Consider the following 115,343-nt stretch of genomic DNA (forward strand, 5'->3'; position numbering starts at 1 on the left):
CACAATCTTAGACTTTGCCATTAGTGCACTTGTTAGCCCTGATATGATTAGCCTATCTGACTTAGAAGATAAGTCAGCTGATGAAATCAAGGAATTCTTGGTTGAATTATCTGAAAAAGTTTACAAGGAAAAGAAAGAACAACTATACGACCCAGAACAAATGCTAGAATTTGAAAAGGTTGTTGTATTAAGAGTTGTTGATTCTCACTGGACTGATCATATTGATGAAATGGATCAATTGAGACAATCAATTGGTTTAAGAGGTTATGGTCAATTGAACCCATTAGTTGAATACCAACGTGAAGGTTATCAAATGTTTGAAGAAATGGTCTCAGATATTGATTACGATGCCACAAGATTGTTCATGAAAGCTGAAATCAGACAAAACATCGAAAGATAATAATAAAGCGAAGATGAACAGAAGTTCACTTCGCTTTTTTGGTAAGGAGAGTAAGAATGGAACTAGCTGATGCTAAAAATGAAATAAGTCAAATCAAAAAAGCCATCCAAGGCTTTAGGGGGTCTCTTTGACTTAGATTCCCTTCAAGAAAGCATTGAAATTAACGAAGCCAAGATGGCTGAACCTGGATTCTGGGATAATCCAGAAACAGCCCAAAGCTTCATTAATGAAAATAATCGTTTAAAGAAAAAATACGATAATTTTAATGAACTAAATGAAGAGGCTGAAGACCTAGAAGTAAACCTAGAATTAATCGAAGAAGAAAACGATGATTCAATGATGGAAGAATTCGAAGAGTCTTTAGCACAAACTAAGTCACATCTTGAAAAGTACAGATTAGGGATGCTACTAAATGGTAAGTACGATGCCAATAATGCTATTCTAGAAATTCACCCGGGTGCGGGTGGAACAGAATCACATGATTGGGGCATGATGCTATTTAGAATGTATACCAGATGGGCTGATCAAAATGGTTTCAAACTAGAAACATTGAACTATCAAGCAGGTGAAGTGGCCGGAATTGATACTGCCACCATCATGGTTAGTGGTGAAAATGCATACGGATACCTAAAGTCAGAAAAGGGTGTTCACCGTTTAGTTCGAATTTCACCATTTGATTCTGCCGGACGTCGTCATACGTCATTTGCTTCTGTTGATGTAATGCCAGAACTAGATGACACTGTCGACATCGAGATTAATCCAGCTGACTTACGAGTTGATGTTTACCGTGCCAGTGGTGCCGGTGGACAACACGTTAACAAGACATCTTCAGCAGTTCGTATTACTCATGAACCTACCGGGATTGTTGTGGCCAGTCAAGCTCAACGTTCACAACTACAAAATAGAGAAACTGCCATGAACATGTTGAAGTCCAAACTTTACGAACTAGAAGAAGAAAAGAAGGAACAACAAAAGGCACAACTCGAAGGTGAACAAAAAGAGATTGGTTGGGGTTCACAAATCAGATCTTATGTTTTCCACCCATATTCAATGGTTAAAGACCATCGAACCAATTATGAAACAGCAAAGGCGCAAGATGTTATGGATGGTGATTTAAATCCATTCATTAATGCATACTTGCAATGGAAACTAAGCAAAAGAAATCCAGAATAGGGGAATTTAAATGAATAATTTATGGATGACATTGTTAATATTTATTCAGCCAGTACTATGGTTGGGAATATTAAGGAATTACATTATCTACCGTAAGCGTATCAAACGTGAAAGAAACGACTTTAACACTTCAATTTCACCAAACGATTTTGAAATGAAACATTTTTGGCTAAGCTTCATCGTTTTAGGAATTGTCGGAAGCATCATTTCAATGGTACTAGGAATTTATCTATCACTTCCTTGGATCATTATCTATGAAGCATTGTTACTAATAAACTTGATTATTATTCCGGGTCAATTCTTTACAGTGTTAAACCTAGTAATTGCGACTGCTTTGACATTTGTAACGTATAAATTTGACTTGTTTACGTATATTAATACAGAAGGTATCAACACTTCATTTACTTCACTATCAAATGCATTATTGCTATTAGTGACGGTATTCTTTGTTTCCGCATTGTACATGAAGATGTTTCTAGGAAACTATCAATCACCAAAGATTTTTAAGAATCAACGTGGTAACAAGGTCGCCGGTTATTTAAACAAGGAATTTGCGGTTCTACCAATTGCCGTATTAATTCCAGGTGATCAAATTCATGCATTGATTAGTTGGTGGCCAGTATTTTCAATGGGTCAACATCAATTAACAGTCTTTATCCTACCGGTATTGATTGGGATTAGATTCACCATTTTCAAATCAATGCCAAAAGAATTTTTCAAAAAGTTATCTAATCGATTGTTATGGTTAACATGTTTGGGTATTATTCTAGTTGTTACAACTTACCTACTAAATGGTGTCGATAACATTGAATTGATTTCAATGACTGTGATGGCCATATTATACCTACTAGTTTTAATCAGAACTAAGCGTAAGGATAACAAGAAGGCTAAGTGGTTCTCAGATGCAGTTAATGGTCTAAGAGTAATCGCCGTTAGAAAAGACACGCCAGCTGAAAAGATGGGTGTTGAAATGGGTGATTTAATTGTTGAAGTTAACAACATTAAAGTAAGTACCGAAGACGATTTCTACAAGGCCACTTTGACTTCGCCAACATTTTGTCGATTGAAGGTATTGAACCGCCAAGATCGTATCAAGATTATGGAAAGTGCCATTTACAGTGACTCACCAAATGAATTAGGTGTAGTTGTGATTAAGGAAAAATAACTTAAGATTCATTTAATAAACATTATTTAAAATGTCATTTAACGAGGAGGCTTTATGATGACTAAAATTTACCGTTCTCAATCAGATCGATTATTAACAGGATTATTAGGTGGAATTGCCGAATACTTCCATATCAACTCACAACTTTTAAGAATTATTTTTGTTGTTCTATCCATTATTCCGGGCCATCTAATTGGCGGACTATTGCTTTATGTAATTTGTTTAGTAATTGTTCCGGCTAACCCCAACGTTTATGGTGGTGGACACACTACTAACAAACAAACTCGACGCAATTTAACTGACGTTGATGAATTTAATGATAAATAAGAGGTGACACCATGAGAGTGTTAGGCAGAATATTGATTAACACATTGCTATTTGTTGCGATTGCTGGATTCTTTCAAGGCAGCTTTTACGTTGCTTCTTTTGAAACCGCGATTGTGGCTGCAATTGTTTTAGCGATTCTAAATGCATTGGTAAAACCAGTATTGTTTATCTTATCCTTACCAATTAACTTGGTAACCTTAGGATTATTCAGTATTATCCTGAATGGAATTATGTTGGAATTAACATCTTTTGTGGTGGGCAATACTTTCCATTTTGCTTCATTTGGAATGGCAGTGATTGTTGCATTGATCATGTCAATTTGTAACGTCATATTGTCAGACTACTAAAATTTTTTTAAAAACATCTAATAACATGATAAAATTATCTTATAACGAAGTGGAGGAAAGGCTATGGCATACAGTGTAACGGTCGCCGATCTTGTTGAAAACACTCACCTAGATATTTTCTACGGTGAAGAATACTTAGATCGACCAATTACCACGAGCGATATTTCACGCCCTGGTTTGGAATTAACAGGATACTTTAACTACTACCCATCAAAGAGAATTCAATTACTTGGTATTACTGAAACATCATATGCTAAGGGAATGGATAGCAATGAACTTTTTGATGTAATGAAGAAAATGTGTTTACCAGAAACACCAGCATTTGTTATTTCAACTCAATTAGATCCACCTGATGAATTAATTCGTGCTGCTAAGAACCAACATATTCCAGTATTAGGTTCTAAGCTAACAACTTCTCGAGTACTAAGTAACATGACTAACTACTTGGAAGGTAAATTAGCCGAAAGAAAATCAATTCATGGTGTGCTAATTGACGTATATGGTTTAGGGGTACTAATGACAGGGGACTCTGGAATTGGTAAGAGTGAAACTGCATTGGAACTTGTTAAACGTGGTCATAGATTAATTGCCGATGATCGTGTTGAAGTATACCAACAAGATGAACAAACTCTAATTGGTCAAGCACCAATGATTCTAAGACACCTACTAGAAATTAGAGGAATTGGGATTATCGATGTGATGAACCTATTTGGTGCCGGTGCCGTTCGTTCACAGACTAAGGTTGACTTGATTGTTCACCTTGAAAACTGGTCTGATGACACTCCATATGATAGATTGGGTAATGGCGACGAAACCCGTCGTATCTTTGACGTTGACGTGCAAAGAGTAAGCATTCCAGTTAAGACTGGTCGTAACTTAGCTATCATTATTGAAGCGGCAGCCATGAACTACCGTGCTAAGAAGATGGGTTATGATGCTACAAAGGTATTTGATAATAACCTAAACGACTTAATTAAAGAAAATTCAGGTAACAAAAAATAATCCTCTTTTTAGGAAGTGAAAAAAATGTCAATTGCGTTAAATCCAATTGCGTTTAATCTGGGACCTATCTTAGTTCACTGGTACGGGATTTTTATTGCCACCGCAGTACTAATCGCCGTTTACCTTTCAGTTAAGGAAGGAAGAAAACGCGGGATTCAACCAGATAATATTTACGATATGATTCTATGGGCTTTGCCAGTGGCAATCATTTGTGCCCGTATTTATTATGTTGTATTTCAATGGTCATACTACAGCCAACATCTAAATGAGATTGTTAAGATTTGGGATGGGGGAATTGCCATCTATGGTGCCTTGATTGGTGCGTTTGTCGTGGTATTCTTATACTGTAGAAGTAAATTAATCTCAGTTTGGGCAATGCTTGATGTGATTGCACCAACTGTGATTATGGGCCAAGGAATTGGTAGATGGGGAAACTTCATGAACCAAGAAGCTTTTGGTAAGATTACCAGCTTAGCGTTCTTGAAGTCACTACACCTACCTAATTTCATTATTAACCAAATGTTTATTCAAGGATTTTATCGCCAACCAACATTCCTGTATGAATCACTATGGGACTTGTTAGGATTTGTTCTATTGATGAATCTTCGTCAAATCCAAGGGTTCTTCAAACGTGGTGAAGTGGTATTATCTTACGTTATTTGGTACTCATTTGGTCGATTCTTTGTCGAAGGGATGAGAACAGATAGCTTAATGCTATTTGGTGGAATTCGAGTTTCACAATTATTATCGATTATCCTATTCGTGGGAGCAATCGGATTAATGATCTATCGTCGCAAAAATGATTCTGATTTGCCTTACTACCTTGATGGTAGCAAGTTACAATAAATTTAAGGAGCTATATTTATTATGGTAGAAAAAATTGCAGTGTTAGGAGCAGGCTCATGGGGAAGCATGCTTGCTAATATTTTAGTTGAAAATGGTAATGAAGTGCGTTTATGGTCATACAAACAATCACAAGTTGATGAACTAAACAACAAGCACACAAACGAAAAATACATCAAAGATTTTACATATCCAAAAGAACTAGTTGCTTATGCTGATATGAAGGAAGCAATTAGAGGCGTAGATGATATTTTATTTGTTGTTCCAGCACAAGTTACAAGAAGTACTGCAAAACAAGTAAACGAAATCCTAGAAGAACTAGACATGAAGGTAAACATTATTCATGGTAGTAAAGGGATTGAACAAAAGACTTACAAACGTATGTCAGAAGTTCTAGCTGATGAAATCGATGAAAGTCATCGTAAATCAATCTCAGTTATTTCAGGTCCTAGTCAAGCAGAATCAGTTGCTAAACACGATATTACTTTGGTAACTACTGCTTCAGAAAACATCAAAGATGCTGAACATATTCAATCATTATTCATCAATGATTACTTCAGAGTTTATACTAATGACGACATCATCGGTGTTGAAATTGGTGCAGCTCTAAAGAACATTATTGCTATTGGTGCCGGTGCACTTTACGGTCTAGGTTACGCTGACAATGCTAAAGCAGCATTGATGACTCGTGGTCTTGCCGAAATTTCTCGTTTGGGAACTTCATTCGGTGCTAACCCATTAACATTCACTGGTCTATCAGGATTCGGTGATGTGATCGTTACTGCAACAAGTAGTGACTCACGTAACTGGCGTGCAGGATATCAACTAGGTAAGGGAGAGACCTTAGATGATATCGTTAAGAACATGGGAATGGTTATTGAAGGTATCGCAACTGCAGAAGCTGCATACGAACTAGCCAACCAACGTGGCATTGACATGCCAATTACTTCAGCAATCTACAAGGTACTACACAAGGAAATTACAATTGATGATGCAATTTCTCAACTAATGCACCGTAAGGGTAGAGCTGAATTAGATTAATATTTAAGAAATAGGAAAATATGAGAAAATAGGAGTTTATATTCATGAAGAAAATCAAAAAAGCAATTATCCCAGCAGCAGGTTTAGGAACTAGATTCCTACCAGAAACTAAGGCAATGCCAAAGGAAATGCTACCGGTAGTTGATAAGCCAGCTATTCAACTAATCGTTGAAGAAGCTATCGCATCAGGAATTACTGACATTTTAATTATTATTGGTAAGGGTAAACGTGCTATTGAAGATCATTTCGATTCAAACACTGAACTTGAATTGAACCTTGAATCAAAAGGTAAGGATGAAATGCTAAAGGCTGTTAAGGAAACTAACGGTTTGAACATTTACTTTAAGCGTCAAGAACATCCTAATGGTCTAGGTGATGCTGTTCATACTGCTAAGAGTTTCGTTGGTGAAGATCCATTTGTTATCATGCTAGGTGATGATTTGATGACAGATGAAACTCCATTAACTAAGCAATTAATCGACAGTTATGAAGAAACAGGTTCATCAACACTTGCTGTTATGAAGGTTCCTCATGAAGACACATCAAAATATGGTGTTATCAACCCAGCTAAGGAAGTTAGCGATGGTTTATACGATGTTACTAATTTCGTTGAAAAGCCAAACCCAGAAGATGCTCCAAGTGATTTAGCAATTATTGGTCGTTACCTATTAACTGCAGACATCTTCGACATCCTAGAAAACACTAAACCTGGTAAGGGTAACGAAATTCAATTAACTGATGCCATCGATACTCTAAACAAAAAGGGTAAGGTATACGCTCACGAATTCAAGGGTGACAGATATGACACTGGTAATAAGTTCGGTTGGTTACAAACTAACATCGAATTTGGTCTAAAACACCCAGAAGTTTCTGATGAATTAAAACAATACATCAAGGACTTAGCTAAGAAGTTAGATTGAAATTAGTTTGTGTGCAAATTAATGGACAAATGTTTTATATGATAGTAAAGTATCATATATTAATTCAATGAAAGGAGGAGCTTAATTATGGAAAAATATGACGTAATTATTATTGGTGCAGGTCCTGGTGGAATGACATCTGCACTATATGCTTCTCGTGCAAATTTATCAGTAATGATGATTGACCGTGGTATCTACGGTGGTCAAATGAACAACACTGCTGAAATCGAAAATTACCCAGGATTTAAGTCAATCCTAGGTCCAGATTTAGCGAAAGAAATGTATGAAAGTTCCACAAACTTCGGTGCCAAGTACGAATATGGAACAGTTGAATCAATCGAAGACAAAGGTGATTCTAAGATTGTTAAGACTGACCAAGGTAGCTATGAAGCAGGTGCTGTTATCATTGGTACTGGTTCACAATACAGAAAGCTAGGCGTTCCTGGCGAAGACGAATATGGTGGAAGAGGTGTCTCATACTGTGCCGTATGTGATGGGGCATTCTTCAAGAACCGTGAAGTTGTCGTTGTCGGTGGTGGAGATTCAGCTATCTCTGAAGCACTATACCTTGCAGGTTTAGCTTCAAAGGTTACGGTTATTCACCGTCGCGATCAACTACGTGCACAAAAGGTTATCCAAGACCGTGCATTTGCTAACGACAAGATTGAATTTGTTTGGGACACTAACGTAACTGAAGTTGTTGGTGACAACATGAAGGTTACTGGTGTTAAGACTATCAACAACAAGACAAACGAAGAAGGCGAAATCGCTGCTTCAGGTGTCTTCATCTATGTTGGTAACAACCCAATGACTGAACCTTTCAGTAACTTAAACATTACTGACGAAAAAGGTTGGATCAAGACAAACGAACGTATGGAAACTTCAGTAAAGGGTATCTTTGCTATTGGTGACGTACGTGAAAAAGAATTAAGACAAGTAACTACTGCTGTTGGTGACGGTGGTATTGCTGGTCAAAACGCATTCGAATACGTATCTTCATTACACTAAAAAGTGTGATTAAAAAGACTGGTCTAATGGCCAGTCTTTTTTGTGCCTACAAGGAGAACATTAGTTTTAGAAAGTTTGTTCGTATGTTAGAATATTATTAAACTACAGTGAACGAGCCTAGAGCTCCGAGTTAAAAACAAAGGAGGACTTTGTTTGGAAATAAAACGTGAAGAGAACAATAAATTTGATTTAGTTTCGAAATACAAACCTACTGGAGACCAACCTGAAGCAATTAGTAAGTTAACTAAGGGTGTATTGGATGGTCAAAAGAACCAAATCTTATTAGGTGCTACTGGGACAGGTAAGACCTTTACCATTTCTAATGTGATTAAAAACGTTAATAAGCCCACATTGATTTTGTCTCATAATAAGACACTTGCTGGTCAACTATACAGTGAGTTTAAGGAATTCTTCCCTAACAATGCGGTTGAATACTTTGTCAGTTATTATGATTACTATCAACCGGAAGCTTACGTTCCATCCAGTGATACCTACATTGAAAAGGATTCTTCAATCAATGATGAAATTGATAAACTTCGTCATGCGGCTACTAACTCATTGCTTACTAGAAATGATGTTATTATCGTCGCATCCGTATCATCAATCTTTGGATTAGGTAGCCCTAAGGAATACTACAAGCACACCATTCCATTGAGTGTTGGTCAACAAATTGAAAGAGATGAACTACTTAGAAAGTTAGTCGAAATTCAATTTGATAGAAACGATATCGATTTCCAACGTGGTCGTTTCAGGGTCCACGGGGATGTTGTCGACATTTTCCCAGCTTCTGGGGATCAACATGCATACCGAGTTGAATTCTTCGGTGATGAAATTGATTCAATCAAAGAAATCGATACATTGACCGGTGAATTCATTGGTAAGAAAGACGACATCATCATCTTCCCAGCGACCCACTTCTTGACCGATGATCAAAACATGGATCACGCTTTAAAGGGCATCAAGGAAGAAATGAAGGAACAAGTTGCCAAATTTGAAAAAGAGGGTAAGTTACTAGAAGCCCAACGCTTGAAGCAACGTACCACATACGATATCGAAATGATGGCCGAAATGGGTTACACCAACGGGATTGAAAATTATTCCAGATATATGGATAACAGAAAACCGGGTGAAGCTCCTTACACATTACTAGATTTCTTCCCAGACGATTACTTGTTAGTTGTCGATGAATCTCACCAAACATTGCCACAAGTAGGTGGAATGTATAATGGTGATAAGGCCAGAAAAGAACGTTTAATCGAATATGGATTCAGACTTCCAAGTGCTCTGGACAATCGTCCATTGAAGATGCCTGAATTCAAAGAACGTGTTAACCAAGCCATCTACATGTCAGCGACTCCTGGTCCACGTGAACTAGAAGAAACCGCTGAAAAGAACATCGTTCAACAAATCATTCGTCCAACTGGACTATTGGATCCAACTGTCGAAGTGCGTCCAATCATGGGTCAGATGGATGACTTAGTTGGTGAAATCAACGAACGAATTGCCAAGAACGAAAGAACGTTTGTAACCACCTTGACCAAGAAGATGTCCGAAGATTTAACCGACTATCTAAAGGACTTAGGAATTAAGGTTGCATACCTACATTCTGACGTTAAGACGCTTGAACGTACCAGAATTATTCGTGATCTTCGTTTGGGTAAATACGATGTATTGGTTGGAATTAACCTTCTAAGAGAAGGAATCGACGTTCCTGAAGTATCCTTGGTTGCCATCTTGGATGCCGATAAGGAAGGTTTCCTAAGAAATGAACGTTCATTAATTCAAACCATTGGTCGTGCCGCCAGAAATGAAAATGGTGCGGTTATTATGTATGCTGATAACATGACCGACTCAATGCAAAAAGCGATTGATGAAACCGCTAGAAGAAGAAGTATTCAAAAGAAATATAACGAAGACCATGGTATTACACCACATACCATCAAGAAGCCAATTAGAGACCTTATTAGTTACGACAATAATAAGAATGACGATTCTTCAGAAGACCACTCATTTGTAGAATCAGACTTCCAAAAGCTATCTAAGAAGGATCAAAAGCAAATGATTGAAACATTGACCAAAGAAATGAAGCATGCAGCTGCTAAACTTGATTTCGAAAAGGCGGCAGCTTTGCGTGATACTGTCATGGAATTAAAGGGTCAAATGTAAGGGGGCAAAAACTTGCAAAACGATAAAATTGTCATTAAAGGTGCTAGAGCACATAACTTAAAAGACATCAGTGTTGAAATTCCTAAGAACAAATTGACTGTTATGACCGGTTTATCAGGTTCAGGAAAGAGTTCATTGGCATTCGATACACTATATGCTGAAGGACAACGTCGATACGTTGAAAGTTTGTCTTCATACGCACGTCAATTCTTGGGTCAAATGGATAAACCAGACGTTGATTCAATCGAAGGCTTGAGTCCAGCGATTGCGATTGACCAAAAGACTACTTCCAAGAATCCACGTTCAACAGTTGGAACCGTTACTGAAATTAACGACTACTTTAGATTGTTATGGGCACGTGTTGGAACGCCAATCTGTCCAAACGATGGGACCAAGATTACCAGACAATCAATTGATCAAATGATTGATGAAGTCCTTGCGTTACCTGAAAGAACTAAACTTCAAATCTTATCACCAGTCGTTAGACAACAACGTGGTCAACACAAGAAGGTTATCGATAAGATTAAACGTGAAGGTTTCGTTAGATACCGTGTAGACGGTGAAGTTCACGAAATCGAAGATGACGTTCAACTAGACAAGAACAAGTACCACGACATTGAAATCGTGGTTGATAGAATCATCGTTAAAGATGGTATTAAGTCTCGTTTATCAGACTCACTTGAAACCGCATTGAGACTAAGCGATGGTTATGCCGTTGCCGACTTAATGGGTAAGAGTGATAACTTGATTTTCTCCGAACACTACGCATGTCCACTTTGTGGATTTACCGTTAGTGAATTGGAACCACGTCTATTCTCATTCAACTCACCAATTGGTGCATGTCCAAGCTGTGATGGTTTAGGGATGAAACTAGAAGTAGATGAAAGCCTAGTTGTTCCTGACAGGGATAAGACATTAAATGAAGGGGCAATTGAACCCTGGAATCCAATTAGTTCCAAGTTCTATCCAAGCTTGCTAGAACAAGCCTGTGAAGCCTTTGGTATCGATATGGATACTCCGTTTAAAAAGCTTCCTAAGAAGCAACGTGACCTAATTTTATACGGCTCAAACGGGAAAGAATTCCACTTCCATTTCAACAGTAACTTCGGTGGAATTAGAGACACCGATGCACCTTTTGAAGGGGTTATTAACAATATTGACCGTCGTTACAAGGAAACTAATAGTGATTTCACTAGAGACCAAATGCGTCTATATATGACTGAATTAACATGTCAAACCTGTTACGGTTTCCGTTTAAACAAGGAAGCACTAAGTGTGAAGGTGGATGGCTTAAACATCAGTGAAGCTACTGACCTAGACGTTGTTAAAGAACTAACCTTCTTCTCGCAATTGAAGTTTGGTGAAAAGGATAGTGTCGTTGCCAAACCAATTCTAAAGGAAATCATTGATCGATTAACTTTCTTAAAGAACGTGGGATTGGATTATCTAACACTTTCCAGAACCGCCGGAACTCTATCTGGTGGTGAATCACAACGTATTCGTTTAGCCACTCAAATTGGTTCAAACCTATCAGGGGTGCTATACGTATTGGACGAACCATCAATTGGTTTACACCAACGTGATAACGACCGTTTGATTTCTTCACTAAAATCAATGCGTGACTTGGGTAATACCTTAGTTGTCGTAGAACACGGTGAAGATACCCAACGTTCTGCTGACTACATCGTTGATATCGGACCTGGTGCCGGAACTAATGGTGGAAAGGTGATGGCCGTTGGAACTCCCGATGAAGTCGCTCAAAACGACAACTCATTGACTGGTCAATACCTATCAGGTAAGAAGTTTGTTCCAGTTCCATTAAAACGTCGTAAGGGTAACGGTAAGAAGATTAAGGTTACCGGCGCTTCTGAAAACAACTTGAAGAACGTTACAGCCGAAATTCCATTGGGTGAATTTAACGTTGTAACTGGGGTTTCAGGATCAGGTAAATCAACATTGATTAACCGCATTGTCAAACGTGCAATTGCTCAAAAACTAAACCACAACTCCGAAAAACCAGGTAAGTACAAGTCAATCTCTGGTTACAAGAATATCGATAAGCTAATTAACATTGACCAAAGCCCAATCGGAAGAACTCCTCGTAGTAATCCGGCAACATACACCGGAGTATTCGACGACATTAGAACATTGTTTGCTGAAACTAACGAAGCTAAACTTCGTGGATACCAAAAGGGTCGTTTCAGTTTCAATGTTAAGGGTGGTCGTTGTGAAACCTGTCATGGGGATGGAATTCTAAAGATTGAAATGAACTTCTTACCAGATGTTTACGTGCCTTGTGAAGTTTGCCATGGTAAACGATACAATGCTGAAACACTGGAAGTAGAATACAAAGGCAAGAATATTTCCGATGTCTTGGACATGACCGTTGATCAAGCACTAGATTTCTTCTCATCAATTCCAAAGATTACTAGAAAACTAGAAACCATTGATGAAGTAGGTTTAGGCTACGTTCAACTTGGCCAATCAGCAACTACCTTGTCTGGTGGGGAAGCACAAAGAATGAAGCTAGCTTCTGAACTATACAAGAAGTCAGCTGGAAATAACTTGTACATCTTAGATGAACCAACCATTGGTTTACACACAGATGACATTAACCGTTTGTTAGTCGTCCTACACGAACTAGTCGAACAAGGCAACACTGTTTTAATTATCGAACATAACCTAGACGTGATTAAGACTGCCGATCACATTATCGACCTTGGACCTGAAGGAGGAGACGGTGGTGGTGAAATCATTGCTACTGGAACTCCTGAAGAAATCGTGAAGGTCAAGGAAAGCTATACTGGTCAATACTTAAAGCCAGTCTTAGAGCGTGATACCAAACGAACTAAAGAATCAAGAAAATAAAAAAAGCGTGATGACACGCTTTTTTATTTGACTTTGAAATGACACGCCCGGGTATGTGTGTTATACTTTCTTAGTTGAAAAAATTGAAAGGAGGAAACGATTGGATGAAAGACAAGAAAGCTAGAAAAAACGTTGTCGTCATCGGTGGCGGAACTGGTTTACCAGTAATCTTAAACAACCTAAAGAATGAAAATGTCGACATCACCGCGATTGTTAACATCTCGGATGACGGTGGATCATCAGGTCGTTTGCGCAATGAAATTAATATTGTTCCTCCTGGAGATATTCGAAATGTCTTAGTTTCATTATCTAACTTGTCGAAGGACAAACTGGACTTATTTCAATATCGTTTTAAAAAAGGCGATCATTTCTTGTCTGAACATTCGCTGGGTAATTTAATCATTGCTGCGATGACAGAAATGAAGGGTGATGTGAACATCGCCGTTGAAGCACTAAGTCAGATGATGGAAATCACTGGTAAGATTTATCCAGCCACCAACGAGAAGTTACAGCTATGCGCTGAATTCGAGGATGGTTCAACCATGACTGGTGAATATGAAATTACCTATGCGGATAAAAAAATTAACCGCGTTTGGGTAGAATCCAGTGACAATCAAGACGAAATTCCACATGCTAACCAAAAGGTCATTGATGCCATTTTGGCTGCTGACCTGATTGTGTTAGGCCCGGGCAGTTTATTCACCAGCATATTGCCAAACCTAATGATTAAGAACCTAGGAGAGGCTGTTTTAGCGTCTAAAGCACAGGTGGTGTACATTTGTAATATCATGACGCAAAAGGGCGAAACTGACCATTTTTCAGACGCTCAACACGTTGAAGTGTTGAACCGTCACATGAAGTCCAACTTCATTGATGTCGTAATCGTAAACAAACAACCAGTTGATACCGATTTAATTAATCGAGAAGTGTTTAACGAGATTGAAAATCCGGTTAAACATGATGAAAAAGCAATTCAGGCAATGGGATGTGAATGCATTTATGATGACTTCTTAATGTTAAGTCACCAAGGGGCATTCCATGATGGAAAAAAGGTTGCCGATACATTATTCAAACTTGTTTCAAAAAGATAGGATGATTAAAAATGTCATACGCAAGTGACGTAAAAAAGGAGCTAACGACTCTAGAAGTTCATAAAGAAAACGCCAAGGCAGAATTAATGGCGTTAATTCGAATGAACGGTTCGATTTCGTTAGCCAATCACAAAATTATTTTAAATATTCAAACCGAAAACCCAGCCATCGCTCGTCGTATCTATAAATTGATTTTAGAATTCTACGAGGTGGAAAGTAAGCTTGTTGTTAGAAAGAAAATGAAGTTAAACAAGAACAATGTTTACGTCGTAAGAATTGCTAACCAAGCTCAAGCAATTTTAGATGATTTAGGGATTTTTGATAACTACCAAATAGTGGAAAGAGTGCCAATCGAATTACTAAAGGATGATTCTCAAGTGAGATCATATCTAAGAGGGGCCTTTTTAGCTGGGGGTTCTGTTAACAATCCAGAAACTTCTAGATACCATCTAGAAATCTATTCATTGTACGAAGAACACAATGACATGATTTCAGAAATGATGAATAAATACGAATTGAATTCAAGAACTACCGATCGAAGAAGTGGATACATCACATACTTGAAGGAAGCTGAAAAGATTGCTAACTTCTTGCAATTAATTGGTGCAACTAATGCGATGTTGAAATTCGAAGATGTCAGAATCATGCGTGATATGAGAAACTCTGTGAACAGATTAGTAAACTGTGAGAATGCTAATATGAACAAGGTTGCTAATGCTTCAACTAAGCAAATTTCTAATATTCAATTCATTGATGACACTGTCGGATTAGATAAGTTACCTGAAAAACTATATGAAGTTGCCATCACCAGAATGAAGATGCCAGAAGTTAGTTTGAAGGAATTAAGTGAGTCATTGCCAAGTGGGGCGATTTCTAAGTCAGGAATCAACCACCGCTTGAGAAAGATTAATGAATTCGCTGATAAAATTAGAGAAGAAGCCGTTTCATAAAAAGGCACAAAAAAAGACGTTAACCGAAGTTAACGTCTTTTTTATTATCTAATTATTTTCTTTCAGAACTGTTAGTCATGATGCTATCAATCAATCCATAGTCAACAGCTTCTTGAGCGCTTAAGTACTTATCACGTTCAGTATCTAGGTTAACCTTTTCAATTGATTGACCTGAGTTTTGAGCTAAGATTTCGTTGATCATCTTTCTAGTCTTTAAGATTGATTCGGCAGCAATAGCAATTTCAGTTTGTTGACCTTGAGCACCACCAGAAGGTTGGTGAATCAATACTTCAGAGTGAGGTAGAGCAAAACGCTTACCCTTAGTACCTGAAGAAGCCAAGACACTGGCCATTGATGCAGCCATACCCATAACGATAGTTTGAACATCAGCCTTGATGAATTGCATAGTGTCGTAGATGGCCATACCGGCTGTTACAACACCACCAGGTGAGTTGATGTATAAGTAGATGTCTTTTTCAGAATCTTGTGCATCTAGGAATAATAATTGAGCAATGATGGTGTTTGCCATGTTGTCTTCAATTGGACCAGATAACATAATAATTCTGTCTTTTAATAATCTTGAGTAAATGTCATATGCGCGTTCACCGTTTGATGATTGTTCAATGACAGTTGGGACTAAATTCATAATTTTATCCTCCCTTGCTTTCAATTCAATTTGAATTATATTAATTTTATCTCAATGGTCAATTAAGGTCAAATGATTTTATCTGACTTAATCACCAATGCATCTGGAGGGAATCGAACCCCCATCGAAAGAACCGGAATCTTTAGTGCTATCCATTACACTACAGATGCATTTCAACAGGTTAAACTATAAATGAAAAGGGGGTTAAATTCAAGAAACACACTGAGGTAATTGATTTGCAAACTAAAATTGGCACTGATATACTTAGAGTGTAAGGATTTGATACAGAAAATAACTGTTACAAATTAGTACTGGTTATTTTTTTAAAATTACTGAGCATGTATTATAGACTGATCGGTAAAAAAGTAGTAGTATTTAATCCGTACGTAGTACTCAAATTTATTTCTCTAGGAGGAAAACAGTTATGACTGTAAAAATTGGTATTAACGGTTTTGGTCGTATTGGTCGTTTGGCTTTCAAACGTATCCACGAACTAAACTCAGACGATATTGAAGTTGCTGCTATTAATGATTTAACAACTCCTTCAATGCTTGCATACTTATTAAAATATGATTCAACACATGGTAAATTCCCAGGTGAAGTTACTTCAACCGATAACGGAATCGTTGTTGACGGTAAGGAAGTTCCAGTTTACGCTGAACGCAATGCCGCTGACCTACCATGGGTTAAAAATGATGGTGTTGACTTTGTACTAGAATGTACTGGTTTCTACACTTCAGAAGAAAAATCACAAGCTCACTTAGACGCTGGTGCAAAGCGTGTTCTAATCTCTGCACCTGCAGGTCAAATCAAGACTGTTGTTCCTGGTGTTAACTTGGATACTCTAACTGCTGACGACAAGATCGTTTCAGCTGGTTCATGTACTACAAGTAGTATCGCTCCTACAGCATACTTCTTAAACAAAGACTTTGGTATCAAAGTTGGTACTATGACTACTATCCACGCATTCACTTCAACTCAAGCTATCCTAGATGGCCCTCGTGGTAAGAAGTTCAGAAACAACCGTACTGCTTCAACTAACACTATTCCTCACTCAACTGGTGCTGCTAAGGCCTTAGGTCTTGTTGTTCCAGAACTTGATGGTAAGTTAAACGGTGTGGCTCAACGTGTTGGTATCGTTGACGGTTCATTAACTGAATTAACTGCTATCGTTGACAAGAAGAACGTTACTGCTGACGAAGTTAACGCTAAGATGAAAGAATACACTGAAGGTAACGAAGCATTTGGTTACAATGATGAACCAATCGTTTCAAGTGATATCATTGGTGATACTCACGGATCAGTATTTGATGCTACTCAAACTGATGTTACTACTTTTGGTGATGACCAACTTGTTAAGGTATGGTCATGGTACGATAACGAATGGGGCTTCACTTGCAACATGGTTCGTACTTTACTACACTTCGCTCAACTATAATCTAAATTATAATTTAGCAAGGCATAAGGTGGAGGAGGCAATTGCCTCCTCCATTTTTTATAACAATTACTTTCTGCTTAGAAATTCTTTGAAATAAAGAAATAAATGAAGTATATTGAAATTGTTACATCAATTTTAAATAATTTTTGGGAGGTAATCTAGATTGGCTAAGACAGTTGTTTCTGATTTAGATTTAAAAGGCAAAAAAGTTTTAATGCGTGTCGACTTCAACGTTCCTATTAAAGACGGTGTTGTTGGTGACACAAGTCGTATCGTTGGTGCTATTCCAACAATCAAATACGTAATCGAACATGGTGGAAAGGCAGTTCTATTCTCTCACCTTGGTCGTATCAAGACTGAAGATGACAAGAAGGAACTATCATTACGTCCAGTTGCTGCAAAGCTTTCTGAACTAATTGACAAACCTGTTACTTTTGTTCCCGAAACTGAAGGTGCAAAGCTTGAAGAAGCTATCAACAACATGAATGATGGTGACATCGTTGTTGTTGAAAACACTCGTTTTGAAGATGTTGTAAATGGTGAAAACGTAAAACGTGAATCTGGTAACGATCCTAAGTTAGGTCAATACTGGGCTTCACTAGGTGATTGCTTCGTAAACGATGCATTCGGTACTGCTCACCGTGAACATGCTTCAAACGTTGGTATTGCACGTGCAATGGAAGCAGAAAACAAGCCAGTTGCCGCTGGTTTCCTAATGGAAAAAGAAATTAAGTTTATCGGTGGTGCCGTAAACAATCCTAAACGACCATTTGTTGCCATCTTAGGTGGTGCAAAGGTTTCAGATAAGATTGGTGTTATCGATAACCTATTAGACAAGGCTGACCACATCATCATTGGTGGTGGTATGACTTACACATTCTACGCAGCTAAGGGATTCACTATTGGTAACTCATTAGTTGAAAAGGACAAGATTGACACTGCTAAGGAAATCCTAGCAAAGGGTGGCGACAAGATCGTTCTACCTGTTGACTCAGTTGTTGCTCCAGAATTCAACAATGATGCACCTACTCAAGTAGTTGGTGAAAACATTCCTGATGGCCAAATGGCACTAGACATTGGCCCTAAGAGTATCGAACTATTCGAAAACGTTCTAAGAGACGCTAAGACTGTAGTTTGGAACGGACCTATGGGTGTATTTGAAATGAGTAACTTTGCTAAGGGTACTCTAGCTATTGGTAAGTTCTTAGGTGACTTAACTGACGCTACTACTGTTGTTGGTGGTGGTGACTCAACTGCCGCATGTAACGAACTAGGTGTAGCTGACAAGCTATCACACGTTTCAACCGGTGGTGGTGCTTCACTAGAATACATGGAAGGTAAGACTCTTCCAGGTATCGCCGCTATTACTGATAAATAAGAATAATATCTTTTTAAGATTCGATGTATAACATCGGGTCTTTTTTTTGTATAATAAAAGGAGTGAAATTTTTATTAAAACAGCATGCGCAATTTGTTAATATCAATTATTTAGTGATATTATTGATATATAGCGATTTGTAATAATCTGTTTAAAAGAATAGGAGGTAAAAAATGAGAACTCCTTTTATCGTTGGAAATTGGAAAATGAATTTAACATTACATGAAGTTGAAGAATTCTTAGATGCAGTCAAAGGAAACCTACCAGATCCTAAAGACGTTGAATGCGCAATTGCTGCATCATCAATTTACATGGATGTATTAACTAGATTTTGTAAAGAAGAAACAAATCTAAAAACTGCCGCCCAAAACTGTTTCTACAAAGATTCAGGTGCATACACCGGCGAAGTAAGTCCGATGGCACTTGCTGATATGGGCGTTAATTACGTTATGTTAGGTCATTCAGAACGTCGTAAATATTTTGGCGAAACCAATAAGATGATTAACAAAAAGGTTAAGGCCGTTTTAGCTAACAACATGGTGCCAATTATTTGTTGTGATGAAACAATGGCCAAGAGAAAGACCTATGATGAAATGAACTGGGTAGTAAATCCAGTCATTGAAGCATTAAAGGGGATTTCAGAAGACGATGCTAAAAAGATTGTTATTGGTTATGAACCAAGTTGGGCAATTGGAACTGGAAAATCAGCCAGTGGTGCTGAAATTCAAGAAGCATGTTTTCTAATTCGTGAAACATTGAAAGATTTGTATGGTGATGATATTGCCAACCAAATCCGAATCGTTTACGGGGGAAGCGTTAACGCTAGAAATGTTTCAGAAATTATGAGTCAAGATGATGTTGATGGGGTCTTACCTGGAAAGAGTAGTTTAAAGGCCAAAGAATTCATCAAAATTGTCAATTACCAAAATAATTAGCAGATTGAACAGTTTTTTATTGAAACTTGGTCTGTAAAATAATAAAATGAAGGTAGCCTTGATTCCGAGGTAACAACTTTCATTAAGGAGAGAATAAAATGTCAATTATTTCAGATATTTATGCTCGAGAAGTACTAGATTCTCGTGGAAATCCTACAGTTGAAGTAGAACTATATACTGAAGCAGGTGCAATGGGACGCGGTATCGTTCCTTCAGGTGCATCTACTGGTGAACACGAAGCCGTTGAATTACGTGACGGTGATAAAAACCGTTTCATGGGTAAAGGTGTTACTAAGGCTGTTAACAACGTTAATAACATTATCGCTAAGGAAATCGTAGGTTACGATGTAACTGATCAAGTTGCTATTGATGAAGCTATGATTAAATTAGATGGTACTCCTAACAAAGGTAAGTTAGGTGCCAACGCTATTTTAGGTGTTTCATTAGCTGCTGCACGTGCTGCTGCTGATGAACTAGGTGTTCCTTTATACAACTACTTAGGTGGTTTCAATGGACACGTATTACCAACACCAATGATGAACGTTATCAATGGTGGTAAGCATGCCAACAACAAAGTTGACTTCCAAGAATTCATGATTATGCCTGTTGGTGCGGAAACTGTTAAAGAAGCCGTTCGTATGGGTTCAGAAACTTTCCACAACTTAAAAGCTATCTTGAACGAAAAAGGTTACTCAACTGCCGTAGGTGACGAAGGTGGTTTTGCTCCTGACTTGAAGAACAACGAAGAACCATTCGAAATCTTAGTAGAAGCTATCCAACGTGCTGGTTACAAGCCAGGTAAAGACGTTTCAATCGCCTTTGACTGTGCTGCTTCAGAATTCTACGATGCAGAAACTAAGAAGTACAACTTAGTAGGTGATGGTAAGTCATACTCTGCTGATGAATTTGTTACATTACTAGAACAATTAGTTGACAAGTACCCAATTATCTCAATCGAAGATCCATTGGATGAAAACGAATGGGCAGATTGGCAAATGGCTACTGAACGTCTAGGTAAGAAAGTTCAAATCGTTGGTGACGATTTATTCGTAACTAACACTGATTACCTACAAAAGGGTATTAAGATGGGTGTTGCTAACGCAATCCTTATCAAGCTAAACCAAATTGGTACTTTAACAGAAACTGTAAACGCTGTTGAAATGGCTAAGGAAGCTAACTACACAGCTATCATCTCACACCGTTCAGGTGAAACTGAAGATACTACAATTTCTGACTTAGTTGTTGCTCTAAACGCTGGTCAAATTAAGACTGGTTCAATGAGTCGTGGTGAACGTATCGCTAAGTACAACCAACTAATGAGAATTGAAGATCAATTAGCTTCAGTTGCAGAATACAAGGGTATCAACTCATTCTACAACCTAACTGAAGAAGCTCGTAACAACGTTATTAACAAATAATAACTAACTGTTACTAAAAAAAGCATTGAATTATTTCAATGCTTTTTTTGTACATAAAATTATATGGTATGATTGTTATACCAACTAAAAGAAGGCGAACATATTGCAAAGTGATAATTTAAGACGATTTAAATCAGTGCTGTACGGTTTATTAATTGGATTGGCAGTCGGAATGGTGGTTAGTCTATTTAGAGTATCGATTGAAGGACTATCGGACCAATTTTTAAAACTAGCGAAGCTAGCGCGAACTAATTTGTTTGTACTAATTAGTTTAATCATCTTGAATTTACTAATCGCATTTTTCGTATATTACTTAGTAAAACGAGATAAAAACATCAAGGGATCAGGGATTCCACAGGTTGAAGGGCAGTTAAACGGTGAACTAGACTATTCATGGTTCTCTGTCTTAAGCAAGAAGTTCATTGGTGGAGTACTTGCCATTTCCAGTGGGCTATTTTTAGGCCGTGAAGGTCCTTCAATTCAATTGGGTGCTGCTACCGCTCAGGGACTAGCAGATACCTTTAAACAAACAAAGCAAGCGCGTAAAACGATTATCTCTGGTGGGGCAGCAGCTGGTTTAGCAGCTGCATTTAATGCTCCAATCGCCAGTACATTGTTCGTGCTAGAAGAAATCTATCATAACTTTTCAACATCGGTCTGGTTAACTTCACTTTCAGCCGCAATTAGCGCGAACTTCGTTTCAACTGCGGTCTTTGGAAAGGTGCCGGTATTACACATGAGTTATTCACATGTGATTCCATTACATATTTATCCATACTTAATCGGATTAGGAATCGTGATTGGAATCGGTGGATTAATTTATGAGTATGCCACACTCCACGTCAATGATTGGTACGTCAAGTTAGACTGGGTTCCAAATATTGTATGGGTATTGATTCCATTTATCCTAGTCATCCCATTTGAAATGTACTTACCCTCAATCGTCGGTGGGGGTAGCACAATGGTATTAACGATTGCCAAGGCCGCACCAACCATTACGGTATTGCTATGGTTCTTGTTGATTCGTTTCGTGATGTCGATACTATCATATTCAACTGGATTACCCGGTGGCATTTTCCTACCAATGCTTTCATTAGGGGCATTAATTGGGGCAATTTATGCAGAGGTGTTGATTCAATTCGGCGTATTACCACAAAGTTATTTTGTTAACTTCATCATCATCTCCATGAGTGGGTTCTTCGCCTGTGTCGGAAAGGCACCATTTACAGCTATTTTACTTATCACTGAAATGGTTGGATCATTGCAAAACCTAATGTCATTGGCATTTGTCACATTAGTGGCCTACGAAGTTACCGACTTACTAGGCGGTAGTCCAATCTATAACGAAATGTTGCAAAAGATGTTGAGCCCGCAAAAGTTGTCAACAAGTGGACAACTGACCAACCTATATTTCTCAGTTCAATTGGGATCAGACATGGATGGTAAAGCCGTTAAATCAATCAATTGGCCAGATGGTTGTTTGATTAGTTCTATCAAAAGAAATGAACAATACATTATCCCTGATGGAGATACAATTCTAAGAGCTGGGGATAACATTGAGATATCCACAAACTACGACAACCGTGGTTATGTATATACACATGTGGAAAAACTAACATTAGATAATTAAAATTTTGATTAATTGGCATGTTAGAAAGTATTATGATAAACTAAACAGTAAAGATAAAGTTAAAGATGAAACCTATGTATTTTAGGTAGGAGGCAACGAATTGTATAATTTCTTAATGAATATAATTTGGATTGACAGTGTATTAATTATCATCGCTGTCTTGATGCAACCAGCAAAGACTAACAACGATGCAATGTCTTCTTTAACCGGTGGTGCTGATGATTTGTTTGCCAACTCTAAGCCACGTGGTTTTGAAGCCTTTATGCAAAAAGTAACAGTTGTATTATTGATTATTTTCTTTGCATCAGCATTAGGATTAGTTTGGTTATCATCACACTAGTTGATAAGACTCCTGTAATTTTTACAGGAGCTTTTTTTATGTGAAACCGAAAAACCGTTTAGGATAGACGGTATAAAAATGTTAGAATACTAAATATGAGTTATCGAATTTGATTTAAGATCGAAAATTTAAAACTTAAGGAGTAAATCGTGGAAGATAATAGTTTAAAACAAGAAATTCATGCTGTTCTTCAAAAATTCTCCAATCGCGAATTTTCAGTAGAAGAATTAGCCGATGAATTAGGATACCATGGTGCAAATGCATTTAAACTAATTGTCCAATCATTAGCTGTGCTAGAACGCGAAAAGACAGTAATGGTTACCGAAACAGGCAATTTTAAGTTAAACGTGCAAGGTGAAACAATCGAGGGAACTTTTCATGCAAATCCAAAGGGGTTCGGATTTGTTAACTATGATGAAAACCTAGAAGATGCATTCATCGCACCTGACAACACACTACAAGCAATGAACGGTGATACTGTTCAAATTGAAATTGTAAGACGTGCCGACCAAAACTCTGGTAAAGGTCCAGAAGGTAAAGTTGTAAACATCGTTGAAAGAAACTACGAACAAGTAGTTGGTGAATTCACCCGTACTGACGACGATCATGGATACGTAGGACAAGTTAAGCTAAAAGAAAAGAAGCTTATTAACTACAAGTTTTACGTTACAGGTGTTGGTCTAAAACCTACACCAGGTGAAGTAATTACTGCCGAAATTACTGAATACCCAAATGCTGACCACCCAGACTACATGGTTGGTATCGCAAAGGAAGTAATCGGAAGCGTTGATGACCCAGGAATCGACATTCTACAAATCGTCTACGCTCACGATATTCCAGCTCAATTCCCAGAAGATGTATTGCAAGAAGCAGACGCGATTCCAGAAGAAATTAGTGAAGAAGAAAAACAAGGTCGAGAAGACATTACTGATCAAACACTAGTTACTATTGATGGGGAATCATCAAAGGACTTGGATGACGCCGTTACTGTATGGAAATTACCTAATGGTAACTACCACTTAGGTGTTCACATTGCCGATGTTTCTCACTACGTAAAACCAGGTAGTCTTTTAGACGAAGAAGCATACAAGCGTGGTACTTCTGTTTACCTAACAGATAGAGTTATCCCAATGCTTCCAAGAAGATTATCAAACGGAATTTGTTCATTGAACGAAGGCGAACTTCGTCTATGTATGAGTTGTGATATGGAAATCAACCCAGCCGGAAACGTTGTTGACCACCGTATTCATCCAAGTGTGATGAGATCTAAGGCTAGAATGACTTACAAGGCTGTAAATGACATCTTAGAAGCACATGATGAAAACACTATGGAACGTTACAAAGACTTAGTTCCTATGTTTGAAGAAATGGGCGAACTACACAAGATTCTATACAAACAACGTCGCCGTCGTGGTGCCATTGACTTCGATGACAATGAATCAGAAATCATCGTGGATGAAACTGGGCACCCAATCGACATTAAGCTAAGAGTTCGTGGTACTGCTGAAAGAATGATCGAATCATTCATGTTAGCTGCCAACGAAACTGTTGCTGAACATTACTGTAAAGCGCACGCACCATTCATCTACCGTGTTCACGAAACACCAGATGGAGAACGTGTGAAGAACTTCTTCGAATTCCTAACTGCATTCGGTGTAGAAGTTAAGGGTGATCCAGATCACTTGAAACCAAAGGTATTACAAAACGTATTGAAGAAGGTTGCTGGTAAGCCAGAAGAACCTGCTGTATCAGTTATGATGCTTAGAAGTTTGAAGCAAGCTAAATATACTGACCAACCACTTGGTCACTTTGGTCTAGGTGCTGAATTCTACACTCATTTCACTTCTCCAATCAGAAGATACCCAGATACAACTGTTCACCGTTTAATTCATCACTATGAAGACAACGGTATCAACAAGGAATCAAAGGCCAAATACGCCGGATTACTTGAAGAAATTTCAGACCATTCATCAAAGGCAGAACGTCGCTCAATCGATGCAGAACGTGACACTGATGCAATGAAGAAGGCTGAATACATGGCAGACCACATCGGAGAAGAATTCGATGCAACTGTTAGTTCAGTGCTTAAGTTTGGTATGTTTATCGAACTTGAAAACACTGTTGAAGGATTAGTTCACATTAGTCGTATGAAGGATGACTACTACGAATACATTGAAAAGTACCTAGCACTTGTTGGTAGAAATACTCACCGTACTTACAGAATTGGTCAACCAGTTCGTGTTAAGGTGGTTAACGTTGACGTTGACCAAAGTGCTGTCGACTTTGACATTGTTAATCCGGAAGACACACCAATGTCTAAACTAAAACCTGAAAGCCACAGTAATGGTGCTCACGGTCGTGGTGGACGAAACAACGGTGGCCGTCGTAACAACAACAGAAGAAACGACAACAAGAATGGTAAGTTTGGTAGAAACAACAATAACCGCCATTCAAGAAACAACAACCGTAATGGTCGTAATCATTCCAATTCAAAACATTAATTGGTTGAGAGGTGATTGATAATGGTTAAGAAGAAACCAACTAATAAAGACGATAACTTGGTTGCGCAAAATCGCAAAGCTCGTCATGATTACCGTGTTTTACAAACCTATGAAGCGGGAATTGCATTGACTGGGACTGAAATTAAGTCCGTTCGTGCAAGTCGTGTCAATCTAAAGGATGGGTTCGCCCAAATCAGAGATGGCCAAGCAACATTGATGAATGTTCACATCAGTGAATATGAACAAGGTAATCAGTTCAATCATGATCCACTTAGAAATCGTAAATTGCTTTTACACAAGCAAGAAATCAAGCGCTTAGCAAAGGAAACAGACAAAAAAGGAGTTACAATCGTTCCTTTGAAGATGTACCTTAAGAAAGGATTTGCTAAAGTCTTGATTGGAGTGGCTGAAGGTAAACATGAATACGATAAACGTGAAACAATTAAGAAACGTGATCAAGAACGTGAAATCTCACGTGTATTAAAACACTACTAAAAAAGCGTCCCGTGATGGGGCGCTTTTTTTGCGATGTGAATTTATTGTATATATGATAAAATTATATATAGAGGTGTTATAAATGAAACCTTTTATTCACAATGACTGGTGGGATGTATTGAAGCCAGAATTTGAAAAAGAGTATTACCAAGATTTACGTAAATTTTTAGTTGAAGAATATGAAAATCATGAAATTCATCCAAACGCGAACCATATCTATGAAGCATTTGAATGGACTCCATTCTCAAAAGTAAAAGTAGTTATCTTAGGACAAGATCCATACCATGAACCCAATCAAGCCCATGGATTGAGTTTTTCAGTCCTACCAGGAGTGAAGGTTCCGCCTTCGCTTCGAAATATCTACAAGGAATTAGAAAGTGATTTAGGCATCAAACCGGTTAATCATGGCTATCTTGAAAAGTGGGCCAAACAAGGAGTTCTATTGTTGAACTCAGTACTAACCGTAAGAGATGGAATTGCATTTTCCCACAAATCAAAGGGATGGGAAAAATTGACCGATACTGCAATTGAAAAGTTATCACAACGCCCTGAACCAGTCGTATTTATCCTTTGGGGGAGAGCGGCTAGAGACAAGGTGAAGTTGATTAACACCAAGACCAATATTGTGATTGAATCAGCTCATCCAAGTCCGTTGTCAGCGCACCGTGGTTTCTTCGGATCCAAACCATTTTCAAAGACTAATATCGCCTTAGAATCATTAGGCGAAAAGCCAATTGATTGGCAACTACCAGAACACGTTACAATCCATTAGGAGGAAGAAATATGAGTTTACTAGATGAATTAAAAGAAAAGATTAGTGGTTTAAACAAGAAAATCGTTTTCCCAGAAGGAGACGACATCAGAATTATCGAAGCAGCTAGTCGTTTAGCTGACGAAAACCTAATCCACCCAGTGCTGTTAGGTGAACCAGCTGAAATTAAGCAAAACGCCGGTGACCTCAACCTATCAAACGTTGAAATTGTCGACATCAACAACTACCCAGAAAAAGACTTCGAAGAAATGCTAGATGCACTAGAAGAACGTCGTAACGGTAAGAACACTCGTGAACAATTAGCTGAATGGCTAAAGGATGCTAACTACTTCGGTACTATGTTGGTTTACATGGATAAGGCTGACGGAATGGTATCAGGTGCAGCTCACGCTACTGGTGATACTGTTAGACCAGCTCTTCAAATCATCAAGACTCAAGAAGGAATGCGCCGTATCTCAGGTTCATTCTTGATGCAAAAGGGTGACACTAGATACATCTTTGCTGACTGTGCCATCAACATCGAACTAGATGCTAAGGGCATGGTTGAAGTTGCTAAGCAAAGTGTTACCACCGCTAAGCAATTCAACATTGATCCAAAGGTTGCATTCCTAAGTTTCTCAACTAAGGGTTCAGCTAAGGGTGACATGGTAACCAAGGTTCAAGAAGCAGCTGCAATGGCTAAAGACGAACTAGATGTTCCTTCAGATGGTGAACTACAATTTGATGCAGCATTAGTACCAGAAGTTGCTAACAAGAAGGCACCTGGTTCAGAAGTTGCTGGACAAGCTAACGTCTTCGTATTCCCTGAACTACAATCAGGAAACATTGGTTACAAGATTGCTCAACGTCTAGGTGGCTTTGAAGCATTTGGTCCACTACTACAAGGTTTGGCAAAACCAGTATCAGACCTTTCACGTGGATGTGTCGCTGAAGATGTTTACAACGTTGCAATCATTAACGCAATCCAATCTCTATAAGCAAAAGGAGGGATGGTTCTTGGTTAAAGTTAACGTAGAATCACCTGATGAAACAAAACAATATGGTGAACAATTGGCACCATTATTAAAGGCTAAAGACATCATTTTGTTGGATGGTGATCTAGGTGCTGGTAAGACTACCTTCACCAAGGGATTAGCCAAGGGCTTGGGTATTAAAAGTAATATCAAGAGTCCAACATTTACGATTATTCGTGAGTATCAAGGTGGCAGATTGCCACTTTACCACATGGATATCTATCGTTTAGATGATGGTAGTGGGGATGAACTAGGCCTAGAAGAATACTTCAACGGTGACGGTGTTAACGTTATCGAATGGTCCGAATTCATTGCCGATGAACTTCCTGACGATTACTTGAAAATTGTTTTCCGTCGTGATGATGAAAAGGGTGAAGACTTTAGAACCATTTCATTTGAACCAAGTGGCAAACGTTTTGAAGACATCGTTAAGCAAATTTTTCCACAGGTGGAAAAGTAGCAATGTGTAATTTAGAGGTGCGTTGTGCACAACCAGGCGATGCGGCAAGGTTAATCGAATTGATTGCACAATTAAAACAAGAATCAGACCAATACACGATTGATCCAAATATTGGCAAGTTATCCTTAGATGACCAAGCACAACAAATTATGTTGGTTAATCAAACCCGTAGTTTTATCATTGGTTTAGCATTTTGGGATGAGCAACCAGTCGGGATGATTCAAGTCCAAGAACTACAAGATTCCGGAATCGGTGAGTTAGGCATTGCCGTCTTGAATCAATATAGTCACCAGGGAATTGGTGGTCAGTTGATGGATTTCGTTATCGATTGGGCAACATATGATAGTAACTTATCCACATTGGCTCTGGTTGTGAAAAAGACCAACGAACACGCAATCCACTTATACGAAAGAAGTGGATTTACCGTGGTAAAGAAAAGGGTAATTAATGCACTTGGTAGTTTGTTATCCACACAAGAAATGCAATATAACCTAAAAAAATAAGCACCCAGCTGGATGCTTATTTTTTTACCTTGATGAATGACTTGATAACTTCATCGTCAAAGTTTTCTTGTTGATAAATTAAAATGTTAGCGCAAGCTAAACTATCATCTAACGCGTTGTGATGGTGGTGAAGCCTGATACCTAAGTTGGCACAAACCGTATTTAGCTTGTGATTCTTAAACTCAGGGAAAAGGTATTTACAAGTCTTAACCGTATCTAATGTCTTATACATTGGAACGGTTAGACCATAACGCATAAGGCTACGTGCCAATACACTATTATCAAATGCGTTGTTGTGAGCAACTACTAATTGATCTTTGGTAAAAAATTGCTTGATTACCGGCCAGATTTCAGGGAAGGTAGGCGCGTCAGCAACATCGCTTTCGTGAATACCGTGAATATCGACGTTTCGATAATTAAAATCTGTTTCCGGATTAATTAGAGTATAGAATTCATCAACAACCTTGTTATCGCGCACAACGGTCAATGCTAATGAACAGGCACTAGCACGTTGATTATTGGCAGTTTCAAAATCAATTGCAACGAAGTTCATTAATAACGTCCTTTCGTTTTATTCTTTCAACATTATAACATGGTCTTCCTATATGATATCGTGGTAAAATTAAAAATGTAGTAGTATGAGTTTATACGTATTAAATATTAAAAGTATGTGATTTGTACTAATAAACTCGTATAAATTATGATAATTAAGGAAAATGATTAAAATGGAAAAAATTGAGCTTTTAAAAAATGAACCATTATCAAAATATACATTCACAGAAACTGGTGGACCTGCTGACTTGGTTGCCTTTCCTAAAAATACAGACGAAGTCAGAGAATTACTATCAATGGCAAAACGCGATGATCTACCAATCACCGTTTTAGGCAATGCCAGTAATTTAATCATTAAGGATGGTGGCATTAGGGGATTAGTCATCATCTTGACCGAGATGAACGAAATTACATCTCACGATGATTTAGTAATTGCTCAAGCAGGTGCTAGATACATTGATACTACCATCGTTGCTCAACAACACGGTTTAACCGGAATGGAATTTGCTGCCGGAATTCCAGGTAGTATCGGTGGAGCAGTCTTCATGAATGCTGGTGCTTACGGTGGAGAAACCGCCGAAGTGATTGAATCAGTCACTGTGTTAACACCAGAAAATGAAATCAAGACACTATCCAATAGTGAATTAGATTTCGGTTACAGACACAGTGCTGTCCAAGACCAAAACGACATTGTTCTGGAAGCAACATTTAAGTTATCCACTGGGGATAAAGATGAAATCCAAGCGGAAATGGATCGACTAAATGAATTACGTGAATCAAAGCAACCACTTGATCTACCATCATGTGGAAGTGTCTTCAAGAGACCAGAGGGTTATTTCGCTGGTAAGTTAATTCATGATGCCGGTCTTCAAGGATACCGATCAGGGGGTGCCCAAGTATCTAAGAAACATGCTGGTTTCATTGTGAACATTGACAACGCGACTGCTACCGATTACTTAAACGTGATCAAGCATGTGCAAGAAACTGTTTACGCTAAAAACAAAGTACATCTAGAAACGGAAGTAAGAATTATCGGACAAGACAAATAGGGGGATAATCCATGCAGCTTATTGAAATTATTTTATTTTTAACGTTACTACTGCTTCTATCAACAATCATTAATCACTATGTTAAGGCCATTCCGGTTAGTTTAATCCAGGTCGTTTTCGGATGTGGATTAGCATTGATTGGTAATTTCAGCATTAACCTAAGTACAGATTGGTTTTTACTATTATTCATTGCACCATTGCTATTTAACGACGGACGTCGTTTCCCCAAGGACGAACTTTGGGAATTGAGATGGCCCATCTTCGCAAACGCAATCATTCTAGTATTTATCACCATGTTCTTTGGTGGTTTGTTAATTTATAAATTAATTCCATCAATGCCACTTTCAGTAGCATTCTCATTAGCTGCAATTTTATCACCAACCGATCCAATTGCCGTTGAATCAATCGCCAAAAAGGTGCGTTTACCAAAGAACATTTTGCACTTGGTAAACGGAGAAAGTTTAATCAATGATGCCAGTGGTTTGATTGGTTTTAAGTATGCCATTGCCGCAACCGTTTATGGTGCATTTTCATTGAAGAGTGCCGTAGGAGACTTCTTCTACATCAGTATCGTTGGTGCCATCATTGGGGTAGCCACAATGCTAGTAATCTCATTGGTACGTAAGTGGTTATACAAGAACGGTTTAACAAATTTAGTATTTAACGTTGTTTTACAAATCGTTTCACCATTCGTTATTTACTTGCTTTCTGAAGATGTTTTCCATGCTTCAGGTGTAATTGCGGTGGTCACAGCCGGGATTGTCTACCACGTGAACAACACATCAACTCAATCATCATCAGCTGAATTACAATTGATTAGTGAACAAGCCTGGAACATTATCGTTTACCTATTAAACGGAATCGTGTTCTTGATTCTAGGAATTGAACTACCATTTGCGATGGAAGCCGTTATTAACGACATGAAGTTCAATACCTTCCAATCAATTGGTTATGCCGTTGTGACATGGTTGATTATTCTAATCATTAGAATTGTGTGGATTATTCTATACGAAATCTGTCACAACCTAATTACCACTAAGAAGGTTGGACCAATCAACATCAGAGCAGCAAACATTGTTGGATTCTCGGGTGTTCGTGGTGCCATTACCATGGCCGGAATTCTTTCCATTCCATTGATTACCGTGCAAAACGAAGCGTTTCCTGACCGTGAATTGGTACTATTCATTGCATCAATCGTTATCGTTTTAAGTTTACTTGCTGCGGTAATTGTGTTGCCATTGATTTCTAAAAACGATCCAGTCGTTTCTTATAACAATGATAACCATTGGAGTGAAGAAAAGGCGCGTATCTATGTATTAAACTACGTGATTGATGACATCAAACAAATGGACCGTCCGGACAAACACATTTGCAATATTTTAATCGATCAATGCGAATTGATGATTAGACAACTATCTTCAATCAAACCGGATGAGTTAGAAAAGAGTATTCGTTCGTTGGCCGTTGAATATGAGCACCAAGCGGTTAAGAAATTAGTTGCGGACAAGGTTGTTACCAGTAAGGAAGCCAATGCGATTAACTACCAAATTAACCACCGTGAATTGAAAAACTTAGTGGCATTTAACGATTTCAACTTAAAACTAGAATTCATGTCAGCCGTTCAAACAACCAAGTTATGGTTATTTAAACAACGTTCTGATAAGGAACAAAAACTAAAGATTCAAAAAGCTTTGATTATGGTCAATGACTATACCGTTCAAAAGCTAAAAGAACATGGTGATTCTAAAGTAATTAATTCACTTGTGGATGAATACACCAATCTTAGTTTGGCTTTAAGAACGCGTTCATTGGACTACGAAAAGTACTACCGTATCGCCAAGGAACGTGAGCTAGAAGCTTACCGTAAGGGAATTCAAGAATTATTGATCAACGATAAGATTAGTTTGAAACTTGCTTCTAAGCTAAGACAAGAAGTCAACTACGTTGAAAATAACGAATTAAGCACAGACTAAAAAAAGACAGCCGATAAAGGCTGTCTTTTTATTATTCTTTTGAATTTTTCACATCTTTTAGGATTAGGTATAAAATCCAGTAGATAAAGCATTGAACAATTGTCATGATAACAACAAATACTAACATTTTTAACGTCCACATTTCAGCTAATTGTTTAATCACCAAGCGAGGTGAGAATAATAGGTAGATGGTGTGGAATCTAAGGAATCTACCAACGTAAATTCCAATTGATGAAACGACATTTAAAGCAAAAATTAGTAATACTTTTGCCACTTTAGAATGGATTGAGAAGAATGCGAAGCAACGGTTAACGATTTGGAATAATCCGTAGAAACCAAGCATTGAGCATCCTAAAGCACTAATCATTAAGAATGAATAGTTCATCCACATGTGAGCAGATAATCTTAATAGTCCGTTCGTTCCATATGGTTGAAGTAGTGATAAATGGAATAAGTCGGTCAATAGGTAGGGTGCATTTGGATAGAAAATTAACCAAAGTGCAAAAATTGGCCAGAAAATCCATGACTTTTCAACGTATTTATTTGTTAGTTCCAAACTTAGTTCAATGGGGATGTAACCCAAGAAGGTGTTTAATACTAAAAATTCAAACGGTGGCTTTGCGACCACGAATAAAAATATTATCCACAAAATGAAAAATAGGCGTACTTGCCAACGTGCGTTTTTAAACATGATTTGGACCCCTCAAAATATTATTAACCCTATTTTAACCCTTAAACGGTAAATATTGAATGATTATTACTTAAAAATTCTATCAAAAATGATAATGCTAAAAATAAACGAAAAGGAGTGATATAATATAGAATATGAATGAAATTATGGAGGAATAGGTATGGGGATAAATTGGAGTAACATCTTAACACTAAGTAACCTTTTAGATATCTTAGTTGTTTGGTTCATTATCTATGAGGTAATTATCTTACTTAAGGGCACAAAAGCTGTCCAATTATTCCGTGGTGTTTTAGTAATTGCCATTGTGAAAATTATCAGTGTAATCTTTGGATTCACAACTGTATCATACTTAACTGACCAAGTTATTAACTGGGGAGTTATCGCGATCATTGTTATTTTCCAACCTGAAATCAGACGTGGTCTAGAACATTTAGGTCGAGGCTCAATTATTAAACACGCACAAAACCAAAACGTTGAAAATGAAAAGATGATTTTGGAACTTGATAAAGCCATCCAATATATGTCAAAACGTAGAATTGGTGCTTTAATGACAATTCAAATGGATACCGGATTGGAAGACTACATCGAAACTGGAATTAAGTTGGATGCTGATATCACCGGTGAACTTTTGATTAATACATTTATTCCAAATACACCATTGCATGATGGTGCCGTTATTATCAGTAATAACCGTGTCGCCGTAGCAGCTGCATACCTACCATTGTCTCAAAGTAACCTAATTCCAAAGGAATTGGGAACTAGACACCGTGCAGCGGTTGGTATTTCTGAAGTAACTGATGCCTTAACTATTGTTATCTCTGAAGAAACAGGGGAAGTATCAATTACTAAGAACAACGAGTTATTACGTGGAATGAATAAGGAAGACTATATGAAGTTCTTACGTGATCAATTGATTACTAAGCAAGACTCAATGAATAAGAACTTATTTACAACCATCTTTAATTGGTTCGACAAAATCAAGCAATCAACAGGGGGGCAAAAGTAATGAAGAAGTTTAATAGCCCATGGTACCTAAGATTATTGGCATTGATTTTTGCCATCTTATTATTTGCTTATGTTAACCAATCAAAACTTTTTGGTTCAGGCAGTAACTACGGAAGCTCTGAAGACATTACTCAGTTGACTTCTAACAAGTCAGCTAATATCTCAGTGCCACTACAATTAAACGTTGATAATAATAAGTACTTTGTTACCGGATATCCTGAAAAGGTATCAGTTAAGATTGTAGGACCAACAGCGTTAGTTACTACCACAGTTAATACACAAAACTTTAAGGTGTATGCTGATCTTTCCAGACTAGGCGTTGGAACCCACAAGGTTCGTTTGTATCAAGATGGTTTAAACAACGAATTAAGATACTACATCAACCCAAGTTATATTTACGTTAATATTCAGCCTAGAAAGACAGTGGAATTCCCAGTTAAGGCAGAATACGATTCAGCAAACATTGCAGATGGGTATTCAGCTGGCAAACCAGTCCTTGGAACCAACAAGGTGAAGGTGACTGGAGCAGCCGACGAAATTGCTAAGATCAAGCAAGTTGTTGCTAAGCTAAGCATTCCACAAAACACCAAGAAGTCAGTCAGCTCTTCAGCTGTTTTAGAAGCATTAGACTCAAAGGGTCGAATTGTTAACGTCATCTTGACGCCATCAACAACTTCTGTTAATTTGCCAATAAGTAGTGGAAATAATAAAAACGTTCCACTAAAATTAAAGGTTGAAAACGGCTCTAGTAACCAAAAGTATGAACTAACATCAGACACTGAAAAGGTGAAGGTTTTTGGAACGAAAAAAGAGTTAGAATCAATTGATAAGGTAATCGCTTATGTTGATGTTTCTGGAATTACATCAAAGAAAGTGGTTAATGTGGAACTAGATAAGAATCTAAATAAAGTTACTGGTTTCGATCCTGAAAACATTAAAGTAACAGTTATTCCACAATAGATTTTAAAGAATCGAATGATGAATGGAGATAAAATTATGAAGTATTTTGGAACAGACGGAGTTAGAGGGGTAGCTAACAAAGACTTAAGCCCCGAACTAGCTTTCAAATGTGGACGTGCCGGTGGTTACATTTTAACCAAGCACAGCCAAGCAGAAGGACAACCCCAAGTATTAGTTGCTAGAGATACAAGAATTTCTGGTCAAATGTTAGAAAGTGCTTTAATTGCCGGTTTACTATCAGTCGGAATTGAAGTTCTTCAATTAGGTGTTGTTACAACCCCAGGTGTTGCTTACCTTGTTAGAACTCAAGGCGCAGCTGCCGGTGTTATGATTACTGCCTCACATAACCCAGCTGAATACAACGGTATCAAGTTCTTTGGTTCAGATGGTTACAAGCTATCAGACGAATTAGAAGAAGAAATCGAAGCAATTCTAGAAGCTGACAAGGATGATTTACCACGTCCATCAGCTAAGGGTCTAGGTAGTGTTGATGATTACTCAGAAGGTAGTCAAAAATACATTCGTTTCCTAGAACAAACCGTTCCTGATGACCTATCAGGTATGAAGATTTGCGTTGACTCAGCAAACGGTGCAACAAGTAACCTAGTATCACGTCTATATGCTGACTTAGGTATCGAATTTGAAACCATGGCAACTATGCCAAACGGTATTAACATTAATGACCAAGTTGGTTCAACTCACCCAGAACAACTACAAAAGATGGTTGTCGAACAAGGTGCTGAAATTGGACTAGCATTTGATGGTGACGGTGACCGTTGTTTAGCTGTTGATGAAAACGGTGAACTAGTCGACGGTGACAAGATTATGTACATTTGTGGTAAGTACATGTCAGATCATGGTCGTCTAAAACAAGACACTGTGGTAACTACAGTTATGAGTAACTTAGGTATGTACAAGGCAATGGAAGCAAACGGTATGCACAATGTTCAAACCAAGGTTGGTGACAGATATGTCGTTGAAGAAATGAACAAATCTGGTTACAACCTAGGTGGAGAACAATCAGGACACATCGTATTCCTAGACTTCAACACTACCGGTGATGGATTACTAACCAGTTTACAATTACTACACGTAATGAAGGACACTGGTAAGAAGTTATCAGAACTTGCTGGTGAAGTAACTAAGTACCCACAACAACTAATCAACGTAAAGGTTAGCGACAAAGACGGTGCCCAAGCTGATAATCAAGTAAAGGCAGTTATCGCTGAAGTTGAAAAAGAAATGAACGGTGATGGCCGTGTTCTAGTTCGTCCTAGTGGTACCGAACCACTACTACGTGTGATGGCAGAAGCCCCAACACAAGAATTGGTAGATGGCTACACTAAACGTATTGCAGACGTTGTTCAAGAACGTTTTGGAATTGAATAAAAAAATTAAAAGCAATCTAATTAGATTGCTTTTTTTATTGCCTTTTTTTACTGTGAATTTGTCCATACCAATTTTATAAATGGTATAAAATGAGTCGAATTTAATCTGGATTTTTGTTTATATTATGCTTATTGATACCAACATGACGCAATTTTTTACTTTTTTTGCATAAACTATACCAATTTAATATTTTTCAATTGACATTGATAATTAAAACTTGTAATGTAGATTATGTCGAAAATGATAAAAAAGATATAAATTTATTTAAAACAATTAATAAATAAAGAGTGAAAGGAAAATAGAATATGTGTGGAATTGTTGGTGTAACAGGGAACAAAAATGCCGTTGATATTTTAGTTAATGGTTTACAAAAACTAGAATACCGTGGTTATGATTCTGCTGGATTATACGTAAACGATGAAGGTAAAAAAGATTACCTTGTAAAGAGAACCGGTGCGATTAGTAATCTAAGAGACGCCGTAAATGATATGAAGATTAACGGAAGTGCAGGAATTGCGCATACTAGATGGGCTACTCATGGGGGAGTAACTGTTGAAAACGCACATCCTCACTTCTCACAAGACAAGAGATTCTACCTAGTTCACAATGGTGTTATCGAAAACTACCGTGAACTAAAGGAAAAATACTTAAGTGATGTTGAATTCACTTCACAAACTGATACAGAAGTTGTTGTTCAATTAGTTGATCACTTCGCTGTAACTGAAAACCTAAGTGCTAAAGAAGCATTTAAGAAGACTCTATCATTACTAAAGGGTGCTTCGTACGCATTCCAATTAATGGATAGAGAAGAACCAAACACTATCTATGTTGCTAAGAACAAGAGTCCGCTATTAATCGGTCTAGGTGAAGACTGCAACGTGGTATGTTCAGATTCTCTAGCAATGCTAAACGTTACTCATGACTTCTTAGAATTGGATGACGGTGACTTTGTGACCGTTAAACCAGATTCAGTAACTATCGAAAACAAAAATGGTGAAGTCGTAACCGATAGACAACCATTCCACGTTGATATCGATGCCAGTGACACTGACAAGGGTACTTACCCATACTACATGCTAAAAGAAATTGACGAACAACCAAACGTTATGAGAAAGCTTTCAGCTGAATACCTAAACGAAAACGGTGATCCAGTGATCGAAGACGACTTATTAGATTCAATTAAAGAATCAGACCGTCTATACATCATTGCTGCTGGTACTAGTTACCATGCTGGTTTAGTTGGTAAGGAATTATTCGAAAAGTTGGCACAAGTACCTACTGAAGTTCATGTTTCTTCAGAATTTGCTTACAACATGCCATTACTTTCAAAGAAACCATTCTTTATCTTCCTAAGTCAAAGTGGTGAAACAGCTGATAGTCGTGAAGTATTAGTTAACCTAAACCAATTAGGCTACAAGAGTTTAACAATTACAAACGTTGCTAACTCAACACTTTCACGTGAATCGAACTACACATTACTACTACATGCTGGTCCAGAAATTTCAGTTGCATCAACTAAGGCATACACAGCACAAATTACTGTTGAAGCTATCTTAGCTAAGGCTTTAGGTGAATCATCAGAAATTAAGGCTGCTAAAGACTTTAACTTGAAACAACAACTAGGTTTCGTTGCCACTGGTATGCAATCAATCGTTGACGAAAAGGAAATGATTAACGAAATTTCTAAGAAGTACTTCGTAAAAGCTAACCGTGCATTCTACATTGGTAGAGGAATTGACTACTTCGTTTCACTAGAATCATCATTGAAACTAAAGGAAATTTCATACATTCTAGCTGAAGGTTTTGCTTCAGGAGAATTAAAACACGGAACCATTGCTTTGATTGAAGAAAACACACCAGTTGTTGGTATTATTACTCAATCAAACACTGCTGGTTTAACTAGAAGTAACCTAGAAGAAACAATGGCTCGTGGTGCTAAGGCAATTACCATTGCTACTGAAACACTTGCTAAAGATAACGATGACATCGTTATTCCAGATGTTAATCAACTATTAACACCACTATTGAGTGTTATTCCTGCTCAACTATTGGCTTACTACACTAGTTTGAACAAGGGATTAGATGTTGACCATCCAAGAAACCTTGCTAAGAGTGTTACTGTTCAATAATTTAATAATTAAAAGGGTGCCTTGGGCACTCTTTTTTATTTGATGAAAATTAAAAAGAGACTAATTTTTCTTATAAGATTTTATAAAAATTTACTGTGTCATGTTATAATCATTAACTGGGAGTGTTTTTGATGAAATTTACCAAGAAAACAAAAAACAATTCGAATAAACAAGCTAAAGCGGACAAGACTTTTAATAAGTTTAAGGAACAACAAAACCGCCTTAGTGCTAGCCGAAGAGGCGTAAAGAGATAAGAGAGAATAAAAAGATTTTTAATGGAGAGAGAATAATTATGAGAAGAAAACCGATCGTCAAGTCATTGCTGTATGTCCTGAGTGCGAGTGCAGTTATTTCAGCAGGACATGTTTACGTGTCACACGCGGATGATTTAGACAATGGTGCAAATAATACTGCCACTGCAGCTACTGTTAACACAAATGTTACTGCTGCTTCTTCAGTTAATAACATTTTGGGATCACAATTAACTGCCGACAACTTTATTTCAACAATTTCACCAATTGCTCAATCTATTGCCAATAGCAATAATCTATATGCTTCAACAATGGTTGCTCAAGCAGCGCTAGAAAGTGGTTATGGAACCAGTTACTTGACGCAAGTTGCCAACAACTTGTTTGGAATTAAATCATTTGATGGTACCGGTGTTAAGCTAAAGACCTCGGAATACAACTCCAAGGGCCAAGCTTATAGCACCTACGCATACTTCAAGAGCTACAACAGTGTGATGGACAGTCTTCAAGGCTATGCCACTTTCTTAACTGTTAACTCACGTTATGCGAACGTATTTAAGTCACAAGCTAAGGACGGATTCGAAGCTGCAACCAACATCCAAAAAGATGGTTATGCAACTGATCCAAGTTATGCTAATAAGTTAATTAATCTAATTAATACTTATAACTTAACTTCCTTAGACGGTAATACATCATCAACTAATACCAATACAAGCACTCCAAGTACGCCAAATACAAATAGTAGTAGTAACACAAACAATACTACTAATACTAAACCTAAGAAAACGCTAGCGACTGCTACTTATACATATGGTAATCCGCTAGAAACTTTCAAATTATCATCCAAGTTTGCAAATTACAACCTATACACTCACGTTAAAGACACTACTGCTAAGAACGTGACTGGCAACTGGCCTAGTCACCTAAAGGCAGGCAGTAACGTCTACGTTGATTGTTTAGCTGTTCGTACCTACAAGGGTGCAAGTACTACTTGGTATCGAATCAAGACTAGTAAGAATGCCAAGAGTTATTGGGTAAGTGCTAAGGCCATTGATTTCCCAACCATTCACATTAAGGAATACAATGGTAAGGCTAAATTAAGTCATGCAAACCGTGGACTATACAGCAATGTTTTCAATTCTCAAACATTAGCTAAATCACTAGGATCATCCAATAGTTATAAGGATCAAACATTTAATGTAAACCAAATTGCTACCTATACTTATCACGGTAAGGAAAACACTTGGTACCGTATCAATGTTTCCAACCTAGGAGATGTATGGGTAAACAAGACTGGTGTTATTTATACCAAGGCCGAAAAGAAAGTAGCGAAGAAAAAAGTTACTAAAAAGAAAGCTAAGAAGGTTGCAAAAAAGAAGACAACCACTAAGTCATCTATTTATTCAAAGGCATCAGGACATGCATATTTGAATAACTACGGTAAGTTTGCTCTATACAACCACATTCCTGGCACTTCTAAGCACATTCAAAAGACCGCTTGGTCACAAGTTAAGGTGCCAAAGGATTACAAGGTTGGCGTTAATTTAAAGGGAATTAGAACTGAGTACAACACTACTTGGTATCGCATCGTTTTAAATCATAAGAATTATTGGATTTCTGCCAAGTCACTACTTTTTTATTAATTTGATATAATTAGTAGTTAGTTTTATAATGATTAAATCGAAATAAAATATAGGAAGTATTAAGAATGACTGAAGATTATAAGATTAAGGTTCAAAACGTAACTAAAGAGTACGATTTGTTCAAAACACAAGCTGATAAATTAAAATCATTTTTCTCCATTAAGACTGATGTTCCTCATTTCTGGTCACTAATGGGAGTATCTTTTGAAGTTAAACCAGGTGAAGCACTTGGTTTAATTGGTGTTAACGGTTCAGGTAAATCAACTATTTCTAACATTATTTCTGGAATTATTCCTCAAACAACTGGTTATGTTGATGTAAAGGGTGACACTTCAATCGTTGCTATTAGTGCAGGTCTAAGAAAGAACCTAACTGGTAGAGAAAACATTAGATTGAAGTCATTAATGCAAGGTTTAACTAACGAAGAAATCGATGCATTAATGGACGACATCGTTTCATTTGCTGATATTGGTGACTTCGTGGATCAACCTGTTAAGAGTTACTCATCAGGTATGAAATCACGTCTAGGATTCTCAATTGCCGTTCACATTAACCCAGATATCTTGATCATTGATGAAGCGTTATCTGTCGGGGATGATACTTTCTACCAAAAGTGTGTGGACAAGATTGCTGACTTTAAAGAACAAGGCAAGACTATTATCTTCGTTTCTCACTCACTAAAACAAATCGAATTCTTATGTGACCGTGTTGCTTGGATTAACTATGGTAAGCTAAGAATGATTGGTGAAACTCAAGAAGTAACTACTAAGTACCGTGAATTTATTGAATGGTTCAAGAAGCTATCTAAGAAAGATAAGGCTAAGTTTGAGGCAGAACAAAAACAAATTCAGAAAGACTTTGATATCGATGAATACCAAAGACAAGTTACTGAGGAAGAACAAGCACAACATCCAGATGACAAGCATGTTGCTGCTAAGGTTAAGAAGCGTTTCTACGGATCAGTAATCAGTGAAAAGATGCCTAAGACATCAGTTCTATTTACTTGGTTAGTAACTATCGCTACTTTATTCTTCTGCTTAGTTAACGTTTCAGGACATCCACTAAGCCACATCATTGAACACCCAGCATCAATCGTAAAACCAACTAAGAAGTTAGTATTACCTAAGGGTGTTGCTAAAGATAACAAGAAGACTACAAAGAAACATCATAAAAAGACCACTACTGAAAAGAAAACATCATCAGTAAAGGCAACTATTAAATAATCAAAAAAATCCGTTTTCTTTGAACGGATTTTTTTTGCGAGGGGAGATTAAATTAAGATGGCTAAAGAAATGAAGAGTCATGAAACATTGGATTTAATTGAACAAATTACTAGACTAGACGGTACCAAGTACATGGAAATTAGTAACATGGTTCAAAACGGTAGAGCTGAACTAGCTGCAGAACGAGGCTTCATTAAGGAAGTGCGTATTTTGCAACTAAACATTCCGCATTCAGAACACGTTATTAATTACGAAAACTACATTAACGAAAATTTCGAAATGCCAGATGAAAGCATGGATCATTTTGAAGAATGGACCAAGACACCAGAGATGGAAAAAGAAGTGGCCATGATTCTAAAAGAAAATCACGTTGGATAATAAAAAAAGGAAGTCATCGGTAGGTTGATGACTTCCTTTTATAATATGTGTCCACTTCTAATGCTGCGAAAAAATAATAGCTAAATAACGAGCAACATTTAGTGGGATGACTTGAATATGTACTATTCATTATAAATGATGATATTTAGTATGACAATAAAAAATTTGAAAAAAATTAAAAAGGTAAGACATTTGTCGTGTTATTATTAAAACAATTCGATAGCACTTATCGACAATGGGATTAGGTATATTAACAACGGGAGAGTATTATTCATGAAAACAATTATTAAGGAAATATTATTAAATATCGCATTATACATCTTTCCACTCATTTTTATTATTAGCGGAATCAGTGAATCAAATGTAATGTATGTAGTTGGATTTATCTTAGCTGGAATTATTAGCGTTCTAATGGTTCTTATGTACACAACATACATATTTACCCACAAAAAAGGAGAAAGGGCCTTATATCGCATTATTTTACTAATAATCGAAATAATTATCCTTCTATTCTGTATTTACGTTGTGTTCGCTAGATAATTAATATCTATATTAGAAAACAATTAGAAAGCTATTGAAATTTTAATCTCACAGTACTATATTATTGTTAACGCTAAATTTGGCGTTAACTTTTTTATAAAGAATGGAGTGATTTTGTATGGATTTCAAGTTTTCAAGTCGTGTACCGAATGTAGATAATGATGTGGTGGGAGAAATTTTAAAGGTAGCTGGTGATCCAGAAATCATTTCATTTGCTGGTGGGCTACCTGCACCCGAATTATTCCCGGTAAAGGAAATGCATGAAGCAGCTGATAAGGTTTTTGAAAAACACGGTGCTGAAGCATTACAATATACCGCTGCAATCGGTAATCCGCATTTACGAGAATTAATCGTTGAGCGAATGCAAACCAACAAAGAAGTAACAACCACTGTGGATAATGTTTGTATTACCACTGGTTCAGAACAATCAATTGACTTAGTTGCTAAGATGATGGTTGATAAAGGTGACGTTATCTTAGTTGAAAAACCAACATATCTTTGTGCGTTAGACGTATTTAGAAGTTACGGAGCTAAGGTTGTCGGTGTTGATATGGATGAAGAAGGAATGAAGATGGATGCCTTAGATGAAAAACTAAGTGAATATCCAGATACTAAGTTCATCTACACAATTCCTAACTTCCAAAACCCAACTGGCCGTACCATGACTGCTGACCGTCGTGCTAAAATGGTTGAATTAGCAGAAGCACATGGTGTAACCATTCTAGAAGATGACCCATATGGTGAAATCAGATACTCAGGTGTTGCTGTACCACCAGTTAAACACTTTGATAAGAATGGAACTGTGGTGTACATGAACACATTCTCGAAGATCTTAGCCCCAGGGATGAGATTAGGATGGATTGTGGCTGATAAGAAATTTATCGATATGTTCGTTGTTATGAAGCAATCTGCTGACTTACATTCAGATAACTTATCACAATTTATCGTTGCTCAATACATGGAAGACAACGACTTAGACAAACATATTAAGGCAATTTCAGACGTTTACTACGAACGTGCATCTCTTATGTTAAAGGAAATTGATGAACAATTCCCAGCAGGCGTTAAGCATAGTAATCCAGAAGGTGGAATGTTTATCTGGGTAGAAGTACCTGGAAACGTTAATACCATGGACTTATTTAACAATTGTGTAAAGCATAACGTTGCCTTTGTCCCAGGTGAACCATTCTATCCTGACGAAGTAATTCCAGGAACATTTAGAATGAACTTCTCCAATATGAAAGCAGATCAAATTCATGAAGGCGTTCGCCGTATGGCCGCAGCCATTGATGAAATGATGAATTAAGCACAAAAAAAGGACTTACCAATTTGGTAAGTCCTTTTTATTTTATATGTTATGTCTTGTATGAATTGAGTGGTAAATCTTTCTTTGTACTAAATATTGATCATGTTGCATGGTAATAAATAGTGGAGAAGATTCTTCGATAACATTACTGAATTCCAAACCATACCATGAGATAGGGGAGGCAGTGATGTTTTGTAGGAAGATACGTCCGGAGATTAGTTGTCTGTCAAAGGCATTGATTTCTGAGTTCAATGCTAAATCAGAAGGACGTTCGTTGATGATAACGAACTTGAAGTCTCCAACGTTACCAGGTTTACCATTTGAAGTATACTTTTGCTTTTGTGGATCGATAACACCTTGTTTGATTAGGTAGTTAACAATTTGGTGTAAGTAGATACTTACACTTTGTTGCTTTCTAAATCCAAGGTATAGTTGAACGTCAACAACGTTCTTAGTATCCAACAAGTCAACAGTGTAGTTACTTTCATAAGGATTACTTGTTTCATTAACAGTAACGAACCAGTATACCTTAGCTCTCTTTGGTTCCTTGTCTAAGATTGAATACATTGTACTACGTTTGATTTGGTAGTCGTTCTTAATCTTAGTCATGTATACCAAGTTAGAAGTGTATAGCGGAATTGATTCGTCTTCACTCAAAGCAGATAGTTGATCCTTGTAGTGAGTAAGTGAAACATATTCGCTTTCTTTTTCGTAATGGTCACGACGCTTGTTACCGAAGTACCATAGAATCATGACGATTAGGATAGCACCCATGATGATTAGAGTAACGAAACCACCATGAACGAACTTAACAATACTTGCAATGAAGAATGTAAATTCGATAACTGCGAAGAATGCAGCGATGAAGAAAGCCCATAGTCTTCTCATCTTGCCTGATAGGTATTCGAATAGAAGAACAGTAGTCATAAGCATAGTAATTGTAATTGCTAAACCATATGCTGATTCCATTCTTTCTGAACTACCGAATGACCAAACGACGATGAAGGTAACGATACATAGGAACCAGTTAACAGTTGAAATGTAAATTTGGCTTCTAACGTTACTTGGATGTCTAACAATCATTCGAGGTAAGAACTTAAGACCAATTGCTTCATCAACTAAAGTAAATGATCCAGTAATCAATGCTTGAGAAGCGATGATTGCGGCTAAAGCGGCAATTACAATCGCAAATCCACGAAGTGAATCAGGAAGCATTTCATAGAATGGGTTTAAGTTACTTAAGTTAGCAAATTGTGGGTTATGAGCGTTGTTAATAACCCAAGCACCTTGTCCTAAGTAGTTCATGATTAGGGCAAAGTAAACGAATGGCCAAGTACCATAGATGTTCTTCTTACCAACGTGCCCCATGTCTGAATACAACGCTTCAGCACCGGTAGTTGCCAAGAAGATACTACCTAGAATGAAAATACCAGCTTTGTTAACAGGACTGAATAGAATTTCAATCGCATATACTGGGTTAAAGGCACCTAGGATGGCTGGGTATTTTAGTAGGTTCACAATCCCCATTATAGCGAGGAAGGCAAACCAGATAAACATCACAGGTCCAAATGAATTACCAATGATTCCAGTTCCAAATCTTTGGATTAAGAACAAAACCAAAAGCACACATGAAGTAATGATTAAGACGTTTTGTTGTGAATTACTAAATGAAATCGGACCAAAGTGTTGGCCTTTCAAACCTTCAAGAGCGGACGTTACGGAAACCGCAGGGGTCAAAGTACCGTCGGCTAACAATGCAGCACCACCGATTAAAGCAGGCCAAACTAGCCATTTTGCTTTTCTTCTAACTAATGCGAAGAGGGCGAAAATACCACCTTCACCGTTGTTATCAGCACGCATTGTAATCAATACGTATTTAATTGTTGTAATCACCATTAATGTCCATATAATTAATGAAATTGATCCAATTATGTAGAATGGTTTGATGTTGGCCATCTTACCAGCATTACCAATAATTGAATTCATTACATATAGAGGTGAAGTACCGATATCACCATAGACAATTCCTAAGGTGATTAGCATTCCCATAATGGAAATCTTATCAAATTTAGCTTTCATGACTAAATCCTCCAAAAGTAATTATGTAAAATTCACACATTGATAAAGTACAATTTACCACTTATTTAAGCTAGTTTAAAGAAAAATCTGAAAAACATTCCCTTAAATGTTAAATTATAGGTTAGTAAAACTAATATTATTCCCAGGACGGTGTACAAAAATTGATACGAACAATTTTCAAAAATATTATCTCAGATACGGTCTTAAAGATTGTAGTTGCAATCTTTTTAATCCTATTAATATTTAAACCAATGGATCTCAAAGACATTGATTTAGACACCATCATGATCTTGTTTAACCTAATGTTAATCATCTCGCTAGTTAAACGAGCAAATATTTTAGCTTATATAAGTAACTCGATTATAAACCATGTCCAAACAACACGCCAAATAACTGCTTACATTACAATCACATCCTTTGTTTTGTCGATGTTTGTGACCAATGATGTTTCTATCATTACGCTAGTGCCACTATACATTTTGATTGCGAAACAGTTAAACCTATCGATAGTTTATCCCACCGTGTTAATTACGATTGCTGCTAACTTAGGGAGTGCGTTTACACCGATTGGGAATCCACAGAATGTTTTCCTAGTTGAGCTTTACCATGTCTCTATTCAATCGTTTTTTGCGAACTCATTGATATTGTTGGTGATGGGGATGCTTTCGATGGCATCATTGATTTTCTTTAGTGAAAACAAACCGCTACAAGAAACACCAACCGAAAACGTCAGTGTTAATAAAATCCATCTATTGATGCTTGCCGGACTATTTGTTCTAGTCTTGCTAGCCCAGTTCTCGTTGTTCTCAATTTGGATTGATACATCGATTACTCTAGTGGTAGTCGAAATGTTTTCGCCCAAAAGCATTGCTGATGTGGATTACTCACTACTATTGTCCTTTGTCTTCTTTTTCTTGATTGTGGGGATGTTAAGCCGCATTGATCTGGTGGTTTCATTGATCCATCAGTTTACCCTAGATGGCATTCATACCTATTTAACTTCCATCGTAACCAGTCAGTTCATCAGTAATGTTCCAACAGCCGTGTTATTATCCAAATTTTCCGCTGATTTTACGTCGATCTATTATGGAGTATCGATTGGTGGACTTGGAACATTGGTTGCCTCACTGGCTAATTTATTGGCATACAAACAAGTTTCGCTGAATGCAGCGTATGCAAGTGGCAAATTTTTGAAGGAATTTACTTTCACAAACTTAATATTATTGTTAGTGTTGTCATTGTTAAAGATTATCTTAATTTAATGTCAGAAAATTTCATTTTGTGGAATTTGTGTCATAATTAAAATAATGAATTCTTTTGGAAAGGAATGATTTTAATGTACACAGATTTAAATGGAAAGGTAGCAGTAGTTACTGGTGCCTCAAAAGGAATTGGTAAGGCCATTGCACTTCGTTTGGCACAAGAACACATGAAGTTAGTGTTCAACTATCATTCAGATCAAAATGGGGCACAAGAAGCCGTTGACCAAATTCGTGAAAACGGGGGAGACGCAGTTGCAGTTCAAGCTGACGTTTCAAAAGAAGAAGATGTCAACAAGTTAGTTAAGACAGCTGTTGAAGAATTTGGTGATATGGATTTATTCATCAATAACGCTGGAATGGAAAAAGAGACTCCAACTCACAAGTTAGCTCTTGAGGATTGGAAACGAGTAATTGATGTAAACCTAACTGGTACTTTCTTAGGTACTAAGGCCGCATTGAATTACTTCTTAGATCACAAACGTGAAGGAAACATTATTAATATGTCTTCAGTTCACCAATTGATTTCATGGCCACATTTTGCAGACTATGCTGCATCTAAGGGTGGTAGCAAACTATTCACTGAAACTGTTGCTAAGGAATATGCTGAACAAGGCATTCGTGTAAACGGAATTGCACCAGGTGCAATTAACACACCGATCAATGCTAAGAAGTTCGCAGATCCAGAATTATACGCACAAACTGCTGAATTAGTTCCAATGAATCGTATTGGTAAACCAGAAGAAGTGGCTGCTGCCGCTGCATGGTTAGCTTCTACAGAATCATCATACGTAACTGGTGAAACTATTTATGTTGATGGTGGTATGAAACTATACCCAGAATTTAAAGAGGGTCGTGGATAAAATTCCACAAAAAAAGATGATATCGAGTAGATACCATCTTTTTTATTTTTATAATGCCTTGCTACCGAAATCACGAGGTTGAATAAATACTTCTAGGATTGGGTATAGCATTAGGATTCCTAAGAAAATGAATCCATATTCGTATGCGGTATTAACGCTAACAAAACTAGATAGTGCTGATACAACAACGGTGATTAATGAAACTCCTAAACCTTGTGCCATGGTTTGTAATACAGAACTTAATGTATTAGCTGAGTTTCTTTCTTCCATTGGAATTTCAGAGAACGTAACGGCGTTGTAGCAGGTAAGTGCTAGTGAACGACCACAACCTGAAATGAACGCTAGACCAGCAATAATAAAACCGATTGTAGTGGGTTGAATCCATGCCAATGCAGCAGTACTTATTCCAACAGTAAATAATGCTATTAATAATGAAGCTTTGTACTTAATATGTCTGATAATTACGTTTGTAAATGGCTTGATACCAATGTTTCCGATGAAAACGAAAATGACATAGTATCCAGCAACCAATGCTGACCAGTGGAATACTGTTTGTAAGTACACTGTTAATAGGTAAGGAAGGGCACCAACAGATAACCATAGGAATGTTCCACCGGTTTGATAGATTCTAAACGAGCTGACCTTTAAGGCCTTAATATCAAATAGTGGGTTATCCACATGTGATAAATGATGGCCGACCACTAGGATCATTAATAGACCGATTAATACCAAGATACCAGCTGTAGGCCAGTATTCTCTACCATAAGTGGCGATTTCAGCACCGATTAGGATGAAACCAGATGAGATAGCGATTTCGATAAATCCTAGGAAATCAAACTTAGTGCGGCTCTTTTGAGTATCTTTTTCAACTAACTTAATACCAATGATAATTGCTAATAAACCGATTGGAACGTTGATTAAGAAAATCCATTGCCAAGTAAGATACTTAACGAAGAATCCACCGATGATAGGAGCAATTGCTGGAGCAATTAGGGCAGGCCATACTAGGTAGTTAGCCATTCTAAGTAGTTGGTTTGAAGGTGTCTTTTCCAACATGATTAAACGAGCGGTAGGAGTCATTAGTGATCCGGCAAAACCTTGGATGAAACGACTCGCTAATAGGAATGAGAAGGTAGGTGCAACAGCATCACCTAATGAACTTAAGACGAATAGTAATGTTGCCAATAACCAGGCGTTCTTCTTACCAATTCGTTTAGCAATCCATCCACTCAATGGGATGAAGATTGCCATAGTAATAAAGTAGATACTTACCGTTAATGAAAGTGAAGAAGTAGGCACGTTTAGACTTCTTCCGATGTACGGTAAAGCAGTTGTTACGATTGTCGCATCTAGGAATTGCATGAATAGACTTGAAGCCATTAATAATGCGACTTTGATATAATTGCTGATAATAAATCAGTTCCTTTCCTATATTGTACTTAAAAAAGTATATCATAAATTTTTTTTAAGATTAATGTAATGATTTGACGGATGAAAGTGATACTGGAATAATTAAAATATATTGGCGTACGAAATAAAAGGGGGCAATTTAATTGATTAAAATTCATCAACTAACTGATTCAACATGGGTTGAATTGGTCGATGCCAACACAAAGGAAGTTGTTGAAACCATCGATGAATACAAACTACCAAATATCTTAAAAGGGTATATGCTAGATGCCCATGAACATTCACGTTTTGAATATGATCCGGTCAAGAAGTACTCCGTCATGATTATGCGCGCGCTAATCAGTGGACAAGATGAAAACGTACAAACTTCACCGGTTGTCATTGCATTTACCAATGATTTAATTATTACTAAGAGTGATTCAAGATACCGTATCAAACAAGAAACTAGATGTAACAAATTTGATATGGTGTTTAACATGCTACAAAGAATCAACAAGCCATACATGAATAAACTAGATCAAATCAACGAATCTGTTGAAAATCTACAAAACAAACGTAGTAAGAATAGTGTTAACAACCGTCACCTAAATGAAATTGCGATTTTAAAGAATGACTTGGTGTACCTAAAGACAGCTACAGCTGCCAATATCATGTCAATCAATCAACTACAAAAGTCTAGTGATAACTTTGAAATTCCGATTGCATTTAACCAACGCCAAGACCAACACATCGACGATGTCGCTGTTGAATATGAAGAAAGTAAGTACATGTTCGATGTGTTAGACGAAATCGTTAGTCAAATCGAGGATACGTACAGCAACATCATTAATAACAACCTAAACGATGTTATGAAAGTGTTGACTGTTTGGTCATTAATCCTAGCAATTCCACCAATTATTAGTGGATTCTACGGGATGAACGTTAATGTCTTACCATTCGCTAACAGTAGTTGGTCATGGTTCTTCACGCTAGTTATCACCGTCGTTATTATCTACTGGATGATTTACTACTTAAAGAAACATCACGATCTATAAATTAACGAAGCTAATTATGCAATTTCATAGTTGGCTTTTTATTTGGCCGAACCGACAAAACGGCTTGAAATATTAAGAAAAAGTAAAAATGGTAATTTTTTATGTAAGCGCTTTACTATGCATTAGGATAAATGTATAATGAAAAATGTTGAATAGTGGAGTAAGCACTTTCGACTTACTTCATTAAAATGAAAATAGATATTATAACTATAATCAGAGTATAAAAAGGAAGTGTTAAGATGGATATCTTAATCGGAATATTACCCGCTCTTTTATGGGGGGTAGGACCACTAATCGCTACCAAGTTTGGTGGTAAACCTGTTGAACAAGTGTTAGGAACTGGATATGGTCAATTAGCAATTGGTATTATTATCTACCTATTTACTAGACCTGCTATTTCATTCCAAGAATTCCTATGGCCATTCTTAGGTGGGGTTGCATGGGCTGTTGCTCAATACATGCAATTCAGCTCATTCACTAAGATGAATGTTTCTACTGCAATGCCTATCTCAACTGGTCTTCAATTAATTGAAATTCCACTATGTGGGGTTATCTTCTTCGGTGAATGGGGTTCACCATTAGCCAAGTTAATTGGTTTCTTAAGTATCGCACTATTAATTCTAGGAACTACTTGTACCAGTTACGTGGACAAGGGTGTTGTTAGAAAGAAGCTTGATTACAAGGCTGGTATGCCTCTTCTAATCATCGGATCATTTGGATACACTGCATGTTCAGTATTCCCAAGAATTACTAATGCTTCTGGATTAGTTGGATTACTACCACAAACATTCGGTATGTTCTTAGGTGCTGTTATCGTTACATTCGTATTGAACGGTAAAGAAGCACTTGGTTACCTAAAGTCAAAGGTTACATTCAAGAGTGGAATCATTGGGTTACTAGGTGGACTAGGTACTCTAGCATACCTAACTTCATTGAAGTTAAACGGTGTTGCTAACGCATTCCCATTAACTCAAATGAACGTTGTTGTTTCAACTTTAGGTGGTCTAATTATCCTAAAGGAAAACAAAAACAGAAAAGAAATCATCTTTACAGTTATCGGTCTAGTAATGATTGTGGTTGCCGCAATCCTAATCGGTCACTTAGAATAATTAAACATACAAAAAAGACCTACCAATTATTGGTAGGTCTTCTTTTATTGGATTTAAATTGAATGAACGATCATTAAGATTCCGCTCACTAGGAAGAAAATTCCAACCAAGAAAGCAACTGATAGAGCAGATGCCACTGGAGAAATTAGTAATAAAATACCAACGATTACACCTAGGATAGCAAAGATTACATCCATAATGTAGTAACCGTGGCTAACGTTTTTAACATATTTGGCAAGTGATAATGCGGTTAGTGAGTCCAGGATGAACATGATTGCAAAGAAGATTGCAATGTATAACATACCGAATGCACCGTTGAAAAGCATTAAGACACCGATTAATATATCCAAAATACTGTTAAAAATGATCCAACCCTTTGAGTCGAAGATATCAGTCATGTGGGTAAGCTTGAAAATACCTCTAATGATTGAAAATACTGCAACGATAAGTACGACAGTACTAAATGCCACATCAGGTCTAGATACTGAAATAATTCCAGCAATTACACCTAAGATACCGACAATAAATGAGAATGGATCAAATTCATTGATTCTATTCATGAATTTCACCTCTTTTAGTTGGCTTAACTTAATTATAATTCAAATTAATACAACAAAATTATTATGCCGCGTAATTTAAAGAATTTTTAACGTTTATGGTGAAAAGCTAAAATATTTTAAACAATCGTGTATTATCGGTATAATTGTGTTTATTAAAACGATTGAGGGGAACACGATGGGTAGAGTAATTACAGTTTTAGAACGTCACAAAAACCTCATCAAGGTTAAGTTCAGGGGTGAATTTGGGTACTTCTTTCCAGACACGAATTTAGTTAATCAATCAGCCAAGATTGAAACATTTGTTGATGCCGAAAAGGCACTGGCAAAATACTTAGCCAAAGAAGATGATCAACTAATCATGGTGCCACGTGGCTTTGATGTCGATGATTTATTATTCATTGTCCAAGCAATCTCAAAAGAAGAAATCCAAGCGGGTAACGAGGGTGATTTAGGAATTTTTCAGATTAATCCTGATGGCAAAATAAAAAGACAGGCAGAATAATCTACTTGTCTTTTTTGTTTATAGAAGATGGTTTAGTTCTTCTTTTAGTAGTTCAACCTTGTATGCTTGAGAGGAGAAGTCTGCGTTAATGTCTTTGAAGTGATTATTTTCATCGAACATTTGACCGTTTATGGTTAGAAGTGGATTGACGCTGGTAGGTTGCATCTTTAATCCAACTGCAAGCATGTTAAAAGACATTTGTGCTTGAAGCCCACCGTGGCTTCCATAAGTGACTAGCGCCACAATTTTGTTTTTCCATTCAGCAGCCAAGTAATCGACCGCATTCTTTAAGACAGCGGGGAAACTCCAGTTGTATTGAGGGAATAGTAGTACGACCGCATCCAATGATTTTATCTTGTTGCTCCATTCAATACTGTGTTTTTGTTTGTATTCTTGCTTGGCTGGAACCTCTTCTTCATCTAAGAATGGAAGGTTCACTTTAGCTAAATCAATCATTTCTGTTTCAAACTTATCTGAAGATAGTCGTTGGTTTAACCAATCCGCGATTTCTGGACTGATTCTGCTAGGACGACTACTACCAATGATGATACCAACTTTTTTCATCATAAAATCTCCTTTAATAAAAGAGCATTCTAAACGAATGCTTTTTTTAAAACTTATTAGAATTTAGCGCTACCTGGTTCACGTGGGAATGGGATAACATCTCTGATGTTTTCCATACCAGTAACGTACATAACTAGACGTTCAAAACCAATACCGAAACCGGAATGCTTGATTTCACCGTACTTACGTAGGTCTTCGTACCAGTCGTATTCTTCTGGGTTTAAGTCAAATTCTTTGATCTTGTCGTTTAAGACATCGTAACGTTCTTCACGTTCACTACCACCAACGATTTCACCAATACCTGGTACTAAACAGTCAGCAGCTGCAACGGTCTTACCATCGTCGTTATCACGCATGTAGAATGCCTTGATATGTCTTGGGTAATCAGTTAAGAAAGTAGGGCGTTTGTAGACATCTTCACACAAGTATCTTTCGTGTTCTGATTGTAAATCAATTCCCCATTCAACTGGTACCTTGAATTCAACATCTGCATCTTGAAGTAACTTAACAGCGTCAGTGTAAGTAACACGGGCAAAGTCTTCGTTAGCAGTCTTTTGTAGTTTTTCAATTAGTCCTGGTTTAACGTTTTCGTCCAAGAATTCTAGTTCATCCTTAGCATGATCTAAAACGTAGTTGATAACGTATTTTAGTAAACCTTCAGCGACATCCATCATACCTGGTAGGCGAGTATATGCCATGTCTGGTTCAATCATCCAGAATTCTGAAGCATGACGAGGAGTGTGTGAGTTTTCAGCTCTAAAAGTAGGACCGAAAGTGTACACATTCTTAAATGCCATAGTAAATGCTTCTTCTGGAAGTTGACCACTAACAGTTAAGTTAGTTTCAGTCTTGAAGAAGTCCTTTGAGTTGTCTACGTGACCTTGATCATCCTTTGGAAGGTTGTCCATGTCCATAGTTGTAACTCTGAACATTTCACCGGCACCTTCAGTATCACTACTTGTGATGATTGGGGTGTTAACGTAAACAAAGTCATTGTGTTGTAGGTATTCGTGAACTGCAAATGCAGCTAGTGAACGAATTCTAAATACTGAGTAGAAAGTATTAGTACGTGGACGCAAGTGAGCGATAGTACGTAGGAATTCGTAAGAAGTCTTCTTCTTTTGTAGAGGGTAGTCAGAGTCTGAACGACCAACTAGTTCTACTTTTTCTCCGTGCACTTCAAAAGGTTGAGGAGCATCTGGAGTCTTCACAAAGGCACCTTCAACAGTGATTGTTGAAGCGATTGGAAGCTTGCTGATTTGTTCAAAGTTTTCGTTACTCTTTTTAACGATAATTTGAGCACTCTTGAAGCAAGAACCATCGTTTAATTCGATAAAACTGATGTTTTTTGAACCACGAATGGTCTTAATTGAACCTTCAAGAGAAACTGTTGTGTTATCTTCTAGATCTTTAGTGTATAGATCCTTAACACTTAGTTGTGTCATGTGATTCACGCCTTTCCGTAAACTATAAATAGCGGTAAATAAAAAACTTCCGCCCCAAAATTAGGACGAAAGATCCGCGGTACCACCTAAAGTGCCTATAAATAGGCCACTCAATCAAATAACGCTTTGATGTGCGTTCGTTTCTACTAAAGATTCAAAACGAAAACAAATAGGTGTTATTCATTGATGAAAGTATTATTAAGCTTTCACTATCCTTAACTCGCTGATAAGATTCATCAACTACTCATCCGTATTTATAGTTCTATCATATTAACTATTTTTCACATTTAAATATTACCACTATTTTGACATTAATTACAATATAAAAGTAGGGCAAAGACAAAAAAGCATATTGATTGCATTAGATATATACATATTGGATAATGGTTTCATCAAATACTTATTTTATGTAAGGAGAACGCAAAATGCCAAAAATGAATATTGATGTAATCAAGGGCCACGACCGTGATTACTTAAAACAACTAATGGATATTTCCTACCATGTCATGTTAGACTGCTTCGGTGCTCCAGACGGAGATAGATACCAAATTCTAACTCAACATGAAGACTTCGAAATGAACATCTTAGATACCGGATTAGGATTCGATCGTACTAACGACGTTGTCGTATTTAGTCTTACCACTAGACCAAGAACTAAGGAACAAAAGTTAAAGTTCTACCACGACTTGGCCGAAAAACTAGAAGACAAGCTAGGGATTAAAAAGACCGACTTGATGATTAACCTAACTACCAATACCGATGAGGACTGGAGTTTTGGAAACGGGGTCGCTCAATTTATTGATGGTCCATTAAAATAAAAAAGTGCGGTTATTGAGCCGCACTTTTTATGTAGAGTTAGTTTGTAAGTTAAGATAACAAGCTGAGTTGAAAAGGTGTATCAAGTTATCAGCTTCAAGTCGATAATAGCACGATGTGGTGGCATCGTTAACTAAAAGTTTAGTAACAAAGTATAAGATATATTATTCGAAATATTAAATGAAATAATCATAATTTAATTGTTGGGTTAAAAGTAGCTAATATATTTTGTTAGAAACTAGCAATCACAGCCATTAGACACGTTGTCTATCTTAAATAAAAATAAAAGAGTGAGGTTTATATATATGAAGGTGGTTAATATTGCCAGCGCAAAAAAATCGAATTCATTGGTTGACGCACCCATGCCAGAACTAAAAGATGGGGATGTTTTGGTCAAAATCCATGCAGTCGGCGTAAACCATGTTGATTTGTTATGGGCGGATCAAAAGGTTAAACCAGACGACACGGTATTAGGCTTGGAAATGGCTGGAGTAGTCGTTGACGGAAACGATACTAATTATAATGTAGGAACCCGTGTAATGGGACTGATAGATAACGGTGGATATGCTGAATACATCGCTGTTCCGGCAGAACGATTAATGCCAATTCCTGATATGGTTGATTATAAAAAAGCGGCCACTATTCCAGAAAGTTTTCTAACTGCTTATCAAACGTTATTTACCATCGGGAACTTACAAGATAATCAAACGGTATTAATTCATGCCGGTGCTAGTGGAGTAGGTACTGCAGCAATTCAATTGGTAAAGCAACTTACCAAGGCAACCGTCATTACGACTTCTAGTACTAAGAAGACTGGCATTTGTTTAGATTATGGTGCTGATTACGCAATCGATTACCGTAATAGTGACTTTGCAGAAGAAGTTTCAAGAATTACTGATGGTCACGGTGCCGATTTAATCTTAGATTTCATTGGCGCTAGCTACTATCAACAAAATATCAAAGCTGTTGCACTGGATGGCCAAATCATCCTAATTGGTAATCTTGGTGGAAGCGAAATTAAAGACGTTAATATCATGGATATCATTGGAAAGAGAATTTCCATTACTGGAACATTATTATCAACAAGAAGTAATGAATACAAGGCCAAACTGATCAGTGATTTCAGTAAGGATGTTTATGATTTATTATCTGATGACAAAATCAAACTACATGTCAGCGATGAGTTTGATCTATCACAGTCTAAACAAGCTTTAACATGTATGCGTGAGAAGAAAAACACCGGTAAGATCATCTTAAATGTTAAGTAAAAAGGACGCCAAAATAGGCGTCCTTTTGTTGTTTTTAAAAATGTCAAGATTAAAAATTTTACAATTTGTAACCAAATATATAATAATTTGTAAATAAACTGGTTGAAATTGTAACTTGTGTATAGCATTCTTGCAATATTTAGATTGTACAATAGAGATAATCATAATTGTCAAAGGATGAGAGTATGTATAAACTAAAGTATTTATTGATGAGTTTTGGGGTCGCGTTGATTGGAGTGCTATGTATTTCATTCACATCTGTGAAGAGTAATGCCGTATCCAACAACGTTTACGATTTATCTGAATGGCAAGGTAACTTCACCGATAATCAAGTGAAGGCTTTGAAGAATGAAGTGCCTTTCGTGATTCTTCGTGTTCAATTCGGTAGTGCTTACTATGATAAGACCTTTGCCAACAACGTCGCTTTAATGAAGAAATATGGTGTTCCATACGGTGTATATTCATTTAGTCAATATACTAGTCCTTCAGATGCAGCTAGCGAAGCAAAGACATTATACAATCGTGCTCCAGAAGCCAAATTCTATGTTAACGATTATGAACAACAAACTGTTAAGTCAGGTGGAACTAATGCCGCTACCAAAGCATGGGTGGATGCCTTGAGACCTCTAGTTGGTAATAGAAAGATTCTTTTCTACTCATACCAAAGCTTCATGGTTTCTCATGCTTCAGATGCTGTTAGTTCATATGATGGCTACTGGTTAGCAGCTTACCAAACAAATGAACCACAAAGAGAACATGTTTTATGGCAATACACAGATCATTTCTATTCTCCAGCATTGAACCAATACGTTGATGCCAGTGTATTAACACAAAAGAATAGCTCCTGGTTTATTGATGCGACAACAAATAACAGCAATAAAAAGCCAAGTAAGCCAAAATCCAATGTGACATACACAAAGGAAAATAAGACATTGACTGTGAAGACTGCCGTTAAGTATAACTTCTATAACCATGTTCCTGGAAACAATTACTTTAGTGAACTTCATAGAACGCACTATGGTCGTACATTCCATGGTAAGAATGTAACGGTAGATTTAAAGGCAAACGTAAACGGTCGTACTTATTACCGTGCATACGAAAATGGTAAGTTATTAGGTTGGATCAACCAAAATGGATTGGGTCCACACATTAGTTATTCCAAAGTTAACATGCACAAAAAAGTTAAACTAAATAGTAACTACAGATTCTACAACCATGTAACACAAAGTCATTTTGCTGATTTCAAGACAATGGGAACAGCTCGTGAATACGCAGGAAAGACTGTCCACATTACTGGTCGTGCAATTAAAGATGGTTGGAAGACTTATTACTACAAATGTTATTACGAAGGTAAGTTCATTGGATGGATTTACCAACGTGGAATTTAATAAAAAAAAGACATCGTTTGAAAACGATGTCTTTTTTTGTGCCAAATACGCCAAAAAAATTTAGAAAAATTTAAAATTCTTTTGTTAGAAAAATGTATAAAAAATAATGGTAATCATTATTAAAATGTTATTTATGTAGCTATTTTTATAATAAGTGTATAAAAATAAGATATTTTCTTTAGAAAAAATTAAGTAACTTACACCTTTCTTAATCTAATTAAACATTATATAATCTTTAGCATAATCTTAAGAAAAAGTTAAGAATTTAAGAGAGGGGGATAATTATTTTATCACTTAATAAAATTTTGAAGACAGTGATGATTGCAGGAGTTGTTTCATCAGGCTTAATGATGGCAAATACGCAACACGCTAAAGCTGAGGCTAGCGCATCTGATTCACAAGTTAGTTTGAAAAAAGATACCAGCTTATATGACACACAAAAAATTAAAAAGATTAAAACTAAATCCGCTAAAAAATATTTCGGAAAAGAATCACTATACGAAAAGAAAACTGCTAAGGTTAAGAAGACTACATATAAGTTAGTTCAAAGCAAGAGTGGAAAAAAATCAGGTTGGATGAAATCGTCAGATCTATACGTTGTGAAGAGAAAGATTACTACCAAATCAACATATCAACTATCACCACGTATCAATGATTCTTCTGATTTAGATAGTCGTCAATTAACTCAACTATCTGATAGTCAAATCAAATCCAGAATTAGAGCTAAGTTTGTTAACTTCGTTCAAGGACAAAGAAAGAAGACTGATAACGGTTCATGGATTTCAAGTCGCGGATTAGACAAGGTTGCGCAAGAACGTGCCAACTACGTTGATCCAACAATGGGGGAAGCTTCTCATTACACTACCAGAGATGGCAAACGTCATCGTCAGGAAGCTGCCATCTTAGATGGTCAAAGAATGAAGATTGTTAAGAAACAAAACGACATCTATGAATCAAATGGTTATGCCACATTAGATAAGAATTACTATCGCATCTCAGATTACGTTAAATATTTTAATGAAATGATTACAGACGACGGTGCTTCTGGTGATAGCCATAAGGCGCAACTATTAGGTAATGAAGGAGATGGCCTAAGATACTACGGAATTGGTCTAAGAGTGATTAGAACTAATGTTACTGTTCAAGTAAATATCGTCATCCTATCAGCTGATACTAAGTATAAATAAAAAAGGAAGCCTGAGTGGGCTTCCTTTTTTATTTGTGTTTGATAACACGAACTCGAATAACTTGGTCGATTGCTCTTAAATCGTTTAATAATTGCTCGGTTGGTTCGTCGCAAAAATCGACCATTGTGTATGCCAATTCGCCTTTAGCACCGTTACTCATTTGATTGATGTTAAAGTTGTTGTCGGCAGCCTTGGTGGCGATTTGACCAACCATGTTAGGGATGTTCTTATGAATTAAAGTGATGCGGTAAGGTGAGTGCATTGAAGCGTTCATGTTTGGTAGATTCAATGATTGTGATAGGTTACCAGTTTCTAGGTAACGTTGAATAATCTTGGCTCCTCTGACAGCACCGTTTCCTTCGGCTTCGACAGTTGATCCACCAATGTGTGGGGTGATGACAACGTCTTCTCGGTTCATTAAGATATCATCACCAAAGTCGGTAATGTATGAAGCCACTTTTCCGTCGTCCAAAGCATCAACGATTGCTTTGTTATTGACGATGCCTAGACGAGCGTAGTTTAGGATACTTACGCCAGGTTTCATCTGTTTGATAGCGTCTGCATTGATTAGGTCAGTAGTTTCGTCGTTCTCTGGAACGTGAACAGTCACGATGTCGGCATCCTTAATTGCATCTTCTAAGGTGTTAGCACGGGTAATATCACTTTCAATACGCCATGCAGCGTCTGATGATAGGTAGGGGTCGTAACCGACAACATCCATTCCTAAGTCGTTAGCGGCGTTGGCAACTAGTGAACCGACATGACCTAAACCAATCACGGCTAATGTTTTATCTCTGATTTCGGTTCCTTTGAAACGAGGATCGATTTTCTTCATCTTTGAGATGTCAGCGTGTAAGTTGTTGGCTGAGAAGTTCGCTACGGGGAAGAGGTGACGAACAGAAGCGATAATCATCGATAGGACGACTTCCTTTACGGCGTTGGCGTTACTTCCAGGAGTGTTGAAGGCGGCGATGCCTAATTCTGAAAGTCGATCAATTGGAAGGTTATTAAAACCAGCACCGGCTCTGACAATCACCTTTAGTTTTTCAGGGAAGTCAGCGTCTAACATGTTGGCTGAGCGGATTAGGTATGCATCTGGATTGTCGCTTTGGTTAATCTGATATTTATCGCTGAATTTATCTAAACCATCCTGTGAAATGGCATTAAAAGTTTTAACGTTATACATAATTATTACCCCCGAGTTTGTTCGAATTTAGTTAGGACATCAATTAGTTTTTCCACACCTTCGAGCGGCATTGCGTTGTATAGACTGGCACGAAGTCCACCGATACTTCTGTGACCCTTTAGATTGACTAGGTCGTGGTAGGCAGCAAAGTCAACGAATTGTGCATCTAAGTCATCGTCATTGGTAGTGAAGACGATGTTGGTGTATGACCGCTCATCTTTTTTGACGTTGTTATGGAATAGTTTTGATTGATCAAGATAGTCGTACAGCATGCTGCTCTTTTTAATATCGAGTTTTTCCATTTCGGCAATTCCACCGTTGTCCAATAACCATTGAGTGGTTAGTTTGGCAGCGTAAATAGGGAAGACGGGTGGAGTGTTGAACATTGAGTTCTTCTTGGCATAGGCTTCGTAGTTTAGAATCGTTGGAATATGTTTGGCTGGATCGATTAGGTCGTCTCTTACGATAACGATTGTTAGTCCAGCTGGAGCCAAGTTCTTTTGCGCACCCGCAAAGATAAGACCAAAGTCGTTTACATCATATGATTCAGCCATGAAGTTGGAAGACATATCACCGACTAATGGTATGTCTTTGACATTTGGTAAATGATTGGGATGGTATGTAGAGCCTTCAATTGTGTTGTTGATGGTTACATGTAAGTAATCATAAAGGGTTTCATCAAAGTTATCGCTTGGATATGGAAGTTGACCATTTTCTTTTATGACATCGATTCCATAACCCAGTTGTTCTGCTTCTTGATAGGCCTTCTTATTCCAATGGCCACTATCAAGAAAGGCAATTTTTTCTCTGTGGTTAGCTAAGTTCAACGGAATAGCGGCAAACTGACCGGTCCCACCACCTTGGCAGAATAGAATATGATAGTTATCAGGGACATGCATTAGGTCCTTGATGTTTTGCTTAGCGTCATTTAATACATTTTCAAACAGGGTGCTGCGGTGTGAAATCTCCAAAATACTCATGCCACTATCGTTAAACGATGGCATCTCACGTTGAATCTGATCAATAACTGGTTTTGGCATTACTGCTGGACCAGCTGAAAAATTATATACAGTCACAATTCTCACTCCCAAAAATAGATTAAACGAAATAAAAAAGCCCCACAGAGACAGTTCTGTGGGGCCACTAGTTCAAGTGTATTGTCTTTTAGACCCCACAAAATGTTAACCATCTATGCAGGGCACAAGTTTCGTATAAATAGGCCTACATAAATGGATGTGTAGACCAGGAAGAGACAATTAAATTATTAATATTTGTATTCTTTAACATTTTAATTACCTCCCCCTTTAATTTAACCAAATTCTAACACACATATAATAATTTGCAAACAAAAATGTTATAATAAATCAAAATATACGTGTTTCATTTAAAGGAGAGTTTTATTTTGACTGAGTTTTATTTTGTTCGCCACGGTAAAACATTCGCCAATCAACAGGGGTTAAAGCAGGGGACGATTAACTCTGAAATCACCTATCTATCTGATTTAGGGAAGCAACAAGCACAGCATTTACATGATTATTTTGATGTTAGTTTTGCTGATAAAATCTATGTAAGTCCTCTTCGAAGAACTCAAGATACAGCTAATTATTTAAACGCAGGAGTCGGTCTACCAATCGAAAAAGACGAACGATTGTTGGAAATTTCATACGGCAAGTGGGATGGTCAATCCAACGCTGAATTAATGAAGACTTATCCGGAAGTATTCGATGAAGAACTAAAGGATGTGTTACCTAGTTATGCACCACTAGCTGATGGGGAAACCTTTGAACACGTCGAACAACGAGTTGGAGAATTCATGGAAGAAGTCGCTGCGAAGTATCCAGATGGCAAGTTCATCTTGGTATCACACGGATTTACTGTGAAATCAGCCATGTTGGTGGCATTGAAACAACAAGATGATCCAATGTCTGTGATTGAACCGGATAACACATCCGTGACAAAGATTAGATTGAAGAATAATCAATACTACGTGGATTACTTTAATCGCATGTATTAAAAAAGAGCCGTAATGGCTCTTTTTTATTCGAACATCATTATCTGAATCGCTAACACAATTGTTGATAGTGATATGGTAAGTGTTTCTTTAAACGGAAAGTGACTACCTAGACCGATTATGAAGATTTCAATCAATAAGATGATAAACGATGCTGATAGCAGTTTCTTCTTACTGGCGGAAATGAAGGTAAAGATAACCTGAAATAGGTTAATAAAGATGATTAATACACCCAACAAAATGGTCTGTTGGTTAGTACTGTCACCAATAATTAATGGTAATGCTATGTATGTAAATATGAATAGGTTGATAAATGATCCGATGAGTTGAAACCCACCTGTAACAACGTCTCTACGAATCGTTTTTCCCTTCCTTCTATCAATATCAGTTATCATAAAATTCTTGATAATGTTATCATTTAAATATTAAAAATAAGAAAGAATTTAACTATGAAAAATGCAGATTTATTACTAATTGAACCAAAGAAAGACGAATTTTCTAACCTAATTGCTAATTCAACGTCCATTAAACATAACTATTCACATGTAGCACTAGTATACGTAAATAATGGAGAAGCTTTTGTGATTCATGCGATTCCCAATCGAGGAGTCGTCAAACAAAGAATGAGTCATTTTTTAGCTGATAGAAACGACCAAGGTATCGACTTGTATCGAGTGACTAAGGATATCGATAGGGACGAGGTGATTTCTCGTGCTAAATCAATGCTGGGCAAACCTTATAACAATCTCTTCTTAAATCAATATGACAGTCTTTACTGCTCACAATTGGTGACATATGCCTTTGAAAAAGAAGGGGTGTTTGAACTAATGCCATTGCGATTTGGTCCAGATAAGCAGATTGATAAAGAGTGGGTCAAGTACTATCAAGAATATGAGATGACGGTGCCAACAGATGAAATGGGTAGTAGTCCGAATTCATTAGTAGAGTCTGAGATCATTAAATTAATTGAACATGTCCAATAAAAAAGAAGCTGTTATGGATTTTTTTATAGTTGTGGCAATTCTTGCATATCGAATAGGTGGTGTTCACGAATAGTAGTGTAATCTTCGTTCATCCATGCTCTGTTCATATGAGAAGCTTTGATCGCGGGAAATTCTCTTAATAAATCTTTGCTTAATTCTTCAACGTCATAACCGTTGTAGAAGACAAGGTAGGAAAGGTATTCTTTGTAGGAACTTGGTTTAATTTCTTCATCGTTTGGCATGGAAGGCATCTCCTTAATATGTATATTGATATGATATCACTATAATATCCAATATAAAAAAATAAAAAAATATAGATATTTATAAAAGTCGAAAGTATTTTCGACTTTTATGTTGACATATCAAAATGAGACATGTAGTATATAAATTGTCGAAAACGATTTCGACTTAATTCTAGAATTTAACACATAACAGATCGCTATTAATTAGCGATTAAAAATTTTAACTAAAATAAATTGTCGAAAACCATTTCGACAGAAAGAAGAGATAAAAATGACCAAGTTGGGTGAATTAATTGAGTTAACTAATGGACGTAACTCAGGAAGAATTAAAAATGATGAAGGGTATGCAGAATACAGTACATTTGATTTTAAGAACGATATCAATATGGCTACTGATTATATTCATAATGATGACGACAGTTCATTTCTTACATACACCGGACAAATGCTATTCAGTGTTGTAAAAGGTGATGCCACTATTGTTTCTGAACATAACGAGGGCAAAATCGTAAAAGACTTCTTTATTAAGGTAGATGTTGATACCGATAAGATTTATCCATGGTATCTATGCTACATGATCAATGAATCAGAAGTTGTTAAACGAGAAAAGTACTTAAATAGTAAGGGCGTTAATGTTTTACGATTTACTTCTTCTTTCTTTAAGGATCTAAATCTAAACATTCCTAATATGAAAGAACAAATTAAGATTGGTGATTTATATAAGTATTCAACAGCTAACCAATATTTGGAAAAGAAGCTTGCTGATAATAAGAAGGAAATCGTTAAAAACTATCTACTAGGACTATAAATAGGGGGGAACTAAAAAATGATCTTAAATGGAAAGAACATTGCAGAAGATATTTGGCAAGCAGGGGATTCATTAAGTGATGTGATGAAAAGTTCTGATTACAAGAATTACCTATTAGGATTTGTATTTTACAATTACTTATCTATAAAAGCCCTAAAGTCTTTTGCTAAAAGCAATCGTATGGATGAAGCGGATCATAAAGAAGTTAAAGAACAATATATCAAATTCTTAGATCCTGATAATAAGGTCGCTAATATCAGTACAAGGGATGCAACAATGACTACATTGTTAAATAATAATGGCTGTTTCATTGAACCCGCCTACTTATTTAGCTCAATAATCGAACACATTAATAAGGGAGAATTCGATCTTCAACATTTGAAAACTGCACTTCATGAAATTGAATTGTCAGCAAGTAACCAAAATTCAAACAGTGAATTTGAAAGTATTTTCGAAGATATTGATTTGGATAATAATATGCTAGGATCAACACTTACTCAAAGAAATCGTGTCGTTAGTGAAACCTTGTTATCACTAAATAGCATTAACTTATATGATATCGATGAAGAAGTGATAGGTGATGCATTTGAAAACTTGATTGCTGAATTTGCTAGCGAATCAGATAAAAGGACTGGTGAATTCTACACACCACATCAAGTATCAGATATTATTTCAGGGATTCTGACTGATAAGGTTAACGATAACAATGAACACATTAAAAGTATTTACGATCCAGCCGCAGGTTCTGCATCATTATTACTAAATGTTGGTAGAAATGCTGCTAGACCTGACCTAGTTAAATACTATGGACAAGAACTTAATCCTAGCAACTATAACCTATCTCGTATGAATTTGATGATTCATGGCGTCTCATATGAAGATATCGATTTTAGAAATGGCGATACCTTAGATAAGGATTGGCCAGATGAAGGTACAACTAAATTTGATAGAGTTGTTATGAACCCTCCATATTCAGCTAGATGGGATAACGATGAATCCAGAATTAGGGATCCAAGATTTAAGTTTTACGGAGTGCTTCCACCAAAATCTAAAGCTGACTTAGCTTTTGTATTACATGGCTTATACCATCTTAAAGAAGAAGGAAGCATGGCGGTTGTCCTACCACATGGTGTGTTGTTTAGAGGTGCTAAAGAGGGTAAGATTCGCGAGCAACTAATTAATGAAAACAATATTGACGCAGTAATAGGATTACCTGCAAATATCTTCCATTCAACTAGTATTCCAACAACCGTTCTTGTCTTCAAACAAGATAAGAGTAATTCGGATGTTATGTTTATTGATGCCTCTGATGAATTCGAAAAGGCTAGAAACGAAAACATCCTTACTGATGATAATGTTGGCAAAATTGTTGAAACTTATTTAAATAGAAAAGATGTTCAAGGATTTGCTCACGTTGCTAGTCTGGAAGAAATCCAAGAAAACGACTTTAATTTGAATATTCCAAGATATGTAGATACCTATGTTCCTGAAAAGAGACCATCTACAACAGAATTACTTGATAAAAATAAAGCTATTCAAAATCAAATTGATGCAAACAATAAAAAGATGAAGACTTTGATTGAAGAAGACAGTGATGATCAAGCTTCTATCATCATTAATAAGCTAATTAAATGATGATTAAAAAACTGAGTTGAACTTATACACTTAGTCCGTTTATAGTAAAATTATAATTATGCAGGAGGCACATTATGTCCAGTTACAGAACACAAAGTGAATTAGACTTTGAAAAAGAAATAGTCCACCAGTTAACTATTGGTAGTAACCAGTGGACCGAACGAAAAGATTTATATGAAGCAACACCCGAAATGTTATGGGGTAACTTCAGAGAAAAGTTAAACAGAAACAATATTGCAGCACTAAAACACAAAGAACTCACTGATGAAGAATTTAACCGTGTTAAATCTCGCATCAGTAACGTTAAGAGTCCTTATGATGCCGCTAAAATCTTGGATGCCGAAAATGGAATTGGTAAGATTGAAATTCCAAGAGATGACGCATCACAAGGTACTGTTACTTTAAACATCTTCTGGAAGGCAGATGTAGGCGGTGGAAATTCCAGTTATGAAATTGTCCGCCAAGCCATCAGACCACGTTCAAATGATGATGATTCTGATCGTCGTTTCGATGTCACATTATTAATCAATGGTCTTCCATTAATTCAAATCGAATTAAAGAAATCTACAGTTGAAATTAACCAAGCATTTAACCAAATCAAAAAGTACGCCGGTGAAAATAAATACACTGACATTTATTCATTATTACAAATGTTTGTCATCATGAGTCCCGACAGCTCAGCTTACTTTGCTAACGCTCGTCCGGATGAATTCAACAAATCATTTGTCTTCAAGTGGCGTGATAAGGATAATAATCCGGTTGAAAATGGGATGGACTTCGCTAAGTCAGCATTGAATATTCCAATGGCTCATAAACTAGTTAGTGAATACAAGGCCATTGATGAAGAACGTAAGAAGTTACTATTACTACGTCCATACCAAATCTACGCGATTGAAGCGGTATTAAAACGTATTCAAGAACATGAGAATGGATACGTTTGGCATACTACCGGTTCTGGTAAGACATTAACATCATATAAGACTGCTAAATTGGCAGCACAATTACCATCAGTAGATAGAGTTGTTTTCTTAGTTGATCGTAAAGCATTAGATGATCAAACAGTCGGTAACTTCAAAGCATATGCTTCTAATGATGATATGACCATCAATAAGACCGACAATACCGCTAAGCTTCGTAAGGCCTTATTAAAGGGTGGTAATAACATTATTATTTCATCAATTCAAAAGATGGCAAACTTGGTTAATTCAGAACAACAAGCTCAAGAAGAGGGACGTAACACCAGGGTTGCTCAATCTAATCTATTAGACAAACGAATTTGTTTCTTCGTAGATGAAGCTCACCGTTCTCAATTCGGTAAGATGCGTCAGGATATCAGCAATGCATTTAAGAATGCCAATTGGTACGGATATACAGGAACCCCAATCTTCCATGAAAATAGAAAGAAATTCCAAGGGGATCGTGGTGTTACCACACAGGAACTATTTGGCAAAGAATGTCACCGTTATACCTTAGTTAACGCTCTAGAGGACCATGCAGTTCTTCCGTTTAACGTCGAACACGTTAACACCATTACTAACGTTAATGAAATCGTTGAAGAAATCATGCAAAAGCAAACGGCTAAGGAACTAAAGAAGAAGGGCCAAGAGCTAACTATTTCAGAAGAAAACGACATCAAGAATGAATTGAACGAAATGTCTGATGCTGAAAAGGAATCATACCTTCCAAATGATATATACGAAAACGATGAACATTTAGATCAAGTTGTTGATTATATTTTGAAAACTGGACCTAAAAAGATGAGTTTGGGTAAGGGTAATTACAACGGAATCTTAGCTACTAGCTCAATTCCAATGGCAATTCGTTACTATAAGAAGCTAAAGGAACAAAAGAAATTACATCCAAATGAAGTGGATAAAGATTGGCCACGTGTCGCTATTACATACTCACTAGCTGAGAATGATGATGCCCACAAGGAAAATATGGAAGGGATGGATGAAGCAATTGCCGATTACAACGACATTTTTGATACCAACTTCCATAACAATAACGAAGAAATCAATCTTTATAATGAAGATGTTGCGAAGAGAACTGCCCGTCGTGAATCTTACTATGCGCATTTGAAACGTGATCAAGAAATTAACCTAGTAATTGTTGTTAACCGACTATTGACTGGTTTTGATGCACCACGTTTGAATACACTTTTTGTTGATAAGAACCAATTAGAATACGCCAACTTGATCCAGGCTTATTCTAGAACTAACCGTTTGGAAAATAACGATTTAAAACGTGAAGGTCAAATTGTTACTTTCAGAAAGCCATCAATTTCAGAAGAAAATGAAAAAGAAGCTTACCGCTTATACGGTGGCGAAGGTTCATATGAAGAGCTAATGCGCCCTAAGTATATGGATGCAGTTGCTAAGTTCAAGAGTGAAGTTGCACACTTGAAGCGAATTGCACCAAATGCTGATGCTGCTGATGATTTAAAGGGTAAGGAAGCTAAAGCTGATTTTGTTAAGTCATTTAGACGTGTTAATACCCAATTGAACTCATTAACAATGTATAACGACTTTACTTGGGATAATGCCGAAGAAGAATTCGGGATTAGTGAAGATGAAGTTCAACATTACATCGGTAAGTTCCACCGTATTAAATCTGAAATTCAAGAAAATCAAGACGATGATGAAGACAATGAATTAAGCAACTTGGACTTCTCACTTTCAATTGGATCAACCGTCTTAGTTGACTACGATTACATCACCGGTCTACTAAAAGAATTAGTTGATATTCGTAACAGTTATGATACTGATGAAGAATATCAAGAAAACATGACCGATTACCTACAAAAGGAAGCTGAAATTCAAGAACAGATTACTAAATACGAAAAGTCTGGTCACGAAAAACAAGCCGCATTGTTACGTGAAATCTTGTCCTACTTGGATGAAAATGTGGTTGAACCAGACAAGTTTGATGACTTTGTTCACCAATATAAGGGTAACAAGTTAAACGGATTAGTAAATGACTTCGCAGACAAATGGGGATTAGACACTGAAGAATTAAAACGTGTCGCAACAGAACGTCATCGTAAAGTCGAAGAAGGTTCACATTTGCAAAACCTAATCGATCATGGTGATTTGGACCACGCTGCTGAACAACAAGACGATGACAGCCTAAAGATTCCAATTGTTTACAACGCTAAAGCAAACAAAAATATCAATGCATTTATCGATAAAGAAATTGATGCATACTTATAAGGAGAATGAACATGCCAGAAGAAAAGACACAAAGCTTAGAAAACGCACTATGGAGTGCTGCTGATGCACTACGAGGTAACATGGATGCCTCAGATTACAAGAATTACCTATTAGGATTAATTTTCTATCGTTTTCTATCAGTTAAATCCCTAAAGGCCTTCGCTGAAAGTAATCGTATGGATGAAAACAACCATGCCGAATTAAAGAAACAATATACTCAATTCTTGGATCCAAACAACATGATTGGTGACATCAAGACTAGAGAAGCCACTATCTCATCACTATTGAAGAAGAATGGATACCACATTGAACCAGAAAACCTATACAGTTCATTAATCGATAACATCAATGATGGCAGTTTTGAAATTGAACAATTAGAAACTGCATTGCACGAACTAGAATTATCAACTAATAACCAAAGTTCACATGGTGATTTTGATGGATTATTCCAAGACGTTGATTTACACAGTAACAAGTTAGGAAATAGCATTCGTCAACGAAACCACGCCATTAGTGAAACCATGTTGGCATTAAATAGTATCGATTTGTTTGGTCACAATGGGGATGTATTGGGGGATGCTTACGAATATCTGATTGCCCAGTTCGCCAGTGATGCTGGTAAGAAGGCCGGGGAGTTCTATACTCCACGCCAAGTGTCTGACATCATTTCACAAATTGTTACCTACAAACGTAATGGTGGGGATGACCAAATCAGAACCATTTATGATCCAGCCGTTGGTTCAGGTTCATTACTATTGAACGTAGCGCAACATGTGGATAGACCAGAACTAATCAAGTACCACGGACAAGAACTAAACACTACTACTTATAACTTAGCTCGTATGAACTTAATGCTTCATGGGGTGTCATACGAAGACATGGAATTACGTAACGGTGATACCTTGGATAAAGATTGGCCGGTTGAAGAACCATACCAATTCGATGCTGTTGTAATGAACCCACCATACTCAGCTAAGTGGGATAATGATGACTCTCGTTCATCTGATCCAAGATTTAGAGATTATGGTAAGCTTCCCTCTAAAGCTGACTTTGCCTTCCTATTACATGGCTTATACCATTTGAAAGAAAACGGGACTATGGGAATCGTGCTTCCTCATGGGGTATTATTTAGAGGTGCTAGGGAGGATAAGATTCGTGAAAAGCTAATAGAAGACAACCGTATTGATGCTGTAATTGGTTTGCCAGAAAACATTTTCCATTCAACAGGTATTTCTACTCTTATATTGGTATTAAAGAAGAACAAGGATAACACAGATGTCTTATTTATCGATGCTTCAAGGGAATTCGAAAAGGGTAAGAATCAAAACCACATTACTGAAGAAAATATCGCAAAAATCATCGATACTTATAAAAACAGAAAAGACATCGATAAGTTTGCTCACGTCGCAAGTTACGATGAAATTAAGGAAAACGATTTTAATTTAAACATTCCTCGTTACGTTGATACATTCGAACCAGAACCAGATATCGATATTAATGAAGTAAAACAAAACATCGCAGATCTTGATGCGGAAATCGCTAAGGTTCAAAAAGAATTCGATGAAATGGCAGCCGATTTAGTAGAAACGGATGTGAATAAGAATGGCAAAGATTAATGTGCCCAGATTGAGATTTAGAGAATTTAATGAATCATGGCAATCAAATAACCTTGGAGATAAATTAAAAGTAACAATGGGTCAGTCTCCACACTCTAAAAATTACACAAACGATTGCAACCAAAATATTCTCGTTCAGGGTAATGCAGATATTTTAGATGGAAAAATAAATCCTAGGATTTATACCAGTGAAGTAACTAAAGTTTCAAAAAAGAATGAAATAATAATGACAGTTAGAGCTCCGGTAGGAGAATTGGCGGTAAATTATTTTAGTAGTGTAGTCATTGGGCGAGGAGTGGCCTCCTTAGCAGGAAATTCTTTTGATTACTTCCTATTAGAAAGAAGTAAAATGATTGGTATTTGGAATAGACTCAGTTCTGGATCAACATTTGATGCAGTTAATTCATCAGATATTAAATCATTAAAAATTAATTATCCTAGTCTTAATGAACAAAAAATAATTGGTTCTTTTTTTGTTAAGATAGATAAAATTATTGAACTAAAAAAGAAGAAATTGGAGCTATTAAAGAAACTAAAACAAGGATATATCAAAAAGATGTTGACTGAAAATGAGGAATTGATACCTAAATTAAGGTTTAGTAGATTTAATGGGACATGGAAAAAATTGAATATTGGTGAAGTTATTAATTATGAACAACCTACTAAATACATTGTTAAATCAACTAAATATTCAGATGAATTTAGTACCCCTGTATTAACAGCTGGTAAAACATTTTTACTTGGTTATACTAATGAAGAAAGCGTAAAGGTGGCTAGTGAAACTAATCCAGTTATAATATTCGATGATTTTACTACAAGTAGTCACTATGTAAACTTTCCTTTCAAAGTAAAAAGTTCAGCAATGAAGATTTTAACTGCAGCAAATAATAATGATACGTATTTTATGTATTGTTTGTTAAAAAGTATAAATTATGTTCCGGCAGATCATAGTAGGCAATGGATTTCAAATTTCAGCAAAATGTCTTTAATGATTCCTGATTATTATGAACAAAATAAAATATCATTATTTATTAAAAAAATAGACAAAATGATAAATGTACAATGTAAAGAAATTAAAGCTTTACAACAAGAAAAGAAAGCGTATTTACAAAAAATGTTTATTTAGTTGTGTAAATATTTTTTCTTTAAGAGGTGTGTATGAGTTATTTTTATAATAACTTCGTTTCAATATTATTTGGAATGATGATTACAATATCTACAGGTATTGCAGGTAAATTTTGTGGTAAAGTTGTTTCATTTTATTGGAATAAAATTAGAAGATATAGATGTAAAGTTAATTTGATTATTGAAAAGGGAAATTTGTATAATAATCAAAGTAGATATAATGAATTACTTTGCATTAGAAATGTTGGAAGTAATTTTCTATATTTGAGTAATGTTGAGGTAAGGGCAGTTTATAAAAAAGGATTTAAAGATAGTGTGTTTTTAGTCCCACCTTTTATTTCTAATCAATTTCCGATAGAATTGGCACCGGAAAGGGCAATTAATTTCAAGTCAAATGGTAGCTTAATTACTGATTTAAATAATATCGTTCAAGAAATAGATGCTATTTATTTGGTCGTAAAAGATACTGAAGGATATGAATATTATTCAGCTGACTTGAAAGATAAACTTTTTGAAATTAATGAAGAAATTAAAAGATATAGTGAACTTTTCCTTAAATAAAAAAGGATTGTAATCAATGATTACAATCCTTTTTACATATTATGGAGGCGGCGGGAGTCGAACCCGCGTCCGAGCATATCGCCATTCGAATATCTACGCTCATAGGGATACTATTTGAAGTTTCGCTGACCAAAGCACCGTATTCCGGGGTTAACATGATCAGCTAACCTGATTAATCTCTTTTACTTAACTTCAGGTGTGAGCAAGTAACGTAAGCCTATCAATTATAAAACCCAAGTTAGCCCCTAGGCAAAGCTAGTTGGATTGTCGTAGACTGCTTATTAGGCAGCTAAAGCGACGTTGTTTGAATTATTGTTTGCAGTTATAATTTAAAAACTGGACGGTTGAGCAGACGCCGCTGCGAACGCAATCCGAATTCGAACTATACCCGTCGAATCCATAACGCCCCCAAAAGGTACATATCAATGTTACCATATTTATAAAGACAGTGAAACGATATTATCATATAAAACACCATTTAGGGTGCGTTTTGCACCATTTTATTGTTATAATGGAGTCTATACCTAAATAAATGAGGGTGAATTAATGAAAAGCAATTCAATTGCAAACGAAAATGTGCCACACTTTTACGTGCGTTTAAAGCACCGTAAGATGGAAAAGTGGTACGTCAATGAAATGCAAGCGGGGAAGAGTCAACGTAAAGCATTCAATCATTCAGACGAAAAAGCAAAATTTGAAATTGATCAAATCGGTTTTTACCAAAAACATCTATGGTTTCACTTTGAAAACGAAAGTGATGCTGGATGGATCCCTAACAAATTTATTCGTAAGAATTACAGAATCTTAAATCTACAGGCTAGCAAGGATAATACCGAAGCTTCAAACGAAGAAAAATCGTTATCAGTATTAGTTCATTTCTCTAGACCAGATTTTGACGTTTACGATAAGTTAGGCAAAATTACTGATAACTTGTCTGATGCAACTTTCAAGAGCATCCTAGTTAACAGTGTCGGATCATACAAAGATTTGACTAAGAAGTCATACCGTCGTGTGAGAAGTCAGATTAATCGTAACCGTCCAGTGATGTTATGGGGCAGACGAGACAATCAATGTATTGTCCTATTTGGCTTTAACCACCGCGTCTTCTTCTATTTTGATCCAGAAGATGGTTTGAACAAGACTATTACAGTTAAGGAATTAACTAAGCTATGGAAACGAAGTGGATACAAGGCCATTAGTTACTAGCAAACAAAAAAGACAGCCGTTGTTTGGCTGTCTTTTTCTTTATTATCACCCGCACGGGGATCGAACCCGTAACTCCGCCTTGAGAGGGCGACGTCTTAAACCAGTTTGACCAGCGGGCAATATCACTAATCAATCACTATATATTTATACTACTATTCATTTTTAGCACTGTCAATGCTGATAGGCGTTGACATAAGGGTATTTTGAGTATTAAGATTAAATATGTAATCAGTTATTGAGTATTCGCCAAATTGGTAAGGCAGAGGACTCTGAATCCTTAATTTACTGGTTCGAATCCAGTATACTCAGTTTCTAAGCGTACATAAAAAGGCACCGTCACAATTAAGTGATGGTGCTTTTTATTAACGACTTTATAAATTATAAAATTACGATTAGAAGGAAAATGAAAAACGCTAGTAACCAAACACAAAGTAAAATACATCCACATGACTGCATCATTTGACCTATGTATCCAACCTTTTCCATAGTAGTAGAAGTACTAGATCTCCTACTACTTGAATAATTATCTATTGCCATGTCGTCATTTTGATTGTATCTAATTGTAGTTCCACAATATGGACAATATCTTAGCATTCCAGTGTATACTTGTTGACAATTTGGACATCTATAATTCATATTAATTTAACCCCTTTAAAAATATAATATAATTATATCACTTTGATTTTATAGTTATATTATTTTTTATGGTCATATTTTATTTCATTTAAGAAATTCTAAACAATTCCCCCCAATTCACAACCATTTACTTCTAGTATGTTAGAATCGAGTTAAATGAAGGGTAAGGGGTGATTAGTTTGCAAATTATCAGTGATGTATTAGCGTTAATTGTCGCGATTGAAGCATTGTTCATCATGATTCTAGAAATGTTCTTTAGTCGTACTAAGATGGCTCAAAAGGCATTTGATCTATCGATGGAACATCTATTTACACCTGAGACTAAGATTAGCATGGCTAACCAAGGCCTATACAATGGTTTTATCGGTGTCGGCATTCTATTGACGATGTTTGTTCTACCACAATCCATTGCAACTTTTAACCTATATCTATTTATAGGATTTGTGGTTGTTGCCGCCGTCTTTGGTGGTTTTACCGCTAACAAGAAAATCATCATCACACAAGGTTTGCCAGCCGCATTGGCATTGATCTCATTATTCATCACAAATAATATTTAAAACACAGACGTCACTTGATAGTGGCGTTTTTTATTTACAAAAAAATCCTTATCATATGGCAGATAAGGATTCTTAGAGAAGATTATAGTATATGTAAAACCAACACGATTAAGGCGGTTAAGATCGTCTTAATCATCAGTGGCCAGTCAATTACGTCTAACGTGAAGAGAATGACTTCGAAAATAACGAAGAAAATCTCAAAAATGGCTAGCTTTTTTAACTGCACATTCTCAACGAACATGATGAGTAGTTGCGCAATCAAACAAATTACTAGGGTAATTAGCGAGAGGACGTAAAACCAGCTATATATTTGGGAAAATCCCTCAGTTTCCATCCGATTGGAGGTTTCCAAATGGATTAGGCCAAATACTAGACTAGTGATTAATAGGTATAGATTTGCGAATATACATAATAATCGGAAAGTCATATTGTTATTCTTTTTCAATTTTTCTCCCCCTTAGTATTTATCAGCTATATTGAAAAGGAATATTCGTATTTTACAACTTTAATATGAGAGAAAGGTAAAGTCGGATTTTAGAATGAAAGATGAAAATAAAAAATCTTTCATCGTATATGGCAATTTTATAAAGTGACAGCAGCAATTTAACAGTTAAATGTCTTTACGGTGGGGGATTGATGCTTTTAGAAAGATTTAACCATTATGATAGAAAATTATACACAGTGTCTAAAAACGGCATTTATATTTTATTGTATTCTTATAAAAAAGAAGCTATCTTTTGATAGCTTCTTTTTGTTTACTTAACTGTAGCGCCAAGGCTGCCCTTGAAGTGACTTAGTGCAAAGTCATGACCAGCTTGAGTTAATCCAGCGACACCTTTTTCATGCACAACCACGTCGTAGTTTAGGTTGTAAGCGGAAATAGCAGTGTGCAATACACAAATATCTGTGCAAACACCTACAAGGTGTAATGTATCAATTTTTCTTTCACGTAAACGAAGATCTAAATCAGTTCCGGCAAAGGCACTGTATCTGGTCTTGTCGTACATGTAGACTTTTTCTTCATCCTTATGTTCGTTGTACCAGTCGTTTAGTTTTCCGTAGAAATCACGACCCCAGGTATTCTTTAAGTTATGTGGTGGAAATAACTTAGTTTCTGGATGGTAGGGGTTATTTTCTTGATGCAAGTCGGTTGGTAGGATGACACACTTGCCAGCTTGACGAAATTCTTCGGCTAAATCAACGATGTAATCAACTAGCACTTGGCCAGGTTTTCCAACGGTGAGCTTTCCTTTGTCGTCAACGAAATCGTTTGTGTAATCAATAATCAGTAGGGCTTCATTACTCATGATGGATAACTCCTTAATTAAATTACTACTATTATATATGAGTATTTAAAAATAACCAGTTTTATTTATCGAAAACATAAGAAAAAAGCAGGACCAAATGTCCTACTTAAGTTTTAATAAATCTAAATCCATCACGTTTAAAATGTTTGCGATAATCACAATCCAATTAATTGCTACTAATTCAAGATTAATATCAGGAGTAAGCATGCAGGCAGCAAAGAGCACTAGGACTAAGATTCCTAAAAAGACTTCCTTTGCTAATATGCTTCTCAAAAAGAAATTGAATATTATTTGAATTAAGTAGCATAGAGCGAGGACAAAGAATAGTAAGCCGATCATAACGGCATTTTCAATGTCGATACCATCCGAAAATGTGTATACCATTCCGGTCGCTAAATATAAAGCCACCAGGAAGAATTCACAGATTGAGATGATAATCGCGGCAATCTTGCTGTTCATTTTATAACTCCATTTTTTAAACTAACAGTATAAAATGATACTATTTGCAACAAAATACGTCAAGTTGTTGCTTTTTATAGTATAAAATTTTTGTTATAGTATAATGTGATTATTCAAAAGATAAATCGAGGAAAAATTTACCAAGGTCTAAGATATGACTGGTAGAAATCCAGACGTCGTTAAAGGCCATGGAGCTTGTATCGGTCATTTCACTGAAGTAATCCAAGAGGTGACTGTTTTCTTCTAAAAATGATCTGTTCATGCGATTGGCACGAATCCGATTTTTAGGGAAAAAGAGGTCAGGATTACCGACAGCAACGTCGTCTTGAATTAACATTTGGATGGCGTTGTTGTACTTATTATTATTAATGATGACCTTGTCAGGATTGTTTTTAACAAACGTCAAAACGTTTCTTAATGCATCAGAATTACTTCCCATAGTATTACTCCTTTGTGTGTATTTAATAAAAGGGTAATGCAATCCCTTTTAAAATCAACGAGTAGAGTATATAATAATCTTTTGAATTTTAAAACGGCAATTAATAAAAAAATCGTTCGGAGTGAATGTAAATATGATAAAACTCGCTAAGAAGTATTTAGTATGGTGGGCAGTTGTTGCAGCTGTCCTATTTATGGTGGTGCAAGTCTCATGTGACTTGTATTTACCAACCGTTACTTCTAACTTAATCGACAAAGGGGTCGCCCAAAATGATATTAACTATATCTGGACCCAAGGTCTTCAGATGTTAGGAGTTGCGTTTATCGGGGTGCTAGCAGCGGGGGGTAACATCTTCTTTGCTGCCACCCAATCCCAAAAGATGGGGAAGAAAATTAGATCAGCTTTATACCGTAAGATTATTTATTTAGCTGACCAAGACTTGGATAAGTTTGGGGATGCATCATTAATTACTAGAAATACTAATGATGTTGTGCAAATCCAAAACGTAATGATTCAAGTATTAAGAATGATGGTGATGGCACCAATTATGTTAGTGGGTGCAATGGTATTGGCTTTTGTTAAGAGTCCACATCTTACCGTTGTCTTCCTATGCGCATTAGGTGTCTTATTAGTCTCTGTATTTGTCATCATGTCATTTGCCGGACCTCTATTTAAGAAGTTACAAGGTCAAACTGATAGATTGAACTTGGTCTTTAGAGAAGGTTTAACCGGTGTTCGTGTTATCCGTGCGTTTAACCGTGATCAATATGAACAAGACCGTTTCGACAAGTACAACAACAAGTATGCTAAGACAGGAATCAGAGTCTTCATGCTTACTTCATTAATGTTCCCACTTATGACTTTCATCCTAAGTGGAACTAACGTTGGAATCGTATGGTTTGGTGCCAAGATGATTTCTACTAACTCACTTGCAGTTGGTAACTTGGTATCATTTATGACTTATGCTACTCAAATCTTGATTAGTTTCATGATGCTTTCAATGCTTTTCGTATTTATTCCTAGAGCTCAAGCATCAGCAAGTCGTATCAATGAAGTATTAGATGTTAACGATTCAATCGTCGACGCTGACGAAACTGTTGCACCAAAATCTGATTCAGCTAGTCTTTCATTTGACCACGTTGACTTCAGATACGGTGACAGCAATAAGTTAGCGCTTGAAGACATTAATTTCTCAGCTAAGTCCGGTCAAACCGTTGCCATTATTGGTGAAACTGGTTCTGGTAAGTCTAGTTTGGTTAACTTGATTCCACGTTTGTATGACGTTTCAAGTGGTGAAATCAAGATTGATGACACTCCAATCAAGGACATGGCACAAAAAGATCTTCATAAGTTAATCTCAATTACTCAACAAAAGGCAGTCCTATTCACAGGTACTGTTAAAGAAAACATGATGTATGGTAATGAAGATGCTACAGATGATGAAATCTGGCATGCACTAGAAGTTGCTAAGGCAGCCGACTTTGTTAAAGAAGAAGGCGGGTTAGACACCCGTGTTGAACAAAACGGTGATAACTTCTCTGGTGGACAAAAACAACGTTTGGCAATTGCTAGAACGATTCTAAAGAACGCTGACGTTTATGTATTTGATGACTCATTTTCAGCATTGGACTTCAAGACTGATGCTGAATTAAGACAAGCATTGAACAAGGATGAAAAGATTCAAAGTGCTGTAACAGTAATTGTTGCGCAAAGAATCTCAACCGTTGCCGATGCCGATGTCATCTTAGTATTGAACAATGGTAAGGTCGTTGGATCAGGTACTCACGCAGAACTATCCAAGGATAACCCATATTACCGTGCTATCTTAGACTCACAAATTAAGAAGGGAGATGACGACCGTGCATAATCATGGAAAAGGAAAAGGCGCAAAAGCAGAAAATTTCTGGTCAGCAACATGGCGCTTAGTGAAGTATGTTAAACCATGGATGCTAGGAATCATCTTCACATTAATCATGGCAATCGCTGCCGTGGTACTACAAATTGTTACTCCTAAAATTTTAGGGGAAGCTACAACTGAAATTTACAAGGGTGTTATGAAGGCCTTTGTGATGAAGAAACAAGGCTTACACGTTTCTTCAATTCCAATCGATTTTACAGCAGTTGGTCATATTCTAATTACAGTCGCTTCATTATATATCTTGGCTGCGCTATTCAACGTTGGTCAACAATTCATTATGACTTACATTTCTCAAAAGGTTGTTTACCAATTGAGAAAGGACTTGAAAGCTAAACTAGAACGTTTACCAATCTCATACTATGACACTCATTCCAATGGGGATATCATGTCTAGAATGATCAACGATATGGATAACATTTCTACCATGCTTCAAACCAACTTAACGCAATTCATCACCAGTGTGCTACTATTCTTTGGTGTGCTATACATGATGTTAACCATTAGTTTCTCACTAACATTGGTTGCTATCTGTACACTTCCATTGATTGGAATTATCGTTGGTGTAGTTGCTCCTAAGTCACAACGTTTCTTCAGTAAGCAACAAAGTCACTTGGGTGATGTTAACAGTCAAGTTGAAGAAAACTTTGCTGGTCACACCATCATCAAGACTTTCAACCGTGAAGAAGAGGCAATCAAGCAATTCGAAGAACAAAACGATAAGTACTACAGCTACGCATGGAAGGCTCAATTCGTATCTAGTTTCATGTTCCCATTAATGAACTTCGTTAAGAACTTAAACTACGTTTTCGTAGCCATCTTTGGTGGTATTAAGGTTGCCGCTGGTGCCGTTACTTTAGGTAATGTTCAAGCATTCCTACAATACGTCAACATGTTTAACCAACCAATCACCAACTTAGCTAACTTAACTAATACCATTCAATCAACTATCGCATCTGCTGAACGTATCTTTAAGGTCTTAGATGAACCTGAAATGCAAGATTCAGATGTGAAGTTGGCACACGAAGAAACTAACGACAAGATTAAGTTTGAAGATGTTAACTTCAGATATGTTGAAGACACTCCTTTAATTAAGGACTTCAGCCTAGATGTTCCAAAGGGAACCACTGTTGCCATCGTTGGACCAACCGGTGCTGGTAAGACTACCATCATTAACTTGCTAGAACGTTTCTACGATATTGATTCTGGATCAATCAAGTTAGATGGTGTTGATACTCGTGAATACTCACGTAGTGAACTTAGATCACACATCTCAATGGTGCTACAAGATAGCTGGTTATTCTCTGGTACCATCTTTGATAACATCAAGTATGGTAATGCAAACGCTACTGATGAAGAAGTATATCAAGCGGCTAAGGAAGCTCAGGCAGACGAATTTATTGAAAAGTTACCTGACGGATACGATACTGTGTTAAACGAAGCAGCATCAAACGTTTCTCAAGGTCAACGTCAATTAATCACAATTGCGCGTGCATTCCTTGCTAACCCAGAAATCTTAATCTTGGATGAAGCAACTAGTTCAGTTGATACTAGAACTGAATCGTTAATCCAAGACGCAATGGACCGTTTGATTCAAGGTCGTACTAGTTTCGTTGTTGCCCATAGATTATCAACTGTGCAAAACGCAGAAAAGATTATTGTGATGAACCATGGACAAATTAAAGAAACTGGTAACCACAAGTCATTAATGGAACAAAATGGTTTCTATGCTGACTTATACAACTCACAATTTATTGGTAACAATCTATAATTAGGTGATGAAGACGATGAAATATAATAAGACGGAATTGGCGATTCAAAAGTTAGTCGACGATGGGGTCGTTCCTGGCGTTAACTATGCATTTATTGATGAAGATGGCACGCAACGTCATCTGATTGGGAACAAGCAACTAGTGCCCAAAGAAGTGCCTTTAGATGATGGTCATTTGATTTATGATATGGCATCCTTGACCAAGGTTGTTGGAACCACGATGGTGATTTTAAAACTAGTCGAAGACGGTAAGCTATCGCTAGAAGATTCAATTAGTGACTACTTACCAGAATGGCAATATCCAGAAGTGACCGTGCGTAATCTAATTACCCACACTTCAGGAATTGAGGGGTACATTCCACATCGTGATCAACTAGACCATGATGAGCTAATCGATGCACTCTTGGGATTGAAAGCGGGTGCTGGTTTAAATCACGAAATGCACTATGCTGATGTCAACTTTATCTTCTTAGGATTAATCGCTAAGCAGGTGACTGGAAAAGCCATTCAACCTTTAATTGAGGAATTGGTCTTAAAGCCATTACACATGGTCAACAGTTCATTTCATCCTGACGCCGACAATTGTGTTCCAACCACATACGATGAAGAACACGGGTTGTTACAAGGCCATGTTCATGATCCAAAAGCACAAGTGTTAGGTGAGGACTGTGGTTCAGCCGGACTATTCAGTAATATGGATGACTTATTGTTGTTTGTGGAATCTATATTGAATCCAGACGACAATCCAGTTCTAAGTTCTAACACAGTCCGTGGTTTTTACATCGACCAGACTAAGCATGACTTAGGTAGAAGCTATGGCTTTGAAAGAATTAATTACAAGGGGATGCCATTTATCTGGCAATCTGGTTTTACCGGAACCTTTATCGTGATTATTCCTGAAAAGAAACACGCTATGGTATTTCTATCAAACCGCATTCATCCCGTATCACCAAACGAATATTATATTGAACGTCGTAAACCTTTGATTGAAACCTATTTAAATGAAAACAAATAAAAAAGACGGATACTTAATGTATCCGTCTTTTTGTTTATTAATATGATTCTGAAACGTCAATCTTTTCTTGTGCAGAGAAGTCATCGTTAGGGTAACGGCGCTTCAATGCCTTGATTAAGATGTGTTTTGCGATGATGTTGTTTCTAGCTAGGATAGGACCGTGGAAGTAAGTGCAGTAAACGTTTTTGAAGATTGCACCTTCAGCTTGATCGGTACCGTTGTTACCGTAACCTTGTTCAACGTCACCTAATGGACGTTCGCCATTTCCGGTGTAAGTAACACCTTGGTGGTTTTCGAAACCGTGGTAAACTTCACCGGTTTCCTTGTTCTTAATCTTGATGTCACCGATGAAACGGTTGTCGTGTTGTTGTTCAGTGTAGTGGTCTAATACGCCGATACCAGGAATCTTGTTTCCTTCAGCGTCGATGTAGTACTTACCTAGAAGTTGGTAACCACCACAGATAGCTAACAAGCAACCATCTGAATCGATGAACTTTTTGATCTCATCTTTTTTAGTTTGGAAGTCTTTTGAAACAATGCTTTGTTCAAAATCTTGTCCACCACCGAATACGGCGATGTCATAGTCATCAGATTTGAAGTCTTCGTCTAAACTAACGACTTGTGATTCAACGTTGATGCCCATTTTCTTTCCATAGTATTTAAGAACTAAGATATTTCCTAAATCACCGTAGGTATTCATCAAATCACCGTATAGATGGGCAATGTGTAATGTATATTCTTTGGTCATTATTCCATACCTCCCTTAATGTAACCTTTTTCTGCAAAGTCTTTTCTTAATTGAAGCATTGCAGTGTAGGTAGCTAGGATGTAAACCTTCTTAGTTGGTAGAGTAGGGATTTCTTCGACTACCTTTTCTAAGTTAGGTTGCACTTCATGGATGTTTTCATCCACACCGGCAACCTTGAATCTAAAGGTAATGTCCTTGTATCTTTCACCACCGGTGATGAACTTCTTGATTGGCATCTTGGTGAAGCGTTCAAATTCACCGTCCCAAATCCAACTAGTGTCAATTCCGTCAGCGTAGTTGGCGTTTAGTAGGCAGATTAGTGAGAAGTCATCTTTTTCCTTTGAGATGGTATCGATAACTTGGTTTAGACCAACAGGGTTCTTAACCAATACTAATGTAGTTTCCTTACCATTGATGTCGATTAATTCCTGACGACCAAAGACACGTTCGTTGGCAGTAAATGAGTTAGCGATGTCCTTTGGATCAACGTCTAGGAAACGGCCAACTGAATAAGCAGCTAGGGCATTGTAGATGTTATATATTCCGCCAATTCCAATTGATAGATCTTGGCCATCGACAGTGAAGTCAGATGAGTTAGGAGTTAATGCACCTAGTTTAGTTAATTCATGAGTTAGTTCTGGGCGTTTGAAACCACAGTGTTCACAGAAATAGTTACCTAAGTTGGCGTAACTGATGTAGTGGTAGTGCAAGATGTTTTGACATAATGGACATAAGACACCATCAGTATTTGGTTCCGCCTTGAAGTTATCTTCGTTATCATGATTCTTGAATCCGTAGTAAATCTTTGGATTTGGTAAATCAACGGAGTTAAAGATTGGTGCATCACCATTGGCGATGATAGTGGCTTCTGGCGCTAGTTTGACACCATCAATAATCTTCTTATAGGTAGTGTAGATTTCACCATATCTATCCATTTGATCACGGAAGATGTTAGTGAAGACAAAGGCGATTGGTTTAACGTACTTAGTTAGTTTAATAACGTTTGCTTCATCGACTTCCAAGACAGCAAGTGGACGGTTGGTCTTAGGATTTTTAGCTTTTAGAAATGTAGTTACTAGACCTTGTTCCATGTTAGAACCAGATGGGTTAGTAACAACGTTTTGGTATTTTTGTTTTAGCACTTGAACAGTAAGTGCAGTGGTTAGGGTTTTTCCGTTAGTACCAGTAACCACAATAATGTCATAGTTTTGACCTAGATGTTTTAAAATCGCTGGATCAATTGCGGTGGTAATCTTTCCAGGAAGAGAACTTCCTCCGTTCATAAAGGTATGTAAAAACCAGTATGAAGACTTACCCGCAAAAGTCGCAAATTCGCTTCTTATAGACATTGCTTGTACTCCTTAATTAATTAATACACAAAATTTTATCATACTTTACTATTATAGACCGAATAATTGCATTATTTCAGTAAAATGATGTAAATTCTTTGGAACTGTCGAAATTAATTCATAAATCAGCTATAATAATAAATGAAAAAATACAGAAAGCGAGTTTAATCATGGCACAACTATATTATCGCTACGGGGCAATGAACAGTGGAAAGTCCATTGAAATCATCAAAGTTGCTCATAATTATGAAGAACAAGGTAAATCAGTCGTAATCATGACAAGTGCATTGGACACAAGGGAAGAAAGAGGTACTGTTGCATCCCGAGTAGGATTAAGCAGAAGTGCACATGTTATTGAAGCGGATTCTGATTGCTTTGAAATGGTCAAAGAAATTGACCCAGATGCTAGTTGTATCTTAATTGACGAAGCCCAATTTTTGACTAAGGCTCACGTCTTACAATTAGCAAAGATTGTCGATGAACTATCGATTCCAGTAATCGCATTTGGTTTGAAAAATGACTTCCAAAACAAGTTGTTTGAAGGATCTGAAGCGTTATTGTTGTATGCTGACAAGATTGAAGAAATGAAGACTATTTGTTGGTTCTGTGGTCGCAAGGCTACAATGAACCTTCGTTTCCATGACAATCAACCAGTATATGAAGGTGAACAAATTCAAGTAGGTGGAAATGAATCATACTACCCAGTATGTCGTAAGCATTATTTCAACCCACCTTTGGATGAAATGGGAAAGTGAGGAATAATTAATGGATGAAATATTTGAAAAGCTGCAATCAGTAGTTGATCGATACGATGAACTAAACGAATTGATCAGTGACCCAGAAGTTATCGCAGATACAAAACGTTTCATGGAACTATCTAAAGAAGAAGGTAGTCTAAGAGAAGTTGTTGCTGCTTACAACAAGTACAAGGACGTAGTCTCACAACTAGAAGACGACAAGGCCATGCTTGCTGAAAAGCTAGACGACGACATGAATGAAATGGTTAAGAGTGAAATTAGTGAACTAGAACCACAAAAGGCTGAACTTGAAGAACAAATCAAGATTATGCTATTACCTAAGGACCCTAATGATGACAAGAACATCATCATGGAAATCCACGGTGCTGCTGGTGGGGATGAAGGTAGTTTATTTGCCGCTGACCTATACAACATGTACATTCGTTACGCTGAAAGCCAAGGCTGGAAGACATCAATCATTGATGAAAGTGACACCGAAGTTGGTGGATTTAAGGAAATCGCCATCATGATTCAAGGTGATAATGTCTATTCTAAGTTGAAGTTTGAAAACGGTGCTCACCGTGTTCAACGTGTTCCTTCAACTGAATCAGCTGGTCGTATCCATACTTCAACTGCTACTGTTGGTGTTATGCCAGAAGCAGAAGACGTTGACTTAGAAATCGATCCAAAGGATATCAAGACTGACGTTTACCGTGCATCTGGTGCCGGTGGACAACACGTTAACAAGACTTCTTCAGCGGTTAGAATGACCCACTTGCCTACAGGTATCGTTGTTGCTATGCAAGATGAACGTTCACAACAACAAAACCGTGCTAAGGCAATGCAAGTGTTGAAGTCACGTGTATACGATTATTACCAACAACAAGAAGAAGATAAGTATGACGCTGAAAGAAAATCAGCCGTGGGTACTGGTGATCGTTCAGAAAGAATTAGAACTTACAACTATCCTCAAAACCGTGTTACTGACCACCGTATTGGTTTGACAGTTAACAAGTTAGATAAGGTTATGAATGGTGACTTAGAAGATATCATTGACGCGTTGATTCTATCTGACCAAACCGAAAAGTTGGAGCAACTAAAGAATGAATAATATGACTTATTTTGAAGCCCAGAAGAGGGCTTCTTTTCTTATCTCCGAAAAAAATTTAGATGAGGAGACCGCTAAAATATTCTTAATGGAAATGTTTGGCTTCGATAATACCCACTTATTGTTACATTATCGTGACGAAATGAAACAAGAAGACATCAAAAGATACTTTGATTGGATTGACCAATATTTAAATGGCCAACCGGCTCAATACATCATCGGTGAGACTGAGTTTTACGGTAATCGTTTTAAAGTCGATGATAGAGTACTAATTCCACGCCCTGAAACAGAGGAGTTAGTAGAGTGGTTATTGACTGATTTTGCCAATCAAAAAGACTTAAAAGTGCTCGATATGGGAACCGGAAGTGGTGCTATTGCCATCTCGATTAGCAAGGAACATCCAGACTGGCAGGTAGATGCTGCTGACATCTCCGCAAAAGCCTTACAGGTAGCCGGTTTGAACAATGAAATTAACAAAACGAACGTTAGGTTCATCGAGAGTGATTTGTTTAACGCTATTTCCGAAGATTATTACGTAATTATCAGTAATCCTCCTTATATTTCCGAAGATGAGATTAAGTATATGGATGAAAGTGTCATAGAACACGAACCAAAAGAAGCGTTATTTGCAAAAAATAATGGCTTATTTATGTATCAAAAAATCGCAGAATATATTAAAATAAAGAAGGACACTGTACACGGCAGTTTATATCTTGAAATTGGGTTTAAACAAACTGAAGCAGTAACCGAGATTTTTACTGAGTTAATTCCGGGATGCGAAGTCACTAGTCGTAAAGACTTCTTCGGTAATCCAAGGATGATTCGAGTAAAGTATTAGGGAGGGATGTATTTATTTATGGACACAAAAATCTACACTGCAGATGATTTAGCTGCAGCCGCTAAAGATATCGTCGATGGAAAGCTAGTTTCTTTCCCAACTGAAACGGTATACGGTTTAGGGGCAGACGCAACTAATGAAGATGCGGTTAAGCAAGTTTACGCGGCTAAAGGACGTCCAAGCGACAATCCTTTAATCGTCCATGTTGACGGCCCAGAAATGGTTGAAAGATATGCACAACCATTGTCTGATGAGGCAAAGAAGCTAATTAATACATTTTGGCCTGGACCATTAACCATCATTTTTAATTTGAAAGACAATGTATTATCTAAAACCGTTACCGGTGGATTAGATACTGCAGCATTTAGAAACCCTAACAATGATGTCACTTTATCATTAATCAGGGAATCAGGGGTGCCAATTGTGGGACCATCTGCTAACACATCTGGAAAACCAAGTCCTACCTTGGCCAAGCATGTTTACCATGATTTAAAAGGTAAGATTGCAGGAATTCTAGATGACGGTGAATGCCAATATGGTGTTGAATCCACTGTCTTAGATATGTCGACTGATCGACCCGCAATTTTAAGACCAGGTGCTATCTCAGCCGAACAAATCGAAGAAATTATCAACAAACCTGTGCTAGATGAACGAGTACATTTATCCGCTAGCCAAATTCCAAAGGCTCCAGGAATGAAGTACAAGCACTACGCACCATCAGCTCAAGTCTATATTGTCGATTCCACAAGCGACTTCAAAGAAGCAGCTAAGTGGGCATCACAACAAGATCATACTGTTGGAGTCATGGCAACTGATACTGTTTTAAACGATATTGATTGGCCTGATAATGTCGAAACATTTTCATTAGGAGATACCGTCTTATCAGCAAGTCATGCTTTATTTGCAGGACTAAGACATTTTGACAATGAAGAGGAAGTAAAATCAATCTTGACCCAAGGTTTTGCAAATCAAGGCATTGGTGAAGCATATATGAACAGATTGAATAAATCTGCTGGACAAAAACATTTTAATAAATAGTTACGTAACTTTTGAGGGGGCACTTCTGTCATGAAATACGATTACCAAAATGAAGACAAAGAATTATGGGATGTAATTAAGAATGAACAAACTCGTCAAGAAAACACAATTGAGCTAATTGCGTCAGAAAACATTGCATCAAACGCTGTGATGGCTGCACAAGGTTCTGTTTTAACTAACAAATACGCCGAAGGGTATCCTGGTAAGAGATACTACGGTGGGTGTGAATTTGTAGATAAATCAGAAACATTAGCGATTGAACGTGCAAAGAAGTTATTTGGGGCTGAATATGTTAATGTTCAACCACATTCAGGTTCACAAGCTAACCAAGCTGTGTACTCAGCATTTTTGAAGCCTGGAGATAAGATTTTAGGGATGGACCTAAACGCTGGGGGTCACTTAACCCACGGTGCTAAGGTAAACTTCTCAGGTAAGATTTACCAATCATTCTCATACGGCCTAGATCCAAAGACTGAACGTCTTAACTACGATGATATCTTAGCAATTGCTAAGGAAGTTCAACCACAAATTATTGTTGCTGGTGCTTCAGCTTACAGCCGTATCATCGACTGGAACAAGTTCAGAGAAATTGCCGACGAAGTTGGCGCCTACTTAATGGTAGATATGGCCCACATTGCTGGACTAGTTGCTACCGGATTACATCCAAGTCCCATCGGAATTGCCGATGTCGTAACTACAACCACTCACAAGACTCTAAGAGGACCTCGTGGTGGAATGATTTTGTCTAACGAAAAATATGCTAAAAAGATTAATTCTGCAATGTTCCCAGGATCACAAGGTGGACCATTGGAACACGTGATTGCTGGTAAGGCTGCTTGTTTCTTTGAAGACTTGCAACCAGCATTTACAGAATACTCAAAACAAGTTATTAAAAATGCAGCTGCTATGGCTGACGAATTTAACAACAGTGATACTATCAAGGTGGTATCTGGTGGTACCGATAACCATTTGATGGTCTTAGACTTAACCAACACTGAATTAAATGGGAAAGAAGCTCAAATCCTATTAGATTCACTTAATATTACAACTAATAAGGAAGCAATTCCTGATGAGAAACTAAGTCCATTTGTTACAAGTGGATTAAGATTAGGAACTCCTGCGATTACTTCTAGAGGGTTCGATGAAAAAGATTCACGTAAAGTTGCAAAGATGATAACACGTGCAATTGAAAATCATGACGATGAAAATGTCTTAAACGAAGTAAAAGAAGAAGTATCCCAATTAACCCAATCACATCCAATTTTTGATTAAAGGAGATTAATCATGGGAAAATTTCAAGTAATGAATCATCCATTGATTCAACACAAATTAACTATTATTAGAAACGAAAATTGTGGAACTAGAGAATTTCGTGAAGTTGTAAATGAAATTGCTTCATTGTTAGCTTTCGAAGTTTCTAGAGATATGCCACTAGAAGATGTTGATGTAAAAACTCCACAAGGTATTGCACATGCAAAGCAACTATCAGGTAAGAAGGTTGCTGTTGTGCCAATTCTTCGTGCCGGTATCGGGATGGTAGACGGTATCTTGGACCTAATCCCTGCCGCTAAGGTAGGTCATATTGGTATGTATCGTGATGAAGAGACCTTAGAACCACACGAATACTTTGTGAAATTGCCAAGTGATATTGACAAACGTCAAATTTTTGTTGTTGATCCAATGCTTGCTACCGGTGGTTCTGCCATCATGGCAATCGACGCTTTAATTAAGCGTGGTGTCGACGAAAGTAATATTAAATTTGTGTGCTTGGTAGCTGCTCCCGAAGGTGTGGAAGCGCTTCAAAAAGCCCATGGTGACGTAGATATTTATACTGCTGCGTTAGATGATCATCTAGAAAACGGTTACATTGTACCCGGACTAGGTGATGCCGGAGATCGTCTATTCGGAACTAAATAAAATAAAAAATCCATCATTTTTTGTGATGGATTTTTTATTTATGTATAACTTTATACTAAAAGTCTAAGATACATTTTTTACAATTTGTAAAGCACAAATTGTAATTTTTGTAAAAAAACAGTTAAATAATTATTTTATTTTGAAATGAAGCCTGAATGGTGGTACTATCTTATTGTATTTTGAAAGAGAAATACATCATCTTAAGAGTTAAAACTATCGTTAATGTGAATTAATGTAACATTAATGTTTAGTATGCTTAGGTTGCGAAAAGGGGTGATAATCTGTGAATGATCCAATATCCACATTTAAGCTATTTGGGCTTACATTCAATATTGGAAACATGGTTTCCGTTACGGTTGCCGCAGTTTTCGTATTCTTGTTCGTATTCATTTGTTCTAGAAAGCTACAAGTGATTCCATCAGGAAAACAAAACTTGCTTGAAATGATTGTTGATTTCACCAACGGAATTGTTAACACTTCTGTTGAAGGTGCTAAAGCCAAGGTTTACGGCCTATTTGCTTTCGTACTATTCGTATTCATCTTCATTTCTAACCAAATGGGACTACTTTTCCAAATTGATTACAATGGGGTTGCCTATGTTAAAAGTCCAACGTCAGATCCAATTGTCACTTTGACATTGGCCGCTATCACGTTGGCATGGGCTCATTTCGCAGGAGTTTCAAAGCTTGGATTCAAGGGTTACTTCTCAAGTACATACTTGAAGCCATTTAAGTTATGGTTGCCATTGAATGTCTTCGAAGAGTTAGCTAACTTCCTAACTCTTGGTTTGCGTCTATATGGTAATATTTTCGCAGGTGAACTACTTCTAGGATTGCTATCTAAATTAGCACTAGGTTACGGTGTATTGGGATACATCCCATCCGTACTTGTTGCAATGATTTGGGAAGCATTCTCAATCTTTATCGGAAGTGTTCAAGCATTCGTATTTGTAACCTTAACATTCGTATACATTTCTCAAAAGATTCAACCTGAGGAATAATTTTATTTATTATATAAGGAGGATTTACCATGGGTGTATTAGCTGCTGGTATTGCTATGGCTGGTGCCGCTATTGGTGCGGGTATCGGTGATGGTATCGTTATTTCTAAATTTATTGAAGGAATGGCTAGACAACCAGAAATGACTGGTCAATTAAGAACTAACATGTTTATCGGTGTTGGTTTGGTCGAAGCTCTACCTATTATTTCTTTAGTTCTATCATTCGTATACATGGCTAAATAATAATATAAAGGTAAAGTAATTCTTCTATTCTCAATTAAGGAGGTGTCAATAGATGCTTTCACATTCATTATTGCCAACTGTCGCTGTGACTGATGGTGGTGGATTGTACTACGGTAACATGATCTTTACAGCTCTTGTTTTCATCATCTTGATGATTCTTATCATGAAATTTGCATGGAAGCCATTATCAGAAATGATGGAAAAACGTGCTAACAAGATTGCCGACGACATCAATTCTGCAGAAAAGTCACGTAAGGACGCTGAAGATTTAGCAAAGCAACGTGAAGACGCCTTAGCAAAATCTAGAGAAGATGCAACTGGCATTATTAATAACGCCAAGCAATCTGCTCAAGTACAAAGTGACCAAATTATCACAACTGCTAGAAACGATGCTCAAAGTATCAAGACTTCTGCTCAAAAAGATATTGAACAAGAACGTAAAGATGCTTTAGCAAACACCAAAAATGATGTGGCCAATTTATCTATTGAAATTGCTTCTAAGATCATTCAAAAAGAATTAAAAGCTGACGATCAAAAGGCATTGATTGATTCTTATATTGAAGGGTTGGGGAAGCAAGATGCTAGATAAAATCACATTCGCAAAACGCTATTCAAAAGCACTTTATGAAGTGCTTGAAGACCAAAATCAAGTTGAAGCCGGTTTGAGTGAATTATTATCTATCAAACAAGTTTTTGATGATAATTCATCACTAAGTCGAGTTTTAACTGATGTAAGCTTTCCAGAAGACAAAAAAGAAAGTTTAATCAAACCTTTGATTGACAATTCTGACGTCGAATTTGTTAAGAACCTTTTAAAAGTTTTATTAGGTGCTAACAAAATGGATGAATTTACTTTGATTGTGGAAGAATTTGAACGTTCTTACAATGAAAAGAATAAGATTGTTCATGCTGATGCACTATCTGTAGTTCCTCTATCCGACGAACAAAAGCAAAAACTTGCAGACGTCTTTAAGGCGCGTGTAGGTGCCAACGAAGTTATCCTAGATAACAAAGTTGATCAAAGTCTAATCGGTGGTGTAATTCTAAAATCATCGAACGTTATTTTTGATGGAAGTGTTAAGACAAAAATTAACAACATTAAAAAACTTCTATTGAGTTAATAACAATATCTATCAAAGAGGTGAAACTTTTATGAGCATTAATGCTGAAGAAATCAGTGCTCTAATCAAGCAACAATTATCCGGTTACAAGGATGACCTAGCTGTTGAAGAAACAGGGGTTGTTACCTATGTTGGTGACGGTGTTGCTCGTGCTCATGGTTTAGATAATGCGTTGTCTGGTGAGTTACTTGAATTCGAAAACGGAATCTATGGTATGGCTCAAAACCTTGAAAGTAACGATGTAGGTATTGTTGTTTTAGGTGACTGTACACATATTCGTGAAGGTGCAACTATTAAACGTACCGGTAAAATCATGGAAGTTCCTGTTGGAGAAGAAATGGTGGGTAGAACCATCAACTCATTAGGTCAACCAATTGATGGTAAGGGTGATATCAAGACTGAATCATCTCGTCCTATTGAAAAGAAAGCTCCAGGTATCATGGACAGACAAAGTGTTTCTGAACCATTACAAACTGGTATTAAGTCAATCGATGCGTTAGTTCCAATTGGCCGTGGTCAACGTGAATTAATCATCGGTGATAGAAAAACAGGTAAGACTTCAATCGCTGTTGATACTATCTTGAACCAAAAGGATCAAGATATGATTTGTATCTACGTTGCGATTGGACAAAAGGACTCAACTGTCCGTTCACAAGTTGCTACTCTAGAAAAGTTTGGCGCAATGGATTACACAATCGTATTGTCAGCCGGTCCTTCTGAACCAGCTCCATTACTATACATTGCTCCATACGCTGGTGCAGCTATTGGTGAATACTTTATGAACCAAGGTAAGCATGTTTTGATCGTTTACGATGATTTAACAAAACAAGCCAACGCTTACCGTGAACTATCACTTATTCTTCGTAGACCTCCTGGTCGTGAAGCATATCCTGGTGATATCTTCTATACCCATTCACGTTTACTAGAACGTGCTGCTAAGTTATCAGACAAATTAGGTGGCGGTTCAATGACTGCTCTACCAATTGTTGAAACTCAAGCAGGGGACGTTTCAGCTTACATTCCAACCAACGTAATTTCAATTACTGATGGTCAAATCTTCTTGAACTCAGACATGTTCTATTCAGGAACTCGTCCAGCCATTGATGCTGGTACATCAGTTTCTCGTGTTGGTGGGGATGCTCAAATTAAAGCGATGAAACAAGTAGCAGGTACTTTGAGACTTGACCTAGCTTCATATCATGAACTACAAGCCTTTGCTCAATTCGGTTCAGACTTGGATGATGCAACTCAAGCTAAGTTGAACCGTGGTGCTCGTACTGAAGAAGTTCTAAAACAACCTCTTCACGCTCCACTACCTGTCGAAAAACAAGTACTTATTCTATTTAGTTTGACTCACGGATACTTAGACAACATTGCTGTTGATGATATCCAACGTTACCAAACTGAATTATTCAACTTCTTCGACGCTTCACACAGTGACTTACTAGATACAATTGTAAACACTGGTAAGTTACCAGAAGGTGATGCTTTAGCAAATGCAGTTGATGAATTTACTAAATCATTCACTCCAAGTAAGCAAGAAGAAACACAAAATAACTAGCTTGAAGGATGGTGAGAACTAATGGCTGAATCTATTAATGATGTTAAACATCGTATTGCATCAACCAGAAATACACGTCAAATTACTACTGCGATGCAAATGGTTTCTACTGCAAAGTTAAACCGTATTCAAAAGCATACCAGTAATTACGAGGAATATGTTTCTCGTGTTAAGGCTGTTGTAATGCATTTAGCTCAGTCTCATTTGTTAGACAAAATTAATTCCTCAAGTAATGCGTCTGACCACAAGTCTGGTAAGACAGCATACCTAGTTATTACATCTGATCGTGGAATGGTAGGAAGTTACAACAGTAATGTGATTAGAGAAACTAATAACTTTATTGAAGAACACACTCCAAATCCTGATGATTATATGATTTTAGCTGTAGGTGGAAATGGTGCTGACTTTTATAAGAACCGTAATGTAAACGTGGCTTATGAATACCGTGGCGTTTCTGATATTCCTACTTTCGCTGAAGTTAGAGAAATCGTTAAGACTGCAAACTCAATGTTTGAAGATGGTGTGTTTGACAAGTTATACGTTTGCTACACACACTTTGTTAACCGTATTTCTTCAACTTTTAGAGCTGAAAAAATGCTACCAATGGATAGCGAAGCATTTGAAGAAGAATCAAGCCAAGACATTAAGGCACATGACTTTAGTGCTGAATATGAAATTGAACCTGACGAATCAGCTGTATTGAAGGTTGTATTACCTCAATACGCACAAAGTTTAGTATTCGGAGCAATCCTTGATGCTAAGACTTCAGAACATTCATCAAGTTCAACTGCTATGCAATCTGCTTCAGACAATGCATCAGATCTTATTTCTAGATTAGAACTACAATATAACCGTGCAAGACAAGCTGCTATCACTACCGAAATTACAGAAATTGTCGGTGGTCAAGAAGCTTTGAAGCACTAATATGACGGGAGGAATTAACGAAAATGAGTACTGGTAAGATTATTCAAGTTATTGGACCAGTCGTTGACGTTGAATTCCCAACGGACGTTGAATTACCTGACATCAACACCGCTCTTCGTGTACACAAAGACGATAACGAAACTTTAGTTACAGAAGTTACCCTTGAATTAGGTGACGGTGTTGTTAGAACTATCGCCATGGACGGAACTGACGGTTTACGTCGTGGAATGGAAGTTGAAAATACTAAAGCTCCTATTTCAGTTCCTGTTGGTGAAAACACTCTAGGTCGTGTATTTAACGTTCTTGGTGAACCAATTGATGGTGGTCCTGAATTTGGCGACGATACAGAACGTTGGCCAATTCACAGACAAGCTCCAAGTTACGATCAATTAAATCCATCTGCAGAAATTCTAGAAACCGGTATTAAAGTTATCGATTTACTAGCACCATACATTCGTGGTGGTAAGGTTGGATTGTTCGGTGGTGCCGGAGTTGGTAAAACTGTTTTAATTCAAGAATTAATTCATAATATTGCTCAAGGACATAACGGTATCTCAGTATTCACCGGTGTTGGTGAACGTACTCGTGAAGGTAACGATATGTACTTTGAAATGAAAGGTTCAGGTGTCTTGGACAAGACAGCCATGGTATATGGTCAAATGAACGAGCCACCTGGAGCACGTATGCGTGTTGCTTTAACTGGTTTGACTATCGCGGAATACTTCCGTGACGAAGTTGGTACCGATGTTCTATTGTTCATCGATAACATCTTTAGATTTACTCAAGCCGGTACTGAAGTTTCCGCATTGTTAGGTCGTATTCCATCAGCCGTAGGTTACCAACCTACATTGGCTACTGAAATGGGTCAATTGCAAGAACGTATCACTTCAACTAAGAAGGGTGCGATTACTTCAATTCAAGCCGTTTACGTTCCTGCCGATGATTACACCGACCCTGCTCCTGCAACTACTTTCGCTCACTTGGATGCAACAACCAACTTGGAACGTTCATTAACTCAACAAGGTATCTACCCAGCTGTTGATCCATTGGCATCAACATCAGCTGCTCTAGATCCATCAATTGTTGGTGAAGAACACTACAAGGTTGCAACCGAAGTACAACAAGTATTGCAAAGATACCATGAACTTCAAGATATCATTTCTATCTTAGGTATGGATGAATTATCTGACGAAGAAAAGACCATTGTTGGTCGTGCACGTCGTATCCAATTCTTCCTATCACAAAGCTTTAGTGTTGCTGAAACATTTACTGGTTTACCAGGTAGATATGTTCCAGTTGCCAAGACTGTTGAAAGTTTCAAAGCTATCCTAGATGGTAAGTATGATGATCTTCCTGAAGATGCATTTAGAAACTGTGGACCTATTGAAGACGTAGTTGAAAATGCTAAAAAAATGAAGCAAAACAACTAAGGAGGGTTCTAATTGGCTGATAACAACTCAGTATTAACCGTTAGTATCGTTACTCCTGATGGTAAGGTATATGAACGTGAAGATGCTCGCTTGGTTATTGTTAGAACCAAGAGTGGTCAATTAGGAATTATGCCTAATCATGTTCCCGTAATAGCTTCATTGGAAGTTGACGAAGTAAAAGTAAAATCCGGTTCAGATGTAGATGAAATTGCCGTTAACGGTGGTTTCGTTGAATTCTCAAACAATAACTTAACTGTTATTGCAGATAGTGCCGAAAAGCAAGGGGATATCGACGTTGATCGTGCCGCTGCTGCGAGAGACCGTGCTCAAAAGGCATTGGAAATCGCTAGACAAAAGCATGATAACCAAGAAATCCTAAGAAACCAAGTTGCTTTAAGAAGAGCTATTAACCGAATTCATGTTGCTAAACATTAAGAAAGAGGTCTGCATTTAATGCAGACCTTTTTTGATACATAAATAAAAAACAAATTAATATATAGTTAGTGAAGATTAGAAAGACAAAATGAAAATTTTATGTTATAGTTGCTATAAAGAATGGAGATATTATGGAATCATCAAATATTAATTCTTTCTTAGATTTAGCTATTCAATTATTCTTTATTGGATTAGCTTTTTGGAGTTTAAATGATATTCATCTAGAGAGATATGTCAAAATGCACATTAATCAGTACCGAATTTTAATAATTCTATTATCTATCTGTATTGGATATGTGTCAGGATCTTTCTTTATATGGGTAATAAACATGACAATAAATCATTAAAATTGAAATTACTGGAGGGTTACCAGTGGATAAAATCGTGATTAAGGGAGGCCAACGCCTTGCCGGTAACGTCCACATTGAAGGTGCAAAAAATGCTGTCCTACCAATAATGGCTGCTACCATTTTAGCCAGTGAAGGGAAAACAGTTTTAAATAACGTACCACTATTATCAGACGTATATACAATGGAAGAAGTTTTACGCTTCTTGAACTTAAAAGTTGACTTTAACACTAATGAGAATCAAATGAGTTTTGATGCTACCAACCAAATCTCATACGAAGCTCCATTAGAATATGTTTCAAAGATGAGAGCATCAATCGTAGTAATGGGACCACTATTGGCCAGATTAGGTCATGCTAAGGTTGCATTGCCTGGTGGATGTGCAATTGGTTCTCGTCCAATTGATATTCATTTGAAAGGTTTTGAAGCGCTAGGTGCCAAAATTGAACAACACGATGGATACGTCGAAGCTTTTGCTGAAAACGGTCTAAAGGGTGCCGAAATTTATATGGATTTCCCAAGTGTTGGAGCTACTCAAAACATTATGATGGCTGCCACATTAGCAGAAGGTCAGACCATTATCGAAAATGTTGCACAAGAACCTGAAATCGTTGACCTAGCAAACATCTTAAATGCGATGGGAGCTAATGTTATGGGTGCAGGTACTAGCAAGATTAAGATTAAGGGTGTAAGTAAGCTACATGGTGTCGATCACAGTGTGCTACAAGACCGTATTGAAGCAGGTACTTTCATGGTAGCTGCTGCGTTAACACGCGGTAACATCTTGATTGAAGATGCTGAAACATCATACAACCAACCATTAATCGCTAAGATGCAAGAAATGGGTGTAACAGTTAAGGAAGAATCAAATGGTATTCGTGTTATTGGTCCAGACGAATTAAAGCCTGTTGACGTAAAGACACTCCCATACCCAGGTTTTCCAACAGACATGCAACCTCAAATGACTGTTCTACAATTAGCTGCTCAAGGCAGTAGTTTGTTGACTGAAACAGTGTTTGAAAATCGTTTCATGCACTTGGATGAACTAGCTAGAATGAACGCTAAGTTTAGAATCAACGGGAAGAGTGTGGTCTTAAACGGACCAACTAAGTTTAGTGGTGCAGAAGTTGCTGCAACTGATTTGAGAGCTGCTGCGGCACTTGTTTTAGCTGGTCTAGTTGCTGACGGTATTACTATCGTTAGAAACCTAAAATACTTAGATCGTGGATATTACGATTTTCATGTTAAGTTAGCCAAATTAGGTGCTGACATCAAGAGAGTTGACATGAAAGATGATGAGGAAATCTCATTTAGTAAAACTTCACAAAAGTAAAATCAATTATAGAGTGATATGATATAATATTTAACATATGAGTTAACTCAGGAGGAAGAGAGAAATGGTAAAAGATATCGGCATTGACTTAGGTACTGCCAATGTTTTAATTTACGTAACAGGAAAGGGAATCGTGTTAAACGAACCATCTGTTGTTGCGGTAGATATTAAGACAAACAAATTATTAGCAGTTGGTTCTGAAGCATACAGAATGGTTGGTAGAACACCAAGTAACATTCGTGCAATTAGACCACTTAAAGAAGGGGTTATCTCTGATTTTGATGTAACTGAAAAGATGCTTACATACTTTATCAACAAGTTGAACGTTAAAGGTTTCATGTCAAAACCAAAGACTATGATTTGTGCTCCAACAAACATTACTAACATCGAAAGAAAAGCAATTATTCAAGCTGCTGAAAAATCAGGTGGTGGTAAAGTTTACATCGAAGAAGAACCTAAAGTTGCCGCAATTGGTGCCGGAATGAACATTTTCCAACCAAAAGGAAACATGGTAATTGACATGGGTGGTGGAACATCTGACATCGCCGTGTTATCATTAGGTGATATTGTTGCAAGTAAGTCCATTCGTGTAGCCGGTGATGTAATGAATAGTGATATCGTTTCTTACATAAAGGATAAACATGGATTGGTTATCGGTGAACACACTGCCGAAAAGATCAAGATTACCATTGGTACTGCAGATCCAAATGAAACTGACGTAAGAGAAATGGAAGTTCGTGGTAGAGATGTATTAGGTGGTATGCCAAGATCTATTACTCTAAACAGTTTAGAAGTACAAAAGGCTGTTGAAGATACTGTTAACCAAATTATTGATGCTGCTAAGGATGTCTTAGAAGTAGTTCCTCCTGAATTAGCTTCTGATATTGTTGACAGAGGAATCATGCTAACTGGTGGGGGTGCCTTATTAAGAGGTATCGATCACGCAGTTTCAAAAGAATTAACTGTGCCAGTGTTAATTTCTGAAAGTCCTCTAGATAATGTTGCTAAGGGTGCCGGTGCATTACTTGAACATATCAACAAACAAGAAAGCAAAAAATAAAGATTAATATAAGAAAGTGATAACTGATGAGAAAGTTACTGATAAAGATGGTGATGGGATACAAACGATTTATTTCACCACTATTACCGGCCTCTTGTCGTTATTATCCGACATGTTCTACTTATATGATCGATGCTGTCAGAAAGCACGGAGCATTATTAGGTTTTGTAATGGGGTGTGCACGGATTTTACGTTGTCATCCTTTTGTCAAAGGTGGTTATGATCCGGTTTCTGATCATTTTACTATTTTTAGAAATAAGAGGGCGTCGAAAGATTATCGACGTTCTATGAATTTAAAGTAGTCGATCAAATATTTGAATCGACTACTTTTATTTTTAGGAGGACAAAATGTCAAAGGGAAAGAAAAATATTGAAGTTACTTTAGATACACAAAAAGTTAACGGTGAAGAACGCGAAGTTCTTTTCGTTGGTAAGCAAGAAGTTGGCTTTATCCGTCAAATGGATGAAGAAAAGTTCGAAGCTGTCTTTGATGAAGACAATGTATTTAAAGCAAAATCCTTAGACGAAGGAATTGAATTATTAATTAGCCAATACAACTTACACAAGGGCTAAAATGATTTAGAGGTGATTTGCAGTGTTTAATAGTGACAATGATAGCAATTCTTCTCGATTAGATTGGACAATCATAATTTGTGTGGCCCTTTTAGCATTGATTGGTGTTGGTGCGATATACGTTGCCGTAAATCATGATTCATATTCCGGAACAATCGTGAAGCAAATGATTACGCAGCTGGTATGGTATACAATTGGAACTGTAATAATCATAATCATCATGCAATTTGATTCTGAACAATTATGGAAAGTGGCACCAATTATTTACTGGGGAGCATTAACGTTACTGGCATCGTTACTTGTTTTGTACAGTAGATATTACTTTGTTCAAACAGGGGCCAAGAGTTGGTTCCAATTAGGTCCGTTGACCTTCCAACCAGCTGAAATTATGAAGCCAGCGTTTGTGGTTATGTTGGCAAGAGTGATTGTTGAACATAACAGAAACTACGCTGTTCACACATTAAAAACAGATGCACTACTATTGGGTAAGATGATCCTATGGACATTACCAATCTGTGTATTATTAAAAATTGAAAATGATTTCGGTACAATGCTTGTTTTCTTCGCCATGCTTGGTGGATTAGTGATTGTATCTGGAATTACTTGGAGAATCATTGTTCCTGGAGTTGCTGCATTCGCAACAATTGGTGGGACTGCTTTAATTTTAGTTATCACTAGCGGTGGTAGAAAGATTTTGGAAGCATTAGGGTTCCAATCTTACCAATTTGATCGTGTTAACGATTGGTTGGACCCATCAAATCCTGAAAACCTAGCTGGTTCCGGTTACCAATTATGGCAAAGTATTAAGGCCGTTGGTTCCGGAGGATTCGGTGGAACTGGATTTAACGTATCTCACGTTTACGTTCCGGTTCGAGAATCCGATATGATTTTCTCAGTTATCGGTGAAAACTTTGGTTTCATCGGTGGTTTAGTTTTAATTGGTATCTACTTCGTTTTAATTTATCGAATGATTAAGGTTACTTTTGAGACTAAGAACGTCTACTATGCATACATTTCAACTGGAATTATCATGATGATTTTATTCCACGTATTTGAAAATATTGGTATGAGTATTGGACTATTACCATTGACTGGTATTCCATTGCCATTCGTCAGTCAAGGTGGATCTGCCTTGATTGGGAACATGATAGGGATTGGATTAGTCATGTCAATGCAGTATCATAATTATGGGTACATGTTCAGTGCTAGCCGTGACTTCTCGTAGCTAATGGATTGACAAGTACATTAAATAATTGTATACTTTATTAAAATTTGATTATAAGATGAGTAAGTAATTAATGAATATCACAGAGAGCTCGGTTGGTGAAAAAGAGTTATTTGTAGTTACCGAATATGGTCTTGATAAATAATCAGTTAGCGAAATTTGGGATAAACTAACATCGTCTGGCAAACGTTATATTGCTGAAGTATTAAAGATACTTATGAGGCTATTGTCGTGAGGCAATGGTGAATAAAAGGTGGTAACACGAGCTTTTCGTCCTTTACTGTTAATTCAGTAGGTGCGGAAGGCTTTTTTATTTGAAAGTGAGGAGAAACAGTTTGATTAGATTTAAGAATGTTAATAAGAAATACAAACTTGATAAAAGCATCCTAACAGCTGTTAAAGACGTTAACCTAGAGATTAACGACGGTGAAATCTTTGGTATTATCGGATACTCTGGTGCCGGTAAATCAACACTTGTTAGAATGTTAGATGGTCTAGAAGCCCCAACTTCTGGTTCTATCGAAATTAATGGTAAGAATATTGCGAAATTAAGTAGCAAGGAATTAAGATCACAACGTAAGAAGGTTGGTATGATTTTCCAACATTTTAACTTACTATGGTCTAGAACTATCCAACAAAACATCGAATTACCACTAGAAATTGCTGGTGTTGATAAAGAACAACGTCATCAAAAGGCTGAAAAGCTAATTGAATTAGTTGGTCTAAAGGGTCGTGAAAACGATTATCCTTCAGAACTATCTGGTGGACAAAAACAACGTGTTGGGATTGCCAGAGCATTGGCTAATGACCCAGAAATTCTTATTTCTGATGAAGCTACTAGTGCGCTAGATCCACAAACAACCGATGAAATTTTGGACTTATTACTAGAAATCAACAAGAAGTTAAACCTAACTATTCTTTTGATTACTCACGAAATGCATGCCATTAGAAAGACAGCTTCAAAAGTTGCTGTTATGCAAGATGGTCAAGTTGTTGAAACTGGTAATGTTTACAACATTTTCCAAAACCCTCAACAAGACATCACTAAGCGTTTCGTTAACGAAGATGACAATCCAAACGCTAAGGACTTGAGCATGACCGTCGACGAAATCATTAAGAACTATCCAAATGGTATGGTGATTAAGTTAACCTTCAAGGGTACTCAATCACAACAACCAGTTGTATCCCAAATGATTCGCGAATTTGATTCTTTAGAATTAAACATCGTTGAAGGAAGTATTCATCAAACACAAGGTGGTTCAATCGGTTCACTAGTTCTACAACTACTAGGAACTCCTGAAGACCAAAACAAGGCCGTTGAATACTTGAAATCAGTAAACGTGGAAGCAGAGGTGATTAACCGTGGCTAATCAAGGAATTCAATCATACTTTCAATTCAATAACGTTAATTGGAGTGCAATGAGACAAGCAACATGGGAAACAGTTTGGATGACTGCTTTATCAATGATCATTGTTGCTGTATTAGGAATTATTTTAGGACTATTATTATTTGAAAGTCGTAACAAGTCTGGTTTTGGCTGGAAGATTATCAACTGGGTAGTATCTTTCCTAGTTAACGTGTTCAGATCAATTCCATTTATTATCTTAATCGTATTACTATTACCATTCACAAAGGACCTTGTAGGTACCATTATCGGACCTAAGGCCGCTATTCCATCACTAGTTATTTCAGCTGCTCCATTCTACGCAAGAATGGTTGAAGCTAACTTTAGAGAAGTTGATGATGGTGTAATTGAAGCCGTTAAATCAATGGGTGGTACTAACTGGGACGTTATCTTTAAGGTATTACTTCCAGAAAGTACACCAGCATTGATTGCCGGAGCAACTGTTACTGCCATTTCATTGATTTCATACACTGCAATGGCCGGTGCTATTGGTTCTGGTGGTCTAGGTTACCTAGCATACTTGGATGGTTTCCAATCAAATAACAACACTGTTACTTTAGTGGCAACCGTTATTATTTTAATTATTGTTCTAATCGTTCAAACAGTTGGAGACTTACTAGTTAAGAAAATCGACAAACGTACACTATAAGGGGGATATTAAAATGAAAAAGCTTTTATCCTTTGGTGGAATCGTTGTTTTATTCATCGTTTTACTACTACTAGGTCCTGGTAACTACAAGGCAAAGAACACAATTCGTATTGGGGCATCTAACATTCCCCATGCACAAATTCTTCGTCATATCGAACCAGAACTTAGAAAAAAGGGCATTAAGTTAGATATCGTTACTTTCCAAGACTACGTGCTACCTAACCGTGCATTAGCCGGAAAACAACTAGATGCTAACTACTTCCAAACTCCAGCGTTCTTAGATCAATGGAATAAGGAATATGATGGCCATTTAGTAAACGTAGGGGCTGTTCACTTGGAACCAATTGGTATTTACTCCAAGAAGTACAAAAAGCTCTCAGACCTTAAAAATGGTGCTCACATCTTAGTAAGTAGTAATGCACCTGATTACGGTCGTATTCTTCAATTATTCCAACAAAACGGTTTAATTAAGATTAAGAAGGGTGTCAATATCACTCAAGCTAACTTCAGCGATATTGCTTCTAATCCAAAACACTTGGTATTCCAAACTGGATACGAACCAAAGATTATGCCATTGATTTACAATAATGGTGAAGGTGACGCTGTGGCAATTAACTCTAATTACGCAGTTCAAGGTGGTTTACAACCAGACAAGCAAGCAATTGCTCTACAAAAGCCTGAAAAGAACTCACCATACTTCAACATTGTTGCCGTTAGAAATGGTGATCAAAACAGAAAAGACATCAAGGAATTGGTTAAGGTTTTACAATCTAAATCAACTCAAGAATGGATTAAAAAACATTACAAAGGTTCTGTGCTACCAGTTAAGAACTACTAATAAAAAAGCGTCTGAGACGCTTTTTTTTATTGACTTTTTGTAGTTTTGACTTTATAGTTAGTTACATAAGTAATTAACCAAAGATAGGCGGTGAAAAAGATGCAATTTGACTTTAATAGTCCGGAGCCAATTTTTATTCAGGTTGCCACTCAACTAGAGGATGCAATCTTTACCGGAGCTTTCCAAGAAGGTGCGCAAGTACCATCTACGACTGAAATTTCAAAACAATTTAAGATTAATCCAGCAACAGTACTTAAGGGGATGAACATGTTGGTTAATAATAATTTGTTAGAAAAACGTCGTGGACGTGGAACCTTTGTGAAGCAAGGGGCTCAAGAGATAATTATTAAGCAAAGACAGGAACATTTCTACAATGATTACATTTTGAATCTAATCAATGAATCAAAGAAATTGCATCTATCTGAAGACGATATTTTAACACTAGTGAAGAGAGGGTACGACAATGAGCAAGATCGAAGTTAAACATTTAGCTAAACATTTCAAGTTTGCAAAGCAACCTCTATTAAATGAAATTAATTTTAATTTAGAAGAAAACGAAATTTATGGATTGTTCGGTGAAAACGGAGCCGGTAAATCAACTCTAATGAGTATGATTGCTGATTATAATCGTCCATCAGCGGGAGAAGTCCTTTTTGATGGCGAGGATGTTCATGAAAATGACGAAGCTTTAAGCGAAATTTACTTCATGAATCAAGATGATATGTACACAAAAAAAGATAAGGTTTCTCAAATCTTTTCTTTTGTTGAATCAATGTATCAAGACTATGATGTGGACCTGCAAGAAAAGCTAGTTAAGGAATTTAAGTTAGATATTAACCAAAAGCTTAACAAGCTATCTACCGGTTACCAATCAATCGTTAAAATCATCATCTCACTATGTGTGCCTTGTAAGTTTATCATGTTGGATGAACCAACATTAGGTTTGGATGCCAGAAACCGTGAAGTATTCCAAAGCAACTTGATTGAAACATACAGTGAAAATCCAAGAACCTTCGTCATTTCTACCCACATTATCGATGAAATCGACCGCATTATCAGTCACGTACTATTACTTCAAGACGGAGTAATTAAGATGAACGGAAGCATCGATGAAGTATCATCTAGATCATACAGTGTTTCTGGACCAGCAGAAGATGTTAACAGCTACATTGATGGTGTTAAGGTATTGGATGAAGAACAATTAGGTCGTTACAAGACCGTTCACTTTATGGATCAACTTCCTGATAAAGAAGTTCCAGCATCCGTTGATATTGAAAAAATGAAACTACAAAAACTACTAGTATATATTATGGATAGGGGGAGACTATAGTGAAGACAAAAGCACTTGCAAATCAATACTGTCATGATTTTATTCCATACATTTGGTATGGATTAGTCGTTTCTGTTGTTTATATCCTATTCGGTCTTTTATCAGCAGATGGGGCACGATCCCTTGAATATCAATTCAAAGAAACTTTTTTCATGGCACCTTATATCATTACCGTTGTTACAATGGTTGGAATTAGTTTCAATTACGGACGATTTAAATTGGCAATGCAAAATGGTGTTTCACGTAAGACATTTTGGAAAGCTAAGCTGTTTTTTATCGCCAAAGCAGCTCTTATCGTTAATGTAGTTAACGTGATTATTAGTTTCATAAACATGGGGATGGGACCTAATGAAACATACTTGTATTACCAGGCCTATGGTAAAGCGTTTAGTAATGTGTTTGCACAATCAATTTCAATGTTTATTACGGACTATGTTGTATTGCTATTCATTTTCATTGTGATGAATACTTTTGGAACTATGACATCTTTAATGAATAAGATTGGTAAATCAATTTTTTACTCCATTGGGGTAGTTTGTTATATGTTTCTTACTAATTTATTAACTCAATATAGTTCACAAAGAATAATTAGTAGATTTTATGCTCGTATCAATGGGGATGCAATTTTGAACTTCATTTTTTCCATTGGCGTAAAAGTTCCTAGACCATATCCATTGATTGGATTCACAATCGTTTTAGCTATTATTGCAGCATTATTTAATTTATTATTCACCAAATTAGAACAAGTAAAAAGATAAAAAAGAATTCTTTAATCTATAAAACCATGTTATAATGTAGTTTCAAAGAATTATTGATAGGACGGTATAAAATGATGAAAAAGACTCATTTAGCATTACTTTTCGGTGGAGATTCATCAGAACATGATGTTTCAAAACGTTCAGCTCATAACATTTATGATGCGATGGATAAAGATAAGTACGATATTAGCTTATTCTTAATTACTAAGACAGGAATTATCTTAGATAATGAATCATCACACCGTGTGTTTGATGGTGAACCTGAAGATGCTGTGGTTGAAGAAGCTGTTAATAACTTAGACTTCTCAGATCCATTGGCCCCAATTAAAAACTTATCAAAGACTAAGGATATTGACGTATTCTTCCCAATCGTTCACGGTAACTTGGGTGAAGACGGTACTATCCAGGGTCTTCTAAGACTACTACATAAGCCATACGTTGGTAGTGGTATCTTGGAATCAGCAATGGGCTTTGATAAAGACATTACTAAGAAGATGTTAAACCTTGCAGGAGTTAGAAACACAAACTACCACTTGATTACTCCTGACAACCAAGACGAATTCACTTACGCTAAACTACAAGCTGAATTCGGTGACGTAATCTTCTTGAAGCCAGCTAACCAAGGTTCATCAGTTGGTATTCACAAGGTAACAAACGAACAAGAATTTGAAGACGGCCTAAAGGATGCATTCAGATATGACTACAAGATCCTAGCTGAACAAGCAATCAATGGTCCAGAAGAACTAGAAATCTCAATCTTAGGTAACGAAAAACCAATCGCTTCTCAAGTTGGTGCAATCCGTGTTCCTAAGGAAGACAAGTTCTACACTTATGACAACAAGTTCGTTGATGCTAGCCAAGTTAAGTTTGATATTCCAGTTGATATTCCAGAATCACTATCAGACGAAATCACTGACTTAGCATTACGCGGATACAAAGCATTAGGCCTAAAGGGACTAGCTCGTATTGACTTCTTAGTATCTAAGGAAGGTGTTCCTTACCTAGGAGAAGTTAACACATTACCTGGTTTCACTAACATTAGTCTATACCCACAACTATGGGAAGCTTCAGGTATCAGTTACACTGAACTAATTGATAGATTAATCGACCTAGCTTACAAAGAATTTGATCGTCGAAACAACATCATTCACGATTTCAAACCATTATCATAATAATTAAAAAGAGGTAATCATTTGGATTATCTCTTTTTTTGTTGGAAAATTGTTTAAGAAAGTATTAAATTAACCGAAAAAATTTGTGTTTTTATACGTATGTAATAGAGTAAAAATCACCGAAAGGAATTATGAAATATGAAAAGATGTGCATGGGCTAGCGATAGCGCAGAAATGTTAGTTTATCACGATAAGGAATGGGGAGTTCTAAAGAAACAAGTATCTGAATTGTTTGAATGTTTAACACTAGAAATTTTTCAAGCTGGGTTATCATGGTCGACAGTCTTGCGTAAAAGAGAAGCTTTTAGAGACGATTTCGCTGACTTTGATGTTCAAAAAATTAGCCAGTTTAATGATGAGGATATTGAAAGATTGATGAACGATGAGGCAATCATTCGAAATCGTGCCAAGATAATTGCCACAATTCAAAATGCCAAAGCTTGCATGAATAACGATTTAGTTCTATTAACATGGGAACCATTTGATTTTATTCAGATGGATGGACTAAACGATAACAATAAGGATGACATTAAAGAGTTCATTAAACCATATGTTAAACGTTTTAAAGATGCCGGATTTAAACGTGTCGGACCAACAACACTATATTCATATTTTCAATCAGTAGGGGTGATTAATGATCATGAAATAGATTGTTTTAGACATAAGGAATTAAATGATAGTTTTAAAGCGTGATTCAAAGAAAGGATTTTAGAATGAATATTAACGGCACTTTAATCAAGAAGCGACGTAAAAGTTTAAAGATAACTCAATGCCAATTAGCGAAACAAGTTGCTTGTACTCAACCTGTGATTTGTCAGATTGAAAACGGTAGCTATGACCACCAAATTAGTCTATATGTGGTCAAAAACATTTGTAAGATATTGTTACTAGATATTGATAAGGTAATTGAAAACGAGAAAAAAGTAGCCAGTTACGAAATTAATAGTATTCCATTTTGTGCAGCACTATGTATTCCAGATGAGATACAGGCAAAGTTAGATAAGTATGAAGATGACCTAGAAGATAAAGAAGACATCAAGTACTTCCAAATTATTCATGCAGCAGTTCAACTTAGTAAGCAAGATTACAGTGCATCGGTTGATGAACTCCAAAGACTGAACTATGACTTTTACGACAAAAATGAGGTTAGCATGCAAAAGATGGTGATTATGGGGATGCTTGCGATTGACTACTTTGCGATGAATAAATTCACCATTGCTTATCAATATGTGGTCGAGACAATTGAATTGACCAAACAAATGAGTAGATCAGACATTGAGGATATGCAGTTCTTGATTTTATACCGTGAACTCGATGCAATTTGTACAACACTGGACTTAAAGAGTGATTCTAGTTATTTAAAGGAGATATCATGCCGTGCCTTTTACCGCAGCATTGTCGGTATTGAAAGTAAGGGGATTGATATCAAATTTGATAAGCTAGAACAACCCAACGGTGTTTTTGAATACTGGAAACAGTTTTTAAGTGAAAATAATCCATTGTCGGTCAACGACGATTGGACAGTCGAATAAAAAAAGACCTGGATATTAATCCAGGTCTTTTTGTTTATTTTTGTACTTTGTTGTCTAAGTCTGATTTTACGATTAAGACATCACATTCTGCTACACGAGTTACGTATGAAGCAACTGAACCAATTAATAAACGTTCAGCAGCACTTTGTCCGTTAGCACCGATGATGATTAAATCAGTATCGAAACGATCCACTAAATCTCTTGAAATAATGGATTTAGGAGCACCATATTCGATTGTATAATCAACATTCTTAATTCCAGCGTCTTGAGCTTTCTTTAAGTATTTTTCCAGTGAATCTTTAACACGGCTAGTAACGTCATCTAACATTGATGAGTCGAAATTAGCTAGGTTAGTGAATGATCGCGTATCGATTACGTGCACGATGTGTAGGTCAGCATCATTGTGTTTGGCAACTTCAATTGACTTATTAAATGCTAACTTTGAGTTTTTTGAACCATCGATTGGAATCATAATTTGACTGTAATCTTGTAACATATTCTTTCACCTCAAACTATTTACTTGGTAAGGAAGGTAAGTAACATTAACTCCATCACCAATAACATTATACAACTTATTACCATGATAGTTGTAACGAAAAAAATATTTGGAATAAAAATTGCGATTGCTGAAAAGACAGCTAGAACGCAAAAGACAATCCCAAAGAACTTTACGATTTTACCCAATGTTTGATTATTTTCAGGATGTAGCATCATGAAGGGTTTATCTGTATGGGTTAAAAGGAAACGACCAATTGTGAATAATACAACTGTCGCTAATAATACTAGAATTCTAATTAACATTGCAGACTCCTATTTATCACGTTGTGCGTGAAGTAGTTTTTCGTATTGTTGTTTAAACGTACTTTCAATCTTACCATTGGTTTTTGGTTCATAGTAAGTATCGTTTTTAATCTTAGTAGGTAGGTATTGTTGTTTCACCCAATCGTTTGGATAGTCATGGGCGTATTTATAATTAACACCATGGCCTAACTTCTTAGCACCTGAGTAGTGACTATCCCTTAGGTGATCAGGGATGTCACCGTAGTTACCAGTACGAATCTTAGCAATCGCCGCATCAATCGCACGCATTGCGGTATTTGATTTTGGTGATAGGCATAATTCAATAATGGCATTGGCTAGCGGAATTCTGGCTTCAGGGAAACCAACCTTGTTGGCCGCCTCGATGGCAGAAACGGTTCTAGCACAAGCGGCTGGATTAGCTAGTCCCACGTCTTCATATGCTATAACCATTAAACGGCGACTAATGGAATTTAAGTCACCGGATTCAATCAAACGGCCAGCATAGTGAAGGGCGGCATTAACGTCCGATCCACGAATTGATTTTTGAAAAGCGGAAACAACGTCATAGTGAGCATCACCATTTTTATCCTGTGTTAAAGCTTTTCTTTGAAGACAAGATTCCACATCTTTTAACGAGATATGAATGATACCGTCGTCGTCTTCAGTAGTGGACTTAGCTGCTAGTTCTAACGCATTTAAAGCACTTCTCAAGTCACCGTTGGTACTGGTTGATAGGAAGTGTAATGCATTTTCAGCTAAGTCGATGTTCATATTACCCAGACCGTTGTCTTTATCGGATAAAGCACGTTTGACAGCTGATTTAATATCATCTTCATTAAGAGGGTGCACCTCAAAGATTTGGGTTCTACTTCTAATGGCGGGATTGATATTAATGTATGGGTTTTCGGTAGTTGCACCGATTAGGATGATATTACCACTTTCCAGTAATGGTAATAGAAAGTCCTGTTTGGTTTTATCTAAACGATGAATTTCATCTAGTAGTAAGACGACCGTTCCAGACATCTTGGCTTCTTCAGCGACAATCTGTAGATCTTTTTTTGTATCTGTTGCTGCATTTAATTGACGAAATGCATACTTAGTTGAACCAGCAATCGCACTGGCGATACTGGTCTTACCTGTTCCAGGAGGTCCGTATAGAATCATTGATGATAAAATCTTGGCTTTTACCATTCGATCGATGATTTTACCAGGACCGACTAAGTCTTGTTGGCCGACAACGTCTTCGATTTTCTTCGGACGCATACGGTATGCTAATGGATGCAATTTATCATCACCTTTATTTGAATATATTTTTTAACTTACCAAAAAATGATTGATTGGTTTGTTTATCATCAGAATCATTTGATGAATCTGTGGTTGTATCTTGTTGATTGTACTTTTCTTCGAAATCAACTGGGTTAACGTTAATTGATTGACTGTTGGCGTAGACAACACCGTAGTTATCGGGTGCAGTACGATAGAATGAGTCAGTTCTAATAACGAATTTGATGTTATTTTGTGATGCTAGTCTAATAAAAGGGGAGACAACATCGTGATCTAAGTTACCATTAATGATTAGTTGGTAGCTGTTATTATTATCAAATTCCTTTTGAAGGGCATTGACCGCGTTTGGATTTGATAGATCCTTGATTTGGATTGCTAGAGAAACTCGTTCTCTAAAAGTACCTAGGTATCTACGTTGTTCATCCGGGTTAACCTTTGGAGTTCCACCCATGGATGATTGTTCTAAACGACTGCTTACATCATCTTCACTCATATTAATTGCTCCTTTTCATTTATGTCTTAGTACTATTTTATCATTAATTAAAAGAGGGTAGAAAAAAAGCGTTTTGCAAATGCAAAGCGCTTTTTTGGAGCAACAAGTATAACCAGAAATTATAGCTTGTTGTAGTATTCAACGATTAGTGATGCATCAATATCAGCATTCATTTCGTCACGTTGAGGTAATCTAGTTAGAGAACCTTCTAGTTTGTCAGCATCGAATGAAACGTATTGTGGACGACCAACAACAGCTTCAACGGCTTCCTTAATGATTTGTAGGTCTTTTGATTTTTCACGAACTGAAATAACTTGACCAACTTTTACTTCGTATGAAGGAATGTCAACACGTTTGCCATCAACAGTGATGTGACCGTGGTTAACTAATTGACGAGCTTGACGACGAGTAGTTGCTAAACCTAAACGGTAAACAACGTTGTCTAGTCTACGTTCTAGTAATACCATGAAGTTATCACCGTGACGACCTTCTCTAATCTTACCCGCACGAACGAATAGTTTTGAGAATTGACGTTCAGTTAAACCGTACATGAAACGTAGCTTTTGCTTTTCCTTCAATTGAGTACCGTATTCTGATAGCTTACCGCGACGACCTTGACCGTGGTCACCTGGTGCGTATGGGCGACGAGCTAATTCTTTACCAGTACCTGAAAGTGAAATACCAAGACGACGAGAAATTCTCCAACTTGGACCTGTATATCTAGACATAAAAATATCCTCCAATAAAAATTATTATTTGGAGTAAAATAATCACTGTACACTTAGTATTCGTGCATATTGCTCTGCAATGTTCACCCCAGCAGCCGTGGGGGGTACTAATTGAACCATTAAGGCATCAATATGTTGACGAGCTTACCGTGTACTGCTGCATTATTTTACACAAAAATTATTGTATGATTATTACCACTAATTGTCAATGGTTATGTGGCTTTCAAAGACTTTTACAAATTCTTCTAGCATTTCTTGATCTTCTTTTGAGAAACGATCAAAGATAGGGGCGTCAATATCTAAGACACCAAATCTGATTCCATCCTTTTCAATTGGGATGACAATTTCTGATTTACTATTTGAATCACAGGCAATGTGACCAGGAAAATCATTTACGTTTTCTACGCGGATAGTTTCGCTCTTATCAAATGCAGTACCACAAACACCGCTACCATTTTTTATGTGGACACAAGCGACTTTACCTTGGAAGGGGCCTAAGATTAATTCGTTTTTATCATCTACATATGTGTAAAAACCGGTCCAGCTAACATCTGGAAGTTCTTGCATTAGTAGTGCAGAGGCATTTGCCATGTTGGCAACGTTGTTGTGTTCATCGGTTAACAACGCGTCTAACTGTTGTGCTAACATTGAATTGATTTTCATAACTGAAAACTCCCTTGTATATATTGATAATTAGGTATTTTAATAATTATCTCGTATGATATAATTGAATATAGTTAATTAGTTTATTATTAAAATATTAAAAATACAAATGTTTAATGCTATAAAAATTAGATTAAAATAAAAAGTTGTAAGGGGACAGATGTCAAAATGATTGATTTGGTTATTTTCATAATAGTAGTTCTTGTAATACTACTGTTAGCGACATTCTTTTATCGAAAGAATCTATTTAAACGACTTGACGGTCTGGAAAAGCAAAAGGCTAATCTAAAGGACGTAATGGTCGGAGACGAGTTGGAAGCAACTGGTAAAATTAAATTAAATGGTGAATCTTTCGACAAATTTAATGAATACAAAGAACAATATGAAAAAATTACCAATTCAGACTTAACAAGTATCAGAAGTGATATGAGTGATGCAGAAGATTTCCTTAATAGTTACAAGCTATTATCAGCCAGCGTTACTATTGGTGACCTGGGGGATGCAATCGAAGTTGTGGATGGCAAGTTAAACGACATTCACGATGGCCTAAGTGAACTACAAGAAGTTGACAGTTTACACCGTAAGGCGATTGAAGATGTTGATAACACCATCAGAGAAATTAACCAACAATTGCTATCACAAAACTACTCATTTGGTCCAAGTAGCGACAAGCTTGAAGATAAGTTAAGCACTATCAAAGGTGTTTACGAAGAATTCGTTGCTGAAACTGAAAATGGTGATCAAAACAAAGCAGAAGAATTACTTGGTAAGATTAACAATTTGATCAATGAAATGAATGAATTAATGAAGATTATTCCTGATACATACGTTTCATTATCAAAGGAATTCCCAAGACAATTGGATGAAATTGAACGTGGTCATCGTACTATGATTCAAACTGATTACAACTTTGTTGAAGATGATATTGATGACACCATCAATACCCTAAAGGAATCATGCCAAGAAGGATTGAAGTCACTAGCTCAACTAGATATCCCAGAAACTAAGAAGACATGCACATATATTGAAGAAACAATTGATTCAATGTATGCCATCATGGAAAAAGAAATCGTTGCCAAGCGTAAGGTTAAGAAAAACATTAGCTTGGTATATGACTTTATCTTCCATGCTAAGAACCAAAACCGCATTTTAAGTGATGAACTAGAAGGTTTAAGCAAGAACTATAATCTAGAACATGATGAAATTGAAAACACTGCTGAATTAGCTGACAAGATTAGTAAGATTGAAACAATCTACAACAATGATTACGATGCAATCAACGGTAACAAGGCTGTATATTCTGTCATTCAAAAACATCAACAAGATGCTAAGCAAGAACTAAGCTCAATTGAAAAACAACAAAAAGACATCAATGATTCTGTTGCTGAACTAAGCAAGGAAGAAAGAGTTGCTAGAGATAGTCTTCAAAAGTTTGATTTACAACTATTAAACATCAGAAGACGAATTGATAACCTAAACCTTCCTGGGTTAACTGAAGACTTCTTAGAACGTTATGATTACGTATACAACGAAGTTTCAAACTTATCAGCATCAATCAATCAAGTGAAGATTAGTATGGATGAGATTAACCAAAAATTGGCTAACATCTCAGACACAATGGATCACTTGTTATCCGATACTGAAAACATTGTCGATAGTGCAATGCTATCAGAACGTTTGATGCAATTCGCCAACCGTTATAAGAATGCCAACGAAGATTTAAACGCTGCATGTGCACAAGCTAAGGACTACTTTGATAATCGTTATCAATACGAAAAGAGTCTAGCTACTATGGCTGCTGCAATCGAAAAGGTTAATCCAGGTGCTTACAAGCAAATGGAAACTGAATACTATAACGAAAAGAAAACAACCAAATAAAATAAAGAAGTAACTTTGATGTCATTCAAACGTTACTTCTTTTTTTCTGTTATAATGTCAAATATAGTTGAGTCGGACAAATCCAAAAATGAAGAAGGGTAATAATGATATACTTTGACAATAGTGCCACAACGAAACCAGATGATTCTGTTGTAGCAACTTACGATAAAGTAAGCAAAGAATTTTGGGGAAACCCATCTAGTTTACATCAATTCGGTGAACAATCATTCAATTTGTTGGAACAATCTAGAGCACAAATTGCTAAATTACTAGGTGTTTTACCAAGTGAAATATTGTTTACCAGTGGTGGAACAGAAGGTGACAACTGGGCAATCAAGGGAACTGCCTTTGAAAAGCGTGCCTACGGAAATCACATTATCGTAAGTTCTGTTGAACATCCTGCAGTAAAGAACTCCGTTGAACAATTAACACAATTGGGCTTTGAAGTTACTTACTTGCCAGTGAATGATGAAGGACGTATCTCTGTCGATGATTTAAAGAAAGCCATTAGACCAAGTACAATTTTGGTTTCTATCATGGCTGTAAATAATGAAATCGGTGCAATTCAACCAATCAAAGAAGTCGGGGATCTTTTAAAGGATTATCCTAACATCAGTTACCACATTGATTCAGTTCAAGGAATTGGGAAGGGTATCCAAGACTTGATTTTCAATGATCGTGTTGATTTTGCTACTTTCTCAGGCCATAAATTCCACGCACCAAGAGGTGTCGGTTTTATGT

At 36.9% G+C, this 115,343-nt stretch carries 111 protein-coding genes, 3 tRNA genes, 1 other RNA gene and 1 other annotated feature (2 of these 116 cut by a window edge); of the genes, 90 read left to right on the forward strand and 25 right to left on the reverse strand.

The features are described 5' to 3' along the window. The 14 genes from secA to whiA all read left to right on the forward strand — a co-directional run. A protein-coding gene (gene secA / locus RZ55_RS01880; protein ID WP_054483013.1) for a preprotein translocase subunit SecA crosses the window boundary here: on the forward strand, positions 1-400 show its end. The gene continues 1,964 nt to the left of window position 1, outside the view; only the last 400 of its 2,364 coding nucleotides appear in the window; its start codon lies beyond the left edge, outside the window; it ends in the stop codon at positions 398-400. A gap of 56 nt (positions 401-456) precedes the next feature. Further along, positions 457-1,573, forward strand: a protein-coding gene (gene prfB, locus RZ55_RS01885; protein WP_140968020.1) for a peptide chain release factor 2 whose coding sequence is annotated in 2 segments (ribosomal slippage) — positions 457-528 and positions 530-1,573 — 1,116 coding nt in all. Because the reading frame shifts where the segments join, the coding sequence is not laid out codon by codon here. A gap of 10 nt (positions 1,574-1,583) precedes the next feature. After that, a complete protein-coding gene (locus RZ55_RS01890; RefSeq protein ID WP_057175619.1) occupies positions 1,584-2,738 on the forward strand; it encodes a PDZ domain-containing protein in 1,155 nt (384 codons plus the stop codon). Positions 2,739-2,795: 57 nt separating this feature from the next. Next, on the forward strand, positions 2,796-3,065 hold the full coding sequence (locus RZ55_RS01895; protein ID WP_053792511.1) for a PspC domain-containing protein: 270 nt from the start codon (positions 2,796-2,798) through the stop codon (positions 3,063-3,065). Positions 3,066-3,076: 11 nt separating this feature from the next. After that, positions 3,077-3,412 carry a phage holin family protein gene (locus tag RZ55_RS01900; RefSeq protein ID WP_053792512.1) on the forward strand — a complete coding sequence of 112 codons (336 nt, stop codon included), beginning with the start codon at positions 3,077-3,079 and terminating at the stop codon, positions 3,410-3,412. A gap of 63 nt (positions 3,413-3,475) precedes the next feature. Next, positions 3,476-4,414 (forward strand): HPr(Ser) kinase/phosphatase, encoded by a 939-nt coding sequence (hprK, locus tag RZ55_RS01905; RefSeq protein ID WP_057175620.1) that lies wholly within the window; start codon positions 3,476-3,478, stop codon positions 4,412-4,414. Between the two features lie 24 nt (positions 4,415-4,438). Then, the gene (gene lgt / locus RZ55_RS01910) at positions 4,439-5,260 is read left to right on the forward strand and encodes a prolipoprotein diacylglyceryl transferase (RefSeq protein WP_034531938.1); all 822 of its coding nucleotides are present in this window, start codon (positions 4,439-4,441) and stop codon (positions 5,258-5,260) included. 21 nt (positions 5,261-5,281) lie between these two features. After that, entirely contained in the window at positions 5,282-6,298 is a 1,017-nt protein-coding gene (locus RZ55_RS01915; protein ID WP_034531940.1) for an NAD(P)H-dependent glycerol-3-phosphate dehydrogenase, read from the forward strand. 44 nt (positions 6,299-6,342) lie between these two features. Then, positions 6,343-7,218 (forward strand): UTP--glucose-1-phosphate uridylyltransferase GalU, encoded by an 876-nt coding sequence (galU, locus tag RZ55_RS01920; RefSeq protein WP_034534640.1) that lies wholly within the window; start codon positions 6,343-6,345, stop codon positions 7,216-7,218. Between the two features lie 84 nt (positions 7,219-7,302). After that, the gene (trxB, locus tag RZ55_RS01925; protein ID WP_034531944.1) at positions 7,303-8,226 is read left to right on the forward strand and encodes a thioredoxin-disulfide reductase; all 924 of its coding nucleotides are present in this window, start codon (positions 7,303-7,305) and stop codon (positions 8,224-8,226) included. Positions 8,227-8,385: 159 nt separating this feature from the next. Continuing rightward, entirely contained in the window at positions 8,386-10,392 is a 2,007-nt protein-coding gene (uvrB, locus tag RZ55_RS01930) for an excinuclease ABC subunit UvrB (protein WP_080997692.1), read from the forward strand. Positions 10,393-10,404: 12 nt separating this feature from the next. Continuing rightward, a complete protein-coding gene (uvrA, locus tag RZ55_RS01935; RefSeq protein WP_057175621.1) occupies positions 10,405-13,260 on the forward strand; it encodes an excinuclease ABC subunit UvrA in 2,856 nt (951 codons plus the stop codon). A gap of 104 nt (positions 13,261-13,364) precedes the next feature. Continuing rightward, positions 13,365-14,351 carry a gluconeogenesis factor YvcK family protein gene (locus RZ55_RS01940; RefSeq protein ID WP_053792518.1) on the forward strand — a complete coding sequence of 329 codons (987 nt, stop codon included), beginning with the start codon at positions 13,365-13,367 and terminating at the stop codon, positions 14,349-14,351. Between the two features lie 11 nt (positions 14,352-14,362). Then, on the forward strand, positions 14,363-15,301 hold the full coding sequence (whiA, locus tag RZ55_RS01945; RefSeq protein ID WP_034531949.1) for a DNA-binding protein WhiA: 939 nt from the start codon (positions 14,363-14,365) through the stop codon (positions 15,299-15,301). Between the two features lie 52 nt (positions 15,302-15,353). Here the strand turns inward: whiA and clpP are convergent, their stop codons facing one another. Together clpP and RZ55_RS01955 are read right to left on the reverse strand one after the other, a co-directional pair. After that, positions 15,354-15,947 (reverse strand): ATP-dependent Clp endopeptidase proteolytic subunit ClpP, encoded by a 594-nt coding sequence (gene clpP, locus RZ55_RS01950; protein WP_034531950.1) that lies wholly within the window; start codon positions 15,945-15,947, stop codon positions 15,354-15,356. Positions 15,948-16,045: 98 nt separating this feature from the next. After that, positions 16,046-16,117: transfer RNA gene (locus RZ55_RS01955), tRNA-Arg, on the reverse strand. Positions 16,118-16,371: 254 nt separating this feature from the next. Here RZ55_RS01955 and gap point away from each other — a divergent pair. The 12 genes from gap (at position 16,372) to RZ55_RS02015 (ending at position 28,830) form a co-directional block, all read left to right on the forward strand. Continuing rightward, positions 16,372-17,385, forward strand: a complete 1,014-nt coding sequence (gene gap, locus RZ55_RS01960) for a type I glyceraldehyde-3-phosphate dehydrogenase (protein ID WP_034531952.1) — start codon at positions 16,372-16,374, stop codon at positions 17,383-17,385. A gap of 163 nt (positions 17,386-17,548) precedes the next feature. Beyond that, on the forward strand, positions 17,549-18,763 hold the full coding sequence (locus RZ55_RS01965) for a phosphoglycerate kinase (protein WP_053791565.1): 1,215 nt from the start codon (positions 17,549-17,551) through the stop codon (positions 18,761-18,763). A 173-nt stretch (positions 18,764-18,936) separates the two neighbouring features. Further along, positions 18,937-19,698, forward strand: a complete 762-nt coding sequence (gene tpiA, locus RZ55_RS01970; protein WP_041152544.1) for a triose-phosphate isomerase — start codon at positions 18,937-18,939, stop codon at positions 19,696-19,698. Positions 19,699-19,796: 98 nt separating this feature from the next. After that, the gene (eno, locus tag RZ55_RS01975; protein ID WP_034531957.1) at positions 19,797-21,116 is read left to right on the forward strand and encodes a phosphopyruvate hydratase; all 1,320 of its coding nucleotides are present in this window, start codon (positions 19,797-19,799) and stop codon (positions 21,114-21,116) included. A 103-nt stretch (positions 21,117-21,219) separates the two neighbouring features. Then, positions 21,220-22,746 carry a ClC family H(+)/Cl(-) exchange transporter gene (locus tag RZ55_RS01980; RefSeq protein WP_241772084.1) on the forward strand — a complete coding sequence of 509 codons (1,527 nt, stop codon included), beginning with the start codon at positions 21,220-21,222 and terminating at the stop codon, positions 22,744-22,746. A 100-nt stretch (positions 22,747-22,846) separates the two neighbouring features. Continuing rightward, complete coding sequence (gene secG, locus RZ55_RS01985; RefSeq protein ID WP_034531960.1) at positions 22,847-23,086, forward strand: preprotein translocase subunit SecG; 240 nt, start codon at positions 22,847-22,849, stop codon at positions 23,084-23,086. A gap of 149 nt (positions 23,087-23,235) precedes the next feature. Continuing rightward, a complete protein-coding gene (gene rnr / locus RZ55_RS01990; protein WP_057175623.1) occupies positions 23,236-25,587 on the forward strand; it encodes a ribonuclease R in 2,352 nt (783 codons plus the stop codon). Positions 25,588-25,608: 21 nt separating this feature from the next. Continuing rightward, positions 25,609-26,082 (forward strand): SsrA-binding protein SmpB, encoded by a 474-nt coding sequence (smpB, locus tag RZ55_RS01995; protein WP_034531964.1) that lies wholly within the window; start codon positions 25,609-25,611, stop codon positions 26,080-26,082. An 82-nt stretch (positions 26,083-26,164) separates the two neighbouring features. Beyond that, positions 26,165-26,854, forward strand: coding sequence for a uracil-DNA glycosylase (locus RZ55_RS02000; RefSeq protein WP_053792521.1), 690 nt, complete (start codon positions 26,165-26,167; stop codon positions 26,852-26,854). A gap of 11 nt (positions 26,855-26,865) precedes the next feature. Then, a complete protein-coding gene (gene pta, locus RZ55_RS02005; RefSeq protein ID WP_057175624.1) occupies positions 26,866-27,831 on the forward strand; it encodes a phosphate acetyltransferase in 966 nt (321 codons plus the stop codon). Positions 27,832-27,850: 19 nt separating this feature from the next. Then, positions 27,851-28,327 (forward strand): tRNA (adenosine(37)-N6)-threonylcarbamoyltransferase complex ATPase subunit type 1 TsaE, encoded by a 477-nt coding sequence (tsaE, locus tag RZ55_RS02010; protein ID WP_057175625.1) that lies wholly within the window; start codon positions 27,851-27,853, stop codon positions 28,325-28,327. 2 nt (positions 28,328-28,329) lie between these two features. Next, positions 28,330-28,830, forward strand: coding sequence for a GNAT family N-acetyltransferase (locus RZ55_RS02015; protein ID WP_057175626.1), 501 nt, complete (start codon positions 28,330-28,332; stop codon positions 28,828-28,830). 16 nt (positions 28,831-28,846) lie between these two features. On the opposite strand, the gene RZ55_RS02020 is transcribed toward RZ55_RS02015, so the two are convergent. Next, positions 28,847-29,383 carry a 3'-5' exonuclease gene (locus RZ55_RS02020; protein ID WP_053792524.1) on the reverse strand — a complete coding sequence of 179 codons (537 nt, stop codon included), beginning with the start codon at positions 29,381-29,383 and terminating at the stop codon, positions 28,847-28,849. Between the two features lie 163 nt (positions 29,384-29,546). Between RZ55_RS02020 and murB the strand changes: the two genes are divergently transcribed. Further along, positions 29,547-30,431 (forward strand): UDP-N-acetylmuramate dehydrogenase, encoded by an 885-nt coding sequence (gene murB, locus RZ55_RS02025; protein ID WP_057175627.1) that lies wholly within the window; start codon positions 29,547-29,549, stop codon positions 30,429-30,431. Between the two features lie 11 nt (positions 30,432-30,442). Further along, positions 30,443-32,404, forward strand: a complete 1,962-nt coding sequence (locus RZ55_RS02030; RefSeq protein ID WP_057175628.1) for a cation:proton antiporter — start codon at positions 30,443-30,445, stop codon at positions 32,402-32,404. 31 nt (positions 32,405-32,435) lie between these two features. On the opposite strand, the gene RZ55_RS02035 is transcribed toward RZ55_RS02030, so the two are convergent. Continuing rightward, complete coding sequence (locus RZ55_RS02035; RefSeq protein WP_053792527.1) at positions 32,436-33,095, reverse strand: DUF1361 domain-containing protein; 660 nt, start codon at positions 33,093-33,095, stop codon at positions 32,436-32,438. 160 nt (positions 33,096-33,255) lie between these two features. On the opposite strand from RZ55_RS02035, the gene cdaA reads away from it, so the two are divergent. The 8 genes from cdaA (at position 33,256) to RZ55_RS02080 (ending at position 43,916) form a co-directional block, all read left to right on the forward strand. Then, entirely contained in the window at positions 33,256-34,101 is an 846-nt protein-coding gene (gene cdaA, locus RZ55_RS02040; protein WP_053792528.1) for a diadenylate cyclase CdaA, read from the forward strand. Further along, positions 34,101-35,060 (forward strand): CdaR family protein, encoded by a 960-nt coding sequence (locus RZ55_RS02045; protein WP_053792529.1) that lies wholly within the window; start codon positions 34,101-34,103, stop codon positions 35,058-35,060. The genes cdaA and RZ55_RS02045 overlap by 1 nt, the downstream gene beginning before the upstream one ends. Before the next feature lie 36 nt (positions 35,061-35,096). Continuing rightward, positions 35,097-36,449, forward strand: coding sequence for a phosphoglucosamine mutase (gene glmM / locus RZ55_RS02050; protein WP_054483042.1), 1,353 nt, complete (start codon positions 35,097-35,099; stop codon positions 36,447-36,449). 305 nt (positions 36,450-36,754) lie between these two features. Beyond that, positions 36,755-38,578 carry a glutamine--fructose-6-phosphate transaminase (isomerizing) gene (gene glmS / locus RZ55_RS02055; RefSeq protein ID WP_057175629.1) on the forward strand — a complete coding sequence of 608 codons (1,824 nt, stop codon included), beginning with the start codon at positions 36,755-36,757 and terminating at the stop codon, positions 38,576-38,578. Positions 38,579-38,870: 292 nt separating this feature from the next. Continuing rightward, complete coding sequence (locus RZ55_RS02060) at positions 38,871-40,469, forward strand: glycoside hydrolase family 73 protein (protein ID WP_057175630.1); 1,599 nt, start codon at positions 38,871-38,873, stop codon at positions 40,467-40,469. 65 nt (positions 40,470-40,534) lie between these two features. Further along, complete coding sequence (locus RZ55_RS02065) at positions 40,535-41,692, forward strand: ABC transporter ATP-binding protein (protein ID WP_080695596.1); 1,158 nt, start codon at positions 40,535-40,537, stop codon at positions 41,690-41,692. 69 nt (positions 41,693-41,761) lie between these two features. Further along, on the forward strand, positions 41,762-42,070 hold the full coding sequence (locus RZ55_RS02070; RefSeq protein ID WP_034532024.1) for a hypothetical protein: 309 nt from the start codon (positions 41,762-41,764) through the stop codon (positions 42,068-42,070). Positions 42,071-42,728: 658 nt separating this feature from the next. Beyond that, on the forward strand, positions 42,729-43,916 hold the full coding sequence (locus tag RZ55_RS02080; protein ID WP_057175632.1) for a PLP-dependent aminotransferase family protein: 1,188 nt from the start codon (positions 42,729-42,731) through the stop codon (positions 43,914-43,916). Between the two features lie 42 nt (positions 43,917-43,958). Here RZ55_RS02080 and RZ55_RS02085 read toward each other — a convergent pair whose 3' ends face one another. Then, positions 43,959-45,995 carry a KUP/HAK/KT family potassium transporter gene (locus tag RZ55_RS02085; protein WP_053792534.1) on the reverse strand — a complete coding sequence of 679 codons (2,037 nt, stop codon included), beginning with the start codon at positions 45,993-45,995 and terminating at the stop codon, positions 43,959-43,961. Between the two features lie 161 nt (positions 45,996-46,156). Between RZ55_RS02085 and RZ55_RS02090 the strand changes: the two genes are divergently transcribed. Further along, entirely contained in the window at positions 46,157-47,257 is a 1,101-nt protein-coding gene (locus RZ55_RS02090) for an SLC13 family permease (RefSeq protein WP_057175633.1), read from the forward strand. Between the two features lie 74 nt (positions 47,258-47,331). Then, complete coding sequence (locus RZ55_RS02095) at positions 47,332-48,117, forward strand: glucose-1-dehydrogenase (protein WP_034535224.1); 786 nt, start codon at positions 47,332-47,334, stop codon at positions 48,115-48,117. A 48-nt stretch (positions 48,118-48,165) separates the two neighbouring features. Here RZ55_RS02095 and RZ55_RS02100 read toward each other — a convergent pair whose 3' ends face one another. Next, on the reverse strand, positions 48,166-49,497 hold the full coding sequence (locus tag RZ55_RS02100) for an MFS transporter (RefSeq protein WP_241772086.1): 1,332 nt from the start codon (positions 49,495-49,497) through the stop codon (positions 48,166-48,168). A gap of 173 nt (positions 49,498-49,670) precedes the next feature. Here RZ55_RS02100 and RZ55_RS02105 point away from each other — a divergent pair, with 173 nt between their 5' ends. Together RZ55_RS02105 and RZ55_RS02110 are read left to right on the forward strand one after the other, a co-directional pair. Then, a complete protein-coding gene (locus RZ55_RS02105; protein ID WP_034535221.1) occupies positions 49,671-50,561 on the forward strand; it encodes a magnesium transporter CorA family protein in 891 nt (296 codons plus the stop codon). A 239-nt stretch (positions 50,562-50,800) separates the two neighbouring features. Further along, the gene (locus RZ55_RS02110) at positions 50,801-51,670 is read left to right on the forward strand and encodes a GRP family sugar transporter (protein WP_054483059.1); all 870 of its coding nucleotides are present in this window, start codon (positions 50,801-50,803) and stop codon (positions 51,668-51,670) included. 53 nt (positions 51,671-51,723) lie between these two features. Here RZ55_RS02110 and RZ55_RS02115 read toward each other — a convergent pair whose 3' ends face one another. Beyond that, complete coding sequence (locus RZ55_RS02115) at positions 51,724-52,230, reverse strand: HdeD family acid-resistance protein (RefSeq protein WP_034532002.1); 507 nt, start codon at positions 52,228-52,230, stop codon at positions 51,724-51,726. A gap of 175 nt (positions 52,231-52,405) precedes the next feature. Between RZ55_RS02115 and RZ55_RS02120 the strand changes: the two genes are divergently transcribed. After that, entirely contained in the window at positions 52,406-52,732 is a 327-nt protein-coding gene (locus tag RZ55_RS02120) for a hypothetical protein (protein WP_054483062.1), read from the forward strand. A gap of 18 nt (positions 52,733-52,750) precedes the next feature. Here RZ55_RS02120 and RZ55_RS02125 read toward each other — a convergent pair whose 3' ends face one another. Then, positions 52,751-53,296, reverse strand: a complete 546-nt coding sequence (locus RZ55_RS02125; RefSeq protein ID WP_054483064.1) for an NADPH-dependent FMN reductase — start codon at positions 53,294-53,296, stop codon at positions 52,751-52,753. A 56-nt stretch (positions 53,297-53,352) separates the two neighbouring features. After that, positions 53,353-54,741, reverse strand: coding sequence for an asparagine--tRNA ligase (gene asnS / locus RZ55_RS02130; protein ID WP_057175635.1), 1,389 nt, complete (start codon positions 54,739-54,741; stop codon positions 53,353-53,355). A 58-nt stretch (positions 54,742-54,799) separates the two neighbouring features. Beyond that, positions 54,800-55,008: a binding site (T-box leader), on the reverse strand. A gap of 158 nt (positions 55,009-55,166) precedes the next feature. Here asnS and RZ55_RS02135 point away from each other — a divergent pair. The 4 genes from RZ55_RS02135 (at position 55,167) to RZ55_RS02150 (ending at position 59,400) form a co-directional block, all read left to right on the forward strand. Next, the gene (locus RZ55_RS02135) at positions 55,167-55,559 is read left to right on the forward strand and encodes a tautomerase family protein (protein ID WP_053792542.1); all 393 of its coding nucleotides are present in this window, start codon (positions 55,167-55,169) and stop codon (positions 55,557-55,559) included. Positions 55,560-55,862: 303 nt separating this feature from the next. After that, complete coding sequence (locus tag RZ55_RS02140) at positions 55,863-56,825, forward strand: NAD(P)H-quinone oxidoreductase (RefSeq protein ID WP_057175636.1); 963 nt, start codon at positions 55,863-55,865, stop codon at positions 56,823-56,825. Positions 56,826-57,010: 185 nt separating this feature from the next. After that, on the forward strand, positions 57,011-58,213 hold the full coding sequence (locus RZ55_RS02145) for a GH25 family lysozyme (RefSeq protein WP_057175637.1): 1,203 nt from the start codon (positions 57,011-57,013) through the stop codon (positions 58,211-58,213). Positions 58,214-58,518: 305 nt separating this feature from the next. After that, positions 58,519-59,400 (forward strand): hypothetical protein, encoded by an 882-nt coding sequence (locus RZ55_RS02150; protein WP_057175638.1) that lies wholly within the window; start codon positions 58,519-58,521, stop codon positions 59,398-59,400. A gap of 28 nt (positions 59,401-59,428) precedes the next feature. Here RZ55_RS02150 and RZ55_RS02155 read toward each other — a convergent pair whose 3' ends face one another. Together RZ55_RS02155 and serC are read right to left on the reverse strand one after the other, a co-directional pair. Then, positions 59,429-60,586, reverse strand: coding sequence for a phosphoglycerate dehydrogenase (locus RZ55_RS02155; protein WP_057175639.1), 1,158 nt, complete (start codon positions 60,584-60,586; stop codon positions 59,429-59,431). A gap of 5 nt (positions 60,587-60,591) precedes the next feature. Continuing rightward, positions 60,592-61,662, reverse strand: coding sequence for a 3-phosphoserine/phosphohydroxythreonine transaminase (gene serC, locus RZ55_RS02160; RefSeq protein WP_057175640.1), 1,071 nt, complete (start codon positions 61,660-61,662; stop codon positions 60,592-60,594). A gap of 326 nt (positions 61,663-61,988) precedes the next feature. On the opposite strand from serC, the gene RZ55_RS02165 reads away from it, so the two are divergent. After that, positions 61,989-62,600: a histidine phosphatase family protein gene (locus tag RZ55_RS02165; protein WP_057175641.1), complete on the forward strand. Its 612-nt coding sequence runs from the start codon at positions 61,989-61,991 to the stop codon at positions 62,598-62,600. A gap of 23 nt (positions 62,601-62,623) precedes the next feature. Here RZ55_RS02165 and RZ55_RS02170 read toward each other — a convergent pair whose 3' ends face one another. Further along, positions 62,624-62,992 (reverse strand): hypothetical protein, encoded by a 369-nt coding sequence (locus RZ55_RS02170; protein WP_057175642.1) that lies wholly within the window; start codon positions 62,990-62,992, stop codon positions 62,624-62,626. Positions 62,993-63,046: 54 nt separating this feature from the next. On the opposite strand from RZ55_RS02170, the gene RZ55_RS02175 reads away from it, so the two are divergent. Further along, positions 63,047-63,580: a YiiX/YebB-like N1pC/P60 family cysteine hydrolase gene (locus RZ55_RS02175; RefSeq protein ID WP_057175643.1), complete on the forward strand. Its 534-nt coding sequence runs from the start codon at positions 63,047-63,049 to the stop codon at positions 63,578-63,580. 23 nt (positions 63,581-63,603) lie between these two features. Here RZ55_RS02175 and RZ55_RS02180 read toward each other — a convergent pair whose 3' ends face one another. Continuing rightward, positions 63,604-63,822, reverse strand: a complete 219-nt coding sequence (locus RZ55_RS02180; protein ID WP_057175644.1) for a hypothetical protein — start codon at positions 63,820-63,822, stop codon at positions 63,604-63,606. A gap of 271 nt (positions 63,823-64,093) precedes the next feature. On the opposite strand from RZ55_RS02180, the gene RZ55_RS02185 reads away from it, so the two are divergent. From RZ55_RS02185 to RZ55_RS02210, 6 genes are all read left to right on the forward strand, one after another. Beyond that, complete coding sequence (locus RZ55_RS02185; RefSeq protein ID WP_057175645.1) at positions 64,094-64,630, forward strand: restriction endonuclease subunit S; 537 nt, start codon at positions 64,094-64,096, stop codon at positions 64,628-64,630. Positions 64,631-64,648: 18 nt separating this feature from the next. Next, the gene (locus tag RZ55_RS02190) at positions 64,649-66,265 is read left to right on the forward strand and encodes a type I restriction-modification system subunit M (protein WP_057175646.1); all 1,617 of its coding nucleotides are present in this window, start codon (positions 64,649-64,651) and stop codon (positions 66,263-66,265) included. Positions 66,266-66,339: 74 nt separating this feature from the next. Beyond that, positions 66,340-69,477 carry a type I restriction endonuclease subunit R gene (locus tag RZ55_RS02195; protein WP_057175647.1) on the forward strand — a complete coding sequence of 1,046 codons (3,138 nt, stop codon included), beginning with the start codon at positions 66,340-66,342 and terminating at the stop codon, positions 69,475-69,477. A gap of 11 nt (positions 69,478-69,488) precedes the next feature. Further along, positions 69,489-71,093 (forward strand): type I restriction-modification system subunit M, encoded by a 1,605-nt coding sequence (locus tag RZ55_RS02200; protein WP_057175648.1) that lies wholly within the window; start codon positions 69,489-69,491, stop codon positions 71,091-71,093. Further along, positions 71,080-72,219, forward strand: a complete 1,140-nt coding sequence (locus tag RZ55_RS02205) for a restriction endonuclease subunit S (protein WP_057175649.1) — start codon at positions 71,080-71,082, stop codon at positions 72,217-72,219. Before RZ55_RS02200 ends, RZ55_RS02205 begins: the two co-directional genes overlap by 14 nt. A 32-nt stretch (positions 72,220-72,251) precedes the next feature. Beyond that, positions 72,252-72,779 carry a hypothetical protein gene (locus RZ55_RS02210; RefSeq protein ID WP_057175650.1) on the forward strand — a complete coding sequence of 176 codons (528 nt, stop codon included), beginning with the start codon at positions 72,252-72,254 and terminating at the stop codon, positions 72,777-72,779. 39 nt (positions 72,780-72,818) lie between these two features. Here the strand turns inward: RZ55_RS02210 and ssrA are convergent. After that, positions 72,819-73,189: a transfer-messenger RNA gene (ssrA, locus tag RZ55_RS07155) on the reverse strand. Between the two features lie 136 nt (positions 73,190-73,325). Between ssrA and RZ55_RS02215 the strand changes: the two genes are divergently transcribed. After that, on the forward strand, positions 73,326-73,985 hold the full coding sequence (locus RZ55_RS02215) for a hypothetical protein (RefSeq protein WP_057175651.1): 660 nt from the start codon (positions 73,326-73,328) through the stop codon (positions 73,983-73,985). A 45-nt stretch (positions 73,986-74,030) separates the two neighbouring features. Here the strand turns inward: RZ55_RS02215 and RZ55_RS02220 are convergent. Next, positions 74,031-74,104 (reverse strand) — tRNA-Glu (locus RZ55_RS02220). 117 nt (positions 74,105-74,221) lie between these two features. Between RZ55_RS02220 and RZ55_RS02225 the strand changes: the two genes are divergently transcribed. Together RZ55_RS02225 and RZ55_RS02230 are read left to right on the forward strand one after the other, a co-directional pair. Further along, positions 74,222-74,294 (forward strand) — tRNA-Gln (locus RZ55_RS02225). A gap of 506 nt (positions 74,295-74,800) precedes the next feature. After that, positions 74,801-75,178 (forward strand): DUF1304 domain-containing protein, encoded by a 378-nt coding sequence (locus RZ55_RS02230; protein ID WP_057175652.1) that lies wholly within the window; start codon positions 74,801-74,803, stop codon positions 75,176-75,178. Positions 75,179-75,933: 755 nt separating this feature from the next. Here the strand turns inward: RZ55_RS02230 and RZ55_RS02240 are convergent. From RZ55_RS02240 to RZ55_RS02250, 3 genes are all read right to left on the reverse strand, one after another. Further along, positions 75,934-76,488, reverse strand: coding sequence for a cysteine hydrolase family protein (locus tag RZ55_RS02240; protein ID WP_171823251.1), 555 nt, complete (start codon positions 76,486-76,488; stop codon positions 75,934-75,936). 99 nt (positions 76,489-76,587) lie between these two features. After that, positions 76,588-76,944 (reverse strand): hypothetical protein, encoded by a 357-nt coding sequence (locus tag RZ55_RS02245; protein ID WP_057175654.1) that lies wholly within the window; start codon positions 76,942-76,944, stop codon positions 76,588-76,590. A 109-nt stretch (positions 76,945-77,053) separates the two neighbouring features. Continuing rightward, complete coding sequence (locus RZ55_RS02250; RefSeq protein ID WP_057175655.1) at positions 77,054-77,383, reverse strand: hypothetical protein; 330 nt, start codon at positions 77,381-77,383, stop codon at positions 77,054-77,056. A 133-nt stretch (positions 77,384-77,516) separates the two neighbouring features. Between RZ55_RS02250 and RZ55_RS02255 the strand changes: the two genes are divergently transcribed. Genes RZ55_RS02255 through RZ55_RS02265 form a run of 3 tightly spaced genes read left to right on the forward strand, consistent with a single transcriptional unit; the run spans position 77,517 to position 82,084 of the window. Beyond that, on the forward strand, positions 77,517-79,250 hold the full coding sequence (locus RZ55_RS02255; protein ID WP_057175656.1) for an ABC transporter ATP-binding protein: 1,734 nt from the start codon (positions 77,517-77,519) through the stop codon (positions 79,248-79,250). After that, a complete protein-coding gene (locus tag RZ55_RS02260; RefSeq protein ID WP_057175657.1) occupies positions 79,234-81,069 on the forward strand; it encodes an ABC transporter ATP-binding protein in 1,836 nt (611 codons plus the stop codon). The genes RZ55_RS02255 and RZ55_RS02260 overlap by 17 nt, the downstream gene beginning before the upstream one ends. Before the next feature lie 16 nt (positions 81,070-81,085). Further along, entirely contained in the window at positions 81,086-82,084 is a 999-nt protein-coding gene (locus RZ55_RS02265; RefSeq protein ID WP_057175658.1) for a serine hydrolase domain-containing protein, read from the forward strand. Between the two features lie 37 nt (positions 82,085-82,121). Here the strand turns inward: RZ55_RS02265 and RZ55_RS02270 are convergent, their stop codons facing one another. Both RZ55_RS02270 and RZ55_RS02275 read right to left on the reverse strand, forming a co-directional pair. Continuing rightward, the gene (locus RZ55_RS02270) at positions 82,122-82,832 is read right to left on the reverse strand and encodes a type 1 glutamine amidotransferase (protein ID WP_034532051.1); all 711 of its coding nucleotides are present in this window, start codon (positions 82,830-82,832) and stop codon (positions 82,122-82,124) included. Continuing rightward, positions 82,832-84,181 (reverse strand): Mur ligase family protein, encoded by a 1,350-nt coding sequence (locus RZ55_RS02275; protein WP_057175659.1) that lies wholly within the window; start codon positions 84,179-84,181, stop codon positions 82,832-82,834. The genes RZ55_RS02270 and RZ55_RS02275 overlap by 1 nt, the downstream gene beginning before the upstream one ends. Positions 84,182-84,351: 170 nt before the next feature. Here RZ55_RS02275 and RZ55_RS02280 point away from each other — a divergent pair, with 170 nt between their 5' ends. The 29 genes from RZ55_RS02280 to RZ55_RS02410 all read left to right on the forward strand — a co-directional run bounded on the left by RZ55_RS02280 (position 84,352) and on the right by RZ55_RS02410 (position 108,755). Continuing rightward, positions 84,352-84,936 carry a thymidine kinase gene (locus RZ55_RS02280; RefSeq protein ID WP_081034487.1) on the forward strand — a complete coding sequence of 195 codons (585 nt, stop codon included), beginning with the start codon at positions 84,352-84,354 and terminating at the stop codon, positions 84,934-84,936. Positions 84,937-84,946: 10 nt separating this feature from the next. Beyond that, positions 84,947-86,029 carry a peptide chain release factor 1 gene (gene prfA / locus RZ55_RS02285; protein ID WP_034534741.1) on the forward strand — a complete coding sequence of 361 codons (1,083 nt, stop codon included), beginning with the start codon at positions 84,947-84,949 and terminating at the stop codon, positions 86,027-86,029. Further along, entirely contained in the window at positions 86,022-86,864 is an 843-nt protein-coding gene (prmC, locus tag RZ55_RS02290; RefSeq protein WP_057175660.1) for a peptide chain release factor N(5)-glutamine methyltransferase, read from the forward strand. The genes prfA and prmC overlap by 8 nt, the downstream gene beginning before the upstream one ends. Positions 86,865-86,882: 18 nt before the next feature. Further along, on the forward strand, positions 86,883-87,902 hold the full coding sequence (locus tag RZ55_RS02295) for an L-threonylcarbamoyladenylate synthase (RefSeq protein WP_057175661.1): 1,020 nt from the start codon (positions 86,883-86,885) through the stop codon (positions 87,900-87,902). Between the two features lie 30 nt (positions 87,903-87,932). After that, entirely contained in the window at positions 87,933-89,174 is a 1,242-nt protein-coding gene (glyA, locus tag RZ55_RS02300; RefSeq protein WP_057175662.1) for a serine hydroxymethyltransferase, read from the forward strand. Between the two features lie 12 nt (positions 89,175-89,186). Continuing rightward, a complete protein-coding gene (upp, locus tag RZ55_RS02305) occupies positions 89,187-89,819 on the forward strand; it encodes a uracil phosphoribosyltransferase (RefSeq protein ID WP_034534733.1) in 633 nt (210 codons plus the stop codon). 340 nt (positions 89,820-90,159) lie between these two features. Beyond that, the gene (gene atpB / locus RZ55_RS02310; RefSeq protein ID WP_057175698.1) at positions 90,160-90,819 is read left to right on the forward strand and encodes a F0F1 ATP synthase subunit A; all 660 of its coding nucleotides are present in this window, start codon (positions 90,160-90,162) and stop codon (positions 90,817-90,819) included. 29 nt (positions 90,820-90,848) lie between these two features. Continuing rightward, the gene (gene atpE / locus RZ55_RS02315) at positions 90,849-91,061 is read left to right on the forward strand and encodes a F0F1 ATP synthase subunit C (RefSeq protein ID WP_041152751.1); all 213 of its coding nucleotides are present in this window, start codon (positions 90,849-90,851) and stop codon (positions 91,059-91,061) included. 52 nt (positions 91,062-91,113) lie between these two features. After that, positions 91,114-91,650 (forward strand): F0F1 ATP synthase subunit B, encoded by a 537-nt coding sequence (gene atpF, locus RZ55_RS02320; RefSeq protein ID WP_041152750.1) that lies wholly within the window; start codon positions 91,114-91,116, stop codon positions 91,648-91,650. After that, positions 91,640-92,182 (forward strand): ATP synthase F1 subunit delta, encoded by a 543-nt coding sequence (gene atpH / locus RZ55_RS02325; protein ID WP_057175663.1) that lies wholly within the window; start codon positions 91,640-91,642, stop codon positions 92,180-92,182. Before atpF ends, atpH begins: the two co-directional genes overlap by 11 nt. 31 nt (positions 92,183-92,213) lie before the next feature. Further along, complete coding sequence (gene atpA, locus RZ55_RS02330) at positions 92,214-93,743, forward strand: F0F1 ATP synthase subunit alpha (protein ID WP_034534729.1); 1,530 nt, start codon at positions 92,214-92,216, stop codon at positions 93,741-93,743. A gap of 21 nt (positions 93,744-93,764) precedes the next feature. Beyond that, complete coding sequence (locus RZ55_RS02335; RefSeq protein WP_034534727.1) at positions 93,765-94,667, forward strand: F0F1 ATP synthase subunit gamma; 903 nt, start codon at positions 93,765-93,767, stop codon at positions 94,665-94,667. Positions 94,668-94,690: 23 nt separating this feature from the next. After that, positions 94,691-96,097 carry a F0F1 ATP synthase subunit beta gene (gene atpD / locus RZ55_RS02340; protein ID WP_053792574.1) on the forward strand — a complete coding sequence of 469 codons (1,407 nt, stop codon included), beginning with the start codon at positions 94,691-94,693 and terminating at the stop codon, positions 96,095-96,097. Between the two features lie 12 nt (positions 96,098-96,109). Continuing rightward, positions 96,110-96,532: a F0F1 ATP synthase subunit epsilon gene (locus tag RZ55_RS02345; protein WP_034532079.1), complete on the forward strand. Its 423-nt coding sequence runs from the start codon at positions 96,110-96,112 to the stop codon at positions 96,530-96,532. Positions 96,533-96,663: 131 nt separating this feature from the next. After that, positions 96,664-96,879 (forward strand): DUF1146 family protein, encoded by a 216-nt coding sequence (locus tag RZ55_RS07160; protein ID WP_080695557.1) that lies wholly within the window; start codon positions 96,664-96,666, stop codon positions 96,877-96,879. A 25-nt stretch (positions 96,880-96,904) separates the two neighbouring features. Continuing rightward, a complete protein-coding gene (gene murA, locus RZ55_RS02350) occupies positions 96,905-98,212 on the forward strand; it encodes a UDP-N-acetylglucosamine 1-carboxyvinyltransferase (RefSeq protein WP_054483171.1) in 1,308 nt (435 codons plus the stop codon). A gap of 64 nt (positions 98,213-98,276) precedes the next feature. Then, complete coding sequence (locus tag RZ55_RS02355; RefSeq protein ID WP_054483173.1) at positions 98,277-99,272, forward strand: rod shape-determining protein; 996 nt, start codon at positions 98,277-98,279, stop codon at positions 99,270-99,272. Positions 99,273-99,298: 26 nt separating this feature from the next. Continuing rightward, the gene (yidD, locus tag RZ55_RS07165) at positions 99,299-99,574 is read left to right on the forward strand and encodes a membrane protein insertion efficiency factor YidD (protein ID WP_080997686.1); all 276 of its coding nucleotides are present in this window, start codon (positions 99,299-99,301) and stop codon (positions 99,572-99,574) included. A 46-nt stretch (positions 99,575-99,620) separates the two neighbouring features. Beyond that, complete coding sequence (locus RZ55_RS02360; RefSeq protein ID WP_057175664.1) at positions 99,621-99,845, forward strand: DUF2969 domain-containing protein; 225 nt, start codon at positions 99,621-99,623, stop codon at positions 99,843-99,845. 22 nt (positions 99,846-99,867) lie between these two features. After that, positions 99,868-101,070 carry an FtsW/RodA/SpoVE family cell cycle protein gene (locus RZ55_RS02365; protein ID WP_041152742.1) on the forward strand — a complete coding sequence of 401 codons (1,203 nt, stop codon included), beginning with the start codon at positions 99,868-99,870 and terminating at the stop codon, positions 101,068-101,070. A gap of 335 nt (positions 101,071-101,405) precedes the next feature. Continuing rightward, on the forward strand, positions 101,406-102,440 hold the full coding sequence (locus tag RZ55_RS02370) for a methionine ABC transporter ATP-binding protein (RefSeq protein ID WP_057175665.1): 1,035 nt from the start codon (positions 101,406-101,408) through the stop codon (positions 102,438-102,440). 49 nt (positions 102,441-102,489) lie between these two features. Then, positions 102,490-103,125 (forward strand): methionine ABC transporter permease, encoded by a 636-nt coding sequence (locus RZ55_RS02375; protein ID WP_155368161.1) that lies wholly within the window; start codon positions 102,490-102,492, stop codon positions 103,123-103,125. A gap of 13 nt (positions 103,126-103,138) precedes the next feature. Next, positions 103,139-103,963, forward strand: a complete 825-nt coding sequence (locus tag RZ55_RS02380) for a MetQ/NlpA family ABC transporter substrate-binding protein (RefSeq protein WP_054483175.1) — start codon at positions 103,139-103,141, stop codon at positions 103,961-103,963. A 99-nt stretch (positions 103,964-104,062) separates the two neighbouring features. Continuing rightward, positions 104,063-104,446 carry a GntR family transcriptional regulator gene (locus tag RZ55_RS02385; protein ID WP_054483177.1) on the forward strand — a complete coding sequence of 128 codons (384 nt, stop codon included), beginning with the start codon at positions 104,063-104,065 and terminating at the stop codon, positions 104,444-104,446. Further along, positions 104,427-105,293 (forward strand): ATP-binding cassette domain-containing protein, encoded by an 867-nt coding sequence (locus tag RZ55_RS02390; protein WP_057175666.1) that lies wholly within the window; start codon positions 104,427-104,429, stop codon positions 105,291-105,293. The genes RZ55_RS02385 and RZ55_RS02390 overlap by 20 nt, the downstream gene beginning before the upstream one ends. Next, positions 105,293-106,051: a hypothetical protein gene (locus tag RZ55_RS02395; RefSeq protein ID WP_057175667.1), complete on the forward strand. Its 759-nt coding sequence runs from the start codon at positions 105,293-105,295 to the stop codon at positions 106,049-106,051. The genes RZ55_RS02390 and RZ55_RS02395 overlap by 1 nt, the downstream gene beginning before the upstream one ends. 71 nt (positions 106,052-106,122) lie before the next feature. Then, positions 106,123-107,223, forward strand: coding sequence for a D-alanine--D-alanine ligase family protein (locus RZ55_RS02400; protein ID WP_057175668.1), 1,101 nt, complete (start codon positions 106,123-106,125; stop codon positions 107,221-107,223). A 138-nt stretch (positions 107,224-107,361) separates the two neighbouring features. Then, positions 107,362-107,916: a DNA-3-methyladenine glycosylase I gene (locus RZ55_RS02405; protein WP_057175669.1), complete on the forward strand. Its 555-nt coding sequence runs from the start codon at positions 107,362-107,364 to the stop codon at positions 107,914-107,916. Positions 107,917-107,936: 20 nt separating this feature from the next. Continuing rightward, complete coding sequence (locus tag RZ55_RS02410; protein WP_034532100.1) at positions 107,937-108,755, forward strand: helix-turn-helix transcriptional regulator; 819 nt, start codon at positions 107,937-107,939, stop codon at positions 108,753-108,755. A 34-nt stretch (positions 108,756-108,789) separates the two neighbouring features. On the opposite strand, the gene RZ55_RS02415 is transcribed toward RZ55_RS02410, so the two are convergent. The 5 genes from RZ55_RS02415 to RZ55_RS02440 all read right to left on the reverse strand — a co-directional run bounded on the left by RZ55_RS02415 (position 108,790) and on the right by RZ55_RS02440 (position 112,724). Continuing rightward, complete coding sequence (locus tag RZ55_RS02415) at positions 108,790-109,251, reverse strand: universal stress protein (RefSeq protein ID WP_034532101.1); 462 nt, start codon at positions 109,249-109,251, stop codon at positions 108,790-108,792. 314 nt (positions 109,252-109,565) lie between these two features. Then, on the reverse strand, positions 109,566-110,819 hold the full coding sequence (locus RZ55_RS02425) for a replication-associated recombination protein A (protein ID WP_057175699.1): 1,254 nt from the start codon (positions 110,817-110,819) through the stop codon (positions 109,566-109,568). 34 nt (positions 110,820-110,853) lie between these two features. After that, positions 110,854-111,333, reverse strand: coding sequence for a YueI family protein (locus RZ55_RS02430; RefSeq protein WP_057175670.1), 480 nt, complete (start codon positions 111,331-111,333; stop codon positions 110,854-110,856). Positions 111,334-111,452: 119 nt separating this feature from the next. Continuing rightward, positions 111,453-112,061 carry a 30S ribosomal protein S4 gene (rpsD, locus tag RZ55_RS02435; protein ID WP_034534348.1) on the reverse strand — a complete coding sequence of 203 codons (609 nt, stop codon included), beginning with the start codon at positions 112,059-112,061 and terminating at the stop codon, positions 111,453-111,455. Between the two features lie 198 nt (positions 112,062-112,259). Further along, on the reverse strand, positions 112,260-112,724 hold the full coding sequence (locus RZ55_RS02440; protein WP_057175671.1) for a GAF domain-containing protein: 465 nt from the start codon (positions 112,722-112,724) through the stop codon (positions 112,260-112,262). 168 nt (positions 112,725-112,892) lie between these two features. Here RZ55_RS02440 and RZ55_RS02445 point away from each other — a divergent pair, with 168 nt between their 5' ends. Continuing rightward, complete coding sequence (locus RZ55_RS02445; RefSeq protein WP_081034489.1) at positions 112,893-114,602, forward strand: septation ring formation regulator EzrA; 1,710 nt, start codon at positions 112,893-112,895, stop codon at positions 114,600-114,602. Between the two features lie 104 nt (positions 114,603-114,706). Then, a protein-coding gene (locus RZ55_RS02450) for a cysteine desulfurase family protein (RefSeq protein ID WP_057175673.1) crosses the window boundary here: on the forward strand, positions 114,707-115,343 show its 5' portion. Its footprint extends 512 nt past the window's final position; 637 of the gene's 1,149 nt are visible here — the first part of the coding sequence; it begins with the start codon at positions 114,707-114,709; the stop codon falls past the right edge of the window.

Source organism: Apilactobacillus kunkeei, from assembly GCF_001421115.1.
Lineage (GTDB): Bacteria > Bacillota > Bacilli > Lactobacillales > Lactobacillaceae > Apilactobacillus > Apilactobacillus kunkeei_F.

Bases quoted from the DNA above. Each gene is read 5' to 3' on its own strand.
- RZ55_RS01890 (WP_057175619.1), top strand. From the start codon at position 1,584: ATGAATAATTTATGGATGACATTGTTAATATTTATTCAGCCAGTACTA.
- RZ55_RS01895 (WP_053792511.1), top strand. From the start codon at position 2,796: ATGACTAAAATTTACCGTTCTCAATCAGATCGATTATTAACAGGATTA.
- RZ55_RS01900 (WP_053792512.1), top strand. From the start codon at position 3,077: ATGAGAGTGTTAGGCAGAATATTGATTAACACATTGCTATTTGTTGCG.
- hprK (WP_057175620.1), top strand. From the start codon at position 3,476: ATGGCATACAGTGTAACGGTCGCCGATCTTGTTGAAAACACTCACCTA.
- lgt (WP_034531938.1), top strand. From the start codon at position 4,439: ATGTCAATTGCGTTAAATCCAATTGCGTTTAATCTGGGACCTATCTTA.
- RZ55_RS01915 (WP_034531940.1), top strand. From the start codon at position 5,282: ATGGTAGAAAAAATTGCAGTGTTAGGAGCAGGCTCATGGGGAAGCATG.
- galU (WP_034534640.1), top strand. From the start codon at position 6,343: ATGAAGAAAATCAAAAAAGCAATTATCCCAGCAGCAGGTTTAGGAACT.
- RZ55_RS01940 (WP_053792518.1), top strand. From the start codon at position 13,365: ATGAAAGACAAGAAAGCTAGAAAAAACGTTGTCGTCATCGGTGGCGGA.
- whiA (WP_034531949.1), top strand. From the start codon at position 14,363: ATGTCATACGCAAGTGACGTAAAAAAGGAGCTAACGACTCTAGAAGTT.
- clpP (WP_034531950.1), bottom strand. From the start codon at position 15,947: ATGAATTTAGTCCCAACTGTCATTGAACAATCATCAAACGGTGAACGC.
- gap (WP_034531952.1), top strand. From the start codon at position 16,372: ATGACTGTAAAAATTGGTATTAACGGTTTTGGTCGTATTGGTCGTTTG.
- tpiA (WP_041152544.1), top strand. From the start codon at position 18,937: ATGAGAACTCCTTTTATCGTTGGAAATTGGAAAATGAATTTAACATTA.
- eno (WP_034531957.1), top strand. From the start codon at position 19,797: ATGTCAATTATTTCAGATATTTATGCTCGAGAAGTACTAGATTCTCGT.
- smpB (WP_034531964.1), top strand. From the start codon at position 25,609: ATGGTTAAGAAGAAACCAACTAATAAAGACGATAACTTGGTTGCGCAA.
- RZ55_RS02000 (WP_053792521.1), top strand. From the start codon at position 26,165: ATGAAACCTTTTATTCACAATGACTGGTGGGATGTATTGAAGCCAGAA.
- pta (WP_057175624.1), top strand. From the start codon at position 26,866: ATGAGTTTACTAGATGAATTAAAAGAAAAGATTAGTGGTTTAAACAAG.
- RZ55_RS02015 (WP_057175626.1), top strand. From the start codon at position 28,330: ATGTGTAATTTAGAGGTGCGTTGTGCACAACCAGGCGATGCGGCAAGG.
- RZ55_RS02020 (WP_053792524.1), bottom strand. From the start codon at position 29,383: ATGAACTTCGTTGCAATTGATTTTGAAACTGCCAATAATCAACGTGCT.
- murB (WP_057175627.1), top strand. From the start codon at position 29,547: ATGATTAAAATGGAAAAAATTGAGCTTTTAAAAAATGAACCATTATCA.
- RZ55_RS02030 (WP_057175628.1), top strand. From the start codon at position 30,443: ATGCAGCTTATTGAAATTATTTTATTTTTAACGTTACTACTGCTTCTA.
- RZ55_RS02035 (WP_053792527.1), bottom strand. From the start codon at position 33,095: ATGTTTAAAAACGCACGTTGGCAAGTACGCCTATTTTTCATTTTGTGG.
- cdaA (WP_053792528.1), top strand. From the start codon at position 33,256: ATGGGGATAAATTGGAGTAACATCTTAACACTAAGTAACCTTTTAGAT.
- RZ55_RS02045 (WP_053792529.1), top strand. From the start codon at position 34,101: ATGAAGAAGTTTAATAGCCCATGGTACCTAAGATTATTGGCATTGATT.
- glmM (WP_054483042.1), top strand. From the start codon at position 35,097: ATGAAGTATTTTGGAACAGACGGAGTTAGAGGGGTAGCTAACAAAGAC.
- glmS (WP_057175629.1), top strand. From the start codon at position 36,755: ATGTGTGGAATTGTTGGTGTAACAGGGAACAAAAATGCCGTTGATATT.
- RZ55_RS02060 (WP_057175630.1), top strand. From the start codon at position 38,871: ATGAGAAGAAAACCGATCGTCAAGTCATTGCTGTATGTCCTGAGTGCG.
- RZ55_RS02065 (WP_080695596.1), top strand. From the start codon at position 40,535: ATGACTGAAGATTATAAGATTAAGGTTCAAAACGTAACTAAAGAGTAC.
- RZ55_RS02070 (WP_034532024.1), top strand. From the start codon at position 41,762: ATGAAGAGTCATGAAACATTGGATTTAATTGAACAAATTACTAGACTA.
- RZ55_RS02080 (WP_057175632.1), top strand. From the start codon at position 42,729: ATGGATTTCAAGTTTTCAAGTCGTGTACCGAATGTAGATAATGATGTG.
- RZ55_RS02085 (WP_053792534.1), bottom strand. From the start codon at position 45,995: ATGAAAGCTAAATTTGATAAGATTTCCATTATGGGAATGCTAATCACC.
- RZ55_RS02095 (WP_034535224.1), top strand. From the start codon at position 47,332: ATGTACACAGATTTAAATGGAAAGGTAGCAGTAGTTACTGGTGCCTCA.
- RZ55_RS02100 (WP_241772086.1), bottom strand. From the start codon at position 49,497: ATGGCTTCAAGTCTATTCATGCAATTCCTAGATGCGACAATCGTAACA.
- RZ55_RS02110 (WP_054483059.1), top strand. From the start codon at position 50,801: ATGGATATCTTAATCGGAATATTACCCGCTCTTTTATGGGGGGTAGGA.
- RZ55_RS02115 (WP_034532002.1), bottom strand. From the start codon at position 52,230: ATGAATAGAATCAATGAATTTGATCCATTCTCATTTATTGTCGGTATC.
- RZ55_RS02120 (WP_054483062.1), top strand. From the start codon at position 52,406: ATGGGTAGAGTAATTACAGTTTTAGAACGTCACAAAAACCTCATCAAG.
- RZ55_RS02125 (WP_054483064.1), bottom strand. From the start codon at position 53,296: ATGAAAAAAGTTGGTATCATCATTGGTAGTAGTCGTCCTAGCAGAATC.
- asnS (WP_057175635.1), bottom strand. From the start codon at position 54,741: ATGACACAACTAAGTGTTAAGGATCTATACACTAAAGATCTAGAAGAT.
- RZ55_RS02135 (WP_053792542.1), top strand. From the start codon at position 55,167: ATGCCAAAAATGAATATTGATGTAATCAAGGGCCACGACCGTGATTAC.
- RZ55_RS02140 (WP_057175636.1), top strand. From the start codon at position 55,863: ATGAAGGTGGTTAATATTGCCAGCGCAAAAAAATCGAATTCATTGGTT.
- RZ55_RS02145 (WP_057175637.1), top strand. From the start codon at position 57,011: ATGTATAAACTAAAGTATTTATTGATGAGTTTTGGGGTCGCGTTGATT.
- RZ55_RS02155 (WP_057175639.1), bottom strand. From the start codon at position 60,586: ATGTATAACGTTAAAACTTTTAATGCCATTTCACAGGATGGTTTAGAT.
- RZ55_RS02170 (WP_057175642.1), bottom strand. From the start codon at position 62,992: ATGATAACTGATATTGATAGAAGGAAGGGAAAAACGATTCGTAGAGAC.
- RZ55_RS02175 (WP_057175643.1), top strand. From the start codon at position 63,047: ATGAAAAATGCAGATTTATTACTAATTGAACCAAAGAAAGACGAATTT.
- RZ55_RS02180 (WP_057175644.1), bottom strand. From the start codon at position 63,822: ATGCCAAACGATGAAGAAATTAAACCAAGTTCCTACAAAGAATACCTT.
- RZ55_RS02185 (WP_057175645.1), top strand. From the start codon at position 64,094: ATGACCAAGTTGGGTGAATTAATTGAGTTAACTAATGGACGTAACTCA.
- RZ55_RS02190 (WP_057175646.1), top strand. From the start codon at position 64,649: ATGATCTTAAATGGAAAGAACATTGCAGAAGATATTTGGCAAGCAGGG.
- RZ55_RS02195 (WP_057175647.1), top strand. From the start codon at position 66,340: ATGTCCAGTTACAGAACACAAAGTGAATTAGACTTTGAAAAAGAAATA.
- RZ55_RS02200 (WP_057175648.1), top strand. From the start codon at position 69,489: ATGCCAGAAGAAAAGACACAAAGCTTAGAAAACGCACTATGGAGTGCT.
- RZ55_RS02205 (WP_057175649.1), top strand. From the start codon at position 71,080: ATGGCAAAGATTAATGTGCCCAGATTGAGATTTAGAGAATTTAATGAA.
- RZ55_RS02210 (WP_057175650.1), top strand. From the start codon at position 72,252: ATGAGTTATTTTTATAATAACTTCGTTTCAATATTATTTGGAATGATG.
- RZ55_RS02215 (WP_057175651.1), top strand. From the start codon at position 73,326: ATGAAAAGCAATTCAATTGCAAACGAAAATGTGCCACACTTTTACGTG.
- RZ55_RS02245 (WP_057175654.1), bottom strand. From the start codon at position 76,944: ATGAACAGCAAGATTGCCGCGATTATCATCTCAATCTGTGAATTCTTC.
- RZ55_RS02250 (WP_057175655.1), bottom strand. From the start codon at position 77,383: ATGGGAAGTAATTCTGATGCATTAAGAAACGTTTTGACGTTTGTTAAA.
- RZ55_RS02255 (WP_057175656.1), top strand. From the start codon at position 77,517: ATGATAAAACTCGCTAAGAAGTATTTAGTATGGTGGGCAGTTGTTGCA.
- RZ55_RS02260 (WP_057175657.1), top strand. From the start codon at position 79,234: ATGACGACCGTGCATAATCATGGAAAAGGAAAAGGCGCAAAAGCAGAA.
- RZ55_RS02265 (WP_057175658.1), top strand. From the start codon at position 81,086: ATGAAATATAATAAGACGGAATTGGCGATTCAAAAGTTAGTCGACGAT.
- RZ55_RS02270 (WP_034532051.1), bottom strand. From the start codon at position 82,832: ATGACCAAAGAATATACATTACACATTGCCCATCTATACGGTGATTTG.
- RZ55_RS02275 (WP_057175659.1), bottom strand. From the start codon at position 84,181: ATGTCTATAAGAAGCGAATTTGCGACTTTTGCGGGTAAGTCTTCATAC.
- RZ55_RS02280 (WP_081034487.1), top strand. From the start codon at position 84,352: ATGGCACAACTATATTATCGCTACGGGGCAATGAACAGTGGAAAGTCC.
- prfA (WP_034534741.1), top strand. From the start codon at position 84,947: ATGGATGAAATATTTGAAAAGCTGCAATCAGTAGTTGATCGATACGAT.
- prmC (WP_057175660.1), top strand. From the start codon at position 86,022: ATGAATAATATGACTTATTTTGAAGCCCAGAAGAGGGCTTCTTTTCTT.
- RZ55_RS02295 (WP_057175661.1), top strand. From the start codon at position 86,883: ATGGACACAAAAATCTACACTGCAGATGATTTAGCTGCAGCCGCTAAA.
- glyA (WP_057175662.1), top strand. From the start codon at position 87,933: ATGAAATACGATTACCAAAATGAAGACAAAGAATTATGGGATGTAATT.
- upp (WP_034534733.1), top strand. From the start codon at position 89,187: ATGGGAAAATTTCAAGTAATGAATCATCCATTGATTCAACACAAATTA.
- atpB (WP_057175698.1), top strand. From the start codon at position 90,160: ATGGTTTCCGTTACGGTTGCCGCAGTTTTCGTATTCTTGTTCGTATTC.
- atpE (WP_041152751.1), top strand. From the start codon at position 90,849: ATGGGTGTATTAGCTGCTGGTATTGCTATGGCTGGTGCCGCTATTGGT.
- atpF (WP_041152750.1), top strand. From the start codon at position 91,114: ATGCTTTCACATTCATTATTGCCAACTGTCGCTGTGACTGATGGTGGT.
- atpH (WP_057175663.1), top strand. From the start codon at position 91,640: ATGCTAGATAAAATCACATTCGCAAAACGCTATTCAAAAGCACTTTAT.
- atpA (WP_034534729.1), top strand. From the start codon at position 92,214: ATGAGCATTAATGCTGAAGAAATCAGTGCTCTAATCAAGCAACAATTA.
- RZ55_RS02335 (WP_034534727.1), top strand. From the start codon at position 93,765: ATGGCTGAATCTATTAATGATGTTAAACATCGTATTGCATCAACCAGA.
- atpD (WP_053792574.1), top strand. From the start codon at position 94,691: ATGAGTACTGGTAAGATTATTCAAGTTATTGGACCAGTCGTTGACGTT.
- RZ55_RS07160 (WP_080695557.1), top strand. From the start codon at position 96,664: ATGGAATCATCAAATATTAATTCTTTCTTAGATTTAGCTATTCAATTA.
- RZ55_RS02355 (WP_054483173.1), top strand. From the start codon at position 98,277: ATGGTAAAAGATATCGGCATTGACTTAGGTACTGCCAATGTTTTAATT.
- yidD (WP_080997686.1), top strand. From the start codon at position 99,299: ATGAGAAAGTTACTGATAAAGATGGTGATGGGATACAAACGATTTATT.
- RZ55_RS02360 (WP_057175664.1), top strand. From the start codon at position 99,621: ATGTCAAAGGGAAAGAAAAATATTGAAGTTACTTTAGATACACAAAAA.
- RZ55_RS02375 (WP_155368161.1), top strand. From the start codon at position 102,490: ATGAGACAAGCAACATGGGAAACAGTTTGGATGACTGCTTTATCAATG.
- RZ55_RS02380 (WP_054483175.1), top strand. From the start codon at position 103,139: ATGAAAAAGCTTTTATCCTTTGGTGGAATCGTTGTTTTATTCATCGTT.
- RZ55_RS02385 (WP_054483177.1), top strand. From the start codon at position 104,063: ATGCAATTTGACTTTAATAGTCCGGAGCCAATTTTTATTCAGGTTGCC.
- RZ55_RS02390 (WP_057175666.1), top strand. From the start codon at position 104,427: ATGAGCAAGATCGAAGTTAAACATTTAGCTAAACATTTCAAGTTTGCA.
- RZ55_RS02400 (WP_057175668.1), top strand. From the start codon at position 106,123: ATGATGAAAAAGACTCATTTAGCATTACTTTTCGGTGGAGATTCATCA.
- RZ55_RS02405 (WP_057175669.1), top strand. From the start codon at position 107,362: ATGAAAAGATGTGCATGGGCTAGCGATAGCGCAGAAATGTTAGTTTAT.
- RZ55_RS02410 (WP_034532100.1), top strand. From the start codon at position 107,937: ATGAATATTAACGGCACTTTAATCAAGAAGCGACGTAAAAGTTTAAAG.
- RZ55_RS02415 (WP_034532101.1), bottom strand. From the start codon at position 109,251: ATGTTACAAGATTACAGTCAAATTATGATTCCAATCGATGGTTCAAAA.
- RZ55_RS02425 (WP_057175699.1), bottom strand. From the start codon at position 110,819: ATGCGTCCGAAGAAAATCGAAGACGTTGTCGGCCAACAAGACTTAGTC.
- RZ55_RS02430 (WP_057175670.1), bottom strand. From the start codon at position 111,333: ATGAGTGAAGATGATGTAAGCAGTCGTTTAGAACAATCATCCATGGGT.
- rpsD (WP_034534348.1), bottom strand. From the start codon at position 112,061: ATGTCTAGATATACAGGTCCAAGTTGGAGAATTTCTCGTCGTCTTGGT.
- RZ55_RS02440 (WP_057175671.1), bottom strand. From the start codon at position 112,724: ATGAAAATCAATTCAATGTTAGCACAACAGTTAGACGCGTTGTTAACC.
- RZ55_RS02445 (WP_081034489.1), top strand. From the start codon at position 112,893: ATGATTGATTTGGTTATTTTCATAATAGTAGTTCTTGTAATACTACTG.